95 protein-coding genes, 1 tRNA gene, 1 pseudogene and 2 riboswitches (1 of these 99 cut by a window edge) are annotated in these 96,387 nt (G+C 72.2%); of the genes and pseudogenes, 39 read left to right on the top strand and 58 right to left on the bottom strand.

What is annotated here, in order from left to right:
- Positions 1 to 579 precede the first annotated feature (579 nt).
- From ACFYZF_RS17590 to ACFYZF_RS17580, 3 genes are all read left to right on the top strand, one after another.
- On the top strand, positions 580 to 756 hold the full coding sequence (locus ACFYZF_RS17590; protein ID WP_387021515.1) for a hypothetical protein: 177 nt from the start codon (positions 580 to 582) through the stop codon (positions 754 to 756).
- Positions 753 to 1,208 (top strand): hypothetical protein, encoded by a 456-nt coding sequence (locus tag ACFYZF_RS17585; protein WP_387021512.1) that lies wholly within the window; start codon positions 753 to 755, stop codon positions 1,206 to 1,208. Before ACFYZF_RS17590 ends, ACFYZF_RS17585 begins: the two co-directional genes overlap by 4 nt.
- Positions 1,209 to 1,535: 327 nt before the next feature.
- On the top strand, positions 1,536 to 1,688 hold the full coding sequence (locus tag ACFYZF_RS17580) for a hypothetical protein (RefSeq protein ID WP_387021509.1): 153 nt from the start codon (positions 1,536 to 1,538) through the stop codon (positions 1,686 to 1,688).
- Positions 1,689 to 1,783: 95 nt separating this feature from the next.
- On the opposite strand, the gene ACFYZF_RS17575 is transcribed toward ACFYZF_RS17580, so the two are convergent.
- Together ACFYZF_RS17575 and ACFYZF_RS17570 are read right to left on the bottom strand one after the other, a co-directional pair.
- Positions 1,784 to 2,011 (bottom strand): hypothetical protein, encoded by a 228-nt coding sequence (locus tag ACFYZF_RS17575; protein ID WP_387021600.1) that lies wholly within the window; start codon positions 2,009 to 2,011, stop codon positions 1,784 to 1,786.
- 256 nt (positions 2,012 to 2,267) lie between these two features.
- A tRNA-Arg gene (locus ACFYZF_RS17570) sits at positions 2,268 to 2,340 on the bottom strand.
- A 751-nt stretch (positions 2,341 to 3,091) separates the two neighbouring features.
- On the opposite strand from ACFYZF_RS17570, the gene ACFYZF_RS17565 reads away from it, so the two are divergent.
- Positions 3,092 to 4,153, top strand: a complete 1,062-nt coding sequence (locus tag ACFYZF_RS17565; RefSeq protein WP_387021506.1) for an amidohydrolase family protein — start codon at positions 3,092 to 3,094, stop codon at positions 4,151 to 4,153.
- Positions 4,154 to 4,297: 144 nt separating this feature from the next.
- On the top strand, positions 4,298 to 4,681 hold the full coding sequence (locus tag ACFYZF_RS17560) for an MmcQ/YjbR family DNA-binding protein (RefSeq protein ID WP_387021503.1): 384 nt from the start codon (positions 4,298 to 4,300) through the stop codon (positions 4,679 to 4,681).
- A 197-nt stretch (positions 4,682 to 4,878) separates the two neighbouring features.
- Here ACFYZF_RS17560 and ACFYZF_RS17555 read toward each other — a convergent pair whose 3' ends face one another.
- Positions 4,879 to 5,223, bottom strand: a complete 345-nt coding sequence (locus ACFYZF_RS17555; RefSeq protein ID WP_387021500.1) for a hypothetical protein — start codon at positions 5,221 to 5,223, stop codon at positions 4,879 to 4,881.
- A 145-nt stretch (positions 5,224 to 5,368) separates the two neighbouring features.
- On the opposite strand from ACFYZF_RS17555, the gene ACFYZF_RS17550 reads away from it, so the two are divergent.
- Positions 5,369 to 6,103 carry a phosphotransferase enzyme family protein gene (locus tag ACFYZF_RS17550; protein WP_387021497.1) on the top strand — a complete coding sequence of 245 codons (735 nt, stop codon included), beginning with the start codon at positions 5,369 to 5,371 and terminating at the stop codon, positions 6,101 to 6,103.
- Between the two features lie 115 nt (positions 6,104 to 6,218).
- Here ACFYZF_RS17550 and ACFYZF_RS17545 read toward each other — a convergent pair whose 3' ends face one another.
- Positions 6,219 to 6,485: a GNAT family N-acetyltransferase gene (locus ACFYZF_RS17545; protein WP_387021494.1), complete on the bottom strand. Its 267-nt coding sequence runs from the start codon at positions 6,483 to 6,485 to the stop codon at positions 6,219 to 6,221.
- Positions 6,486 to 6,598: 113 nt separating this feature from the next.
- Between ACFYZF_RS17545 and ACFYZF_RS17540 the strand changes: the two genes are divergently transcribed.
- Entirely contained in the window at positions 6,599 to 7,291 is a 693-nt protein-coding gene (locus ACFYZF_RS17540; RefSeq protein ID WP_387021492.1) for a hypothetical protein, read from the top strand.
- Positions 7,292 to 7,669: 378 nt separating this feature from the next.
- Here ACFYZF_RS17540 and ACFYZF_RS17535 read toward each other — a convergent pair whose 3' ends face one another.
- Positions 7,670 to 8,110 carry a hypothetical protein gene (locus ACFYZF_RS17535; protein ID WP_387021489.1) on the bottom strand — a complete coding sequence of 147 codons (441 nt, stop codon included), beginning with the start codon at positions 8,108 to 8,110 and terminating at the stop codon, positions 7,670 to 7,672.
- 334 nt (positions 8,111 to 8,444) lie between these two features.
- On the opposite strand from ACFYZF_RS17535, the gene ACFYZF_RS17530 reads away from it, so the two are divergent.
- Together ACFYZF_RS17530 and ACFYZF_RS17525 are read left to right on the top strand one after the other, a co-directional pair.
- Positions 8,445 to 11,882 carry a BTAD domain-containing putative transcriptional regulator gene (locus ACFYZF_RS17530; RefSeq protein WP_387021487.1) on the top strand — a complete coding sequence of 1,146 codons (3,438 nt, stop codon included), beginning with the start codon at positions 8,445 to 8,447 and terminating at the stop codon, positions 11,880 to 11,882.
- 314 nt (positions 11,883 to 12,196) lie between these two features.
- Positions 12,197 to 13,084: a BTAD domain-containing putative transcriptional regulator gene (locus ACFYZF_RS17525; protein ID WP_387021484.1), complete on the top strand. Its 888-nt coding sequence runs from the start codon at positions 12,197 to 12,199 to the stop codon at positions 13,082 to 13,084.
- Here the strand turns inward: ACFYZF_RS17525 and ACFYZF_RS17520 are convergent.
- From ACFYZF_RS17520 to ACFYZF_RS17480, 9 genes are all read right to left on the bottom strand, one after another.
- Positions 13,003 to 14,046, bottom strand: a complete 1,044-nt coding sequence (locus ACFYZF_RS17520; protein WP_387021481.1) for a glycosyltransferase — start codon at positions 14,044 to 14,046, stop codon at positions 13,003 to 13,005. The two genes, ACFYZF_RS17525 and ACFYZF_RS17520, sit on opposite strands and share 82 nt — an antisense overlap.
- Positions 14,043 to 15,206 (bottom strand): FAD-binding protein, encoded by a 1,164-nt coding sequence (locus ACFYZF_RS17515; protein WP_387021478.1) that lies wholly within the window; start codon positions 15,204 to 15,206, stop codon positions 14,043 to 14,045. The genes ACFYZF_RS17520 and ACFYZF_RS17515 overlap by 4 nt, the downstream gene beginning before the upstream one ends.
- Positions 15,207 to 15,307: 101 nt before the next feature.
- Entirely contained in the window at positions 15,308 to 16,147 is an 840-nt protein-coding gene (locus ACFYZF_RS17510; RefSeq protein ID WP_387021476.1) for a hypothetical protein, read from the bottom strand.
- On the bottom strand, positions 16,140 to 18,236 hold the full coding sequence (locus tag ACFYZF_RS17505) for an ATP-binding cassette domain-containing protein (RefSeq protein WP_387021473.1): 2,097 nt from the start codon (positions 18,234 to 18,236) through the stop codon (positions 16,140 to 16,142). Before ACFYZF_RS17505 ends, ACFYZF_RS17510 begins: the two co-directional genes overlap by 8 nt.
- Positions 18,233 to 19,312, bottom strand: a complete 1,080-nt coding sequence (locus ACFYZF_RS17500; protein ID WP_387021471.1) for a hypothetical protein — start codon at positions 19,310 to 19,312, stop codon at positions 18,233 to 18,235. The genes ACFYZF_RS17505 and ACFYZF_RS17500 overlap by 4 nt, the downstream gene beginning before the upstream one ends.
- A complete protein-coding gene (locus ACFYZF_RS17495; RefSeq protein WP_387021468.1) occupies positions 19,305 to 22,058 on the bottom strand; it encodes a thiopeptide-type bacteriocin biosynthesis protein in 2,754 nt (917 codons plus the stop codon). The genes ACFYZF_RS17500 and ACFYZF_RS17495 overlap by 8 nt, the downstream gene beginning before the upstream one ends.
- A 14-nt stretch (positions 22,059 to 22,072) precedes the next feature.
- Entirely contained in the window at positions 22,073 to 22,996 is a 924-nt protein-coding gene (locus ACFYZF_RS17490) for a hypothetical protein (RefSeq protein WP_387021465.1), read from the bottom strand.
- A 25-nt stretch (positions 22,997 to 23,021) separates the two neighbouring features.
- Entirely contained in the window at positions 23,022 to 23,216 is a 195-nt protein-coding gene (locus ACFYZF_RS17485) for a hypothetical protein (protein ID WP_350883965.1), read from the bottom strand.
- 293 nt (positions 23,217 to 23,509) lie between these two features.
- Positions 23,510 to 24,193: a TetR/AcrR family transcriptional regulator gene (locus ACFYZF_RS17480; RefSeq protein ID WP_387021462.1), complete on the bottom strand. Its 684-nt coding sequence runs from the start codon at positions 24,191 to 24,193 to the stop codon at positions 23,510 to 23,512.
- A 98-nt stretch (positions 24,194 to 24,291) separates the two neighbouring features.
- Here ACFYZF_RS17480 and ACFYZF_RS17475 point away from each other — a divergent pair, with 98 nt between their 5' ends.
- The 3 genes from ACFYZF_RS17475 to ACFYZF_RS17465 all read left to right on the top strand — a co-directional run bounded on the left by ACFYZF_RS17475 (position 24,292) and on the right by ACFYZF_RS17465 (position 27,604).
- On the top strand, positions 24,292 to 25,497 hold the full coding sequence (locus ACFYZF_RS17475; protein ID WP_387021459.1) for an FAD-dependent monooxygenase: 1,206 nt from the start codon (positions 24,292 to 24,294) through the stop codon (positions 25,495 to 25,497).
- A gap of 407 nt (positions 25,498 to 25,904) precedes the next feature.
- Complete coding sequence (locus ACFYZF_RS17470) at positions 25,905 to 26,624, top strand: TetR/AcrR family transcriptional regulator (RefSeq protein WP_387021457.1); 720 nt, start codon at positions 25,905 to 25,907, stop codon at positions 26,622 to 26,624.
- Positions 26,625 to 26,629: 5 nt separating this feature from the next.
- Positions 26,630 to 27,604 carry a VOC family protein gene (locus tag ACFYZF_RS17465; RefSeq protein WP_387021454.1) on the top strand — a complete coding sequence of 325 codons (975 nt, stop codon included), beginning with the start codon at positions 26,630 to 26,632 and terminating at the stop codon, positions 27,602 to 27,604.
- Between the two features lie 82 nt (positions 27,605 to 27,686).
- On the opposite strand, the gene ACFYZF_RS17460 is transcribed toward ACFYZF_RS17465, so the two are convergent.
- Entirely contained in the window at positions 27,687 to 28,682 is a 996-nt protein-coding gene (locus ACFYZF_RS17460; protein ID WP_387021597.1) for a ribonucleotide-diphosphate reductase subunit beta, read from the bottom strand.
- Positions 28,683 to 28,720: 38 nt separating this feature from the next.
- On the bottom strand, positions 28,721 to 31,156 hold the full coding sequence (locus tag ACFYZF_RS17455) for a ribonucleoside-diphosphate reductase subunit alpha (RefSeq protein ID WP_387021595.1): 2,436 nt from the start codon (positions 31,154 to 31,156) through the stop codon (positions 28,721 to 28,723).
- 170 nt (positions 31,157 to 31,326) lie between these two features.
- Positions 31,327 to 31,543, bottom strand: a riboswitch (cobalamin riboswitch).
- Between the two features lie 304 nt (positions 31,544 to 31,847).
- Between ACFYZF_RS17455 and ACFYZF_RS17450 the strand changes: the two genes are divergently transcribed.
- Together ACFYZF_RS17450 and ACFYZF_RS17445 are read left to right on the top strand one after the other, a co-directional pair.
- A complete protein-coding gene (locus tag ACFYZF_RS17450; RefSeq protein ID WP_387021451.1) occupies positions 31,848 to 35,069 on the top strand; it encodes a hypothetical protein in 3,222 nt (1,073 codons plus the stop codon).
- Between the two features lie 309 nt (positions 35,070 to 35,378).
- Positions 35,379 to 36,632, top strand: a complete 1,254-nt coding sequence (locus ACFYZF_RS17445) for a S8 family peptidase (protein WP_387021449.1) — start codon at positions 35,379 to 35,381, stop codon at positions 36,630 to 36,632.
- 151 nt (positions 36,633 to 36,783) lie between these two features.
- On the opposite strand, the gene ACFYZF_RS17440 is transcribed toward ACFYZF_RS17445, so the two are convergent.
- From ACFYZF_RS17440 to ACFYZF_RS17375, 14 genes are all read right to left on the bottom strand, one after another.
- A complete protein-coding gene (locus tag ACFYZF_RS17440) occupies positions 36,784 to 37,620 on the bottom strand; it encodes an ABC transporter ATP-binding protein (protein WP_387021446.1) in 837 nt (278 codons plus the stop codon).
- 130 nt (positions 37,621 to 37,750) lie between these two features.
- Positions 37,751 to 38,707: an amidohydrolase family protein gene (locus tag ACFYZF_RS17435; RefSeq protein ID WP_387021443.1), complete on the bottom strand. Its 957-nt coding sequence runs from the start codon at positions 38,705 to 38,707 to the stop codon at positions 37,751 to 37,753.
- 187 nt (positions 38,708 to 38,894) lie between these two features.
- Positions 38,895 to 39,665 carry a GntR family transcriptional regulator gene (locus tag ACFYZF_RS17430; RefSeq protein ID WP_387021441.1) on the bottom strand — a complete coding sequence of 257 codons (771 nt, stop codon included), beginning with the start codon at positions 39,663 to 39,665 and terminating at the stop codon, positions 38,895 to 38,897.
- 199 nt (positions 39,666 to 39,864) lie between these two features.
- Entirely contained in the window at positions 39,865 to 40,746 is an 882-nt protein-coding gene (locus ACFYZF_RS17425; protein WP_387021439.1) for a fumarylacetoacetate hydrolase family protein, read from the bottom strand.
- The gene (locus tag ACFYZF_RS17420) at positions 40,743 to 41,156 is read right to left on the bottom strand and encodes a RidA family protein (RefSeq protein WP_350883983.1); all 414 of its coding nucleotides are present in this window, start codon (positions 41,154 to 41,156) and stop codon (positions 40,743 to 40,745) included. The genes ACFYZF_RS17425 and ACFYZF_RS17420 overlap by 4 nt, the downstream gene beginning before the upstream one ends.
- A 27-nt stretch (positions 41,157 to 41,183) precedes the next feature.
- The gene (locus ACFYZF_RS17415; protein ID WP_387021437.1) at positions 41,184 to 41,720 is read right to left on the bottom strand and encodes a cupin domain-containing protein; all 537 of its coding nucleotides are present in this window, start codon (positions 41,718 to 41,720) and stop codon (positions 41,184 to 41,186) included.
- Positions 41,717 to 42,088, bottom strand: a complete 372-nt coding sequence (locus tag ACFYZF_RS17410) for a cupin (RefSeq protein ID WP_350883987.1) — start codon at positions 42,086 to 42,088, stop codon at positions 41,717 to 41,719. Before ACFYZF_RS17410 ends, ACFYZF_RS17415 begins: the two co-directional genes overlap by 4 nt.
- Positions 42,089 to 42,117: 29 nt before the next feature.
- Positions 42,118 to 43,722, bottom strand: a complete 1,605-nt coding sequence (locus tag ACFYZF_RS17405; protein ID WP_387021433.1) for an FAD-dependent monooxygenase — start codon at positions 43,720 to 43,722, stop codon at positions 42,118 to 42,120.
- On the bottom strand, positions 43,719 to 44,453 hold the full coding sequence (locus ACFYZF_RS17400; protein ID WP_387021430.1) for an SDR family NAD(P)-dependent oxidoreductase: 735 nt from the start codon (positions 44,451 to 44,453) through the stop codon (positions 43,719 to 43,721). Before ACFYZF_RS17400 ends, ACFYZF_RS17405 begins: the two co-directional genes overlap by 4 nt.
- 32 nt (positions 44,454 to 44,485) lie before the next feature.
- On the bottom strand, positions 44,486 to 45,565 hold the full coding sequence (locus tag ACFYZF_RS17395) for an Ldh family oxidoreductase (protein ID WP_387021427.1): 1,080 nt from the start codon (positions 45,563 to 45,565) through the stop codon (positions 44,486 to 44,488).
- Positions 45,562 to 46,362, bottom strand: a complete 801-nt coding sequence (locus ACFYZF_RS17390; protein ID WP_387021424.1) for an ABC transporter permease — start codon at positions 46,360 to 46,362, stop codon at positions 45,562 to 45,564. The genes ACFYZF_RS17395 and ACFYZF_RS17390 overlap by 4 nt, the downstream gene beginning before the upstream one ends.
- Complete coding sequence (locus ACFYZF_RS17385) at positions 46,359 to 47,126, bottom strand: ABC transporter ATP-binding protein (protein ID WP_387021421.1); 768 nt, start codon at positions 47,124 to 47,126, stop codon at positions 46,359 to 46,361. Before ACFYZF_RS17385 ends, ACFYZF_RS17390 begins: the two co-directional genes overlap by 4 nt.
- Before the next feature lie 61 nt (positions 47,127 to 47,187).
- Positions 47,188 to 48,186, bottom strand: a complete 999-nt coding sequence (locus ACFYZF_RS17380; RefSeq protein ID WP_387021419.1) for an ABC transporter substrate-binding protein — start codon at positions 48,184 to 48,186, stop codon at positions 47,188 to 47,190.
- Between the two features lie 182 nt (positions 48,187 to 48,368).
- Entirely contained in the window at positions 48,369 to 48,845 is a 477-nt protein-coding gene (locus tag ACFYZF_RS17375) for a hypothetical protein (RefSeq protein WP_387021417.1), read from the bottom strand.
- Between the two features lie 108 nt (positions 48,846 to 48,953).
- Between ACFYZF_RS17375 and ACFYZF_RS17370 the strand changes: the two genes are divergently transcribed.
- The gene (locus ACFYZF_RS17370; RefSeq protein WP_387021414.1) at positions 48,954 to 50,123 is read left to right on the top strand and encodes a serine hydrolase domain-containing protein; all 1,170 of its coding nucleotides are present in this window, start codon (positions 48,954 to 48,956) and stop codon (positions 50,121 to 50,123) included.
- Between the two features lie 78 nt (positions 50,124 to 50,201).
- Here the strand turns inward: ACFYZF_RS17370 and ACFYZF_RS17365 are convergent, their stop codons facing one another.
- The 3 genes from ACFYZF_RS17365 to ACFYZF_RS17355 form a co-directional block, all read right to left on the bottom strand.
- Entirely contained in the window at positions 50,202 to 50,897 is a 696-nt protein-coding gene (locus tag ACFYZF_RS17365) for a pentapeptide repeat-containing protein (RefSeq protein WP_387021411.1), read from the bottom strand.
- A gap of 9 nt (positions 50,898 to 50,906) precedes the next feature.
- Entirely contained in the window at positions 50,907 to 51,779 is an 873-nt protein-coding gene (locus ACFYZF_RS17360; RefSeq protein WP_387021409.1) for a riboflavin kinase, read from the bottom strand.
- A 160-nt stretch (positions 51,780 to 51,939) separates the two neighbouring features.
- The gene (locus ACFYZF_RS17355; protein ID WP_387021406.1) at positions 51,940 to 52,275 is read right to left on the bottom strand and encodes a YnfA family protein; all 336 of its coding nucleotides are present in this window, start codon (positions 52,273 to 52,275) and stop codon (positions 51,940 to 51,942) included.
- Positions 52,276 to 52,448: 173 nt separating this feature from the next.
- On the opposite strand from ACFYZF_RS17355, the gene ACFYZF_RS17350 reads away from it, so the two are divergent.
- Together ACFYZF_RS17350 and ACFYZF_RS17345 are read left to right on the top strand one after the other, a co-directional pair.
- Positions 52,449 to 53,348, top strand: coding sequence for an SDR family oxidoreductase (locus tag ACFYZF_RS17350; protein WP_387021405.1), 900 nt, complete (start codon positions 52,449 to 52,451; stop codon positions 53,346 to 53,348).
- A 58-nt stretch (positions 53,349 to 53,406) separates the two neighbouring features.
- Positions 53,407 to 53,856 carry an ATP-binding protein gene (locus tag ACFYZF_RS17345; RefSeq protein WP_387021402.1) on the top strand — a complete coding sequence of 150 codons (450 nt, stop codon included), beginning with the start codon at positions 53,407 to 53,409 and terminating at the stop codon, positions 53,854 to 53,856.
- A 20-nt stretch (positions 53,857 to 53,876) separates the two neighbouring features.
- Here ACFYZF_RS17345 and ACFYZF_RS17340 read toward each other — a convergent pair whose 3' ends face one another.
- The gene (locus ACFYZF_RS17340) at positions 53,877 to 54,251 is read right to left on the bottom strand and encodes an STAS domain-containing protein (protein WP_387021400.1); all 375 of its coding nucleotides are present in this window, start codon (positions 54,249 to 54,251) and stop codon (positions 53,877 to 53,879) included.
- 374 nt (positions 54,252 to 54,625) lie between these two features.
- On the opposite strand from ACFYZF_RS17340, the gene ACFYZF_RS17335 reads away from it, so the two are divergent.
- Positions 54,626 to 55,882, top strand: a complete 1,257-nt coding sequence (locus ACFYZF_RS17335; protein WP_387021397.1) for a DUF2786 domain-containing protein — start codon at positions 54,626 to 54,628, stop codon at positions 55,880 to 55,882.
- A gap of 88 nt (positions 55,883 to 55,970) precedes the next feature.
- Here the strand turns inward: ACFYZF_RS17335 and ACFYZF_RS17330 are convergent, their stop codons facing one another.
- The 4 genes from ACFYZF_RS17330 to ACFYZF_RS17315 form a co-directional block, all read right to left on the bottom strand.
- Positions 55,971 to 56,144, bottom strand: coding sequence for a CsbD family protein (locus ACFYZF_RS17330; RefSeq protein WP_387021395.1), 174 nt, complete (start codon positions 56,142 to 56,144; stop codon positions 55,971 to 55,973).
- A 126-nt stretch (positions 56,145 to 56,270) separates the two neighbouring features.
- Positions 56,271 to 58,526, bottom strand: a complete 2,256-nt coding sequence (locus tag ACFYZF_RS17325; protein ID WP_387021392.1) for a heavy metal translocating P-type ATPase — start codon at positions 58,524 to 58,526, stop codon at positions 56,271 to 56,273.
- 1 nt (position 58,527) lies between these two features.
- The gene (locus ACFYZF_RS17320) at positions 58,528 to 59,565 is read right to left on the bottom strand and encodes a hypothetical protein (RefSeq protein ID WP_387021389.1); all 1,038 of its coding nucleotides are present in this window, start codon (positions 59,563 to 59,565) and stop codon (positions 58,528 to 58,530) included.
- Positions 59,566 to 59,593: 28 nt separating this feature from the next.
- Positions 59,594 to 59,803, bottom strand: coding sequence for a heavy-metal-associated domain-containing protein (locus tag ACFYZF_RS17315; protein ID WP_387021386.1), 210 nt, complete (start codon positions 59,801 to 59,803; stop codon positions 59,594 to 59,596).
- 149 nt (positions 59,804 to 59,952) lie between these two features.
- Here ACFYZF_RS17315 and ACFYZF_RS17310 point away from each other — a divergent pair, with 149 nt between their 5' ends.
- On the top strand, positions 59,953 to 60,255 hold the full coding sequence (locus ACFYZF_RS17310) for a metal-sensitive transcriptional regulator (RefSeq protein ID WP_387021383.1): 303 nt from the start codon (positions 59,953 to 59,955) through the stop codon (positions 60,253 to 60,255).
- Between the two features lie 145 nt (positions 60,256 to 60,400).
- Here the strand turns inward: ACFYZF_RS17310 and ACFYZF_RS17305 are convergent, their stop codons facing one another.
- Entirely contained in the window at positions 60,401 to 61,030 is a 630-nt protein-coding gene (locus ACFYZF_RS17305) for a DUF305 domain-containing protein (protein WP_387021382.1), read from the bottom strand.
- A gap of 91 nt (positions 61,031 to 61,121) precedes the next feature.
- Complete coding sequence (locus tag ACFYZF_RS17300; RefSeq protein ID WP_387021379.1) at positions 61,122 to 61,766, bottom strand: hypothetical protein; 645 nt, start codon at positions 61,764 to 61,766, stop codon at positions 61,122 to 61,124.
- Between the two features lie 451 nt (positions 61,767 to 62,217).
- On the opposite strand from ACFYZF_RS17300, the gene ACFYZF_RS17295 reads away from it, so the two are divergent.
- Together ACFYZF_RS17295 and ACFYZF_RS17290 are read left to right on the top strand one after the other, a co-directional pair.
- Positions 62,218 to 63,621, top strand: coding sequence for a YibE/F family protein (locus ACFYZF_RS17295; protein WP_387021377.1), 1,404 nt, complete (start codon positions 62,218 to 62,220; stop codon positions 63,619 to 63,621).
- 166 nt (positions 63,622 to 63,787) lie between these two features.
- A riboswitch (cyclic di-AMP (ydaO/yuaA leader) is annotated at positions 63,788 to 63,919 on the top strand.
- A gap of 3 nt (positions 63,920 to 63,922) precedes the next feature.
- On the top strand, positions 63,923 to 64,945 hold the full coding sequence (locus tag ACFYZF_RS17290; RefSeq protein ID WP_387021374.1) for a coiled-coil domain-containing protein: 1,023 nt from the start codon (positions 63,923 to 63,925) through the stop codon (positions 64,943 to 64,945).
- Positions 64,946 to 65,023: 78 nt separating this feature from the next.
- Here ACFYZF_RS17290 and ACFYZF_RS17285 read toward each other — a convergent pair whose 3' ends face one another.
- The gene (locus ACFYZF_RS17285) at positions 65,024 to 65,812 is read right to left on the bottom strand and encodes a carbonic anhydrase (RefSeq protein WP_387021592.1); all 789 of its coding nucleotides are present in this window, start codon (positions 65,810 to 65,812) and stop codon (positions 65,024 to 65,026) included.
- Positions 65,813 to 66,048: 236 nt separating this feature from the next.
- On the opposite strand from ACFYZF_RS17285, the gene ACFYZF_RS17280 reads away from it, so the two are divergent.
- Positions 66,049 to 66,387 (top strand): helix-turn-helix transcriptional regulator, encoded by a 339-nt coding sequence (locus tag ACFYZF_RS17280; RefSeq protein ID WP_387021371.1) that lies wholly within the window; start codon positions 66,049 to 66,051, stop codon positions 66,385 to 66,387.
- Between the two features lie 53 nt (positions 66,388 to 66,440).
- Positions 66,441 to 67,679: a type VII secretion-associated serine protease mycosin gene (mycP, locus tag ACFYZF_RS17275; RefSeq protein WP_387021369.1), complete on the top strand. Its 1,239-nt coding sequence runs from the start codon at positions 66,441 to 66,443 to the stop codon at positions 67,677 to 67,679.
- A gap of 67 nt (positions 67,680 to 67,746) precedes the next feature.
- Here the strand turns inward: mycP and ACFYZF_RS17270 are convergent, their stop codons facing one another.
- From ACFYZF_RS17270 to eccCa, 10 genes are all read right to left on the bottom strand, one after another.
- Entirely contained in the window at positions 67,747 to 69,069 is a 1,323-nt protein-coding gene (locus tag ACFYZF_RS17270) for a WXG100 family type VII secretion target (RefSeq protein WP_387021366.1), read from the bottom strand.
- 17 nt (positions 69,070 to 69,086) lie between these two features.
- A complete protein-coding gene (locus ACFYZF_RS17265; protein ID WP_387021363.1) occupies positions 69,087 to 69,629 on the bottom strand; it encodes a hypothetical protein in 543 nt (180 codons plus the stop codon).
- A gap of 37 nt (positions 69,630 to 69,666) precedes the next feature.
- The gene (locus tag ACFYZF_RS17260) at positions 69,667 to 71,058 is read right to left on the bottom strand and encodes a S8 family serine peptidase (RefSeq protein ID WP_387021360.1); all 1,392 of its coding nucleotides are present in this window, start codon (positions 71,056 to 71,058) and stop codon (positions 69,667 to 69,669) included.
- Between the two features lie 84 nt (positions 71,059 to 71,142).
- Positions 71,143 to 71,421: a WXG100 family type VII secretion target gene (locus ACFYZF_RS17255; protein WP_387021357.1), complete on the bottom strand. Its 279-nt coding sequence runs from the start codon at positions 71,419 to 71,421 to the stop codon at positions 71,143 to 71,145.
- A 28-nt stretch (positions 71,422 to 71,449) separates the two neighbouring features.
- Positions 71,450 to 71,758: a WXG100 family type VII secretion target gene (locus ACFYZF_RS17250; RefSeq protein ID WP_387021354.1), complete on the bottom strand. Its 309-nt coding sequence runs from the start codon at positions 71,756 to 71,758 to the stop codon at positions 71,450 to 71,452.
- A 218-nt stretch (positions 71,759 to 71,976) separates the two neighbouring features.
- Positions 71,977 to 72,246 (bottom strand): hypothetical protein, encoded by a 270-nt coding sequence (locus ACFYZF_RS17245; RefSeq protein WP_387021351.1) that lies wholly within the window; start codon positions 72,244 to 72,246, stop codon positions 71,977 to 71,979.
- Between the two features lie 15 nt (positions 72,247 to 72,261).
- The gene (locus ACFYZF_RS17240; protein WP_387021348.1) at positions 72,262 to 72,987 is read right to left on the bottom strand and encodes a hypothetical protein; all 726 of its coding nucleotides are present in this window, start codon (positions 72,985 to 72,987) and stop codon (positions 72,262 to 72,264) included.
- 31 nt (positions 72,988 to 73,018) lie between these two features.
- Entirely contained in the window at positions 73,019 to 73,312 is a 294-nt protein-coding gene (locus ACFYZF_RS17235) for a hypothetical protein (protein ID WP_387021345.1), read from the bottom strand.
- 16 nt (positions 73,313 to 73,328) lie between these two features.
- Complete coding sequence (locus tag ACFYZF_RS17230; protein ID WP_387021342.1) at positions 73,329 to 73,709, bottom strand: YbaB/EbfC family nucleoid-associated protein; 381 nt, start codon at positions 73,707 to 73,709, stop codon at positions 73,329 to 73,331.
- A 105-nt stretch (positions 73,710 to 73,814) separates the two neighbouring features.
- Positions 73,815 to 77,774 carry a type VII secretion protein EccCa gene (gene eccCa, locus ACFYZF_RS17225; protein WP_387021339.1) on the bottom strand — a complete coding sequence of 1,320 codons (3,960 nt, stop codon included), beginning with the start codon at positions 77,772 to 77,774 and terminating at the stop codon, positions 73,815 to 73,817.
- A gap of 203 nt (positions 77,775 to 77,977) precedes the next feature.
- On the opposite strand from eccCa, the gene eccD reads away from it, so the two are divergent.
- The gene (gene eccD / locus ACFYZF_RS17220; RefSeq protein ID WP_387021336.1) at positions 77,978 to 79,375 is read left to right on the top strand and encodes a type VII secretion integral membrane protein EccD; all 1,398 of its coding nucleotides are present in this window, start codon (positions 77,978 to 77,980) and stop codon (positions 79,373 to 79,375) included.
- A 5-nt stretch (positions 79,376 to 79,380) separates the two neighbouring features.
- Here the strand turns inward: eccD and ACFYZF_RS17215 are convergent, their stop codons facing one another.
- A complete protein-coding gene (locus ACFYZF_RS17215; RefSeq protein ID WP_387021333.1) occupies positions 79,381 to 80,577 on the bottom strand; it encodes a type VII secretion protein EccE in 1,197 nt (398 codons plus the stop codon).
- 149 nt (positions 80,578 to 80,726) lie between these two features.
- Here ACFYZF_RS17215 and eccB point away from each other — a divergent pair, with 149 nt between their 5' ends.
- From eccB to ACFYZF_RS17160, 11 genes are all read left to right on the top strand, one after another.
- The gene (eccB, locus tag ACFYZF_RS17210; RefSeq protein WP_387021331.1) at positions 80,727 to 82,298 is read left to right on the top strand and encodes a type VII secretion protein EccB; all 1,572 of its coding nucleotides are present in this window, start codon (positions 80,727 to 80,729) and stop codon (positions 82,296 to 82,298) included.
- A 118-nt stretch (positions 82,299 to 82,416) separates the two neighbouring features.
- Complete coding sequence (locus tag ACFYZF_RS17205; RefSeq protein ID WP_387021328.1) at positions 82,417 to 82,785, top strand: hypothetical protein; 369 nt, start codon at positions 82,417 to 82,419, stop codon at positions 82,783 to 82,785.
- Positions 82,778 to 84,007: a WXG100 family type VII secretion target gene (locus ACFYZF_RS17200; protein ID WP_387021325.1), complete on the top strand. Its 1,230-nt coding sequence runs from the start codon at positions 82,778 to 82,780 to the stop codon at positions 84,005 to 84,007. Before ACFYZF_RS17205 ends, ACFYZF_RS17200 begins: the two co-directional genes overlap by 8 nt.
- A 105-nt stretch (positions 84,008 to 84,112) precedes the next feature.
- Positions 84,113 to 84,637 (top strand): PadR family transcriptional regulator, encoded by a 525-nt coding sequence (locus ACFYZF_RS17195; RefSeq protein WP_387021322.1) that lies wholly within the window; start codon positions 84,113 to 84,115, stop codon positions 84,635 to 84,637.
- Positions 84,634 to 85,362 (top strand): ABC transporter ATP-binding protein, encoded by a 729-nt coding sequence (locus ACFYZF_RS17190; RefSeq protein WP_387021319.1) that lies wholly within the window; start codon positions 84,634 to 84,636, stop codon positions 85,360 to 85,362. Before ACFYZF_RS17195 ends, ACFYZF_RS17190 begins: the two co-directional genes overlap by 4 nt.
- Complete coding sequence (locus ACFYZF_RS17185) at positions 85,359 to 87,719, top strand: FtsX-like permease family protein (RefSeq protein ID WP_387021317.1); 2,361 nt, start codon at positions 85,359 to 85,361, stop codon at positions 87,717 to 87,719. Before ACFYZF_RS17190 ends, ACFYZF_RS17185 begins: the two co-directional genes overlap by 4 nt.
- A 225-nt stretch (positions 87,720 to 87,944) precedes the next feature.
- Complete coding sequence (locus ACFYZF_RS17180) at positions 87,945 to 88,364, top strand: hypothetical protein (protein WP_387021314.1); 420 nt, start codon at positions 87,945 to 87,947, stop codon at positions 88,362 to 88,364.
- A 253-nt stretch (positions 88,365 to 88,617) separates the two neighbouring features.
- Positions 88,618 to 89,490 (top strand): hypothetical protein, encoded by an 873-nt coding sequence (locus tag ACFYZF_RS17175; RefSeq protein ID WP_387021312.1) that lies wholly within the window; start codon positions 88,618 to 88,620, stop codon positions 89,488 to 89,490.
- Between the two features lie 112 nt (positions 89,491 to 89,602).
- On the top strand, positions 89,603 to 89,935 hold the full coding sequence (locus tag ACFYZF_RS17170) for a YkvA family protein (RefSeq protein ID WP_387021309.1): 333 nt from the start codon (positions 89,603 to 89,605) through the stop codon (positions 89,933 to 89,935).
- 81 nt (positions 89,936 to 90,016) lie between these two features.
- Positions 90,017 to 90,424 carry a pyridoxamine 5'-phosphate oxidase family protein gene (locus tag ACFYZF_RS17165; protein WP_387021306.1) on the top strand — a complete coding sequence of 136 codons (408 nt, stop codon included), beginning with the start codon at positions 90,017 to 90,019 and terminating at the stop codon, positions 90,422 to 90,424.
- A 160-nt stretch (positions 90,425 to 90,584) separates the two neighbouring features.
- Positions 90,585 to 91,259 carry a C39 family peptidase gene (locus ACFYZF_RS17160; RefSeq protein WP_387021305.1) on the top strand — a complete coding sequence of 225 codons (675 nt, stop codon included), beginning with the start codon at positions 90,585 to 90,587 and terminating at the stop codon, positions 91,257 to 91,259.
- 123 nt (positions 91,260 to 91,382) lie between these two features.
- Here ACFYZF_RS17160 and ACFYZF_RS17155 read toward each other — a convergent pair whose 3' ends face one another.
- The 3 genes from ACFYZF_RS17155 to ACFYZF_RS17145 all read right to left on the bottom strand — a co-directional run bounded on the left by ACFYZF_RS17155 (position 91,383) and on the right by ACFYZF_RS17145 (position 92,300).
- Positions 91,383 to 91,628 carry a ferredoxin gene (locus ACFYZF_RS17155; RefSeq protein ID WP_387021302.1) on the bottom strand — a complete coding sequence of 82 codons (246 nt, stop codon included), beginning with the start codon at positions 91,626 to 91,628 and terminating at the stop codon, positions 91,383 to 91,385.
- Between the two features lie 16 nt (positions 91,629 to 91,644).
- On the bottom strand, positions 91,645 to 91,800 hold the full coding sequence (locus ACFYZF_RS17150) for a hypothetical protein (protein ID WP_387021299.1): 156 nt from the start codon (positions 91,798 to 91,800) through the stop codon (positions 91,645 to 91,647).
- Between the two features lie 314 nt (positions 91,801 to 92,114).
- Positions 92,115 to 92,300, bottom strand: coding sequence for an antitoxin (locus tag ACFYZF_RS17145; RefSeq protein WP_387021296.1), 186 nt, complete (start codon positions 92,298 to 92,300; stop codon positions 92,115 to 92,117).
- A gap of 170 nt (positions 92,301 to 92,470) precedes the next feature.
- On the opposite strand from ACFYZF_RS17145, the gene ACFYZF_RS17140 reads away from it, so the two are divergent.
- The gene (locus tag ACFYZF_RS17140) at positions 92,471 to 93,682 is read left to right on the top strand and encodes an AI-2E family transporter (protein WP_387021293.1); all 1,212 of its coding nucleotides are present in this window, start codon (positions 92,471 to 92,473) and stop codon (positions 93,680 to 93,682) included.
- A 1-nt stretch (position 93,683) separates the two neighbouring features.
- On the opposite strand, the gene ACFYZF_RS17135 is transcribed toward ACFYZF_RS17140, so the two are convergent.
- Positions 93,684 to 94,367 carry a dienelactone hydrolase family protein gene (locus tag ACFYZF_RS17135; RefSeq protein WP_387021291.1) on the bottom strand — a complete coding sequence of 228 codons (684 nt, stop codon included), beginning with the start codon at positions 94,365 to 94,367 and terminating at the stop codon, positions 93,684 to 93,686.
- Between the two features lie 124 nt (positions 94,368 to 94,491).
- Between ACFYZF_RS17135 and ACFYZF_RS17130 the strand changes: the two genes are divergently transcribed.
- The 3 genes from ACFYZF_RS17130 (at position 94,492) to ACFYZF_RS17120 (ending at position 95,482) form a co-directional block, all read left to right on the top strand.
- Positions 94,492 to 94,884, top strand: coding sequence for a MerR family transcriptional regulator (locus ACFYZF_RS17130; protein ID WP_387021288.1), 393 nt, complete (start codon positions 94,492 to 94,494; stop codon positions 94,882 to 94,884).
- Positions 94,854 to 95,201: a thioredoxin gene (gene trxA / locus ACFYZF_RS17125; protein ID WP_387021286.1), complete on the top strand. Its 348-nt coding sequence runs from the start codon at positions 94,854 to 94,856 to the stop codon at positions 95,199 to 95,201. The genes ACFYZF_RS17130 and trxA overlap by 31 nt, the downstream gene beginning before the upstream one ends.
- Before the next feature lie 98 nt (positions 95,202 to 95,299).
- Positions 95,300 to 95,482 (top strand): hypothetical protein, encoded by a 183-nt coding sequence (locus ACFYZF_RS17120; RefSeq protein ID WP_387021283.1) that lies wholly within the window; start codon positions 95,300 to 95,302, stop codon positions 95,480 to 95,482.
- A 128-nt stretch (positions 95,483 to 95,610) separates the two neighbouring features.
- On the opposite strand, the pseudogene ACFYZF_RS17115 reads toward ACFYZF_RS17120, so the two are convergent.
- A pseudogene (locus tag ACFYZF_RS17115) lies at positions 95,611 to 95,733 on the bottom strand (LacI family transcriptional regulator); the annotation flags it as partial.
- Between the two features lie 76 nt (positions 95,734 to 95,809).
- Positions 95,810 to 96,387: the 3' end of a glycoside hydrolase family 65 protein gene (locus ACFYZF_RS17110; protein WP_387021280.1), read on the bottom strand. The gene runs 1,795 nt beyond the window's last position; only the last 578 of its 2,373 coding nucleotides appear in the window; its start codon lies beyond the right edge, outside the window; the stop codon is at positions 95,810 to 95,812.

Below are 96,387 nucleotides of genomic sequence, written 5' to 3'. Positions count from 1 at the left end.
CTTGGTCGACTGCTGTCTTACCGGGAGCCTCGTCCTATGTCGACACGGGCTCCCCGCACCCACCGTGACCAGCACCATCACGATGGAAAAGCCTCAGGGTTACGCAGCGCCGCGTGAAACTGATCCCCGACGAATCGAAACGACCGAGACAACGGGGGCCAGAGTGCACCTCGTCAGGAGCGGTGCCATTGTGGCCGATCACGACCGCTGCTGACCGTCTGAACACCGGATACTGGCACGGCGGTCCGGTGCCGCCTGGCTGTCCGCCGGCATACGCCGCCCCCGGTCCCCGGCCCGGGCCGGGGGCGGCTATGTCGTAGGAGCCGAGGACTCCGTTGATGTTGCCGTAGGCGGCGTTTGGGAAGCCGACTGAGCCGGGATGGGTCACTCGGCCTTGACCTGGTCGATCGGATCGCTCACCTGCCCGGCCAATCAAGATCATTGCACGTACTCCGCACGGCGGGCGTGGACGCCTGACGACTGGCGATGACGTGCGGCATCTCGACGTCAGAGGTACGAGAATGCACGACGATCGCGAGACGTGGAAGGTGAGCCGTGACGTCGAGTAACGCCGATCAGATGCCCCAATGGCCGACCGCTGAGCACGTACCGGCCGAGGAACTGGCGCGTCGTCAGGGCATCCGGCCGATCGCCTCCGTCGACGCCCTGGCCCGGCCCGACCTCTCCGAGTCGGACAACGAGCTGGACGGCTTCCTCGCCGACCTCTACGCCTCCCGGCGGGCGGGCGCCGCGTGAGCCTGGTCGTCCCGGACACCGTCGAGCCGCCCCGGACGCCAACTCTGAAAATCGCGAGGCAGTTGGCAAGGGAGCTGGTAGGGGTGGCGACTGTGGACATCGATGGCATCCAGGCCGGAATATCGGTCAACGTCATACCACGCAACCCCGATGCTCGTGCCTTCGGATGGACGGACTTCTCCGATCAACTCATCCTGCAGGTCGGCGACTACGGCGGCCGATGGGAACTGGAAACCGGCCCCGAAGACCTCGCCCTACTCGAGGACATCGCTCGCTCAGTGATCGCCGGCAGGGTTCGGGAGGTGCTCGCCCCGGGTCGATCGGCCATCTCGGTCATGCTCGCCGATGGAGCCGTGGAGACCGAGGTCGGAGGCGAAGCGCCGGTTGGTTGCCTGCCACTACCCTTCTGGCGGCGTTGGTCCCACAGCATCCAGTACGCCCCGTACAGGTAATCCGGTCGCGCATCAGTGCGGGAGATTGCCTTCGGCTGTCGGGATGTGCCCGGAGTCCCTGGTCAGCGGCGGTGCCGTTACTGCCAATCCCCTGCCATCTTCCGGTAACCGGTTGGGGTCTGCTGACGGTGGAGAAGTACGGCCGGCGGCCGGGAAGCGCTACACCGACAGCGGCGAGGTGCACGACGACCGGGGACTCAAGCCCCGGGGCGACACCGAAGCGCGGGAGGTGCCGATCCCGCCGGAGTTGGGGCGATCCTGCGGGCACACGTCGACCGGTTCGGCGCCGACGCCGACGGGCGACTGTTCCGCAGCGACTGGGGCAACGTGGTTCCGTCCTCGACGTACTCCCGGGTCTGGGGGGAGGTGCGGACGCTGAGCCTGACCCCGGACCGGGCCACCTCTCCCCTGGCCGGCCGGCCGCACGCCGGGGTGTCGCTCTGGCTCAACGCCGGGCTGCCGGCACCCGAGGTCGCGTAGCGGGCCGGGCACTCGGTCGACGTGCTGCTCAAGGTGTACGCGATGTGCCTCGACGGGGACCGCAGCCGGATGAACGAGCGGATTAGAGGCGGCGCTCAGCCGATGATGCCGCACCCTCCTGAAAACTCGGTGAGCCACCCGCGTACCTGCGCATCGTCATGCAGGTACGGCTCATCCGGTCCGTGGCGCAGGTCGATGCCGGCGAGGATTCCGAGGGCCGCCTCGTCGACCTCGATGCCTTCCAGGTCGAGCATGGTCCGGGTAGCCCAGCGGTCCACCTCGTCACGCGGCTGGCGGCCGGAGAGGATGGCGGCGAACCGCATCTCCAGGTCGGCGCGGCTGGGAGGGATCGACTGTGGGGTCGTCACGGGCGCGATCCTGTCAGACCGACCTCCGCTACTGCTCGTCGAGACGGGCTCTGACCTGCCCGAACAGGCCCCGCAAGCGCCCAAGATCATTGCACGTCTTTTGCACGGAGGGCTGCAAACGGCGGCTACGGGTGGCATTCGGCTGCACAGGTCGACCGCTCGACGCGAGAGCGTATCCGCAGCTCAGATGGTGTTTTGCTGATCTTTGAGGTGCCCCCGGCAGGATTCGAACCTGCGACACACGGTTTAGGAAACCGATGCTCTATCCCCTGAGCTACGGGGGCGCGAGGGCCTAGTCTAGCGACCTGGGGGTTCACCTGGGGTGGCAGGGAGTGGCCGGCGTTCACCCACGTCACCCGGGCCCCTGTTCTCCCAGGCCAGGACCACACCAACCCCGGTTTGCGACCGGCGGTCGGCCAGGGTGACCCGCGTTGGCACCGGTTGATCCGGGTTGGCATCCGCTGGAGAGTGCACCGCGCACATCACCGAAGATCATGGCGTGCGCTTCCCCGGCCCGGGACCCGCCGGCCGGCAGGAGCGCGGCTCGGCGGCGACCCTCCGCGAGCTTCGCTCGCTGGCTCAGGTCAAGACGCCGACGCAGGGTCAGCGTTCGGGATGAGTCCCGCACGATACTCAACGGTCGGATCAGCCACGGGCTGCGCTGGACCCGCTTCCGCAGCTTGCCCTCCCGCGAGTCCCCCTGAGGCGGGATCTTCTCGCTCAGGAGGTGCGCCACACTGTCACAGGCCTCGGCGCGCGTTACGGATTCGGCAGGGTGGTGCGCCAGGCCGGCGGATGTGTCGTCCGCGCCGACTGGGGACCACTCTCGTCAAGGCCGCGAGACCGATGCTGATCTCAGCGGCGAGGTCCGCCGAGCAAGCCAGTGAAACGCTTGGTCCACGGGGTTGCTGCGTCCGGCCTGTGGAGATGGTGACCCACCCTGATGCCTACGGCGACGGTCCCCACCAGGTGTCCGCTCGGTGGCATGCTGACCATCTTGCCCGTCTGGGTGGGATTCGGTGCGGAGGTGGTGTGGTGGCAGTGCTGCGCGTCCACGGTTTCGCTCTTCCCGAGGGCGAGCCGGTCGACCTTTACGCCGACGGTGATCGATGGACCTCGGATCCGGTGGCCGGTGCCGAGCTCGTCGCCGAGGGTTGGATACTGCCCGGACTGGTCGATGCGCATACCCACCCCGGAGCCGAGACGCCAGGCCAGCCACTGGATGCCGCCGTCCTACGGGAGGACCTTCGGGCGCATTTGGATTCGGGAGTCACGCTCATCCGTGCCCCCGGCCTCGCGGGCGACCCGCCTGACTGGTTCGGCCATGCGGACGAAAGTCCGCGAGCCGTCCACGCCGGCCCGTGGATCGCGCAGCACGGACAGTTCATGGAAGGCTGGGGCCGCCGCCCAGAGCTGACCGACCTGCCCGCCGTCGCGGCCGAGCAGGCAGCCCGCACCGGGTGGGCCAAGCTGGTAATCGACTGGCGGCCTGACGACGACGTCATGCCGGTCGAAGTGCTACGCGAGGCTGTCACGCGCGTGCATGCGGTCGGTGGGCGCCTCGCGGTGCACTCACAGCACGCGGCAGGCGGATTGGCCGCAGTCGAGGCGGGTGTGGACTCCGTGGAGCACGGCATGGGCTTGGACCCAGAGCTGTTACCGCGTATGGCCGAGCAGGGCACCGCGCTGACTCCGACACTATCGGTAATCACCGCTTCCCTGGCGCAGATTACCGCTGACCCGGAACGCGCACGCAACAGCTGGTACGTGCCCGGAGCAAGCGCGCACGCCCGGCTCACAGCTGCCGCCGTCGAGGCCGGGGTCACCGTACTGGCTGGTACGGACTCGCGGCCACATGGTGGCATCGCCCATGAGATTCGCGCTCTGATAGCCGCCGGCATATCACCACATGAGGCGCTCGCCGCCGCATCCTGGACCGCCAGGTCCTACCTCGGGCTGCCCGGCTTGGTGGACGGAGCCCCAGCGGACGCGGTCGTGTTCGACGCCGACCCACGGACCGACCCAAGCCAACTCGACAGGCCGCGAGCCGTCATCGTCCGCGGAAAGCGCGTTCACAAGCGACCGGATCTCCGATAACCCCGGACGAGCTGAACATCCGCATCTGCCGCGATCCGGGCGTTGACCTTCGTCGACGAACAACCGGATCTGCCGCGAGGCGCGTGGTGCAGGGCGCCGTGGCCGCCCAGGATGTGCTTACCTTCTGATATGCCGCATCCCATCATGTTTGACGAGGCAGACCCGCTCCTGGGCCGGCTGCGGACGCTCGCCCTGGCCTTCCCCGACGCGGCCGAGAAGGTCTCCCATGGCCGTCCCGCCTTCTACACCACCAAAGTCTTCGCCTACTACGGGGGATCGGTGAAGGTCGGCGGCGTCTATCAACAGCACGAACAGTCGATGATCGTGCTGGTTGACCCCGAAGAGCGCGCGGCGCTGCTGGCGGAAGACCGTTGCTTCGTACCGGCCTATCTGGGTGCCTCTGGATGGGTCGGTGTGGACCTGACCGATGACATCGGCTGGGATGAGGTCGGCGAGCTACTCGACGCCAGCTACCGACGTACAGCCGGGGCACGCAGGATCGCGCTGCTCGACTCCCGGCGGCCCTGAGCACCCCGCAGCTGCTCGGCAGCTCAGTCGAAGGCACCGACGACAGCGTCAACCCGCATGGAACCCGGTTCTGTCACCGTGATCGCCCTTGATCCGGTGCCCGCACATGCCGCCGAGCGGGCATCAGGGGACATACCCGCGAGACCGACAAGTCAGCCGACCGTTCGTGCCGATGAGCGGGCGGTCGGTGGGCTGAATCAGGCAGCCTGGATGTCGAATGCATCAGGCGATGGGAGCTCGTCTGGATCCGTCTCCTCGGCGCCGACCCATTCGACGCCGCCGAGAACCTCTCCCTGTTGAGGGTCCTCGATCGTGTAGAGAAACAGGCCGTCATGGGAGCCTCGAACGCCAGCATTGACCCTTACGGCCATTCCGAGACCGCGTCCGCGCTGGAATTCGATGGACGGACACCCACAGCCGCAGGTGCCGACGACGACAATTTCCGCGGCCTGGCGACGCAGGGTCTCCACGTTCTGGAAATCAGCCTCCAGCAGCGCCTCAAGCACGGCTTGCTCTCGCTGAGTCAGCGGCCTCACGTCCATGCCCGTGATCATTCCATCAGCGACTGCGGGTTGGCATCCGCTATTGCCGCTGACCACGTATTACGCGGCGTCACAGCCGGTCGATCAAGACGACGCTCGGTCTTGCCGAGAACAGTGTTGTTCCGAACCCCGTAAGATTTGGCCAGTGGGGTGGGAGGCGCTCGGGCAATGGGGTGAAGACGTCGCTCGCATCGAAGCGCTCGCTGGCGGAGTCGCCAACGACGTGTGGAGCGTGCGCGTCAACGGGCACCTCGCGGTCGGTCGTCTCGGCACCAGGAGCGACGCTGATCTTGCGTGGGAGGCAGAGCTCCTCCAACACCTCGACCGTGAAGGTCTGACCGTGCCGGTCCCGATCCCGACGACGGACGGCCGGCTGTTCGCCGGCGGTCTGGTGGTGATGACCTACCTGGATGGCGGACCGCCCGAGACGCAGGCCGACTGGCGTCGGGTGGCCGGCACGCTCCGCGAGCTGCATCGGCTGACGCAGGGCTGGCCGCAGCGCCCAGGCTGGCAATCGTCGACCGACCTCCTGCACGCCGAGACCGGGACGAAGATCGACCTCGGCGCGATGCCCCCTGAGAGCGTTGCTCGATGCCGAGCAGCGTGGGCGCGGCTCACCGGACGTCAGACGTGCGTCGTCCACGGCAACCCCAACAACCCTGGCAACGTCCGCATGACCGCGAGTCAGGTCGCGCTGATCGACTGGGACGAGTCGCACGTCGACGTCCCCGACCTCGACCTCGTGCTGCCCGACAACGCCGCCGGCCTCGACGACGGCGCGCTCGACATCGCCGGGCAAGCGTCGGCCGCGTGGGAAGCCGCCGTCTGCTGGGACGACGAGTACGCAGTCAGGCGGCTCGCCGAAGTTCGAGCGGTCTGAGAACGCGTTCGAGGAGTGGGGTTATTGGCGGTCGAGTGCGCACATCTGCCACCGATCGGAACGCTACAGGCCGTAACCGGGGTGCCCGATGTTCCAAGGTGCTGTCGTGCCGAGATCAGTGCGTCTGCTTCTTACCGCTCGGCGCATCGAACGGCGCGGTTGCGGGCTCACCGAGGCGCAGGATCGTTTCCTCGATCTCAGTGTTTCGCCCGTTGGCGAAGGACGCCTCCGTGCCTGTGACCGCGAATCCTGTTCTCTGCAGCACCCTCAGCGATCCCACGTTGTCACTCGCGACGCGGGCGAACAAGGGCCGGACGTGAACCGATTCCAGGAGGAGGGCCAGCGCTAACCAGTCGCCTGACTTGACGTCGTCCGGTTTCAACCCCTTGATGAACTCCCGCAGCTCGGCCGCTCCCGATCGACAGCCTCTCGGGCGGTAGGTCGTAGACGCGCGCCGCGCCCTACCGTTGCCCGCACCCGATAACATCCACTTTTGTGGATGAGCTTTCGATTCAGCAGCGCGCAACGAAGCTTCTTGAGGGCGATGACGGTGACAAAGACGATCTACGCTTCTTCTTGTCGCGCCTCTTGCAGATTCAGGAAGACCAGGGACGAGACGCCAGCCGAGCAGTATTACGTGGAGCCGGCCTCGGAGCTGTATTCATCATCCTGACGCACAGCAAGCTCCTGGAAGCCGAGCTGCTGGGAATGAAGATTCATGACATCTCACCCTTGAGACTTATCATCCCAGTCGCCATGATGCTGATGGTTCTTCGCGCCGTCACCGTCCTGCGGCTCTCCATCTTCTATCGCCGCATCTTCGACCAGGTGGCCGGTAAGCACCTACCGAACTGGCAGGCATCCGGGCTGATACCGCTGCTCAGCCCATGGAGAGGCCCGATGTCGACTCACGCCAGCCCAATACGTCTCGACGCGAACGAGCATCCTGGAGTCGACCGCTTACATCAGGCGATGAGAATCGTTGACGCTTGGGCAGGCACCGCCGCCATCGCAGGTTTTCAAATATACGCATTCGTCATCCTATTCAGAGATCCGAGAATTCCGACCATCGCGGCCGCCGTCTCTCTTGGCACATCGTTGATTCTGATCTCATTTGTCGCCGCCTACCTGTGGTTCGTCAGACTAAGCAGGCACCCTTCTGTGCCAGGTGGTGGCCGGGGGGTGTAGTGCTTCGGCCTGGTTGGCTGCAGGCCCGGGAACTGACTTGCCGAAGTCTCCTCATCAGTTTCAGCCGGCCGCGCTGGGGCCGGAGTCGCCCCACATGCCCTCCCGGGCTCGTCGCGAACCGCATCCAGCCCGGAATCGCCCCACATCCACCGCAGGGCACGCGAACTGACGACGCGGTGGTCGGAGACATCAGCCAGCCTGACGAGGTGCTGGTTGAAACCCTCCGAGCATCCCCGACCGCCGCTGGGAACGCTTGAGCCGCTCGCTGCCGTCGACGCACTGTGAGCGGCGGGGGTGTCTGGGCGGTGCAGCAGCGCTGGTGGTGGCACGGGTCCGGGCTGCCCTCGTCGGCGGCGGCCCGCCGACCAGGGCCACCGGTCAGCGGCGGCCGGTGGCCAGGGCGACGAGGTACTGTCCGCCGCCCGCGTCGACGCTTGCGGTCACCGGCAGCCCGGGCACCAGCCGGGAGAACCGGTCGACCAGCCAGTCGGCCGCCTCCTGGGCGTCCTTCCTGCTCGGACAACGGGCGACCAACTCGCGGCCACCCTTGCGTTCGAGCCGCTCGGCGACGGCGATCAGCGGCGCGGGCTCCACCACGTGCAGACGGTCCGGCCAGGCGATGACCACCTTGACAGCGCCCTTGCGGGTGTTGCAGGCACGGTGCGCGAGTCGCTCGGCGACCTTGGCCTTCTTGTCGGCGGTGCGGCTGTCGACGCTGGGACCACGCGGGTCGTTCACCGACATGTCGGCGTCGACCGGCTCGTCACACACCCAGCATCGCCAACTGTCACGCCTCGCGACGTCATCGAGGAGACTCATCCGAGCAAACTAGCCTGTCAGCCCCCGGCCAACGACAGCCCCGGCCGAGGCGAGCGCCGCCAGTCCGAAAAGGGTGCAAGGAATCGGGCTCCTGCTCACCGTCGTGGTCTTCCTGGCTCGCCCACCGGTCAGGTGCGGGCCCGCCGCCTCCCTCCGGCTGACCCGGCCCGGCGGTCACGCCACCGGTCGTACGCTCAACGGCGTCCGCGGCTGCGTCCCGTCGGCCCGCCGAGACACAGCCGCGCCGGGCGGAGTGCATTGAATCCCTTGTCCGCCCGACTGACGGAGGTGACCCCAGTCACCACCCTGCCCGGGTCTTGTAGCATCGGCCCCCGTGCCGGCATGGGAGTTCTCGCTTCCTGCAGTTTCGTTTCGTTCGACGCCCGGGGCGGCCCCGGACGTGCCGTTCAGCGTCATCCTGCGAGCAGCCCGCGATCGCGCTGGTGTTACGCAGCGCGAGCTGGCCGACCGGGCCGGCGTGAGCGTTGCGACCATCCGCGATCTGGAGCAGGGCCGCAGCCGCCTTCCACGCCGGGCATCGCTGCACGCCATGATCGAGGCACTGGGGCTGTCCGGCGACGGAGCTGAGCTGGTGCGGGCAGCCGCCACGACCCGCACGGAACCGGCACCGCAGCCCGACCCCGTGCCCGGTGATCCTGTTGACGAGATTTCGGTGGCGGTGCTCGGGCCACTTCAGGTGCGGTGCGGTCCGCACGAGGTGGAACTCGCCTCCCCCAAGCAGCGTCGCATCCTCGTGCGGCTGGCGCTGAACGCCGGCGAGGTGGTGGGACGCGAGGAACTCATTGAGCTGTTGTGGGGCTACCAGCGGCCACAACGGGTCCGGCAACTACTGCATAGCTACGTCGGCCGGCTCCGCCGGAAGCTGCGACTCCACGACGCGACGAGGGTGCTCCGCGCGACAGGCGATGGCTACCGCCTCACGCTCGCGCCGGGGCAACTGGATCTACTTCGGTTTCGCCGGCTCATCGCGCTGGGTACTGGTGAGGCCGATCCCGAGCTGGCCAGCAACCATTTCGCCGCAGCGGCGCTCCTGTGGCGCGGCGAGACGGACGTGGAGGCGCTGCGCGACATTCCGGTGACCACCGCTCTGCGGCATCAGTACGCACAACTCCTCCGCAGTTGGGCGGCGCTCGCCCGGGAATTCGGCGGCTGCGAGCAGGTGCTGCCGCCGTTGCGGGAGCTGGCCTGGCAGTTCGAGCTGGACGAGCCGGTGCACGCCGATCTGATCATGGTCCTGTCAGCCAGCGGCCGGCAGGCCGAGGCGCTCGCCACCTACCAGCGGATTCGTGCCGCTCTGGTGGAGCACCTGGGCATCGAGCCCAGCCCGAAGCTCCGGCAGGCGCACGACTACGCGTTGCAGCGCCGCGAGTCGCCGGGCCCGGCGCCGGCACGCCGCCCGGTGCTCCAGCAGGCGCCCGCCCCGCCGCCGGGGTTCGTCGGACGGGCCACCGAACTCATCACGATCAGGGGCGCGTTCGAACGACGTACGTCCGAAGAGGGGCAGGTCTCCCCCAACATCGTCACGCTCAGCGGAGCTGCGGGAGTGGGCAAGACCGCCCTCGCCCTGAGGGCGGCACACCAGTTGCGCACCGGATACCCGGATGGGCAGCTCTACGCCGACCTGCGGGGCGGCACCGGGGCAGCCGTTGCACCCATGGAGGTGCTTGGACGGTTCCTGCGCGCCCTGGGCGTACCGGCTCGCCAGGTTGGCGTAGACGAGGCCGAGGCGTCGGCGTCCCTGCGCAGCGAGCTGGCCGACCGCCGAATGTTGATCATTCTCGACAACGCGCGTGAGGCGGCGCAGGTACGGCCGCTGCTTCCCGGTCCCGGCCATTGTGACGTACTGGTCACGAGCCGGTGGCGGCTGCCGGACCTCGCCGGCGCGACCGTCGTCGACGTCCCGACGCTACCCATCTCGGACGCCGTGAAGTTGATCGCGGATGCTTGCGGCAGCCGGCCACCGGCAGACCCCCGCTCGACCCAGGAGGTCGCGCTGGCGTGCGGGAAGCTGCCGCTGGCACTTCGCATCGTGGCCGCCCGGCTCGCGAACCGGCCTGCCTGGAGCACCGCCGAGCTGGCCCGGCGGCTGCGGGACGTGCACGGTCGGCTGGCCGAACTGAGCGTCGGCGACTCCAGCGTCCTGGCCAGCTTCCAGCTCAGCTACCAGGACCTCAGCGAAGCCGCACGGCGGGCGTTTCGGCTCTGTGCCCTGCATCCCGGTGACGACTTCGGACTCGATGCCACCGCGGAGGCGCTCGGTCTGGACCCGGTGGCGACGGACGCTGTCGTCTGCGAGCTCCTGGATGGCAACATGCTGCTCCAATTGACCGCAGATCGATTCAGGTTCCACGACCTGCTCGGGCTGTATGCCGGCAAGCTGCTCGCCGATGGTGATCCCGGCGAGCGCGACGCCGGCCGGAGGCGTCTGCACGCCTGGTATCTGGAACACCTGATCGCCGCGATGGGGTGGGTCTCCCCCCACACGGTCCAACTACCGACCGCCGTCCCCGGGCGGGCGGATGCCTTCGCGGGACAGGACCGGGCGCTGGAGTGGCTGGACCGGGAGGTCGCCGCGCTGGTGGCCCTGGTCGAGCAGACCGCCGCGCGGGGCCCGGACCCGGTGAGCTGGCAGATCGCCGACCAGTTACGGGGATACTTCCTCGTCCGGCGGCATGTGGATCGGTGGCTGCGAACGGCGGAAGCCGGCCTGCGGGTCGCTGCGGAGGCAGCGGACGGGTCCGCACAGGCCGCGCTGCTGATCAGCCGCGGGCAGGCCATGTGGGCCCTGGGTCGCCACCGGGAGGCGCTGGACGACTACCTGGCGGGCGCGCTGCTGGCCGAGGCGGGCGCGTGGCATGAGGCTGCGGCGTACCTGTGGCACAGCATCGGCGTCGTACAGGCGGAGCAGGGCCTGCTCGACGACGCCCATACCTCGTATCGACGCGCGCTTACCCTGTGCGGTGACGAGAGCGCCGGGTACGTCCGGTCCCTCGCGCTCAGCGGTCTGGGCGCCATGTACGCGGATCAGGGGCGGCTCCGGCCCGCCGCCGAGTGCTTCACCGCCGCGCTACGGATCAACGAACGGGCCGGCCGGGAGGCGTCTGCGCTGTCGGCGCGGGGAAACCTCGGCATGGTGCTGCGTCAACTCGGCGAGTTCGACGAGGCCGCATCTCATCTGACAGCGGCACTGACCGGCTACCGACTACGCTCGAACATGCACGGAGAGTTGTCCACCCTGGACGAGATCAGCCAACTCCACCGGCAGCAGGCCGCCCCGGCCGCCGCCGTCAGCGCGGCCCGGGAGGGTTACGACGTCGCCCTGATCGTCCGCGACCAGCGTGCCCAGGTGGCGTTGCTGACCACGCTGGGCGAGGCGCACCTGGCCGGCCTGGACGTGTCGGAGGCGACGCGGTGCCTGCTCCAGTCGCAGGCCATGGCGAGGCAGCACCACTACCCGTACTTCGACGCCCGCGCCGGTGTGGGCCTGGCCGGCGTGCTCCTTCACACCGGCGACCGCGACGCCGCGCAGCGGGCCTGCGAGCTGGCCCGCGACACGGCACGGACGCACGGCTTCCGCCTTCTTGAAGCGGATGCCCTGGCGGTGCACGCCCACTGCCTGACCGGGCAGGATGCCCAGGCGGCGGGTCGGTTGGTCGACGAGGCAGTGACCATCTATCGCGCCGCAGGGGCGGACCGGATGGCGCACGCCCTCACCCGACGGTGGCTTCGGCCGCCGGCCACCCGATTCTGACCAGACGGAACGGTTAGGAACCGGTACGGGGCAACTACGGGAAGCCGGACGTCGGTCCCGCGTACCAGCCCGTCATTAGCTTCCAGGCGATGGGAGTAGTTGTCGATCTCGGGTACCGGCGGACGCCTACCCACAAAAATGCTCCCGAACGGCTTGCCCAGCCTCGCGAGGAGGACATCCACAATGGATTTCCCGTTGGCCTGTCATCGGCTCCGGACGAGGGTCGATCCGATCATCGGTTGCCAGGGCGGCAGCCCGGCGCCGCTGTCCCCGGGCGGATCATCATGACCCTGCGCTTCACACTCCTGGGCCCGGTGGGTGTCACGGCTCACGGCTCCCCGGTCAACGTGGATCGGCCCCGCCGGCGGGCGGTGCTGGCCTACCTGCTGCTGCACGCCAACCAGGTGGTGTCGGTCGACCAGCTGGCCGCGGCGATCTGGGGAGTCAGCCCGCCGTCGACGGCGAGAGCCCAGATCCAGTCCGAGATCTGGGCGCTGCGCCGGAGCATCCAGCAGGCCGACATCGCCACCGAGCCGATCGTCACCCAGCCCGGCGGATATGTGCTGGCACTGGCGCCCGACCAGCTCGACCTGGCGAGGTACACGACCCTGACCACGACGGCCCGGGTCGAGGGTGAGCGGGGCCTCCTGGAGAACGCCTGCAAGCTCATGCGCGAGGCATTGGCGCTCTGGCGGGGAACTCCCCTCTCCGGTGCGGCCGCCGACTTCGTCGAACCCGGCCGGTTGCATCTGGAGGAGAGACGCCTCGCCGACCTGGAATGGCTCCTCGGCCTGGAGCTGACCCTCGGAAGGCACCATGAGCTCATCGCCGAACTGACCCGGTACGTTGCCGAGTATCCGCTGCGCGAACGCCTGCGTACCCAGCTCATGATTGCGCTGTATCGCTGTGGCCGGCAGCTTGAGGCGCTCCGGGTGGCCCGGCAGGGCTGCGAGATGCTCGCCGATCAGCACGGGCTCGACCCCGGCCCGCTGCTCCGCGACCTGGAGCTGGCCATCCTGCGGCAGGATCCCAAGCTCGATCTTGACGAGAGGGCCGCGCCGGACGGTGCCGCCACTGTCGCGGGCACGGCGTTGCCGGGGTGGCGTGCCGAGCGGCGCCCTCACGCCGCCGCGCAGCCCGACAGCACTTCGCGGTACGCCTGGACGCTCTCGGCGGTGGCCCGGGACAGCAGCTCCGGCTGAGGCCGGCGCCCACGGCGCAGCCCGTCCACGACAGCGGACAGCCACGCACGGACCTCGTCCCCGGTCATCCGTACGAGGTAGTCGTCGCCGCACTCCGGCGGATCGAGGCAGATCCCCCCGTCGCCGACGGCCTCGGGCAACCCACCGGTCCGGGTGGCGACGACGGGAACACCGTGCACCACGGCCTCGCGGGCGATCATCCCGAAGCTCTCCCGCCACAGGCTCGGCGCCAGCAGCAGGTCCGTCTCGGCGTACAGCGAACAGACGTCGGCGCGGTAGCCGACGACCTCGACGCACGGCAGTTCCGCCGCGACGATGCCCTGAGCGGCCAGGTCGGCGGCGGTCCAACGCCCCTCCACGAAGCGGAAGCGGAACGGCAGGTTCGCCCGGATGGCGGCCACGACCAGGTGCATCACCACACCGAGGCCCTTGGCCGGCTCCGGGTTGACGAAGGTGAGCCGGTACGGGCCGGACCGGGCCGCGCCAGCGGGGTCCGCGCCGGGCGCACAGGAGCACGGGCGCAACAGCGGCTCGATCGGCCGGGCGTCCCGACCGGTCTGCCCGGTGAAGAGGTCTCGGGCGAATCGGGACGGGACCACGACCTCGTCGACGAGTCGGAGCGTCTGCGCGACGGGCCGAAGGTCGGCCGCGGGATGCTCCAACACGGTCGGCACGCCCGCCGCCCGCAGCCGCTGTGCCAACACGGTCTCCTCACCGAGATGCCCCCAGAGCAGGGCCGCATCCGGACGGTCCTGGTGGAGCAGCCGGTCGAGTGATCCCGCCAGGGAGCGCAGCGCCGCGCCATGACCGCTGCCCGCCGCGCCCGGGTCCATCGGTCCGTCCAGCACCGTCACCCGCTCACCGGCGGTCCGCAGCGCCCCGGCAAGCTGCCGGAGGTGGATCGCCTCGCCCGACTGCCCGGTGGAGATTCGGTGCACGCTGACGACGAGAAGGTGTCTCATCGCCCGCCACGCACCCCGCCGGACCGGTACGAGGGCAGGCCGAATTCGCCACGGATGCGGTCGAAGGCGGCAGCCCGGCGGCGAAGCAGCTCGACGCCGGCCGGATCGTCCTTGCGGTAGACGAACGGGGACAGCCAGACCACGGCCCGGTCGTCGAGCGGGCGCAGGGACCACGGCGTGTCCGCCAGTACCGCCTCTGCCTGCACGGCGTGCGCGAAGGCGACGACCATCGACGGTGCGAACGGCAGCGCCGCCGTGTGCCACTCCAACCCCTCGGCGAGTTGGGCGACCTCCTCCGGGTGCTCGCTGTCACCGCCGACGATGCGCAGGTCGTCGGGGTGCTCCGAGACCCGCAGCGCCAGTCGCTGCCCGTGCTCGCGGACCAGCCGCTGGACATCTGCGGCCTTGGCCCGGAGGGTCGCCACGGAGCCGGCGGTGACGGACAGGTCGAGGACGAGCCCGTCGTGGGCGGTGGCGATCCCCTGCGCCCGCCGACGCGCCTGCGGTGCCAGGATGGAACTACTCGCCAGCCCTTCGACGAGCAGCTCACGCCAGCAACGCACCAGTTCCTCGGTCAGGGCCGGCTCGGAGAGCACCACCAGCCGCATCGCCTGCGCCGGTGCCGCCTGGAGGACATGGGTCAGCTCCACCACGATCGGGCCGTACCCGGCGGTCTGGAACAGCGCGCCCTGGCCGTGTGGACCGGGCGGGTAGGGCAGGGCGCCCCGGACCCGCGCGTCCTCCGCACCGGTCCAGCCCAGCCGGTGCGTCGAACCGTCGCGCTCCATCACCAGGAAGTCCCGGCAGTGACGCTCCCGTTCGCCGAGCCCGGAGAGCAGCCCCCGGTCGAGGGCGTTGCCGAGGACGGAGGTGTGTGGTCCGGAGCCCGGCGGCGGAAGGTAGAACGGCGCTCCGGCGTCGGTCAGTGCCGCCTTCAACCTGGCGAAGGTCACCCCGGGCTGCACCGTGGCGAGACCGATCTCGACATCCAGGCTGAGCCGGTCCAGTCGGGCCAGCCGGACGATCACGCCGGGCGTGCGTACGCGGGAGTCGTCGTACCCCCAGTTGCGTCCGCGACTGTCGACCCGCCACGGGACCGTGCCGTCGTTGAGGATCCGGACTACCGCGCCGAGCTGGGTCAGTGACGTGGGCTCCACCACCCATTTCGGCGGATGTCCACCGGGCACGGTCGACGCCGCCGATGCCGCCGGCGTGACAATGGCGCCCGCGTTCGCCAGCCTGTCGAACACGCCCGCCTGGCTCACACCTGCTCCAGCGCCGTCCGTACCCGATCCGGTGCGACCCCGTACTCGTCGCGCAGGATTCGGGTGACCGCCGCGTACGCGGCGACCAGCGTCGCCACCTGCGGCCCGCGCTTGATGCTCCACAGGTGGCCGAAGTTCGGGGGGTCGGTCATCCAGGTGAGCGTCTGCGGCGACCAGACCGCGCCGAAGACGTTCACCACCGGATGCCCGGCGGCGATCGTGAGGTGCGTGGCGAGCACCTGCTCGGCGACGGTCATGTGCAGGTGGATGTCGCGTCCCGGGGTGGACGGGTTGTCGGCCAGGAAGGACAGCCCGGTGCGGCTGATCCGACGGGCCAGGTCGGGGTCGGCGGCCCGGAACAGCGAGGTGTTGCCGACCAGCGCCAGCGAGTCGGGCAGGTCCACCCCGGCGGGGTTGGCGAGTTCGCGCAGCCGGGTGTAGAAGTCGACGTCGCCGCGTTCCAGGTGGGCGAAGAGCGAGCCGGGCCCTTGCGGGCGCAGGCCGACGCGCAGGTAGGCATCGGTGTCGACGAGCACCGACTCGGGAAAGCGGTCGAGGGCGAGCAGCTTCGGCAACGCGAAGCAGGCGACCCGTTCGTAGTGTCGGTCCAGTCCGGCGTCGTCGAGGACCTCCGTCCGGTCGTAGTAGCCGAGCCAGCCGAGTTGATCGAGCCAGTCGATCGTCGGCGGGTCGGCGTACAGGTCGATCGGACCGGCGTGCCGCTGCCAGGACAGGATGCTCAGCAGCCAGGTGGCGCAGGACAACTGCCGGTAGGGGCGCGGATGCCGGCTGGGAATCCGCCAGTAGGCGTGCACCCCGCGCAACGGCTCAGCCACCGGCCACCACCCGGGAGACACCGTCCTGATCGCGTACGACGGTTAGGTGCCGGCTGCCCAGGTGCTCGCCGACCGGCCGGTGGCTGACCACCATCAGCGTTTCCACCCGCTGCCGGACGGCGTTCAGCAGCCGCAGTTCCATCTCGCGGTCCAGGGAGTTGGTCGCCTCGTCGAGGATCAACAGCGATGGTCGGCGCAGCAGCGCCCGGGCCAACGCGAACCGCTGCACCTCGCCCGCGCTGAAGGTGGCGCCGTTGATCCGCAGCGTCGTGCGCAGTCCCAGCCGCAGCGGGCGCATCACCTCGTCCAGCTCCATCAACGTGAGCATGTTTCGGATTTCCTGGTCGTCCAACTCGGCCGTGCCGGCACAGAGGCTGTCGCGAATCGTGGTGTGCATGAAGTCGGAGCGGGGAGGTACGTAACAGACCAACGGCCGCAACGCGTCCGGGTCCCAGTCGCCGGCCGGCACACCGTAGATGACGGCCCGGCCGGCCGGCGCCGGGTCCAGCCCGCTGACGATGTGCGCCATCGTGGACTTGCCGACGCCGCTCACCCCGCCGACGGTGACCGTCTCACCCCGCTCGACACGCAGGTCGAGCCGCAGGTCGAAGCCGTCCCTGGGGCGGCAGACACGCACACCGTCCAGTTCCACCGCCGGCGCGTCCGGCACCGGCCGGGTGTGCTTGCCGGCCGGCATCGCCGGCAGCGTCAGCAGCGTCGCCACGTAGCGCAGTTGCCGCTCCAACTGGGCGACGGCCGGCAGGGTCTGCGCGATGGAGATGACCGAGAACAGCACCGTCCCGCCGAGGGTGAGGAATCCGAACAGCTCGCCCGTGCTGACCAGCCCCGTCGCGGCCAGCACCGACCCCACGATGAGAATCACGTACAGGCCGGAGAAGCGCAGGGCCTCACTCGGCCCGTACACCCAGGAGAGCCGGTACTGCAACGCTCGTACCGAGTCGTGCAGCAGATCAAGCCGCCGGGCGTGTTCGGCCCTCAGGTGCGAGACGGCCCCGAGACCACGGAAGGTGGTCAGTCCCCGGGTCGTGGTGATCAGGACATCCTGGACCTCACCGTCGAGGCGCAGTTGCTCGTCGTAGTGGCGGCTGATCGGCCGTCGGGCGAGCAGCGTCACCCCGATGTGCAGGGCGCCGAGGGCCGCCACCACGCCGGTGAGCGGCAGCGACATCGACGCCATGAATGCCAGCAGGATCACCACCGCGACGGCGTCGGTGAACATCGACAGGGCCAGGGTGGTGCCGGCCTCCCGCACCTCCCGGGCGCTCTGCACCCGGTGCAGAACCCCACCCGAGGTCATCTCGGTCGTCGCCGACGTGCGGGTCAGCCGATCGACGAGGTTACCGAGCATCGCCCGGTCGAACGCCAGCCCGACCGCGGTGAGCTGCCGGTGCCGCAGCCAGAACAGCACGCTCAGCGCGACGAAGAAGGTGATCAGGGCGGCGGCCAGGGGGCCGGCGGCCACCCGGCCACCGGCCGCGACCTGGTTCAGGTACGGCAGCAGGACCAGGTTGAGCATGGTCAGGCCGGTGTAGAGCACGAGGCTCATCACGAGCAGCGGCACGACCTGGCGGAAGCTGAGCTCGCCGGAACGCACCAGCGGCCACAGCCACGAGGCCCGAGCCGACCGGCGGGCGCGACCGGCCGACGCGACCCGGGCCGCAGGCTGGTCGCCGGCACCTGGCGTGGCCGGTGGGGAACCCGGCAGCAGAACCCAGCCGGAGGACCGCTCGCGGTAGCCGCGCTCGTCGAGCCACGCGTGGCCGAACGACGGATCGAAGATCCGCACCTGGCGTCGCCGCCGACGTTCGACGGTGATGAAGTGGTCAGCCCGCAGGTGAACGATGGCGCCGGGGGTCAGCGCGTCGAAAGGGCAGTCCCGCCGGGCGCGATAGCGAACGCCGCACACCTCGGCCGAGGTGTCCCGCAGGTCCCGCATGGAGAGCGCTCCACGTACGGCCAACGCGTCCCGCAACGCCGGCTCGGGGAAGTCGTGGCCCAGCAGCCTCAGGCTGGTGACCAGGGCCTGCACCCCGCAGTCGTTGTCCTGCGTCTGCAGGCTGACTGTCATCCGGGGACTCCGATCACTCGCGTTCCGGCCACGGCGGACGTGCCGTCGCCCAGGCTCACCCCGCTCCCCCACCACGGCGGGGTGCTGGTCACGGTCTCCGCCAGCGCCAGCGCCACCCCGACCGGTCCGCTGAGCACGGAAAGAACGTACGGCGTGTCGAAGGCGTCGGCCACTTCCTGCCCGTCGACCCGGTCGAGGTGGGCCGAGAGCCGGGCCGCCAGCGCGCCCGCCCGATCGGTGCCGACGAGCCCTGCCCAGCATGGCGAGAGCCGGATGGCGAGGCTCAGCCCGGCGAGGCCGTGGCAGAAGGTGACGTCGGCGGTCTCGTCGACGAGCAACTCGTCGAGCCGACGCAGGGACGCCTGGGTGATCGGTGCTCGGACCATCCGCTCCAGCACGACCGGTTCGGCGTCCGGGCCCAGCGCGGCCAGCATCCCGGGCAGGCCGGAGCACAGGGTGACCCCGCCGGCGCCCAGGCCACCGGTGTCGAGCACCGCCGGCTCCAGCCGCTCGATGTCGCGGACCAGGGCGTCGACCGGGGCGGTCAGCACCCCGTCCCGGCCATACCGGCGACCGAGCATTCGTAGCAGCAGGATGCCACCGCTGCGGCCGTGGTAGAGCCCGTTCGACGGCGCCCGGAGGATGCCGAGGGCGGTCCGGGCAAGCGCGGGAGCGAGTTCGTCACGCGCCGCCGGGCCGGCCACGTCCCACAGCGCGATCCCGATGCCCCCGGCGCCGTTGATCGGATCCAGCTCGCCGGCCTCGACGAAGCGCCGGTACCGGGCGGTCAGCACCTCGGCAGCCGCCGGGCCGGTCGACGCCGGCACATCCAGGTGGCCGGCAGCCGAAGCGAGGCAGTCGTCCACCAGACGATGCAGCAGCCAGGTGACCCGGTGGTCGGAAACGGGCTCGCCGCGCAACGCGAGCTGGGTCAGCGACACGGCCAGCGGACGGTGGTCGAGCCGCGCCGCGAGCAGAGCCAGGGCAGCCAGCGCGTCCACGGTCGCGTTGCCACGTTGGCGGAGATGCCCCATCAGCCGGCGAAGCAGCCGACGCGCGGCGTCGACCTCAGGCATGCCCGGTCCCGCCCCGGGGAACCCGGGCCATCCGGCCCTTCAGCAGCCGCGCCGCTGCCGTCACGATCTCCGGCTCGCGGCTCACCGCCTGTCCGAGCGGAAGCCCTCGGTTGATGGTCATGTGGATCATGCTGCTCAGGGCCAGCCGACGGGCGTCCTCGTTCATGTCCACGAGATGGCCGAGCGTCGGGTCGGGCTCGGTGAGGGCGAAGTCCAAGGCCCGCTCCAGATCGGGCCGGGCCGAACGGAAGGCCGCCATCCAGTCCCGCTGGGCCAGGGAACCGGGCAACCGCGGGTCCAGCCCACGCAGATCGCACAGCAGGTCGAGGGCCCCGTTGTCGCCGCCGAGTTGCCAGCACCAGGCCGCGATCCGGGACACCGCCAGCGCGTACCGGCCCGCCTGGTCCGGGCCGGCGGTGAGCCGCCCCACCCACCAGGCCGAGTCGCCGCAGAAATGACGCAGGGTTTCCGCCCGCAATGCCGGGCCGCCGTACCGGTAGTCCTCCGGCACCCAGGCGCGGACCTCCACCTCCCACGGTTGCTGCGGCACCAGTCTGGCCAGATGGGTGCGCAGGTCGGCGAGCAACGTCTCGGTCGCGGCCGACGAACGCACGCGTACCCGCAGGTGAGGCCGTTCGTCCCGGTACCGGATGTAGAACAGCTCGGCTCGGCGCATGAGCGCCATGACGTCAGTTCTGGCCAGCCACGTCTCCACCGCCCGGTCCGGGGCGTACACGTACCAGCTGGTCCAGTCCGGGTCCGCCACCGGCAGTCGGTCCACGAGCCGGGTCCGCGACAGCGGCCGGCTCACCGCCGACTCCCGGTACGACCAGGGCACCCAGAGGTCGTGGACGTGGCCGCCGAGATCGGACCACACCGGTGTTCTCACCGGCAGCGCCTCGTGCAGCTGGAGCCTGCCCTCGCGGCGCAGCCGCTGGGTGAACCACCGCAGTTGCACGGCGTCGGTGAGGTCGATCCGCATGGTGAGGTCCGCGCCCTCGGTCAGCTCCACCGTGGATCCCAGCCCGACTTCGGTCAGCACGTCGCAGAGCCTGACGGGATCGGCGGCCAACTCGAGCAGGTCGGCCCGGTGCTGGGCGTTCAGCACCAGGCCACGGCGGGCAAGTAGGCAACGCCCGGCGGTGATGCGCGGATTCATGCCGCCCGGCGACCGCCACTGGCTCGGGTCGGCGGCCGGTATCGTGTCGGCGGCCTCGTCCATGAGTAGCCCGAGCAACCTGACCGCCCAGGGGTTGAGATCGTGGCTCAACGACAGTGGGCTGTCCCAGCGTAGTTCCACGAAGCGCCCGTCGGCGCGGTTGACCAGCTGGAGCCGCCCGTCCACGACGACGACCGCCAGGTCGGTGAGGAGGAGGTCACCGGAACGGTGCGGCAGGTTGAGGTTGAGTCGGGGCAGATCGCCGACCCGACGTCGGGCCAGCGGCGCCCGCCGGTCCAGCGGAATCCAGCCGATCTCGACGGCGAGCCGGCCGGCGTCCTCCACCGTGGCGCAGAGATCCGGAACGTGCAGATGCTCGCCGAACCTGGCCCCCGGCCCGCCCCAGAACCCCGGCATGATCATCTTCAGCCAGGCATCGGCACCGGAGCACGGCTCGGCCAGGAGCGCGCCGCAGGCCATGCCGAACCGGGGTCGGGTCGAGCCCGCGGGATCGGAGATCCCGGCGTTTGCCCGCTCGGGTTGCCCCGCCCGCCACTGGTCCAGCGTGACCGCGTCGTTCCACCACTCCACCGCGCTGTTGTCGCGGCGGCCAGGGGGCACGAACAGCCGCCGCGGCGCATCCGGGAGGTCGGGGGTCTCCGAGGGCGTCGGCGGTCGCCGCCAACTACCCAGCGAGTGGTCCACCGGTGCGGTCAGCAGCCAGGTCAGCGGCACCGCGCCGCCGGAGAACATGCCGCCCACGTACTCCCGGACCCGTTCGAGCCGGTCGGACGGCCACGGCACCCGCATCATCTGGGCGACGCCGTCGACCAGCGCCTCCACCGGGCCGCGGTCGAGGCGGGGCCGAACCTCGCTGAACGCGTCCACGAACTGGTCGGGGCGGAAGGGCCGTTCCTCGGCGAGCACCGCCTTCACCGGATCCGCGGGCGAGGCGGCCACGGCGGTCCCCACCAGCATCTCCGGCGCGTGCTCCGGCAACAGCAGGTGCCTGCGTACGCAGAGGTCGAACTGTGCCGTGCCGTCATCGCCGAGGTCGGCAGCCCAGTCGGCAGCGGAGCGCGGTGCGGCGGCACGCTGTTCACCGAGCAGCTCGGCGAGCCGGCAGATCGCCGGATCGTCCGACAACGACGTCGTACCGCCCCGATCCGGACGCACGTACGACCAGCGGCCGGCATCGGCGACGAGGGTGGGATTGACGAACCAGTTCCCGGTCGGCCGGGGCAGGTCGAGGCGCGCCAGCCGGATCTCGGTGGCGAGGTCGATGTGTGTCGTGGAATCACCGTCGACAAGGTCGGCGAGCATGCTGAAGCCGAACATTCCGAACGGGGTAGGCCGAAATCGGGCCCGGTTGCCGTAGATCGCCATCCGGGTCGGCTGGTCCTGCCAGTCGCGGTCGTCATCCCCGGAGCGCTGGAAGGTGGTGGCGTACTCCACGGCCAGTTCCAGCAGCCGCCGCGACATCTCGCCGACCCGGGGCGACGGGTCGTCGCAAGGGACGGCCGGCAGCACCGGTACCCGGATCAGGCACCAGCCCGGCGTGGACAGCGTCCGTGGGGATGGCGTCATTCCAGCAGCTCCGGTCATCTGTGCGGCCGCATGGCCGCGTGCGGCTTCATGGTGGCGGCGTCCAGACGCGCCTCGGCCAGCCGCTGCTCCACGCCGGGGTCCGCCGAGTCGCAGGCCTCGATCAGTGCGAGAACCGCGTCGAGGCAGACGTGGTAGGCGGCGGAGAGGACCGCGCGGTATTCCGCCCGCAGGGCCGGCGCGAACGGCCGCAGCCGCCCGTCCCGGGCCAGCGCGTCGAAGCCGTGCAGCATCCCGGTCAGACCGCGGCGGGCCAGGATGGTACGACTTTCGGCCTCGGCGTAGGCGGCCTGCCAGGGCGATCCCGGCGACAGGCCGGGGCCCAGCAGTTCCAGCAGCCGCTCGGCGAGCCCGATCGCCACTCCGGGCATGTTCGCCAGGAACAGCTCCGCATCGGCGTAGATCCCCAGCGGACGATTCGTCGGGATGGCCGACATCTCGATGACGTCCTCAGGTCGCACCCCCAGGCACCGGGCGCTCAGGGTGTGACTCGTCGTGCCGAGCAGACCCGGGCCCTCCCACGGGTGCTCGATGTGCAGTCGGGCGCGATCGATCAGCACGGTGGTGCGGTTGCCCTGAACCGGCTCGCACCCCATGGCCATGAAGGTGGCCCGGTCCGCGCCGGAGCCGAACCGCCAGCACCCGTCGACCACCAGCTCACCGTCCGGGCCCCTGTCCAGCCGACCGACCTGGGCGACCACGCCGTAAACCGCGTTGGTTCCGGAGTATGCCCGGGACAGCAGGTCACCGGACGCATACGTCGAAAGGTAGTGCGCGGTGCCGTTGGCAATCATGCAGAGCCACGCCTCACTGGCGTCCTCGGCTGCGGCGCGACGAACGAGATCCAGGCCTGCTACCAGGCTCTGGACCTCGTTCGGACCGTCGCGCAGCCACAGCAGCGTAGCGGCGAGCTGTCGCATCGATCGTTACCTAACTATTGGACGATCAGTACGATCCGCCGCCGCCACACCGGTTGGTGGTGCTGGTGCAGCCGGTGGTCGGGATGATCGAGGTCCAGTTGATACCACCGGCGATCTCACCGGCCTCGACGTCGATCCCGGCGAGATCGAGGTCGTCGAGGTCGACGAAGTTCTCCGCGTGGTCCACCATCTGGGCACCCGCCTTGATGTTGTTGGTCATATCCACCTCTCAGTTTCGTGACAGTGAAGTGTGCGGTCGGGGGTCCCACCCGAATCGCACAACATCGATGGCGGCCAAGCATTGCTGACGGCAGTCTGCGCCTTCTATGCGTCCGCTATGCGCCCGGTGACTGCCAGCCCCTGGACGTCGATCCCCTACTGGTCACCTGATCGACCTCGCTGACGCAGAGTGACCAGGGCTGGAGGGTCTGCGCGGTCCCGCACCCGGGGGTACATGGGCGTTCCAGCCATCGGCGATCGCCGAGAGAATCGGGACATCCGCCCGCTGATCACTCAGCCGCCACGCCGGCTGACCAGAAGGTCGAGACCGTCGAGGATCCGGTCCAGACCGAACTCGAACGCCTGGTCGTGCCCGCCGTCGGCGGCTGCCGCGGCCATCGTCGCGACCAGTGCGGGAAAGCGGTCGCCGTGGCGGCGCAACTGCTCGGCGATCCCGGCGGTGAGGTCCGCTTCGGGTTGCCGGCCCACCATGGCCTGCTGGGCGATCGCGCGGACATGGCCGGCGAGCACCCCGATCGCGTCGAGGCGCTCGCTCCCGGTCAGCCCGGTGGACGGCAGGATGCTCGCCGCACACTCCATCCAGCCCAGTTCATTGGGGCCGACAGCCCGGGGACCGAGGATCGCCTCCACCGTCCAGGGGTGCCGCACGTACGCGTCGAGCAGATGGTGGGCCCACTGTTTCAGGGCGGCCCGCCAGTCGGCCGGATCGATGGCCGGGGGCACACCGATCGCGCGCTCGACCATGAGCGCCACCAGTTCCCCCTTGCCCGCCACGTACCGGTAGAGGGCCATCTTGGTGAACCCGCAGTCGGCGGCCACCCGCTGCATGGTCACCGCCGCGAGCCCTTCCGAGTCGGCGATCGCGATCCCCGCGTCAGCGATGTGCTCGAGGCTGAGGGCGGGTCTGGGTCCTCGGGTCGGTTGCGCCCGGCCTTCCCACAGGAAGTCGCTCGGCACCTGGCCTCCACGCGTCTGGTCGTTGTCCAAAATCTGTTTCCATGGTACACAGTATCGATAGTGTCCATCGGACACTGTTTCTTGTTGGAGGGCTCGTCATGAAGAATTCGACCGTGCTGATCTCCGGTGCCAGCATTGCGGGGCCGGCGCTGGCGTACTGGCTGGGCCGGTACGGCTTCCGGCCGACCGTCGTCGAGATCGCGCCTGGCCTGCGGGCCGGTGGCAACCGCGTCGACTTCCGCGGTCGGACCCACCTGAGCGTGCTGGAGCGGATGGGCGTACTCGATGACCTGCGCGAGGTGCAGACCGGCGGCACCGCGATGCGCTTCGTCGACGCCGCCGGCCGCAAGCTGATGGAAGTGCCGGCCGACTTCGCCGGCGGTGACATCGAAGTGCCACGCTTCGACCTGTCCCGGGTGTTCCATGAGCGGAGCCGAGACAGCACCGAATACCTGTTCGGTGACAGCATCGCGACCATGACCGACACGTCGCAGGGCGTGAACGTCACCTTCACCAGCGGCACGCGCCGCACCTTCGATCTGGTGATCGGCGCCGACGGGGTGCACTCGGCCGTACGCCGGCTGGCCTTCGGGCCGGAGGAGCGCTTCGTCCGGCACCTCGGCTACTACGTGGCGACCTGGGGGCTGCCGAACGAGTTCGGCCTCGACCGGCACTCATTGTTGTACAACGCCCCCGGCCGGATGGCCAGCATCGGTGGCGATCACCGCGATCCGTCCAGGGCGGGTGCCTTCGTGGCGTTCGCCGCGCCCCGGATCGACTACGACCGGCACGACTCCGACCAGCAGCGTGGCATCGTCCGCGAGCGGTTCGCCGGGCTGGGCTGGGAGGTGCCACGGCTCCTCGCCGCGCTGGAGGAGGCGACCGACTTCTACTTCGACTCGATCTGCCGGGTGGACATCTCGCCGTGGTCCAGCGGCCGGATCGCCGTGATCGGTGACGCCGCCTGTGGAGCCACGATCGGCGGGATGGGCACCGGCACCGCGGTGGTCGCGGCGTACGTCCTTGCCGGTGAACTGGCCGCCGCAGGCGGCGACCACACCGTCGCGTTCCCGCGCTACGAACGGCTGCTCGCCGACTTCGCCCGGCGCTGCCAGAAGGGCGGCGACACCACAGGCAAGTTCTTCGCGCCGCGCACCGCTACGGCGGCGCGGGTACGCAACGGACTCCTCAACCGGCCGTTCCTCATGACCATGATGCTCAGGACGGCCGAGGACCGCAGCAACAACATCGAGTTGCCGGACTACCCCGAGCCGGCGATCGGCCTGCCGCCATCGTGGAACTGAGCCGACCGATCCGGCCACCCAGCCACTCACCATGTGACGCGTCGAAGAAGTCGAAGATGTAGGGCACGGATGCCGCCTGGTAGGTCGGACCGGTTGAAGGGTTGGCGTGCCACCGGGTCCAGGACCAGGAGATCGCGACGACGCCGTGCGTCTTGTCCATGACCGTGGCGTCGGCGGGGATGAGAGCGTGGTCGCTGCCGGTGGGCCAGTAGCCGAAGGTCGGCTCGGTGTGGCGCCCGTCGCGATCCCACGCCTGGACCTGTTCGACCATGGCGGCGGCTCGCTGCCCGTCGTACGGCCCCGGCCCTGACGTGCACAGGCACGTACGGCTGAACCCGCACCCCGACCCCCCTCCTTGTGACTGATGACCAAAGCGCTAATCTGGTCATCAGTCACAAGGAGGGGTCATGGTTGACCAGCAGCCCACCGATCAGATCGAGCGTGCCGACCGGATCCTCGACGCGGCGAAGGAACTGCTGCTGCGCTGGGGATACCGTCGGGCGACCATCGACGAGATCGCCCGACGCGCCGGTGTCGGCAAGGGCACCGTCTATCTGCACTGGCGCAGTCGCGAGCAGCTGTTTTTCGCTGTCGGCGCCCGGGAGGCAGTCGCGATGCTCGGCGAGGTGGTGACCGCGATGCGCCACGACCCGCAGGAGATCGCGCTGCACCGGTACATGCGCCGGTTCTTCCTGGAAGCGATGTCACGGCCGGTGCTGCGCGCGATCTTCACCCGGGACTCCGAGGTGCTGGACCGCTTTCTGTCCAGCCCGGCCCGCCGACCGCTGCAGAGCGCCAAGTTGCTGGCCTCCCGTGAGTACCTCGGCGTGCTCGCCGACGACGGCCTGCTGCGGGCCGGGCTGCGCCCGGAGGATCTGGACTACACCCTGCCCGCAGTCATGTTCGGCTTCTTCGGCATCGACCCGCTCCTTTCTCCCGAGGTTGCACTGGCCCTCGTGGACAAGGCCGACCAACTTGCCGACACCCTGCGCCACGCGTTCGAACCGGCGAAGCCGCCACCGCCGGCGCGGTTCGCCACCGCCGCGCCACGGGTCATCGCCGTCTTCGACCGGCACGTCGACGACTACCGCCGCGCCACCTACGGCACAGCAACCGAAAAGAGGTGACCAGCATGGGCAAGGACATCAGCGACCTGCACCACGTGGGCCTCGTCGTGCGAGACATGACAGCGGCGATCGAGACCTACCGGCGGCTTGGCTTCACCCTGCCACCGCCGGCCTATCCAACCTTGCCCACCGCCCCCGGAGTACTCCCCCGTCCGGTCGGCGCGGCGAACACCCACATCTACCTGCGTCGCAACTTCGTCGAGATCGTGACCGTCGTCGACGATGGGCAGCCGATCCCCGGCGACGCCCACCTGATCCCGCTCGACGTTCCCGACGACAGACTGCCCGGGCTCCTGGCCGCCGTCCGTGGCACCGCCGCCAACCTCGCCGCCTTCCTGGACCGATTCCAAGGCGTGCACATCCTCGTCGTCGACTCCGCGGACCTCGACTCCGCCGCCGCGCGGCTGGACGCCGCAGGCGCCGGGCACGGCGGCGTACACGCGGTGCAGCGCCCGATCGAAACCGCTGACGGCACCCGGATGGTCCCGACCCGCTACCTGGAGATCAACAGCGACGAGACGGACGTGCCACGCGGCCGGCTGCCCGAGGGCAGGGTCGGCATCGCCGAGAACACCGCCGTCGAGGGGCAGCAGCACCCGAAACACGCCAACGGCGCCGTCGACCTGATCGGATGCCTGCTGTGCGTACCCGACGACGCCCTGCCCGATGTCGAGCGCCGCTACGAGACATACCTCGGCCGCGCCGCCCACCGCAACGGCTCCACCCGGACCTTCGACCTCGGCGACGCCTCAGTGATCGTCGTCGCCGAGTCCGCGCTGCCCGACGTCCTGCCCGGCGAGCGCCCGCCGGCCCTGCCCGCTTTCGTGGGGTACACGGTCGCGGTACACGACATCGCCCAGACCGAGCATCATCTACGGACCGCAGGGGTGTCGTACCGCACGCCCCGACCGGACGAGATCGTCGTACCGGCCAGCGAAGCCCTCGGCGTCGCGATCATCTTCCGTCCCGCCATCGACTGACATCCGAACCCCCGCAGACACAGCCAGGGCGCGGAAGCGAGATCGCCGACATCTGCTGGGGGATTCGCCTGTCGCGGTCGGCTCAGAAGTCGTCGTCGAAGGCGACGGCGCCGGTCACCCCGACCTGGTACGCCGACACCCGCCGTTCGAAGAAGTTCGACAGTTCCTGCACGTCCTGCAACTCCATGAACGCGAACGGATTGGTCGACCCGTAGTGGACGGGCATGCCGAGCTGCGCGAGCCGCCGATCGGCGACGTGCTGGAGGTACTGGCGCATGTCGGCCAGGGACATCCCGGACACGCCGTGGCCGAGCAGGTCCTCGGCGAACTGGACCTCGCACTCGACGGCTTCGGTGAGCATCAGACGTACCTGGTCTGCGAGGTCGTCGTCGAACAGGTCCGGTTCCTCTTGGCGAACGGTGTCGACCACGTCGAAGGCGAAGGCCATGTGCATGGACTCGTCGCGGAACACCCAGTTGGTGCCGGATGCCAGGCCGTGCAGCAGTCCCCGGGAGCGTAGGAAGTAGACGTAGGCGAAGGCCCCGTAGAAGAACAGCCCCTCGATGCAGGCGGCGAAACAGATCAGGTTGAGCAGGAACACCCGCCGGTCCTGCTTCGAGCGCAGCTCCCGCAGGTCCTGGAGGGAGTCGATCCAGCGGAAGCAGAATTCGGCCTTACGCCGGATCGAGGGAATGTTCTCGATGGCGTCGAACGCGGCGAACCGCTCGGCCTCGTCGGGCACGTACGTGTCGAGGAGGTTCAGGTAGAACTGGACGTGCACGGCCTCCTCGAACAGTTGCCGCGACAGGTAGAGCCGGCCCTCCGGCGAGTTCACGTGCTGGTAGAGGTTCAGCACCAGGTTGTTGGCGACGATGGTGTCGCCGGTGGCGAAGAACGCGACGAGGCGGCTCACCAGGTGCCGTTCCGCCGGGGAGAGCCGGTCGAGGTCGGCGAGGTCGGCGTGCAGGTCGACCTCCTCCACCGTCCAGGTGTTGCGGATGGCGTCGCGGAACCGGTCGAAGAAGTGCGGGTAGCGCATCGGGCGGAGGGTGAGGTCCATCCCCGGGTCGAGCAGCATGTGTGTGGTCCTCGGGTCGGTGGCGTCGGTCGGGGCGGTCACTGGCAGGCTTCGCACGACTCGGGGTTCTCCAGGGAGCAGGCCACCGCCTCGTCGACGGTCACCACGGGCGCGACGACACCGACGGTGCTGACGACACCGCCGGTGCTGACGGCGTTGACCGGGCCGACGGGGCTGACCGGTCCGACGGGTGCGACCGTGGCCTGCTGGATCCGGGTGGCGGGGCGGGACCGCAGGTAATAGGTGCTCTTCAACCCGGCCTTCCAGGCGTACAGGTACATCGAGGAGAGCTTGCCGATCGTCGGGGCGGCGAGGAACAGGTTCAGCGACTGTGACTGGTCGATGAACGGGGCGCGGGCGGCGGCCAGGTCGATCAGCGCCCGCTGCGGCAACTCCCAGGCCGTACGGAACAGCTGCCGGACCTCCGCCGGCAGTTCCGTGATGCCCTGCACCGATCCCTCGGCGCGCTTGATCGCCGAGCGGACCTGGTCGGTCCACAGGCCGCGGGCCTTCAGTTCGCGTACGAGAGCGGTGTTGACCTGGAGGAACTCCCCGGACAGGGTCTCGCGCTTGAACAGGTTGGACACCTGCGGTTCGATGCACTCGTAGCAGCCGGCGATGGAGGCGATGGTGGCGGTCGGGGCGATCGCCACCAGCAGTGAGTTGCGCAGGCCGTGTGCGGCGACCCGCTCCCGCAGCGCCCTCCAGCGCTGCCCCTGGCTGCCCGTGACGCCCCACAGGTCCGGCTGGAGCTGGCCGCGTGCCGCCCGGGTCTCGGCGAAGGCCGGGTGGGCTCCGAAGCGTTCCGCCAGGTCGGCGGAGGTCTCCAGGGCGGTCAGGTACAGCTCCTCGCTGATCCGGGTGGACAGCTCCCGGGCCTCCGGGGAGTCGAACGGCAGCCGCAGGGCGAAGAACACGTCCTGCAGGCCCATCAGGCCGAGGCCGACCGGCCGCCAGCGGGGGTTGCTCGCCGCGGCCTGCGGGGTCGGGTAGTAGTTGATGTCGATGACCCGGTCGAGGAACGTCACGGCGGTGCGGACGGTGGCGCGCAGCCGTGCCCAGTCGATGCCGCCGTCGGCGAGGTGGGCGGCGAGGTTGACCGAGCCGAGGTTGCACACGGCGGTCTCGGCGTCGCTGGACACCTCGATGATCTCGGTACACAGGTTGGACAGGTGTACCACGTTGCCCGGCTCGGCGGTCTGGTTGCACAACCGGTTCGCGGCGTCCTTGAACGTCATCCACCCGTTGCCGGTCTGCGCGAGGGTCCGCATCATCCGCCCGTACAGCTCCCGGGCCGGCACCTGACGCACGTACCGGCCCTGCGCCTCGGCCGCCCGGTACGCCGCGTCGAACTCGTCCCCCCACAGGTCCGGCAGTTCCGGCACCACGTCCGGGTCGAACAGCGACCACACCCCGTCGGCCTCCACCCGGCGCATGAACTCGTCCGGGACCCAGTTGGCCAGGTTCAGGTTGTGGGTGCGCCGGGCGTCCTCACCGGTGTTGTCCCGCAGTTGCAGGAACTCCTCGATGTCCGGATGCCACGGCTCCAGGTAGACGCAGGCCGCGCCCTTGCGCCGGCCGCCCTGGTTGACCGCCGCCACCGAGGCGTCCAGCGTCCGCAGCCACGGCACGATCCCGTTGGACTGCCCGTTGGTGCCCCGGATCAGCGCGCCCCGCGACCGGACCCGGGAGAACGCGATGCCGATGCCTCCGGCGAACTTCGACAGGTTCGCCACCTGCGCGTACCGCTGGTAGATCGAGTCCAGTTCGTCGCGCGGGGAGTCGACCAGGTAGCAGGAGGACATCTGGGTGTGCCGGGTGCCGGAGTTGAACAACGTCGGCGAACTCGGCAGGTACGCCAGGCTCGACATCAACCGGTAGAACTCGATCACCTCGTCCGGGGCGTGGGACAGGCCGCAGGCCACCCGCAGCAACCAGTACTGCGGGGTCTCCACCACCAGCCGGCTCGTCGGGTGGCGCAGCAGGTACCGGTCGCGGACCGTGCGCAACCCGAAGTACTCGAACCGCAGGTCACCGTGGGGGTCGACGGCGTCATCGAGCTGCCTGGCGTTGGCGGCGACGAACGCGGCGGTGCCGTCGCCGATGAGGCCCTCGACGTGCCCCCGCCGGATCGCCTCGCTGAACGACCCGATGCCCTGCCTGCGGACCTCCTTGTCGATGTAGCCGGCCAGCAGGCGGGCGGCCAGCCGCGAGTACTGCGGCTCCTCACCGATCATCTCGGCCGCGGTCTGGATGGACAGCCGGTCCAGCTCGGCGGTCGTCGCGCCGTCGTACAGGCCGCTGATCGTCCGCGTCGCCACCCGCAACGGGTCGACGTCGGCGAGGCCGACCGTCCACCGCTCGACCGCTCGGACGATCCTGTTGACATCGACCGGTTCGGTGCCGCCGTTACGCTTACGGACGCGCATCTGCGTCCGCCGCGGGCCCGGTAGGGCTGCCTCGTCGGCCACCATGCCATCGGCCGGGACAACCTCGGTGACTGCCACCACTCACTCCTCGCGGGCTCGAGACCTGATGGCCTTCGGACGCGTGGAGACAGACACCGGCGGACGTCACGCCGGCGGGGCGCGGGTCAGGTGGCGTCGGCCGTCCCACGCGGCCTCGGACCGCCGCCCACCCCGGTATGGGTGTGCGGCGCGCTGGCAGGTCTTCGGACTCGCGGGCGTGACCGGGCTCGCCGGTCTTCTACTGGCCGTCGCTTCCCAGGCCGCTGACGGCCCAGTGCTGATGACGGCGGTCGTTCCCACTCACCGCTGCGGGGCAGTCCCAGATTTCCACCGGGTTCCCTGTTGCCTCGACCGCCCCGGATGAGCGGCCGAACCAGCTACGGCCGACACCATATATAGGGACTACGGCGTTGTCACACCCCACATGTCGAGTCCGGGCGTGTCGGAGGCCGCGGCGGTGAAGGCCCGTCGATTCCTTCAGCGCGGCGACCGAGCCGATCGGTGGAGCGGGTCTGGATCCAAGGGCGGCGGACCCGGCCGGTAGGACCGGAAGGGATGTCGACCAGTCGGGTTTCCGACGGGCGTCCGTACACAAGAGATGGTGACCTCCTACGGTGACTTCCGGCACGCCAGGGATGGACGTCGCCGGGAATCGACCCGGCGACGCGATTCAGGCGTTTTACAGGGGGTTGTCTCGATGCACGTTCGGAGCCGCGCCATCGCGGGTCTGGTCGCCGGGGCTGTGCTGTTGACAGGCCAACCGGCGGCTGCGGGCACTGTGCAGGGCAGTGCCGCCGACGAGGTCGCGAGCACCAGCGCTCGCGCCGCTACAAGAACGATCGGCGGCGATGCGACGCGCACGGCCGCGACGCTGTCGGTGCCGGGACACACCGGGCTGGTTCCCAGCACGCCGCGCAATGACGTACCGAGGATCACCGACGGCGAGATCACCGACATCGAGGTGATCGGCAACCGGGTCTTCATCGCCGGCTCCTTCACCGCGATCGCCAACGTCGGCGGGACGCCGGTGGCGCAGCCGTCGCTGGCTTCCTACAACATCGACACGGGCCTGATCGACACCGGCTTCCAGCCGACGTTCGACGGATCCGTCGAGGCCGTCGAGGCCTCGCCGGACGGCTCGTCGCTCTATGTCGCCGGCTCGTTCAACACGGTCGGTGGCCTGACGAAGCGCAAGATCGTACGGCTCGACCCGGTCACCGGCGCTCCGATCGCGGCGTTCACCGCGCAGGGGAACGGGCGCGCGACCGCTCTGGCCGTGAGCAGCACCGCAGTGTACGTGGGCGGCCAGTTCACGAAGGTGAACAGCGTGAACCGCGGCGGGCTGGTCGCGCTCAACCCGACGACGGGGGCGGTGGACAGCGGGTTCAACCTGCCCTTGTCCGGCGGCATCGGCGTCGGCGGCATGCTCACCGTGCAGCAGCTCAAGCTGACGCACAACGGCAGCAGGCTGCTGGTCATCCACACCGGTCGCCAGATCGCCGGCCAGGACCGCTACGGCGTCGGTCTCGTCGACACCGCCACCAAGGCCCTCCTGCCGTGGCGCACCCGCCTGTGGGAGGACAACCTCTCCTTCGTCGGCGGCATCCAGCGGGTCTTCGCCGGTGACGTCGCGCCGGACGACTCCTACTTCGTCGTCACCAGCGGTTCGGGAGGCGACCGCCCGCCGATCAACGACACGGCGATCGCGTTCCCGGTGACCGGCGCCGACCACGTCGCGCCGATCTGGGTGTCGCGTCACTTCGACAGCATCTACTCGGTCGCCATCACCGAGACGGCCGTGTACGTCGGCGGCCACTTCAGCTGGCAGGAATCGCCGACCTCCAACGTCCCGTGGCCCGGCCTGGACAACGTCGGGTACGGCACGGGCCAGGGCCTGAGCGGCTACGGTCTCGGCGACCAGGTGGTCCGCCGTGACCACCTCGGCGCGCTCGACCCGGCCACGGGCACGGCGATCGAGTGGAACCCGGGTTCCAGCTCGTACGAGGGGGAGAAGGCCCTCCTCGCCACCCCGCGGGGTCTCTTCGCCGGTGGCGACGGCAACACCAAGGGCGGCCTGCCGGTGGGGCGGGTCGGTTTCTTCGACCTCGCCCAGGCACCGGCGCCCTCGCCGGTCGACACGACGATCGTCACGCCCATCGAGGGGGCGGTCAAGCAGGCCAACGCGCCGTTCGTGCTCGGCGGGCAGGCGACCGCTCCGGCCGGCGTCACCAAGGTCGGGATCGAAATCCAGAACCGGGGTTCCAAGAAGTACCTGCAGGACGACCTCACGACGTGGGGCGCCGCCAACAGCATCAACGCGACAGTCGCAGCGGTGAACACCGCCTCGACCTCGTGGTCCCTCACCGTGTCGCTGCCCGTCGGCGAATACCAGGTCCAGGCGAAGACGTTCGGTAACAGCGGCCAGAGCGATGCCTCGAAGGCCGTCAAGAAGATCGAGACCTTCAGCTTCGACGACCTGCCGCCGACGACGAAAATCACCTCGCCGCCCGCCGGCCTGGTCGCCGCTCAGAGCTTCGTCGCAACCGGCACCGCCAGCGACGACAAGGGCGTCAGCGCGATGACGTACTCGTTCCGCAGGTCGGACAACCATTACCTCCAGGACGACGGGACGGCCGCACCGGTCTACAACACGTTCCGGGGCGAGCCGGACGTCATCGGCGCGCTGACCACCACCTGGCAGGTCGAGGTGGCCCTCCCCACCGAGGGCGACTGGAAGATGACGGCCACCGCCATCGACAACGCCGGTCAGAGCGACCTGCGCGGCGACACCCGGGACTGGATCATCTCGGCGACCGGTGTCGCGCCGTCGGTGGCCATCAGCACCCCCACGCCGATGACGCCGCCCACCGCCGCCGCACCGTTCACCGTCGCGCCGGGCGGCGCGATCACGTTCTCGGGGACCGCCAGCGACGACGGCACCCTGAAGTCGGTCGAGATCTACCTGCGCAACAACACCACGCGCGAGGCGCTGGCCGCCGACGGCACGTGGGGCGCCGACTCGATCGCGGCGTACCACCGGGTCTCACCGACGAACCTGAACGCCCCGTCGTACAACTGGTCCTACACCACCGTGCCGCTCACGCCCGGCGTGTACGACTTCCGGGTACGGGCCACCGACAACCTGGGCCTGAGCACGGCGACCGCCAACCTGGGCCGGCTCACCGTCACCGCCCAGGTGCCCGGTGACGCCTTCCCGAACGGCCTGTTGAACTTCACCGGTGTCGACCAGAACGTCGACCAGTTGCACCTCAACCTGGCCGGCACCGCGACCGACAACAACGGCGTGCAGAGCGTGCGGGTGGCGCTGCGTGACCTCGACACCGGCCGGTACGTGCAGCCGAACGGCACCATGGCGGCGAGTTTCGCCACGGTGAACGCCACCCTCGCCTCACCGGGCGCGACGAGCACCACGTTCGCCCTGTCGATCGACCTGCCGACCAAGGGTGAGTACAGCGTCGAGGCGTGGGCCGTCGACACGGCGGGCCAGCAGGACGGTTCGACCTCCGGCGCCACCGCTCGATACCTCGTGTATCCGGGCGATCTCGACCCACGGCTGGAGCCGAGCCTCACCCCGCAGGACGGCGAGGTCTACGCGGACTCGAGGATCGTGGTCACCGGACGTGCCGTGGACGACGTCGGGATGCTCCGGGTTGACGTCCAGATCGTCAACGGCGCCGGCCAGGGGATGAACGCCTCCGGTGTGTTCAGCACGCCGTCCGTCCCGGGCAACTTCCCCTGGATCTCGGTCTTCCTCACCAGCCCGGGATCCCCGGGGTCGAACTTCGCGTACACGTCACCGGTGATCCCGGCGGGCGCCTACACCGTCTCGGTCAGGGGGACCGACAACTACGGTCAGCTGCAACAGCCGCCGAAGACCGTCTCCGTGACGGTCAGCTGAGTCGACGGGCCGCAGGCCGGTCTGCTTCGGGAGGGGCTCCTGCCCCCACAGCAGATCGGTCTGCGGCCCCGTACCGTCGACGCGCTCCCGTCGGGCCGCCACGGCTGGGCCGGCTGTCGTCGGCAGATCTTGATACACGCGGAAACAATAATTATCAACCCACGTCAAAAAGACTGCCATCAATCGATGGACGCATTTCCGCCAATCGCCATCAAGCCAACTCCGCAGTACGATCCCGAAAACCGATCAGACCATTCCATCGGCGTCACGAGCACGATGGAATGGCCGGAGCAGAGGGATGGCGCAGAGATGAGACTCCGCCACAGGACGATCTTCACCCACACCCGTCGACCCGGGCTGGCCGCCATGGCCGTCCTCGCCACCACCGCCCTGGCCGCCACCGTGCTCGCCGGTCCGGCGTCTTCGGCACCCGCTGCGGAGCCGACGTCAGGTGCGATCGGCGAGATCCTGGGCGCCGGCAGTGCGACGGCGGTTCCCGGCAGCTACATCGTGACGCTCAAGGAGAGCGCGGTCGGCAGCCGGTCCACGACGTCCAGCGCGGTCAGCGGCCTCGCCGGCCGCTACGGCGTGTACCCGGACCAGGTCTGGGCCGACGCCCTGAACGGCTTCTCCATGCGGGCGTCGGAGGCGGTCGCCCGCCGGCTGGCCGCCGACCCGGCGGTCGCCCACGTGGAGCAGGACCGGTTGACCACGTTGGCCACCACGCAACTGAACGCGCCCTGGAACCTGGACCGGATCGACGCACCGCTGGGGCTCAGCGGCACCTACAGCTACGTCAGCCAGGGCACCGGAGTCAAGGCGTACATCGTCGACTCCGGGATCTACATCGGGCACCAGGACTTCGGCGGTCAGGCGATCTACGGCGTTGACACGGTCGACGGCATGTTGCCGGCGGACGACTGCAGCGGGCATGGCACCCATGCCGCCGGCACCGTCGGCGGGACGACGCACGGGGTGGCCAAGGACGTCGTGCTGGTCGCGGTCAAGGTGTTCGACTGCGTCCTGCCCAGCACCCTGTCGATCCTGATCAGCGGCATCAACTGGATGATCGGCGACCACCTGGCAGGGCAGCCCGCCGTCGCGAACGTCGGGGTCCAGTCCACCCCCAGCGCCGCGCTCAACAACGCGGTGGCCGCCGCCGTCGCCGACGGCATCACCGTGACGGTCCCCGCCGGCAACTCGAACGCCAACGCCTGCAACTTCTCACCCGCGTCGGTGCCGACCGTGCTGACCGTGGCCGCGACGCAGTCGAACGACAGCCGGGCCAGCTTCTCCAACTACGGCTCCTGCGTGGACATCTTCGCCCCCGGCGTGGGCATCAGGTCCGCCTGGATCGGCTCGCCCTCGGCGGTACAGACGTTGGCCGGCACCTCACACGCCGCACCGCACGTGGCCGGGGCGGCGGCCCGGGTACTCACCAACTACCCGACGTGGACGCCGGCCCAGGTGGCGAGCTACCTGTTCGGCGTCGCCAACGTAGCGGTGGGCAACCCGGGCGCCGGTTCGCCCAACCGGCTCCTCTACCTGTCTCCAACGTTCTGATCCGTCGCCGGAGGATGCCGAGGCCGGCCCAGCGCGGTCAACTGTCCGCCACCACGGGGGTGGCGGGCAGGCCGCGCAGGGCCGGCCGTCGCCGGGCAGCAGCCCGGTTGGCGCAGCGCCGTGGCGTCGGCTCCGGCCGGCGCGTCATCGGTCACGGCACCGGCCGCCCCTGGTCCTCGGCGTCGGCATGGTCGCCCTCTTCGGCGTGATCACCGTCGGCGTCGGTCGGGCCGAAGTAGACCTGCCGCATCTGCGGGCTCGCCAGGCACTCCCGGGGATCGCCGTCGAAGACGACCCGACCCCGGTCGAGCAGCAGCACCCGGTCGACCAGTCGGGTGACCATGTCCATGTTGTGGTCGACCAGGATCACCGCGTGGCCCCGCCGCTGGACTTTCCGGATCACCTTGGCGATGCTGGCCACGCCCTGCGCGTCGGAGCCGGCGAAAGGCTCGTCGAGCAGCAGCACCACCGGGTTCTGACCCAGGGCCCGACCGACCTCGACGAGTCGTTGCTCGCCCAGGGTCAGGTCTCCCGCCGCGCGGTCGAGGCCCTCGATGCCCAGTTCGTGCGCCAACTGGCGGACGCCCTCGCGGTCGGCCGCCCGGTGCGGCCGTACCGCGCCGGTGAACGCGCCGGCAATCGTCCGCCACGGCGTGCTGTGCCGTTGCGCCTGTCGACCGAGCAGCAGGTTGTCCCGGACGCTCAGGCGCAGCGCCAGCTGCGGGTGCTGGAAGGTGCGGCCGAGCCCGACCCGGCCCCGGCGGGAGGCCGGTCCGGTGAGCCGCCGCCCACGCAGCAGCAGCTCACCGCCGGTGGCCTCCTGCGCACCGGAGATCAGGTCCACCAGCGTCGTCTTGCCGGCTGCGTTCGGCCCGACCAGCCCGAGGACCTCCCCAGCCCCCAGCTCGAACGACACGTCCGCCAACGCGGTCACCCCGCCGTACCGCTTGGTCAGGCCGCGACCGACCAGCAGCTTCGTCTCGTCCACCCGTACGCCCCCTCCGTGGCGGCGCCAGCGCGCGCCGCCTCCACCTGTCGGCGTATCCGATCACACCCTTCGGCGCGACCAGCATGATCACCAGGGGTGAAGGCGACGAGCAGGACCAGGGGTGCTGCGGTCACCGACCAGCGGGCGCCCGTCCCAGGGCCCGCGCCGCGTTGTCGGTGGCCACCTGCCGGGCGTAGTCCCCGCCCCGGTGGGTCACCGTGGCGGCCGGGTCGGCGGTGCCCATCGGGAACGGCCAGTCGCTGCCGAGCACCAGCCGGTCCGCGCCGAAGACCGACACCGCCAGGTCGACCACCGCCGGGTCGTGGGCCAGGTTGTCGACGTAGAGGGTGCGCACCGCCTCGGCCGGGGTGGGTGACAGCACCGGTACGCCCGGCCGGGTGGTGGTGTGCCCGCGCTCCCAGCGCCCCACCACCGTCGGCACGCAACCGCCGCAGTGCACCAGCACGAACCGGATCCCCGGGTGCCCGCCGAGCACCCCACCGAAGACGAGCTGGGCCACCGCCACCGTCGTCTCGACCGGGTTTCCCAGCAGGTTGGCCAGGTAGTAGGGCTCCAGGCGGGGATCCGCCGAGTGCGCGGGGTGCAGTTGCAGGGTGCGCCGGTCCGCGTCGAGACGCTGCCACAGCGGGCGCAGCGCCGGGCCGTCCAGCGGTCCGGCGTCGCCACCGGCGGCGCCGACCACCCCGGCCCAGCGGTCGTCGGCGGCGATCCGGTCGTACTCGGCGAGCGCCACCTCGGGGTGTTCGAACGGCAGGTACGCCAGCGGGGTGAGGCGGAGCCGGTCGGCGACCACGGCGAGCAGGCCGTCGTTGACCGCGCGGACCCACGCCGCCGCCTCCGGCCCCGACAACCGCTGGCGGTAGAAGGGCGGAGGCACGCTGACGATCGCCTCGTCCAGCCCGGCCCGGTCCAGGTGGTCTTCGAGCCGGTCCGGGTGGTACAGGTCGGTCGGGCCGACCCGCTTGCCGTCGAGAAGGGCCGCGCCGTCACCGTCGACCGCGACCCCGGGAAGGTCGGCGGGGCGCAGGTCGGGGGCGAGGTGGGCGTGCATGTCGATGCCGGACACTGGGCTTCCTTAACGGTTGGGCCCGACCGGCGGTCACGACGGGACGCGCCGACGGTACGGGTCGGTGACTGGTGGAGCCGCCCATCCGGGCGCGGGGCCGCCAGTCGGGCGAGCGCCGCCCCGCCGGGTGGCGGGCCGCGTCAGGCCGGCCGGCGCGGGTGCGGCGGCGCGGTGGTAAGGCCGGTCGTCATCTGCCGGTACGCGCGCGCACCGGCTCCCGGGCCGCGGGCACCTCCGCGGCGTCAATGTTCATCTTGCCGATCACCCGGTCGGCCGCGTGCTGGATGTGGACCTGCACGGCGGCCACCGCCGCCGTCACGTCCCCCGCCACACACGCGTCGAGGATGGCCCGGTGCTCCCGGACCCGCTCCTCGTTCTGCCCGGTCGGGGTGACCGTGGCGAACCGGTACCGCTCGCTGTTCTCCCAGACCGGCTCCAGGCCGCGCAGCAGCCAGCGCGAACCGGCAGCCCGGTAGATGGTGAAGTGGAACTCGGTGTGCGCCCGGCGGGCAGCCGTGGCGTCGCCGCGTTCGGACGCGGCGACGTGCTCGTCGAGTGCCGCCTCGGCGCGCCGGGCGTCCGCGGCGGTGAACCGGGTCGCCGCCCGCTCGATCAGCGCCGTCTCCATGGCGATCCGGGCCTCGTGGGTGTCGACCGCGTCCTCGACGGTCAGCGGCATGACCCAGGCGCCCTTGTGCTGGACCACCTCGACCAGGCCGATCGCGGCCAACCGCCGGATCGACTCCCGGACCGGGCTCATGCTCATGCCGAGCAGGTCGGCCATCTCGTTGAGCCGCAGCGGGGTGCCGGCCGGCAGCCGACCGGTGAGGATCGCCTCGTGCAGGACCGCGGTCGCCGAGTCGGCGAGGGTGCGGTGCTGTTCGTTGGCTCCACCGGCACCGACCCGACCGTCATCGCCGGCGTCACCCAGGACGGTTCTACGATGCGTTGCTGCCACGGTGTGCCTCCGGGTAAAGCCGCTGGTGGATGCCGTCCGCGTCCCGTCGTCTTCGAGAACAAGCGGGACATGATCCTGGTTCATGGGTGTTTCGGGTGCTCCCACAAACGCACCGGCGCGCTTTGGAAATGGTACCAATTTCGCCGCCGTGGAATGGTGCGGGGCGGAGCCACGTTGCCCCGCCCCGCACCGCCAGGGATCAGTGCAGCTTCGTGAGCCGCACTCGGTTTCGCAGCTCACCGAGCCCTTCCACCCGGGTCACCACCAGGTCGCCGTCGTTCAGGAACACCTGCGGATCGCGGGCGTTCCCGATGCCGCTCGGCGTTCCGGTGAGCACCACGTCGCCGGCCCGCAGGGTCATCCCCCAGCTCAGTTCGGCGATGATCCGGGCGAATGGGAAAGCCATCTGCGCGGTCGACGCGTCCTGGAGCACCACGCCGTTCACCTCGCACCGGATGCGCAGGTCAGCCGGATCCGGCACCTCGTCGGCGGTGGTCAGCCACGGCCCGAGCGGCATGGTGGCGTCGATGCTCTTGCCCTTGAGCCACTGACCGCCGTGCGCGCGTTGCAGGTCGCGCTGCGACACGTCGTTGGCGACGCAGAACGCCGCCACGTACGACATCGCGTCGGCCTCGCTCACCGAACGGCAGTCCGCGCCGATGACCAGCGCCACCTCCGCCTCGTAGTCCCACTTGGCGGAGATCCGCGGGTCGTAGGCGATGTCGTCGTACGGGCCGACGACCGTGTCCGGGCCCTTGGTGAAGAAGGTCGGGTGCTTGGGGGGTTCCTCGGGGTCCTGCCCCTCCCGCTTGCCGCGCGACTCCTCGAAGTGGTCCCAGTAGTTCCAGCCCGTGCAGAGGATGTCCCGGTTGAACCGGCGCAGTGGCGCGTCGAGCCGGACCTCGGCCAGCGGCACCGCCGCGACCTGCCGCGCGGCGGCGCGAACCGCGTCCAACGCGTCCGCGCCGCCCCGGATCGCCTCGTCGAGCCCGCCCAGCTCGGCGGGGAGCACGGCGACCGTGTCGCCGTGCACCACCCCGATCCGCCGGCCGCCCTCGACGAGCACGCTGGCGAGCCTCATCCGGCGTCCTGCTCGTCGTCGATCACGCCGATCGCGTTGATCTCGATGAGGTAGTCCTTGTTCACGAACTTCGATACCTCCACCATCGTCGAGGCCGGCGGCTCACCGGTGAAGTACTGCCGGCGCACCTCGTGGATGGCGTTGAAGTCCTCCATGTTGCGGACGTAGACGTCCACCCGCACGATGTCCTCCAGCGACCCGCCGGCCGCCGTCATCGCGGCGCGCAGGTTCTGGCAGACCTGGTGCGTCTGGGCGGAGACGTCACCGACACCGGTGACCCCGCCGGAGCGGTTGCGGGCGGTCATGCCGGACACGAACACCATCCGGCCCCGCGCCCTGATCTGGGTGGCCTGGGCGAAGTGACCGTTCGGGACGGCCAGCTCGGGGGAAACGATCTGCTGCTTGGGCATGGTCATCCTCTCTTTCCGAGGGTGGGGCTAGTGGGCGTCCGCCGGATCGGTGTACCACTGCGGCTGGGTCGGGTAGTGCGGCCCGTCGTAGATCTCCAGCAGGACGCTCTCCTCTTCGGCGAGCGTGGGCCCGTGCAGGCTGCCCTTCGGGTTCCAGTAGAAGGAGCCCGGGGTGAGGGTCAGCCCGGTGGGCACGTACGTGTACCGGCCGCTCAGGCAGAACATGAACTGGTTGGACGCGTGCGAGTGGCGCAGCGGGATGCCGGATCCCTTGCGGAACCGGACCAGCGAGATGGACGCCTCGGTCTCGTCGTTGCGCCACAGCGCCTTGTGCGAGAGGCCGGCGAGCGTCTTGTCCGCCCAGTCCAGCTCATCGGTCTGGAGCAGGATCTCGCGGAACCGGGCAAGCACGACGCCGCCGGGGGCGGGCACCAACTCCTCCCGCGACCGGTCGGCCGCCTCCCCGCCGTAGTTCGACGGCTCGGAGAGGTTGTTGGCCCACTCCTGCGGGTCGACGCCGGCCGGCACCGGCGGGGCCGGCGCGAGCGGAGGCAGGTCGCTCACCGGTCGCCCTGACCGGCCACGAGGTTCTCCCCGAGACACTTCAGCTCGACGAGCCGGCTGTGGTAGCGGGTCGTGCCGTGGTTGGTGAGCATGTGGACCTCCCCGGGCGCGCGGTAGACCACCCCGCCGACGGCCTCGTGCACCAGCCGCGGGTCGCCGCCGGCCAGCGCGTCGATCCGGTTGTCGGCAGCCGCCAGCGCGATCACCAGGTACGGGTTGAGGTGGTGGTGCCAGGGCTGCTGCTCGCCGGGCTCCAGGCTGATCTCCCAGACCCGCACCTGGTCGTTCTCGAAGACCACCCGCTGGCCGACGGCGCCCAGCTCGACCTGGCTTCCGTCCGGGGCGGTCGCGTGACCGTAGTTACTCATTGTCATCCCTTTCGCAGACGAGGGTGTGGTCAGGCCGGGTCACGGGGCGGTGGGCATCCCGTGATCCGGGAGTAGAGCTGGGCGGCCGTATCGACGCCGGTGGCCGGGTCGAACGGGACGATCGCCGCGACGTGCCCGTCCGGGCGAACCAGCACCAGGGTGTCGTCGGCGGACCCGAACCGGCGTCGCACCCGGTCGCCCGGGTCGAACAGCGCCCGGTCCCGCAGCCCGGAGTCGTGCGGCGCGTCCCACCGGCTGACCACGTAGTGCCGCAGCGCGGGCGAGTCCTGCGGCGGCAACGCCGGCCCCCGGCGGGGGTCGGTGAAGTACAGCGCCACGAAGGCATCGGCCGCGAGGTCGTGCAGGTGCACCATGCCGGACTGGCCGAACAGCGGCAGGTCGGGGCTGCGCGCACCGGCCAGCACCGGCAACGGCTCGTCCCCGGCGGCGACCATCGACCAGTCGCCTGTGCCGTCCACGTCGAGGCGTACCCCGAGCATCGCCCGGGTGAACGCGTTGCCCCAGTTGCCGGCGGTCATCACCCCCGGGTCGTCCGCCCGCCGGGCCATGTAGGCCCGCGCCGCCGCGGCCATCGACGCGGAGCCCTTGGTGGCGACCGGTTCCTGCTCGACCTGGTAACCGTCGAGCAGGCTCTCCTCGGCCCAGCCACGCAGCACCCAGGCCATTCGCCAGGGCAGGTTGGAGGCGTCCAGGACGCCGGTGTTCAGGCCCAGCGCCCACATCGGCGTGATCAGGTGCGCGGCGTCGCCGAGCAGGAAGACCCGCCCGTCCTGCCATCGGTCGGCCACCCGCTGGTGGACGTTGTAGATGTTGGTGCCGACGATCTCCAGGGTCTCGGTGTCCCCGATGAACCGGCGCGCCTTGTCGACCAGTTCCTCCCGGCTCGGCTCGGCCTGCCCGGCCGGCAGCGGGTAGAGGAAGCGCCAGCAGTGCGGCTGGCGGACCAGGATCATCCACTCCTTCGGGTCACCGAAGTAGGCCAGGTACGGGTAGTCGCGGGGGTTCTCCACGTCCAGGTCAACCTTCAGGTCGACCAGCATGTACCGCTCCTGGTACGTCTCGCCCTCGACCGACGCGCCGATCTGCTCCCGGACGACGGACCGGCCGCCGTCGCAGGCCAGCAGGTACCGCACGGGCACGGTCCGCTCCCCCTCGGCGGTACGCAGCCGCAGGTCCACCCGGTCCGGATGCTGGACGAAGTCGAGCATCCGGTGCCCCATGTGCAGCGCGCCGGGGGCGGTGGCGTCCAGCCGCTGCCGCAGGATCGGCTCCAGCTCGTGCTGCGGGATGTTGATGATGAACGGGAACCGGGTGTCCTCGGTCAGGTCGCCGGTCCGGACGCTGAGCGTCTGGGTGTTGGTGGCCCGGTCCAGCTCGCCGATCTCGTCGATGCGCAGCGACCCGGCCAGCACGTCGTCCAGGGCGCCGTACCGGTGCAGCACCTCCAGGGTGCGGGTGAGGACGGTGCCGGCCTTGGTGTCCAGCGACAGCCGCTCGTCCTCCTCGAAGACGACCACCGGTACGCCGTAGTGGGCCAGGCCCAACGCGGTGACCAGGCCGACCGGCCCGGCACCGACGATTCCCACCGGCAGCTGCTCGGTCGTGTCGCTCATGTCGCCTCGCTCATCGGGTAGGCCCGGTCACGGGTAAGGGTGGATCCGGTCATCGTCGCGGCAGGCGAGAGCAGGAACATCAGCGGGCCGACCACATCGGCCGGGGCGCCGATGCCGGTGGCCCGCTGCCAGTGCTCCCGTTCCCCGCCGGTCGGGTTGGCCTGCTGGAACTGCGGGGTGTCCACCACGCCGGGGAAGACGGTGTTCACCCGGATCCGGTGCTCGGCGACCTCGGCGGCGAGCGACTTGGCGAAGGCGATCAACGCGCCCTTGCTCGCCGCGTACGCCGACGCCTGTGCCCGGCCGGCGGTGGCCAGGCCCGAGGCGAAGACCAGGATCGTGCCCGAGCGGCGGGCGATCATGTCCGGCAGGACCGCCTGCGCGCACCAGACGACCCCGTCGAGGTTCACCGCCATAGTGCGACGCCACTGCTCGGGGTCCATGTCGACCACGTCGCACCGGGGTTGCACCGCCGCGCCGGCCACCAGGGCGTCGATCCGGCCGTGCTCGGCGAGCACCCGGGCCACGGCAGCGTGCACCGCGTCCCGGTCGGACACGTCCACCCGGTACTCGTGCACCCGCCCGCCGGGGTGCGGCTGGCCGGGTGCCACGTCGAACACCACGGCCGTGCCGCCCGCGTCGGCGTACGCGTGGGCGAGGGCGGCGCCGATCCCGTTGGCGCCGCCGGTGACCACGAGCACCTCGCCGGTGGCATCGAAACTGGCCTGCATGGCTTCCTTCTCCTTCCTCGGACCGGACCGGCTCAGCCGGCGCTGCCCGGCGCGGTGAGCGGCACGCCCAGCCCGGCGGCGACCTCCACCAGCCCGGCGAAGACCGACGGCTGGAGCGCCACGCCCTCGCGCAGCGCCCGGTCGTACCGGCCGGCTTCGATGTCGCCGGGCAGGTGGACCTGTTCCACGCCGGGTGCCAGCGCGGAGCCGAGCACCTGGCCGGCCAGGTCGTCCACCCGGCGGGCGATCTCCTCCGCGTCCTCGGCGAACGCCTCGGCGTCCAGGGCGAGGAAGAAGTGCGCGCAGTCGTTGGGCACCGACACGTCGGCGTAGAGGCCCTGGACCGCCCGGCCGTACGCCCCGCCGGACAGCACCCCGGTGAGCACGTCGACCATGAGGGCGAGTCCGTATCCCTTGTGGGCGCCGGACGGCAGCAGGAGCCCCTTCAGTGCGGCGGCGGGATCGGTGGTGGGCCGCCCCTGCGCGTCGGTCGCCCAGCTCGCGGGGATCTCGCGGCCCTCACCGGCGGCCAGCCGGACCTTGCCGAGCGCGGCCTCGGACAGCGCCACGTCGAGGATCACCGGCTTGCCGCCGGCGCGGGGTACGCCCACCGCGAGCGGGTTGTTGCCGACCACCGCCGAGGCGCCGCCCGGGGCGGGCATCAGCGGGCGGGTGTTGGCCGCCGCGATGCCGACACAGCCGTTGCGCGCGGCGAAGTCCACGTAGCGGAACGCCCCACCGAAGTGGAACGCCCGGCGGACGGTGACCACGCCGACGCCGTACGCCTGGGCCTTCGCCACCGCCAGCCGCATCGCCTGGTCACCGGTGAGCTGCCCCAACGCGTGGCCGGCGTCGAGCACCGCGATGGCACCCTTGTCCCGGACCACCTCGGCCCGCTCGGCCCGGCTGACCGAGCCGGCTCTGATCCGGTCGACGTACATCGGCAGCAGCATCACCCCGTGCGAGCCGATCCCGCGCATGTCGGCGTCCACCAGGGACCCGGCGACCAGACCGGCCGCCTGAGCGGAGAAGCCCAGCGCGCCGAAGACCGAGGCGACCGCGTCGGTGAGCCACCGGACCGGGACCGCCGGCTGGGTGTCCGGCGCGCTCATGGCCGGTCCGCCCACGGCACGAAGAACCGCTCGACTGCGGCGAGCAGGTAGAACAGCACGACACTCATCACCCCGAGCAGAATCATCGCGGCGAAGGCCAACGCGGTGTCGGCGCTCGCGCCGGAGGCGACGATCGCGTAACCCAGCCCCTCGGTGGCGCCGACGAACTCGGCGATCACCGCGCCGATGACGGCGAGGGTGATGGCGAGCTTGAGACCGACGAAGAGCTGCGGGATGGCGGCCGGCATCCGGATCATGCGGAACGTCTGCCACCAGTTGGCCTTCAGCGACCGGCCCAGCTCGACCAGGTCGGCCGGGGTGGAGCTGAGCCCGGCGGCGGTGGAGATGACGATCGGGAAGAAGCAGACCAGGAAGACCAGGAAGACCTTGGGGAACTGGCCGAAGCCCATCCACACCACCAGCAGCGGCGCGACGGCCACCTTCGGTACGGCGTTGAGCATCAGCAGCAGCGGGTAGACGGTCCGCTCCAGCATCCGCGAGGCGGTGACGATCAGCGCCAGCGGCACCCCGACCGCGATGGCCAGCAGGAAGCCCAGCAGCGTCTCGGCGAGGGTGACCAGGGTGTTGTCCCACAGGTAGCCGGCCTGCTCGACCATGGCCTGTCCCACCTGCACCGGGGACGGCAGGATGAAGCTCTCCACCTCGAAGACGACCGTGATCGCCCACCACAGGGCGACGGCGGCCACGACGCCGAGCACGGGCGGAAGGTGCTGGAGCCAGCGGGCGTCCGAGCGCGGCTTGTCGGGACGGGTACGGCGGGACTCGGTGACCGTCACCGTGCCACCTCCTCGGGGGTCATGAGCAGGTCGTGCAGGCGGGCGCGCAGTTCGCCGAGTTCGGCCGAGTGGCCGTCGTGTCCCAGCGAACGGGGACGGGCGATGTCGATGTCCACGATCTGCCGCAGCCGGCCCGGTCGCGGGCTGAGCACGACGACCCGGTCGGCGAGCAGCACGGCCTCGTCGACCGAGTGCGTCACGAACAGCACGGTCGAGGCGTGTTTCATCTGGAGGCGCTGGAGTTCCACCGTGAGGTCGGCGCGGGTGAGCGCGTCGAGCGCGGAGAACGGCTCGTCCATCAGCAGCACCCGGGGCTGCTGGATGAGGGCCCGGCACAGCGAGACCCGCTGCTGCATGCCGCCGGACAGCTCGTGCGGCAGGCGCTTCTCGAAGCCGTTCAGGCCGACCAGGTCGAGCAGTTCGTGCGCGCGGGTCCGGGCGTCCCGCCGGTCCAGTTTGAACACCTGGGTCGGCAGCAGCACGTTGTCGACGACCGACCGCCACGGCAGCAGCGCCGGGCGCTGGAACATGAAGCCGACGTCCCGCCGGGGCCCGTTGATCGGGGTGCCGGCGACGGTTATCTCGCCCGAGGTGGCCGATTGGAGGCCCGCCACCAGCCGCAGCAGGGTGGACTTGCCGCAGCCGGACCGCCCGACGATCGCCACGAACTCGCCGTCGGCGACCTCCAGCGACACATCGCGCAGGGCCTCCACGTCACCGGCCCGCGTGCGGAAGATCTGCGAAACGTTACGAATTCCGATCATGGTCTCGCCCCTCGCGGTGCGCGCGGCAAACGGACCGCGCGCACCGCCGTCGAAGAGGAAGTTACGGCTTTGCGATGTCGTAGACGCCGAGGTCGTCGGCGCTCGGCGTCGACTTGAGGGTGCCGGTGCCGGCGAACAACTTGATCATCGCCTCCACCCGCGCCCGGTCGAGCTTCCCGGCCTGTCCGCCGTCGACCAGGACGTACGGCCGCATCTCGGTGAGTTCGGCGGCGGCGACCTTCTCGTCGGCCGTCCGGTCGTGCTTCTTGAGCAGCTGGGCGGCTTCCTCGGGGTGTTCCACCGCGTAGACCAGGCCCTTGACCAGCGCCGCCGTGAACTTCTCGACCTGTGCGCGGTCGCTGTCCAGCTTCGTGGCGGAGGCCAGCAGGCCGTTGCCGTACAGGTCGGGCAGCTTGTCCGCGTACGGCAGCATGGTGACGGTCTTGCCGCCGGCCGCCTTCTCCAGCAGCGGCTTACCGGCGGCGAACTGGCCGATCGCGTCCACCGAGCCGGCGGCGAGCAGCTGCGGCAGCGACTGCGGCGAGGACGGGACGAACTTCACCGACTTCGGGTCGATGCCGGCCGCCTTGGCGTACGCCGGGAAGATGATCATGTTGGTGGAGCCGGAGCTGTCCGCGATGCTGGAACCGGGCAGCTTCTCCGGCGAGTCGATCGCCTTGTCCAGCGAGGCGATGCCGGCCATCGACTTCTGGTGGATGGCGGCTACCGCGCGCACCGGCATCTTCTCTTTGGCCATCGTGGTGATGACCCCGGAGAGGTCGCCGGTGCCGTAGTCGGCCTGTCCCGACCCGATCAGCTTCATGACGTCGACGGTGCCGGTGCCGGGCTTGATCGTGACGTTGAGCCCGGCCTCCTTGAAGTAGCCCTTCTCCAGGGCGACGTAGGCGTACGAGTCCCGACCGAACGTCCCGAAGGAGGTCAGGTAGGTGACGGAGGCGGCATCGGGGGAATCGGTCTTCTCCGAACCACCACAGCCGGAGACGGTGAGTGCGAGAGTCGCCGCGGCGACTGCCGCGACGAGACGGTTACGACCTGACATGTGACCTCCTGCGTGGACGGGATTTATCAAATGTCAAACTTCCCGGCCCGTCAAGCCCCTGTTTCGATAACGCTGCCCTGCCCGCCACCCTGCCCGACCTGCGGAAGGGCGAGCTACCGGCCGAGCGGCGGCCCCCGGATCACCCCGCGGCGACCAGACCGCGGCGTCCCAGGGGTGGCCCGTCAGGCAGGCGGCTTGGGGGTTACGACGTTGCGGAACCGCTCGTGCGCCGACTGCCGGCTGATGCCGAGCGCGTTGCCGATCTCGGCCCAGGAGAGCCCGGCCTCCCGGGCCGCCAGCACGGCACGTTCGATCAGCGGCCGTTGCCAGCGTTCCACCTCGGCGAGGATGCCGAGCGCCTGCAACGGCCAGGCAGTGGCCAGTTCGGCCACGTTGTCCCGGAGGGTGTCGGAGCGGCCCAGCAGCCAGCCGGGCGGAGTGGCGGCCAGGATCGGCCTGACGTGTCCGCCCCACTCGGAGGTGGCCATCCAGCGCCCCTCTTCGGCGGCCGGATAGTCGCTGGCGCCGACCCAACCGCAACCGCACCGGGCCCGGTAGCCGATGGTGCCGACCGGCGCTGCGGCGTCGGTGCTCAGCGTCCCGTCCGGCAACCGGAACCCGATCAGGTTCGCGTGCCCTGGAACCGTTGCCTCCGCCATCCAGCAAGCATATGTGCGTCAGGGTTTCCTGACGAATCATGTCAGGGTATCTTGACGCAGTTGCCCCGGCTGGTCGACGCCCGGGCCCGACGCTCCGAGGGGAGAACCATGTCCGTGGTCAGCGGCACGGTGGTGCAGGGTTACGAGCCGGTCCGGGAGGCGTTCCTGTCGAACTTCGAGACGCGGTCCGAGATCGGCGCGGCTCTCAGCGTCTACCGGCACGGCCGGGAGGTGGTCCGACTGTGGGGCGGGGTCGCCGATCCCAGCACCGGCCGCGCCTGGCGGGAGGACACCCTCCAGGTGGTCTACTCGACCACCAAGAGCGTGCCCGCCGCCTGCGCCCACCTGCTGGCCCAGCGGGGGCAGCTCGACCTGGCAGCCCCGGTCGCCGAATACTGGCCGGAGTTCGCGGCGGCCGGCAAGGGCGGCATCCCGGTCCGCTGGCTGCTGTCCCACCAGGCGGGGCTGCCCGTACTCGACCGTCCGATTCCCCGGGCGCAGGCGCTGGCCTGGGAGCCGATGGTCGCGGCGCTGGCCGCCCAGGCACCCGTCTGGGAGCCGGGCACGGCGCACGGCTACCACTCGCTGACCTACGGCTGGCTGGTCGGCGAGGTGGTACGCCGGGTCTCCGGCCGCAGCCTGGGCACGTACTTCGCGGACGAGATCGGCAAGCCGCTCGGCCTGGACCTCTGGATCGGCCTGCCCGCCTCGGAGGCGTACCGGGTCAGCCGGCTCGTCGAGCAGCCGGTGGAGCAGCCCAGCACTGCGACACCCGAGGCGCTGCGAGAGATGCTCGCCCGGTACACCGATCCGACCTCGCTGGTGGTCCGGTCGGCCGCGGTGACCGACCCGCCGCTCGACCTCTCCGATCCGGAGACCTGGACGGCCGAGATCCCCTCGGTCAACGGCATCTGCACGGCGTCGTCACTGGCCCGTTTCTACGCCGGCCTGATCGGCGAGGTCGACGGGTTCCGGATCCTCGACGCGGCCACCCTCGCCACCGCCACCGCCGAACAGGCCAGCGGTGTCGACCGGGTGCTGATGGTTCCGACCCGGCCCGCGCTCGGCTTCGGTCTACCCCTGCCCGACCAGCCCTGGTGGTCGCCGACCGCCTTCGGCTTCCCCGGCCACGGCGGCTCGCTCGGCTACGCCGATCCGGCCAGCGGCATCGCCTTCGGGTACGTGATGAACGGCCTGCGCGTCACGATGACCCCGGACCCCCGAACGACCAGCCTGATCGAGGCGGTCCGGGCGGTCGTGTCCCGGCAACCGGCCTGACCACCGCCGCCCACGCCGGCCCCTGACCACCGGCCGCCCCGATCCGCGTGGACGCCGAAAGCCCGGGTCCGGCCGGGCTCACTCGCCGTCGGCGTCCTCGATGCGGATCCCCAACGCCCCCGCCAGGGTGTACGACAGGGCGGCGAGGTCCTGCTGGGCCACGATCGCCCCGGCCATGCTCGTCACGCCGCCGACCCCGGCCAGGACGCAGTTGGCGAACCGGGTGCCCTCCAACGTCGCCTGGGAGAACTGCGCACCGCTCAGGTCGCAGTCGGTGAACCGGGCCCCGCGCAGGTCCGCGTTCTGGAAGTCCGCCCGGGTCAGGTTGCACCCCTCGAACGCCACACTGGTGAAAGTCGTGAACCGCCACGACGACAGGTCCAGCCGGCAGTCCGAGACCGTCACGTCCCGCACCGCGCCGTTGATCCACTGCACGCCGGTCATCCGCGCCGTCGACAGCCGCACCCGCAGCAGCGACGACTTCTCCGCCCGCAGGTTCGCCAGGTTCGTGCTCTCGAACAGGCAGTCGGTGAACCTCGCTCCCTCCAGCCCGGCCCCGCTCAGATCCGTGCCCCTGAACCGGCACTGCGCGAACTCGACCCCGTCCGCCGACCGTCCCGACAGGTCGAGATCGAAGAATCCCAGCCGGCGGAACGTGGCCTCGTCCTCGACGACGGCGCCCTCGACGGTGGCCAGTTCCAGCGACGCCGGTGGCTTCGGCTTCACCGGCGCCCGCCACCGACCAGCACCACCACGCGACGATCGCACCACCATGCCCGCAGGCTAGCCGAGACGCCGGGATCCCTGCGCAGCACGCAACACCGATCGAACATTCTCGACGTCCCGGTGCATGGTGGCGATCAGCTCCTCGATCGAGTCGAAGCGTTCGGGGACGCGTACCCGCTCGACGAAGTCGGTTGTCACCGGCTGGCCGTAGAGGTTGGCGGAAGCGTCGAGCACGTAAGGCTCCACGGTGCGCCTGCGGCCCGCAAAAGTGGGGTTCCGGCCGATCGAGATCGCGGCGGGATAGCGGACACCCCCGACCATGTCCCCGTCGGACCAACTCCTGTCCACCACCGTGAACCAACCCGCGTAAATGCCGTCGCCGGGCACCACCGAATGCTCGGCGAGGGCGAGGTTCGCGGTGGGAAAGCCGAGGCCACTCCCCCTGCCCTCGCCGTGCACCACCACCCCCGCCACCCGGTGCGGGCAGCCCACCGTCTCCGCCGCCGCGGCCACGTCACCCGCCAGCAGGCGTTCCCTGACGTACGCCGCGGACAGCCGGTCCGGCTGCCGTTGCCCGGGCGAATCGACGGCGTGCACGGCCACGCCGGTACGCCGGCCCAGCGCCGCCAGGTCGCCCCCACCGCCGGCCACGGCCGCCGGGTCGAGCACCAGCGCCACCGCCGGCAACTTCGCCACGAGGGTGGCGACCGCCGACTCGTCCCAGCCACCGCCTGCCGGCGCGACGGCGAGCGGCTGCACACAGATCGCGTCGACGCCGAGGCCCGCGAGCAGTCGCCCGTCGTCCTCGACGGCAGCCTCGGCCGGCGAAGGCACCAGGAGCAGCAGCACGCAGGCCACCCCGAGTCGACGGGCCTCCGCAACGCCGCTCCACACCAGCCGGTCGCCTCCGGGCTGCGCTCCGTCGCTCACGGCAAGGACGCATGGGCCCACATCGGAAGGTACGTCTGAGACGCCTCGCCAGATACGCACCGCGCAACCCTACCGGCCTGGCGGGGCGACCCCACCGAGCTCGGCGAACCCGCGATCACCCATCGTCACCTGCCCGGCCGGCCCGGGGCGGTGGAGCCGGTCAGGCACCGCGCGGGGCGTACATGATGACGGCGACGCCGAGCAGGCAGATGGCCGCGCCGGCCAGGTCCCACCGGTCGGGGCGGAACCCGTCGACGAGCATGCCCCAGGCGAGCGAGCCGGCCACGAACACCCCACCGTAGGCGGCCAGGATGCGGCCGAAGTTCGGGTCGGGTTGGAAGGTGGCCACGAAGCCGTAGGCGCCGAGGGCTATCACGCCGGCGGCGACCCACCACATGCCGCGGTGTTCGCGCCAGCCCTGCCACACCAGCCACGCGCCGCCGATCTCGGCGAGCGCGGCGAGGGCGAACAACAGCAACGAACGGAGCACGGTCACCTGCCGGACCGTACCCCAGCCGCCCCCGCCGGCCCCGCACCGTGACTCCCGGTGCCGCCCGGCGGGGCCGGACAGTGACCCAGCAGGCGCTTCACGGCCCGGATCTGGTTGGGCGGGCCTGGTAGGGGAATCACTAACCAGTACCGCGCACCAACGGCGAGAAGGATGGGATCGTGAGCCACGACCAGCACGACCGGCAGGACCCCCAGGCGCAGTTCCGCACCCCGGACGAGCAGACCGGCGGACGGCAGTCCGCCCCCGGGAAGACCTGGAAGATGCCCGACCCCCCCGACCACGGCGAGAAGAGTTACCGGGGCACCGGCCGGCTGACCGGGAGGCGGGCCGTCGTCACCGGCGGCGACTCCGGCATCGGCCGGGCCGTCGCCCTCGCCTTCGCCCGCGAGGGCGCGGACGTGCTGATCACCTACCTGCCCGAGGAGGAGGCCGACGCCGAGGAGACGGCCCGGCTGGTACGCGACGCCGGTCGCACGGTGGTGACCGTGGCGGGCGACATCCGCGAGGAGGCGCACTGCCGGGAGATCGTCCGGCGGGCCGTCGACGAGCTCGGCGGCCTGGACATCCTGGTGAACAACGCCGCCCACCAGATGTCGCAGGCCGGCGGCATCACCGACATCAGCACCGAGCAGTTCGACCGGGTGCTCAAGACGAACCTGTACGCGATGTTCTGGCTCTGCAAGGCGGCGGTGCCGCACCTGGCACCCGGAGCGACGATCATCAACACGGCGTCGATCCAGGCGTACCAGCCCTCTCCCGACCTGCTGGACTACGCCACCACGAAGGCCGGCATCGTCAACTTCACCAAGGGGCTGGCGCAGAACCTGGCGGACAAGGGCATCCGGGTCAACTGTGTGGCGCCCGGCCCGGTCTGGACCCCGCTGATCCCGGCGACCATGCCCCCGGAGAAGGTCGAGTCGTTCGGCGCGGACGTGCCGCTGGGTCGGGCGGGCCAGCCGGCCGAGCTGGCCCCGGCGTACGTCTTCTTCGCCTCCCAGGAGTCCAGCTATGTCACGGGCGAGGTGCTCGGGGTGACCGGTGGCAAGCCACTGGCGTGACCGGCGGTGGACCGCCGGACGCCGTGTGAGCGGCAGGCCCTGCGGGTAAACCGGGATGATGGGATTGCTGCATACGTCGCCGCCACCACCCCGCGCCACGGAACTGCACTGCTGGACCCTGTCCACCGGAGCGGAGCTGCGCGGCCTCCGTGCGTCCCTGCACGAGGCGTTCACCGGGCACGCCATCGCCGAGGGCGAGGAGCTCGACGGCATCCCCGAGCGGGTCGTACTGGTCGCCACGGAGCTGGCCACCAACGCCCTGCTGCACGGGCTGCCGCCGACCACGGTCCGGTTGCTGCGGGACGAGGACGTGTTCATCCTCGACGTCACCGACCACGACCTGACCACCGTGCCCGAGCTGGCCGACACCTGCCCGCTGGGCGCCGGCGGACGGGGCCTCCAGCTCGCTCGGGCCTTCTCCCTGGATGTCGGCTGGTACGCCACGGAGGACGCGAAGCACATCTGGGCGTCCTTCCCGCGCGGGGAGGCTCAGGACGACGGACGGTGAACGAGCTCGCGGCCCGGCCGTCAGCGGGCCGGGGACGTGGTGTCCAAGCCAAGCGTGGCCAGCACGCCGGTGATCTCCAGAACCCGGCGCACCGTGGGCTGGACGTCGGCGACCGTGAGCCGGCAGCCCTGCCCGGCGGCGCGGGCATGGGTGCGCAGCAGGACCAGGATGCCGGACGAATCCAGGAACCGGACCCCGCCGAAATCGACCTCCAGCGCGCTCAGCGGCGGGCCGTCCAGGACGCCGGTCAGGGCCGCCGCCAGCTCACCGGAGGTGGCCAGGTCGACCTCGCCGGTCACGGCGAGCAGCCCCCGGTTATCGATGACCGCGAGCGGGGTGATCGACAGGTGGCTGGACGTCGACCATGGCACGGGCATCGGCCTGGCGGGGCTCAACGAACCACTCCCCCTGATCGGTGACCGGCAGCGGTCCCTCGGAGCAGAAGGCGGGTACCGGCTCGTTCGCCCCAGGGTAGCCGTAACCCGGATCAATCGCACCCTCCGGGGCTGCGCCCAGCCGGGGCGGCACGGGCCGCCACACCGGCCGGAAGGGCGACGAACAGGCCTTCGGCTCTGCCCCGCAGCCTTCGCCGGCACGGGCGGCGACGGGCGGCGCGGCGAACGACCCCGCAGGATCTCCGGGCCGGACGTGGCGGCGCTCACGCCCGGCCCGGCACGGCCCGGCGGTACGGTTTCCCGGCGGACCGGCACCCGGCCCGCCCCGCGAGCCGCCGGCCGAACACCGGGGACCAGTACCGACGGAGGACACCGTGCCGGACGCCGACGAGCTGGTCGCCGACGCCCTCGCGGCGGCGCGCGGCACTGACGTACGCGCGGCGGAACGGCAGCTCGACCGGCTGGTGGTCGGCGCAGGCGTCGCGGACGGCCCGGCGGCGGTGGACGCCGCTTTGGTGGCCCGCCTGGTGCGCGGCGTGGGCCGGCTCTGGTCCCGGGGCTGGCAGCCGGCGGACCTGGCCCGCATCGCGGCCCGCCGACTCGGCCCGCCTGCCGGGCGGCTGGTGGTCGACCTGACCGCCGCCCAGCGCCGGGACCTGGCCGGCACGGTCCCCGGCTGGTGGGACGACCAGCTCGCCGGCCTCGACGCGGCCGTGTGGTGGGACGAGGACCGCCGCTACCTGACGTCCTGGGCGGCCCGGGAGGGCACCGACCGGATCGCCGCCCTGCGCGACGCGGTGGACGTGCTGGCGTTGGTCGAGGGGCTACCCCCGATCGCGGTGCTCCGCCCGCCGCCCGGCACCACCGCCCTGGCGGCGGCCGTCCCTGCCGGTGGCAGCGGGTCGCGGATGCTCGACCGGGTGCGGGCCCTGCTGGCCAAGGCCGAGTCGACCACCTTCCCGGCGGAGGCGGAGGCGCTGACCGGCAAGGCGCAGGAGCTGATGACCCGGCACAGCCTCGACGTCGCCCTGGTCGCCGCGACCGCCGAGCGAACCGACGTGCCCGGCGGCGTACGGCTCGGCACGGAGCCGCCGTACCCGGGGGCGAAGGCGCTGCTGGTGCAGGAGGTGGCGGCGGCGAACCGGTGCGAGTCGGTCTGGTCCGACGACCTGGAATTCGCCACCGTGCTCGGCTTCCCGGCCGACCTGGCCGCCGTCGAGCTGATCTACACGTCGCTGCTGGTGCAGGCCACCGCCGCGATGCTGCGCGGCCGGACCGAGCGCCGGTCGGCGGGCGGCAGCCGGCGGACGAAGGCGTACGACGAGTCGTTCCTCAACGCGTTCGCGCTGCGGATCGGCGAACGGCTGCGCTCCGCCACCGACGAGGCGAGCCGGGAGGCGGCCCTGGAGCAGGGGGCCGACCGGTTGCTGCCGGTGCTCGCGGCCCGCACGGAGGCGGTGCGGGAACGGCTGGACGACCTCTTCCCGGGGGTCACCAGCAAACGGCTCACGGTCGCCGACGAGGAGGGCTGGTCCTCCGGCACCTCGGCCGCCGACCGGGCGTCGCTGGACCCGGCCGGCCGGTCGGCCCGGCCGCCCCGGCCGCTGCGCGGCGGTCGACCGGCCCGCTGACCAAGGGCGGCGGCCCGGCGCTGACGGGCCACCGACACGCAGAGCGCCGGGCCGGCGAGAGCCGGCCCGGCGCGGTAAGAGCTGGTTCTCAGCTCTTGAAGGCATCCTTGATCTTCTCGCCGGCCTGCTTGAGCTTGGCCTTGGACTGGTCGTTGCGGCCCTCGGCCTCAAGGCGCTCGTCGTCGGTGGCCCGCCCGGCGCCTTCCTTCAGCTTGCCGGCGGCGTCCTCGGACTTGTTGGCGATCTTGTCATCCATGCCCATGATCTACCTCCAGTTGGTGCCGTTTTGTCGGTACTGCGACGTCATGGAGGTACCCCGCCACCCGGCTGCCCAATCCTCGCCCGCGGAGACGGCGGTCACCCGCCATGATCGCTGGGACGGGCGAGGTCAGGCCGCCGGCCGGAAGCGGCGCAGGCGGAGGCTGTTGGCCACCACGAAGACCGAGGAGAAGGCCATCGCGGCCCCGGCGATCATGGGGTTGAGCAGGCCGGCGGCGGCCAGCGGCAGGGCGGCCACGTTGTAGGCGAAGGCCCAGAACAGGTTGCCCTTGATGATCGCCAGCGTGCGGCGGGACAGCCGGATGGCGTCCACGGCGGCGGTCAGGTCGCCCCGGACCAGTGTCAGGTCGCTCGCCTCGATCGCCACGTCGGTGCCGGTGCCCATGGCCAGGCCCAGGTCGGCCTGGGCCAGGGCTGCGGCGTCGTTGATCCCGTCGCCGATCATGGCCACGGTCCGGCCCTCGGCCTGGAACCGCTTCACCACCTCCACCTTGTCGGCGGGCAGCACCTCGGCGGTCACCTCGGCGATGCCGACCTCGGCGGCCACCGCCTTCGCCACCGTGGCGTTGTCGCCGGTGAGCAGCACCGGGGTCAGGCCGAGGGCACGCAGCCCGGCGACCGCCGCCGCGCTGGTCGGCTTGACCACGTCGGCGACCGCGAGCACGCCCCGGGCATGCCCGTCCCAGCCGGCCAGCACGGCCGTCCGGCCGGCGGCCTCCGCGCCGGTCACCGCCCGTTCGACCTCCTCCGGTACGTCGAGTCCGCGCTCCCGCAGCAGCCGCATCCGGCCGACGGTCACCTCGCGGCCCTCGACTGTCCCGGTGACGCCGAGCCCCTCGACGTTGGCGAAACCGGTGACCGGGGCGAGCGGCCCCGCGTCGGCGGCCCCGGCGGCGACGGCCCGGGCGATCGGGTGCTCGCTGGCCGCCTCCAGCGCCCCGGCCAGCCGCAACAGCTCGGCGGCGTCCCCGCCCTCGGTGGGGAGCACGTCGACCAGGGTCATCCGCCCGGTGGTGACGGTGCCGGTCTTGTCCAGCACCACGGTGTCCACCTGCCGGGTGGACTCCAGCACCTCCGGGCCCTTGATCAGGATGCCGAGTTGGGCGCCCCGCCCGGTGCCGACCAGCAGCGCCGTCGGCGTGGCCAGGCCGAGGGCGCACGGGCAGGCGATGATCAGCACCGCCACGGCTGCGGTGAACGCGGCGGTGGGGCCGGCCCCGGAGCCCAGCCACCAGCCCAGTGTGCCGGCGGCCAGCGCGATCACGATCGGGACGAACACCCCGGAGATCCGGTCGGCCAGCCGCTGCACGGCCGCCTTGCCGGTCTGGGCCTGCTCGACCAGCCTCGCCATCTGGGCGAGCTGGGTGTCGCCGCCGATCCGGGTCGCGGTGACCACCAGCCGGCCGCCGGCGTTCACGGTCGCCCCGATCACGGTGTCGCCGGGGCCGACCTCGACCGGGACGGACTCGCCGGTGAGCATGCTCGCGTCGACGGCCGACGTGCCGTCCTCGACCACCCCGTCGGTGGCGATCTTCTCGCCTGGGCGGACCACGAACCGGTCCCCCACCGCGAGCTGGTCCACCGGGACGCGGGTCTCCACCCCGCCGCGCAGCACGGCGACGTCCTTGACGCCCAGCTCCAGCAGGGCGCGGAGCGCCGCCCCGGCGGTCCGCTTGGACCGGGCCTCGAAGTACCGGCCGGCGAGGAGGAACGCGGTCACCCCGGCGGCGGCCTCCAGGTAGATGTTGCCGGCGCCGTCGGTGCGGGTGATGTCGAGCCGGAACGGGTGGGTCATGCCGGGCATCCCGGCGTCGCCGAGGAACAGCGCCCACAGCGACCAGCCGAACGCGGCCAGGGTGCCCAGCGAGACCAGGGTGTCCATGGTCGCCGCGCCGTGCCGCAGGTTGACGAGCGCGGCCCGGTGGAAGGGCAGGCCGCCGTAGACCACGACCGGGGCGGCCAGGGTCAGCGACAGCCACTGCCAGTAGTCGAACTGCCAGGCCGGGACCATGGCGAGCACGATCACCGGCACGGCCAGCGCGACCGACACCCACAGCCGGGTACGCAGCCCGCGCAGCTCGTCGACCGGCTCGGCGGCGGGCTCCGCGCCGGCCCGGGCGGGCGGGGGTGGCACGACGGCCGTGTAGCCGGTCTTCTGCACCGTGGCGATCAGGTCGTCCGGGCTGATGTCGTCGGCGTACGAGACGCTGGCCTTCTCTGTGGCGTAGTTGACCGTGGCGGTCACGCCGTCCATCCGGTTGAGCTTCTTCTCGATCCGGGCGGCGCAGGACGCGCAGGTCATCCCGCCGATCGCCAGTTCGATCCGGTTCGCTGCGACCTGCAACGGCCGCGTGGGCGAGGTCATCTCAGCCCTCCTGTGAGTCGTGCCCGTGCCCGGGGACCCCGTGCCCGGCACCGACGCTCGGGGTGCCGGTGGCGGTCGGGGCGGTGGCGGTCGGGCTGGTGGTGGCGGCCGGCGTGCTCGTCGCCGTGCCGCCGGGCACGCCGGGGGCACCCACAACGACCGTGAACTCGGCCGTGTGCACCGCCTCGCCGTGCCGGAAGTCGAGGTAGAGCCGGTACGCACCGGCCGAGGGGAACTCCGCGGAGAACGTCACCGCCGGCCCGGCCGGGGTCCGCCCGTCCCCGGGCGCGCCCTCGGGATGCACGTGCAGGTACGCCAGGTCCCCCTGGCGCAGCGCCACCAGGTGCCCGTACGCGCCGAGGTAGGGCTGCAGGTCGGTGACGGGCGTGCCGTCCCGGCTCACGGTCAGGGTCAGCTCGGTGGCGCGGCCCGGCTGCGGCGAGCCGGCCAGGGTGACGGTGTAGCCGTCGGCCGTGGCGCTGCTCGCCGGGGCGGGCAGCGGCCGGGTGTCGACCGGGCCGGGCACCGTGACGTCGACGCCGAGGGTCAGCGCCGGGCCACCGGTGGGGGTGAAGTCCGCGAACGCGCGCCAGACGCCCGGGCCGCCGAGCGGGGAGGCAACACGCCAGGTGCCGTCCGGAGCCAGCTCCGGGTGGACGTGCCGGAAGCCGGAGAGGTCCCGCCGCGCGACGATCAGGTGCATCCGCTTGTCGTGCGCGACGTCGTAACGGGTGACGGGTGCGCCGTCGGCGCCGGTGATCCGGAAGGCGAACTCGCCGGCCGGCGCGGCCACTGGGGCCAGGGTCCAGCCCCGGTCGGAGACGAGCAGCCCGCCGGGCAGGTGGGCTGCGGCGTCGTCGGTGGAGGAGCGCGCGTCGCCGGAGGGCTGCGCGGCGCTGCCGTGGGCGGGGTCACCGGCGTCGTGGCGGGTTTCGGCGGCCGGGGCGACGGGGCCGGCCACCCGGCCGACCCCGTACGCCGCGCCGAACACCGCCGCGAGGCCGAGGGCGAAACCGCTCAGCTTCGTCGCCGTGTTCATCGGGTACCTCGGTTCTGTGCGGGCGGCGTCACGCGCCGACGAGGTCGTAACCGGCCTCGTCGACGGCGGCGCGCACGGTGTCGGTGTCCAGCGGGCCCTCGCTGGTGACGGTGACCCGGCCGGCGACCAGTTCCACCTGGACGTCGCTGACGCCCTCGATCGCGCCGATCTCGGTGCTGACCGAGGTGGCGCAGTGCCCGCAGGTCATCCCCTGCACCTGGTATGTCGTGGTGATCATCGCGATTCCCCTCTCCTGGCCCACCATACCCCCGGGGGGTAATCGTGAGGCGGACCACAGCCATCTCCGGCCATCCCGATACCCGTGGGGGGTATCGCTGCCGCAAAGAACCGTAGCATACCCCCTGGGGGTAGGTTATCCTCGATGCCATGACCGCACCGACGCCCACCCCGACCCGGGGGTACACCGCCAGCAAGGACCAGTTGCTCGCGCGGCTCCGCCGCGTGGAGGGCCAGGTCCGCGGCATCGAGAAGATGGTCGACGAGGACCGCTACTGCATCGACGTGCTCACCCAGATCTCCGCGATCCAGGCCGCCCTCGAAAAGGTCGCCCTCGGCCTGCTCGACGGGCACGCCCGGCACTGCATGCACGAGGGCGCGGCCGAGGGCCGGGCCGACGAGATGGCCACCGAGATGATGGCCGCCGTCGGCCGCCTCATGAAGCGCGGCTGACCGCGCCCGCCGCCGCCCGCGCCGCCCGTTCCCGTTTTCCGCCGCGGGGCCCGACCCAGTCCCGTGGCCAGGACCGGCCTTTGGCTCGCCGCCCGGGACCGGGGGCGGGCCGGAGAGACCCGCCCCCATCACAAGGCCCCCGGCTTCAGAGCCTGGCGAGGATCTTGTTCATGGCGTCGATCTCGCCCTGCTGGGCGGTGACGATCCCCTGGGCCATCGCCTTGGCCTCGGCGTGCGTGCCCTTCGCCAGCTCCTCCTTCGCCATGGTGATCGCACCCTCATGGTGGGCGATCATCATGGTCAGGAACTGCCGGTCGAACTCCGGGCCGGTCGCGCCCGCCAGCCTGGTCATGTCCGCGTCGGACATCATTCCGGGCATGCCGTGGTCCATCCCCGGCATCCCGTGCCCGGGCCCGTCCGACGGGACGGGACGGCCCCACCCGGTGAGCCAGCCCGTCATGGTCGCGATCTCCGGCCCCTGGGCACCCTTGATCTGAACGGCGAGGCGCTTGACCTCGGCGTCGGCGGCCCGGGAGCCGGCCAACTCGGCCATCTCCACCGCCTGCCGATGGTGCGGGATCATCATCTGGGCGAACATCACGTCGGCGTCGCCGAACGTGGCCGACCCGCTCGCCGGTGCGCCGCTGGTCGCGGCGGGCGGCGTGTCGTGGCCGGAGGAGGTGTGGTCGGCGGAGCCGCAGGCGCTCAGGGCCAGGGCTGCGATGAGCGCCCCGCCGGCCAGGGCGGCGCGGCGCGCGATCGTACGAGTGGTCACGGTCTGGATCCTTCGATGTCGAGTGCGTACGCGGGCAGGACGGGGACACGGGTCGCCGGCAGCAGGGGCCGGGCGCCCGCGTCGAGGCGTCCTACGTACGCGACACCGAGATCTCGGCCAGCCACAGGCCGATCGGCCGGGGCGGTGGGGCGCGCGGACCGGCGGGCGGCCCGGCGTGCCGACGGGCGGACGGGCCGACCGACCGCACCCCGCTGAGCAGGAGCACGGCCACGAACAGCGCCACCGCGAGCGCGCCGAGCACCGCCAGGCAGATGCTCCAGCCGGGCGGGCCGGCACCGGGATCGCCGGCGGGCACCAGCCGCGCGGACGGGCACCCCGCCACCGGACACCCCCCGGGCAACACCCGCATCGCGCCCACCCGCGTCACGCCGGCGCGGAGCACGGCGCCCGCCCCAGCGTCGACAACGGGAAGGGCAGCGCCGGTCGCGCCGGCCGGATGGAAGGCAGCGCCGGCCGCGTGGAGGGCCGCGCCGATGGCCACCGGAAGGGCAGCGCCCGTCATGGCGGTCATGGCGGAAGCGCCGCCCGTCGTGGTGGCGCGGTAGGAGGCGGCCGGGTGTGCGTCGGGAGACCCGGCCCGGTCGTGACCGCCGTGGCCACCGCCGCCGTGCGCGCCGTGGCCGAGAGTGTGCATCGCGGCCAGCCCGACCAGGGTGCAGATCATCAGCGTGAGCCGGGCCCACCGCCCGGCAGTCAGCACCGTCGCCGTCCGCACCCGGTCCACGCTAGCCGGTCCGGCCGAACGCCCGGGCCGAACACGCCACGAGCGGTCGCACCGCCGCCCACCGGTCCCGGCCGGTGCGGCTACCGGCCCCCGCACCCGGGCGGGCCGATCGACCCGGAGGTCAGTCGGGACATGTCCGGCGGGCCGATCGGGCACGCGATCTGCGTTCCCCAGGTGGGGATGGCTACCATTTCGGGCGATGGTCGTCCGGATTCCGCACCGACCGCCCGCGCACCCCGCCGCCGGGCGGCACCGACCCGGCGGCCGGTGCCGGGCCGCCGCACCGCCCCGCCCCGCGTTGTCCGTGCGTGACGCCACGGACACCGGGGGAACCTTCTCGCCGGCGAGTCCGACCCGACGGGTCGGGCCGGACGACGGGAACGCTGAACCGCCCGGTCCACCGGGCCGCACCCCGCGCTGACACACCGTTTGGAGACCGTCGATGGGTGCCGACCACACCCGACCGGCCCCGCCCGCCCCTCCCGGGGTACGGCGGGTCCTCGTCGCGACCGTGGTGCCGCTCTTCGTGATCACCGTGATCGCGGCAGTCGCCCTCTGGCCCCGCGACGGGGGCCCGCAGGTCGACGGCAGCCCGGCGGTGCCCCGGTACCACGGCACGGTGACCCGGGTGGTCACCGAGGCGTGCCCGCCGCAGCCGGAGACGCCGGAGGGCGAGGCTGGGCCGGGCGCGCAGGACGGCCCGTGCGGCACGGTCACCGTCCGGGTGGAGCAGGGGCCGGACGCGGGACAGCAGGTCGGGACGCCGGTCCCGACCGGCCCCGGCGCGCCCACCGTCGCCGTCGACGACCGGATCGTCCTGGTCGAACTGACCGACCCGGCCGACCCGTCGACGAGCGCCTACAGCATCGCCGAGCACCAGCGTGGCACCCCGCTGGTGTGGCTGGCGGTGGTGTTCGCGCTGGCGATCGTCGCCTTCGGCCGTTGGCGAGGGCTGGCCGCCCTGGCCGGCCTGGCCGCCAGTTTCGCCATCCTGCTGACGTTCGTGCTGCCCGGGATCGGCGCCGGCGGGTCACCGCTGCTGATCGCCATCGTCGGCTCGGCGTTGATCATGTTCGTGGTGTTGTACCTCACCCACGGGGTGAGCGCGCAGACCTCCGTCGCCGTCCTCGGCACCCTGGGCAGCCTGGTGCTCACCGGCGTCCTCGGCACCCTGGCCGCCGCCGCCACCCACCTCACCGGCCACGGCAGCGAGGACGCCACCACCCTGTCGATGTTCCGGGGCGACGTGGACCTGCACGGCCTGCTGCTGGCCGGCATCATCATCGGCTCGCTCGGGGTGCTCGACGACGTCACGGTCACCCAGGCTGCCACGGTGACCGAGTTGGCGAACGCCAACCCGGGGCTGTCCCGGTTGCAGCTCTACCGGGCGGCCACCCGGGTCGGCCGGGCACACGTCGCGTCCACGGTGAACACCATCGTGCTGGCGTACGCGGGCGCGTCGCTGCCGCTGCTGCTCCTGCTCACCGCCGACTCCCGCCCGGTGACCGAGATCCTGACCACCGAGTTCATGGCGCAGGAGATCGTCCGCAGCGCCGTCGCCACACTGGGCCTGATCGCCGCCGTACCGCTGACGACCGGGCTGGCCGCAGTGGTCACCGCAGCGGGTCGGGCCGCAGCGACCGGGCCCGGCCGGCCGGGCGGCGACGGGGACGTGCCTGCCTCGCGTACCCCCGGCGCAGCCCGGCACCCGGCGGAGCCGGACCTCGCGCTGGAGGCGCTCAGCGGTGGGCGGCCCGACGACCGGTTTCCCGGCGGGCCGGCCCGCCCCACCGATTCCCCGGCCCGGTGGGCCGGCCGAGAAGGGAGCACGGACAGCACATGGTGACACTTCACAGCGCGACCGAGAGTGGTGTCACGGGTGAGAATCGCGTCACTGACTACCGAAAGCAATTGCAAAATAACGCTTTTAGTCGGCATCCGGACGTAGATCCCCACGAGGGCTGTCGGGTAACCTCGCTGCCGGTCACCGCCGAAGGCGCGCAGCGGCGCCTGCGGTGCCGCCGCCCAATCGCCGCGAGGCGAGCCGGGGATCCAGGTACCTGGGGTGAATCCGCGACAGCGGTAGGGGCCACTTCCGCCCCGAACCCGTCAGCTAACCCGGCCGGCGGTCGATGGAAGGGAAAACTGTGACGGCACCCCTGCGCCGCTGGCTGGCACCCGTGGCGGCCGTGTTCGCCGCGCTGGCGATCCTCGCCGGGCCGGCCGCCCCGGCGTTCGCCGCGCCCTCCACCCCCAAACCCTCGGGGCACGAGGAGGACGACGAGCCCAAGCTGATCACCGACGTCATCGAGGCCGCCAACCGGGACTACACCCAGGCCCAGTCGAAGCTCGACAAGTCCAAGAAGCGCCAGCTCCAGCTCGCTCTGGAGGTGAAGCGGGCCGAACAGGAGTTGGACGCGCTCGCCCCGCAGATCAGCGAGATGGCCGCCCAGTCGTACCGGACCGGGCGGATCGGCGCGATGGCGATGCTGCTGGAGAGCGGCGCCCCGGACTCGTTCGTCGAGCGCGCCACCGCCCTCGACCAGCTCAATATGATCAACGCTCGGAAGCTGGGCGAGGTCAACGACGCCAAGAAGCACGCGGAGCAGGCCAAGCTCGCGGTCGACGCCGAGATCCGCGAGCAGCAGAAGCAGACCGCGATCATGGCGAAGAAGCAGCACGACGCCGAGAAATCCCTCGCACTGGTCGGTGGCAAGGGCTTCACCGGCGGCCTGGTCGACGCCACCTCCCCGGTCGCGCGGATGGCGCCGGGCCGGACCGGGGACGGTGAGTGGCGGCCCGAGTCGCGCACCGAGAACGACCCGACCACCTCCGGCACGATCACCCCCCGGACGCTGCACGCGTACAAGGAGACCAAGAGGGCCGGTTTCCACCGGTTCGTCGGCTGCTACCGCCCGGGCGGGCCGTGGGAGCACCCCAAGGGCCGGGCCTGCGACTGGTCGCTACAGAACAGCGGTTTCTCCCCCTGGCACAACAACGACACCCGGATGTACGGCAACAACCTCGCCGCGTTCCTCATCCGCAACGCCGACCGGCTCGGCATCTACTACGTCATCTGGAACCGGCAGATATGGTTCCCGGCGACCGGTTGGAAGTCCTACAGCGGGCCCTCCGACCACACCGACCACGTGCACATGTCGCTGCTCTGACGCCGCCGCCACGCGACCGAGGGCCGTCCCGCACACCCGCGGGGGCGGCCCTCGCCGTGTCGTGGCCCTACGAGCGTCTCAGGCGGCGGCCGGGGCTGCCGGATTGGCCGGCGTGACTCCCGGGGGTGGGGTGGGCGCGTCCTGGGCGGCCGGGGCCGCGGCGGAGGGGACGGCCGGGGCCACGGCGACGGCCGGGGCGAAGCCGGCGGGCACCGCTGCCACCGTCCGCACCCCGCCCGCGCTGAGCCGGTACGACATCCCGACCACCGCGCACCTCCCGGCGGTGACCTCGGCGGCCAGCACGAACGAGTCGGCGAGCATCGCCTCGACGGTCTGCGCGATGTGGATGTCGACGATCCCGTTGATGTCCTCGACCCCGCGCTCGGCGGCCCGGCGAAGACTGGGCACCACGGCGTCCACCACGGCCCGCAGGTGGCCGACGGGCGCGGTTCCGGTGCTGGCCGCCGCCCGGGCCGCCTGCACGGCGCCGCAGGAGTCGTGGCCGAGCACCACCACCAGCGGGGTGCCCAGCACGGTCACCGCGTACTCCACGCTGCCCAGCACCTCGGGGCCGACGGTGTGCCCGGCGGTGCGGACCACGAAGAGGTCGCCCAGCCCTCGGTCGAAGATGATCTCGGCGGCCAGCCGGGAGTCGGAGCAGCCGACGATCACCGCGAACGGGTGCTGGCCGTCGGCGACGGCCGCCCGGTGGCCGGCGTCCTGGTTCGGATGGCGCGGCACCCCGGTGACGAACCGGTGGTTTCCGGCGTGCAACTCCGCGAGGGCCTGGCCCGGAGCGAGCGGGCCGAGATCGCCCGGGAGAGCGGTCGGCGACGGGTCAACCCGCCCCAACCCCACCTGAGTCATCGACATGCTCAGATGATTCATGCCCCACCACCTTGCCCTTCGGCCGCACGACCAGTTCCTCCACCGTCACACGCAGCTAAAGGTACGTCAAGCGTTACGTGATACGCATTTCATACGTTGAGAAGCTCTTGCGCGCGTGCCCGAGGCGGCAGTAGCGGCACCCGCGCCCCGATCCGGGCGGGACCGCAGGGGCAGCCGGCCGCCCAGGGGAGTACGCGGGGCGGCCTCGCCATAGCATGTCGGATATGACGACGACGGCTGGCGCGAACGGGAGCACCCGGAACTGGACGTTCCTCACCAACCACGCGCACGTGCTGCTCGCCATCGCCCGGAACCCGACCGCCCGGCTGCGCGACGTCGCGGACGAGGTGGGCGTCACGGAGCGGGCCGCACAGGCGATCGTGGCGGACCTGGAGGTCGGCGGTTACCTCCGGCGTACCCGGGTGGGCCGGCGCAACGAGTACACGGTCAACCCGAGCGGCCACTTCCGCCACCCGGCCGAGTCGGACCGTCAGGTCGGCGACCTGCTCGCCCTCTTCACCGGGGAGCAGACCGGAGAGGCCGCCGGCTCCTGAGCCGCCAGAGGCCCGTGTCCCCGCCCGGGGCGGCGCGGCGGTACTCTCTGCCGGTGCGCGGGAGCTACCCGGCCAGGGGGATGGCAGTGAACGGGCGTACCGGGCGGGCGCGGTCCGCGCTCCTGTGTGGACTCGCGGCGGCGCTGATCGGCATCGCTGTCCCACCTCCCGTGCCGGCCTCGGCCGCCCCGGCGTGCGGGCCGAGCGGAAACCCCGCACCCACCGAGACCCCCTGGGCACTGTCCCGGTTGGACCCGGCCGCGGCGTGGCGGATCACCCGCGGCGAACGCGTCACCGTGGCGGTCATCGACTCCGGCGTCTCGGCCACCCACCCGCTGCTGCGCGGGCAGGTGCGCCCCGGGCGGGACTTCAACGACCTGCCCTCGCGCGAGGGCCAGTGCGACGAGGCCGGGCACGGCACCATGGTCGCCGGCATCATCGCCGGCCGGGAGGGCACCGGCTCGCCGTTCACCGGCATCGCCCCGGCCGCCCGCATCCTGCCCGTACGCGTGCTGCCCGACACCAAGCGCACCAACGACGAGAACCTGCCGGCGCAGATCGCCCAGGCCATCCGCTGGGCCGTCGACCAGGGTGCCGACGTGATCAACCTGTCGCTGGTCACGCTGCCCCGCCCGGAGCTGGCCGCCGCCGTCGAGTACGCGCTGGACAACAAGGTCGTCGTGGTGGCCGCCGCCGGCAACCGGCAGGAGCAGCAGCAGAACCTGCCCGCGTACCCGGCCGCGTACCCGGGGGTCATCGCCGTCGCCGGGGTCGACGAGCAGGGCGGCCACGTCGGCAGCTCGGTCACCGGCGACTACGTGGACATCGCCGCGCCAGGGCTGAACATCCTCGGCCCGGCGCCCCGGGGGCAGGGGTACCTCGCCGAGCCGCAGGGCGGCACCAGCTTCGCCGCCGCGTACGTCTCCGGCGCAGCCGCGCTGGTCCGCGCCGCGTACCCCGGTCTCGCCCCGGAACAGGTCGCAGCACGGCTCACCCGCACGGCGGACAACCCGCCGGACGGGCACAACGCCCAGGTCGGGTACGGGGTGGTGAACCCGTACCGGGCGGTCACCAGCCTGCTCGGCACGCGCACCGACCCGCCGCCGGGGGCGCTGGCCGCGCCGGACCCGCCCCGGGACCCGCTGGGCTGGCAACGGTCCGTGGCGGTCTGGGCGGCCGTGGTGGGCGCGTTGCTGGCCGGCGTGCTGCTCGCCGCCAAGCCGATCCTGGTCCGGGGCCGGCGACGCGGCTGGCGCCCGGGACGCCGGCCCACCCCCGCCTCGTCCCAATGAGCACGACGGTGCCGGCCGGCACCGAAGCGTGGGCCGGCACCGTCGTGCCCGGACGTGGGCCGAGGGGTCAGCGAAGGATACCGGGGCTGCCGTCGCCGCCCGCGCCCCAGACGTCCTCCTCTTCCTCCAGCCAGGTGTTGCGCGGCTGCTCCTCCTCGGCGTAGCCGGCGCCGCCGTGGCCCGCCCCGACCATGCCGCCCCGGCCGGCCATCGCGCCGCCCGGTCGACCAGCCCCGGCCGCGGCCTTGCCGCCCGCGCCCCGGCCACCGGCGCCGCCCCCCATGCCGGGGGACATCATGCCGCCCATGCCGGCCTTGCCGCCGCCGAGCCGGCCACCCGCGCCCTTTCCGCCCGCGCCGGCCGCCCCGCCGCCCATCATCGGCGGCAGCCCAGGGCTGACCGCCTTGCCGAGCGCACCGCCGCCGGGAACGCCGCCGCCGGACAGGCCCGCGCTGCTGCCACCGCCCAGCCCCGAACCACCCAGCCCGCCGCCCGAACCAAGCCCGGTGGTGGTCGGTGCGCCGGCGCCGGCCAGGCCGGTGCCGTAGCCGTCGTCCAGCCCGCCGGAGCCCGGGTAGTCGGTGTCGGGGAGGTTCCCCGTGCCGGTGTCCGGAGTGGACAGGTCGGGGTGGGCGGTCGACCCGAGGTCCGGGCCGCCGCCGAGCTCCGGCAGCTTGCCGACGTCGGCCGTGGGACCACCGCCGATCCCGCCGGTGCCCGGCATCCCGCCGACCTTCGGCACACCGCCGCCGCCACCGCCGCCGCCCGGGCCACCCCCCAGATCGGGTACGTCCGGCTTGAGATCCGTGCGGGTGCCCCCGGTCACCGAGGTCGGGGCCTCCATCGTCCGGTCCCTGAAGTTGTCGTTCACCTCGTTGTATGCCTTGCGGGCCTCGCCCTCCTGGTCGGAGAACCAGCCGGTCACCCAGTCGCCGAGCTTGCCGAGCTGCTCGACGGGCCAGCTACCCATCAGGTCCGCCTTGACCCGGGTCTCGAAGAGCCCGACCCCAAGGGTGACCTCGCCGTTGCGGGCCGCCATGACGTCACCGACACAGGCCGCCGGAATCGGCATCTTGCTCTGCGCCTGCTCCAGCTGGCTGGCTGCCGTCTCCAGGGTGGTCACGATGCTGACCTTGCCCCGGCCGGGGCTGTCGACGTCTTCGACGATGGTTTTCGCGCTCTTCGCCAACCCCTCGATGTGCGTCTTGAACGACTCGTACGCCGGGCCCTTCCACACCACGCCGATGTCCTTGACGTTCGTCTCAAGGCTCTCCCGGACCTGGTCGAGGTTCTTGATCAGTTCCTTCCAGCCCAGTGCGGCGCTCTGCACGTCGGCCGGTCGGCCCTCGACGAGCACCTCACGGGCCATGTCCTCCCAGCTCTTCCCCACGTCCCGTTACCCCCGGTCTAGCTGCCGCCGCCGCGGGCGGCATCGTTGAAGGCCTGCTGCATCTGCTGGGCCGTCATGGCGTTCGCGCCCTCGGCGGTCTCGTAGTTCTGCTTGACCGTGCGCAGCGCCTCGGCGGCCGTGTAAAGGTTCTCCGAGAGGGTGCGCAGCCCGCTTTCCGTGCTGGTGTACACCTGCTGGTGCTGCTGCGCCAGTTGCTTGGCGTACTGGAAGCCGCCGAGCGGCCCCTTGCCCGCCATGGCCTGGTCGCCGCCGAGCTTCTCCTTGATGTCGACCATGTCGTAGGAGAGCCGGTGGAGGTAGCCGGCGTGCGCCTCCAGCCAGATGATGGCCGAGTCGATGTTGCCGGCGTCCCACTCCGTCTCGACGCCCTTCTCGCCGCTCCCGGCGACCAGCCCGGACGGCGTCTCGGCCTGGTCCACGCCGATCCGGTCGAAGCTCATCCCACGGATGTCGCCCACCCCGGGGAACATCGGGTTGACCGGAATCGGGACGGCGAAATCGACGTTCACCCGGTCCGGATCGTTGCCCTCGTCGCTCATGATGCCCTCCCCTGGCCCCGTGTCTACGGTGTCGGTGTCAACGCGGCTGCGGGTCCGCCGGGGGAGCCCCGGTCTGCCCGCCACCCGGCTGCAGGCCCGGCCGGCCCGCTGGCCCGTACGGATGCGGGCCCTGCTGCCCGAGTGGTCGCGGCTGGTGCGGGTGTTGCTGGTACGGCCGGGGGCCGTGGCCCGGCTGCGTCTGGCCGGGCGGCGGCGGTGGGCCGCCCACCGGGGCCTGCGGTACGCGGCGCCGCGCCGCCCGTCGGTTCACCACGATCAGCACCACGACCACCGCGCCCACGAGGAGCACCGCGAGCAGGCAAAGCCCGAGCTGGATCGGCGCGTTGTCGGCCAGTCCGACGGAGATCGCCGGCCGGTCGTCGCCGTCCTCCCCGTCCGAGGCTGCCGGGGGTGTCGGCGAGGCACCGGTCAGCAGCGGGTTCGCGTCGGCCTTCGGCACCGAGCGGGTCAACACGGCCAGCACGTCGACCGCGCCGAAGCCGTACTCCGGGTCGCGACCTCGGGCGCCCTGGTCCCGCGCGGTGCGGACCAGCCGGTTCACCACGTCGGCGGCATCGAGATCGGGATAGCGGGACCGCACCAGCGCGGCGATCCCGGAGACCACCGCCGTCGCGTCGCTGGTCCCGTCGGTCACGCCGTAGCCGTTCGGCGAGACCGGTGGCGGCACCGGGCCGATGATCCGCTCACCGGGCGCCGTCAGCCCCACCTCGGGGCCGGTGACCGACCCGCTCCAGAGGGACCCGGTCCTCCCGGTGGCACCGACGGCGAGGACGCCGGGAATGTTGGCGGGCAGCGGCACGGCCCGGTCGGTGCGGCGGTTGCCGGCGGCGGCCACCAGCACCGCGCCCTTGCCGAGCGCGTACCGCACCGCCTCGGTGACCTGAGGATCGCTGCCGGTGACGCCGACGGACAGGTTGATCACGTCCGCGCCGTGGTCGGCGGCCCAGCGGATGCCGCCCGCGATGTCCCAGTCGCGCGGCAGGCCGAGGGCGACCGGCAGGATCTTCGCCTCCGGGGCGATGCCCAACTGGTGCATGGACCCGCCGCCCCGCCCGGCGATGATGCCGGCCATCTTGGTGCCGTGGCCGTTCTCGCGGTCCGGGTCGGAACGGCCGTCGGCCGGCACGTCCTTCGAGAGGGAGGTGCCCCGCAGGACCTGGCCCTTCAGATCGGGATGTGCGGCGTGCACCCCGCCGTCGACCACGGCGACCGTGACGCCCTTGCCCTTGGTCAGCTTGTGCGCCTCGGGGATGCGCAGCGTGTCGAGGTACCACTGGAGGCCGCGTACCGTGTCGGCGGCGCGGGCCGGCGCGGGCCCGGCCAGCAGGCCGGCGCCGGCGGCGGTTACCAGCGCCAGCACGGCGGTGGCGGACCGCAGCAGCGGCCGGCGGCGCTTCCCCGTACGCATCGCTCCCCCAGGACCCTCGTCGACCCGTCACGCAGAACGGCTCCGGTCCGGTCGAGCCGGACCGGAGCCGCGCCGGTAACTATCTCAGCTCCAGACCTTGGAGTTGCTCATCTCGGTGGTGACGTAGTTCGCGCGGGCGATGCCGACGGCGCCGCCGATCTCGTTCAGGATCTTGTTGATGTCCCGGACGGCGGTGTCCCACTGCGCCTGGTGCTGCTGGTAGGCGGCGCGGTCCTCGCCCTCCCACTGGAGCTTGGTCAGCATGGACCGCAGCGTGTCGAGCTTCTCGTCGAGAGTCCGCGCGATGGCCGTCATCTGCTGGTTGCTGCTCTCGAGGACAGCGTAGTCAACCTTGATCGTCACGATTTCCTCCTCTGCGCCTGGCTGCCGGTCACGGGTTCAGAGCAGAGTGGAACTTGTCCAGCATCTGCTGCTGCTCTTCGTCGTTGACCTGGTGCGTCGTGCCGGACTTGTCAAGCAGGTCGGCGATGTTGTCCATCGCCGTCAGCAGCAGCCCGGTGTCCTCGTTCCAACGCAGCATGAGCTGCTGGAAGCCTCCGGACGCCTGCCCCTTCCAGGCGATCGCCAGGTCGTCGACCACGCCCAACAGCTTCTTCAGCTCGCCGTCGACCTCGCTGCGCGTGGACCGCACGTCATTCGCCGCGGTATGCAGAGTCGATGCTTCGACCTCGAACGCCATGCTTCACACCCTTCCGTCATCGTTGTGGCGGCGGAACTCTGCCGCGCCTTCCCCCGCGGCAAGGCAACCAGCCAACCCCACCGACGGACACTCTGGATGAGACGGTAACCGATTCCGTCCAGCCCGCGCAGCCCTGCCTCCTACCGTCGCTCCCGGACAGGTGAGGACCACGGCGTGTGCCGGTGCGGACCATGCGGCGGACGCGGAACCAGCCGGCCTCAGGACGGCCGGGTGTACGACTTCACGTGCATCACCACGCCGACCACCAACAGCACCACCAGCAGCACCACGCCCGCCCAGAGCACCGGCTTCTCCAACGCCCGGTCCAGCACCACCGGGATCAGCGCGGCGACGCCCGTGATGAGCACCGCCTCGCTGGCCCGTTTGGCCCAGGTCACCCGGGCAAGTTGGGCGACCAGGGCCAGCCCGAGGAAGACCGGGATGGTCACCAGGCAGTACACGAAGAGCCCCAGGACCACTCTGGCCATGTCGCCGCCTCTCGGTCACTCGTAGAACTTGGAGTCCTGCACCCAGTCGATCTTGATGTCCTTGATGTCGGGATCCGAGCCGGTGGGCGCCCAACCCGGGCGGGAGTCCGACACGAAGGCGAACCGGTTGTTGCTCTGGAACCCGGCCATGACGGCGGTGAACATCGAGCTGATGTCCCCGAAGATCAGCGCGAGGATGGCCACGCTCACCGTCATCCCGGCCACCCCGATCGCCTCGGCGATGGGCGCGGTGGGCGGGAACGCCTGGAGGGCGACCGACGCGATCACCGCGATCAGGATCGGGATGAGCGCCTCGACCAGCGCGTCCACGGCGTCGTTGAAGGCGTCCCGGGCGGAGGTGAGGGTGTCCTTGTTGGCGCTGAACGCCTCGGCCAGCGAGTTGATCTCCGCCCCGAGCTTCCGGAGGAAGAGCTCGAAAGCGTCCCGGTCGTCGAAGTCCCACTCGCTCTCGGACGGTGGCACCTGATCCAGCGCAGCGCCGAACTGGTCCCCGCCGAGCAGGCGCGCGGCGTCGCCCCACTCCTTGATGGACTTGTTGACCTCGTCGTTGTCGAACGTCTCAAGGTAGGCGATCATCACCCCCAGGACGCCGGCGCCGACCAGCCACACCCAGTTGGCCCGGGCCGCGGGGAGCAGCCCCCGCACCGGCGCCGTCGTGGTGGCGACCGTGTGCGTGCCGGTCACCGCTCCGGACGCGTTGGCGATCAGGAGCTCCGCCATCAGTTGTTCCCCCCGTCATGCGCCCGGCCGGTCACTTGACCACCCACGGCTGGTCCGACTTCTCCCAGTTCCTGGCGGTCTGCTCAAGCTGCTCGGCCGCCTTGTTCAGGTGCGCGATGCCGGTCTTCACGTTGTCGAGGTGACCGTCGACCGAGGCGTTGTGGGCCTGCACGGTCGTGTCACCGAAGAGGGTCAGCGACCCGCCCGGCAGTTTCACGCTCTCCAGCAGTGCCTGCACGTTGCGCAGATACTGGATCGGGCCGTCCGCGGCGGCGAGCTTGGTGCCCGCCTTGCGGATCGCGTCGACGTCGACCTTGTTAGCCACCGTGTCTCCTCCCGGGTCAGCGGCGCACGCCGCGGAACGGATCGGCCAGGTCCACCCCGAACTGGCGGAACCAGTCCTCCGGGGCGAGGGTGCCCTCCTGTGCCTGGCGGACCAGCTCGGAGCCGCCGAGCATATCGGTCAGCAGCTCCTGCTGGCGCTCGCCGAAGGCCGCGTACGCCGCGTCGACGGCGGCCTGAAGCGACTCTGCGAGGGAGAAGCTGTCCAGCCGCATCGCCCGGGCGTTGATCTCGATGTCACCGACCTTCATCTCGCCGTTCACCGTGACCTGGACCAGGCCGTCCGGGCTCTCCCCGGTCACCCGCAGATCGGCGCGCTGCCGCTGGAACTCGGCCAGCCGACGCTGCTGCTCCTGCGCCTGGCGCAACAAGTTCTCCATAGCGCCCCCGGCGCCGCCGTAACCCCGCGAAGTGCTCACCACGGTCCTCTCTTCACAAGCGACGATCGGCCCGACGCTACCGGAACGGCAAGCCGACGTCCCACCCTAGGCCGGCTCGGACCAGGCCGTCTGGATCAGCTGCTGACCGTCGCGGCGACGCACCAGGGTGCCCCGGCCCGGCGGCTGCGGGCTCGGCCGCAACGTGCCGAAGACCGCCCCCTCCTCCCGGTTGCCGGACATCAGCAGGCCCGGGGAGTCCAGCTCGCGGAGGCGTTGCAGCACCGGCTCGTACAGCGCCCGCGCCACGCCACCCACGCGGCGGGTGATGATCAGGTGCAGGCCGATGTCGCGGGCCTGCGGCAGCAGCTCCTGCAACGCGCTGAGGGGGTTGCTTCCGCCGGAGGCGACCAGGTCGTAGTCGTCCACCAGGATGTAGAGGTCCGGCCCTTTCCACCAGCTCCGGTCGCGCAGCTGGGCGGTGGTGACGTCCGGTCCGGGCAGCCGGTTCGACAGGGCGCTGCGGATCGACGTGAGCCCCTGGCCGAAGGCCTGGTTGGACGGCGCGTAGTCGAGCAGGTGCTCGCCCTCCACCGCGCCCAGCAGGCCGCGCCGGTAGTCGGCGATGACGAGCCGCGCCTGCGCCGGGGTGTACCGCTCGACGATCCCCTTCGCGATCACCCGCAGCAGGTTGGTCTTGCCGCACTCGGCGTCGCCGAAGACCGTCAGGTGCGGCTCGTTCGCCAGGTCCAGGTACACCGGGGCGAGCGCCGACTCGTTGACCCCGATCGGCAGGCCGGTCGCCGACCGGTCGGCGACCCGGACCAGCTCGTGCAGCGGCAGCCGACGCGGCAGCAACCGGACCTTCGGGGCCGGCGTGCCCGGCCATGCCCGCGCCACGTGTCCGGCCAACGCGACCGACGCCTCGGTCAGGTCGTCGACGTCCCGGCGGCCGTCGATCCGGGACACCGCGGCCATGAAGTGCAGCTTGTCGCGGGTCAGGCCGCGGCCCGGGGTCTTCTCCGGGACGTTCTGCGCGGCCCGACGGTCGATCTCGGACTCGGCCGCATCGCCGAGCCGCAGCTCCAGCTTGGTGCCGAGCAGATCCCGCATGTTCATCCGGATCTCCGCCCAGCGGACCGCCGTGACCACCACGTGTACGCCGAAACCGAGCCCCCGGTTGGCCAGGTTCGTGATGGTCTGCTCCAGCTCCTCATACTCCTGGCGCAGCGTGTTCCAGCCGTCCACCACGAGGAAGACGTCGCCGAACGGGTCGTCGGCGAACTCGCCGGCCGCCCGACGGCGGCGGTAGCCGGCCACCGAGTCGATGCCGTGCTGGGCGAACCGCTGCTCGCGCTCGTCGATGATCCCGACCACCTCGGCGACCGTCCGGCGGACCGCCTCGGTGTCGCGCCGGCCGGCCACGCCGGCCACGTGCGGCAGCCCCTCCAGGCTGCGCAGCGCGCCGCCGCCGAAGTCGAGGCAGAAGAACTGCGCCTCGCGCGGGGTGTGGGTGAGCGCCAGCGAGGCCAGCATCGACCGCAGCATGGTGCTCTTGCCGCTGAGTGAGGCGCCGACGATGACCACGTTGCCGCCCGCGCCGGCCAGCTCCACCATCATCGGGTCGCGCCGCTGCTCGTACGGGCGGTCGACCACGCCGACCGGGACGGTGAGCCGGCCCCGGCCCTGCCAGCCCGAGGTGGTCAGGCCGTACGTCTTGTCGACGGCGAGCGGGCTGAGCAGGTCGAGCAGGCTCGGCGGCTCGGACAGCGGCGGCAGCCAGACCTGGTGGGCCGGGCGGCCCCGGCCGGCGAGCTGAGCGATCAGCACGTCGAGCATCGCCACGGCCTTGCCGTCTGCCGGCTGCTCCGGCTCCTCCACCGGCTCCACCGTCAGCTCCGGGGCGCGCACCGGCACGAAGTCCGTGCCGTACGGCACGATCCGGCGCTGCACCAGCGCCTGCGACGACTTCTGCTCCCCCGGCGCCCGGTACGGCCCGGACACGTACGCGGCCCGGAACCGCAGCATGGTGGTGGTGTCGGTCTTCAGGTACCCGTGGCCCGGTGCGCTGGGCAGCTCGTACGCGTCCGGCACGCCGAGCACGATCCGGCTCTCCACCGCCGAGAAGGTACGCAGGCCGATCCGGTACGACAGGTGGGTGTCCAGGCCGCGCAACTTGCCTTCCTCCAGCCGCTGGCTGGCCAGGAGCAGGTGCACGCCGAGCGACCGGCCCAGCCGGCCGATCATCACGAACAGGTCGATGAAGTCCGGCTTCGCGGCGAGCAGCTCGCTGAACTCGTCGCAGATGATGAGCAGGCTGGGCATCGGGTCCAGCGGCTCACCGGCGGCCCGCGCCTTCTCGTACTCGAACCGGGAGACGTAGTTGCCGGCGGCGCGCAGCACCTCCTGGCGGCGGTTCATCTCGCCGGCCAGGGCGTCGCGCATCCGGTCGACGAGGGGCAGCTCGTCGGAGAGGTTGGTGATCACCGCGCTGGTGTGCGGCAGCGCGTCGAGCGAGGCGAACGTCGCGCCGCCCTTGAAGTCGACCAGGACGAAGTTCAGCTCCTCCGACGAGTGGGTGACCGCGAGCGCGGCGACCACCGTACGGAGCAGCTCGCTCTTGCCGGAGCCGGTCGCGCCGATGACCAGGCCGTGCGGGCCCATGCCCTCGTGCGCGGACTCCTTGAAGTCCAGCTCGACGACGTTGCCGTCCGGGCCCACGCCGAGCGGGATGCGCAGCCGGTCGCGTTGGCTGCGCGGGCGCCAGGTCCGCTGCGTGTCGACCGTGGCGGCGTCGCCGATGCCGAGCAGGTCGGGCAGCTCCGTGCTGCGGGCCAGCGGCTCTTCGGCGCTGGCCTGCTGCTGGGAGAGCCGGTAGGGGGCGATCTGCCGGGCCAGTCCCTCGGCCGCGGCCGAGGTGAGCCGGTCCGGCTGGCCCAGCCGCGTCACGGACGCCCCCCGGACCAGGTCGAGCGCTGCGCCGTCGCCGACATCCAGGCAGAGCAGCCAGCGGCCGGCGTCGCGGGGGACGGCGCCGGACAGGTCGATGACGGTGGTGCCGAGCAGGCTCGGGCCGGTCAGGTGGCAGGTTGCGGCGACCTCGCCGCCGTCGATCAGCACCACCACGTGCGGCGCGGTGGTCAGCGGCTTCGCCTCCGGGGAGAACCGGGGCCGGCCGGCCAGCTCGTCGGCGAGGGACTCCTCGGCCTCGGCGAGGGTGGCGAAGACCAGCCGGCGGGCGCCTGCCGCGTCGCTGCGGCCGGGGTGCTGGGCGTGCGGCAGCCACTTCACCCAGTCCCAGGCCGGCTGCCGCTCAGGGGCGGCCACCACCGCGACGACGATGTCGTCCGGGGCGTGGAAGGTGACGAGTTGGCCCAGCGCCGCCCGGGCCAGGTCGAGCACGGGCTCCCGCTCGCCGCGCAGCACCACCCGGGAGAACGCCCGCACGGACAGCGCGGTGGGCAGGCCCGGCACCGTCGAGTGGGCCCGGACGAACCGGCGCAGCGCGATCGCGCTCATCGGCTCCAGGTCCTCCACCGGCTTGGTCTCCGGCGGCACGATCTCCACCGCCAGCCGCTGCGGGCCGACCGCGATCCGGGCCTCGCCGAAGTCGTCCTCGGTGACCCGCCGTTCCCAGAGCCGGCGGGACGCGGCGATCGACCAGAGCGCGTCGGGCTCCGGGTGCCGCCAGGCCATCGCGGCCCGCTGCTGCTCGGCCGCGCGCCGGGTGCGCTTGCGCATCTGGGCGAGGTAGCGCATGTAGTCGCGGCGCTCGGCGTTCAGCTCGGCCTTGTCGTTGCCGCCGTTGCTCAGCGAGCCGAGCGCCATGCCGAGCATCGAGACGCCGAACAGCCCGCCCGCGACGTACGTCATCATGCCGCCGCCCCGGCCGGCGTAGAGGAACGCCATCGCGCCGACGCCGCAGACCATCGGCAGGATCATCAGTAGCTGCCCCATCCCCCGAGGGGTCTGTTCGGGGAGCTCGGGCGGGGACTCCAGCAGCACCTCACCACGCGGCAGGGCGGGCCCCGATTGGCGCGGAAGCCGGCGGAACACCACGGTGCTCACGGCTGTCTCCTCCCCCAGAAGCGGCCCGGACACCGACCGGCACGGCGCGAGGTGCGGCCGGGGGGCCACGACGACCGAGCGCGGGCCGTCGGGTGGGCATCGTACGTGGACGCCATCGTAGGTAATCTCCCGTGGGCGTCGTGGACCCACGGGGCGGCGCCGCCCCGGTGGGGTGAAGCGTAGGCGAGCGCGAGGAGGCCACAGTGGCGACGAAGACGGCGACCGGGGGCCTGAGCCGGATCACCATCGTGGCGCCCCGAACCCGGATGGACCTCGCCCTCCCCGCCGACGTGCCGCTGGCCGACCTGCTGCCGACCCTGCTCCGGCACGCCGGTGAGGACCTCGCCGACGACGGGGTCCGGCACGGCGGCTGGAGCCTCGCCCGGCTCGGCGGGCAGCCGCTCGACGGTGGCCGTACCGCCGCGCAGCTCGGCCTGCGCGACGGCGAGGTGCTCTACTTCACCCCCCGCGCCGCGGCGGCCCCGGAGATCGTCTTCGACGACGTGGTGGACGCGGTGGCCACCGCGACGAACCAGCGCCCGGGTAGCTGGCAGGTGGGCACCACCCGCTCGTTCTCGGTGCTCTTCGCCGCGGCGGCGCTGTCCGCGGGGGCACTGGCGGCGCTGTTCGCCGGCCCGCCGCAGCTTCCCGGCGCGATCGCCGCCCTGTTGGTCGCGGTCGCCCTGGTGGTCAGCGCCGCGGTGCTGTCCCGGGCTGCCGGTGACAGCCGGACCGGCTCGGTGCTCGCCCTGGCCGGCATCGGGCACGCCGCGACCGGTGGCCTGCTGGTGCTGGCCGGTGACCGGCCCCTGACCGGGCTGGGCAGCCCGCACGTGCTGCTCGCGGCGACCGCCGTGGTGGTGTTCGGTGCGGTCGCGGCGCTGGCGGTCGGCGACCGGCTCCCGCTCTTCTTCGGCGCGACCGCCGTCGGCGCGGCGGTGGGCCTCGGCGCGGTGGTGAGCCTGGCGTTCTCCGTCGGCGCTCCGGCCGCCGCCGCGGTGGTCGCCACGGTCGCGTTCGCCGTCCTGCCGGCCCTGCCGATGGCGTCCTACCGGCTGGCCCGGCTGCCCGTCCCGTCCATCCCGACCGGCCCGGACGACCTGAAGACCGACACCGAGACCGTGGACGGCCGCCGGGTGCTGCGGCTCAGCGAGCGGGCCGACGAGTTCCTCACCGGCCTGCTGTGGACGGTGGCGCTGCTGGTGCTGGGCGGGGAGGTCGTCCTCGCCCTCGACGGCCGGCTGCCGTCTACGCTGCTCTGCCTGGTGCTGGCCCTGCTGTCGCTGCTGCGCGCCAGGCCGTTCATCGGCCGCGCCCAGCGCGCCCCGGTGCTCCTCGCCGGCACCGTCGGGCTCGGCCTGGCGGCGGCGGCCACCTTCGCCGCCGGCTCCACGGCCCTCCGGCTCGGCGTGGTCCTCGGCGGCCTGGTCGTGGCGGCCGTCATCAGCCTGATCTACGGGCTGACCGTGGCGGGCAAGCGGATCTCGCCGGTCTGGGGTCGGCTCCTGGACATCGTCGAGATTCTGCTGATCATCTCGCTGGTCCCGCTCGCGGCCTGGGTCTGCGGCCTGTACGGCTGGATCGTCAACCTCCGCCCCTGACGGCCTCACTCGGCGCGGTGGTCGATGACGCGCAGGGCGACCGGGGCGGTGGCGTAGACGCCGGGGCCGTGCTCGCCGTCCAGCGGCCGGGCCCGGACCGCGCCCCGCCGGGCGACGTCCCGGACCGCCTTGACCAGCGCCTCGACGTGGTCGGCGGGGGCCGCGACGCGGAGCAGTGGCGGGCTCGGCCGGTTGCCGGGGCGGACCACGGCGGCGAGCGTGTGGGACGGGGCGGAGGTCGCGGTGACCGCGTCCACCAGGGCACCCCAGGGAACCCCGGAGCGGGCACGCAGGGCCAGGCAGCGCTGGGTCCAACCGCCGCCGCGCAGCCCGGTCCAGGTCTCCGCCTGCGGCGCGGGCGCCAGGTCCATGCCGGCCGCCGAGACGACCGCGGCGCGCAACTCGTCCCGGCCGAGGACCCGGTGGCTCAGGCCGGCGGCGTGCAGCGCCTTGCCGAGCCGGCCTACCCCGGCGGACACGGTCCGGTGCACGCCCACCATCCCGCCGCCCCGGGTCACCGCCTCGTTCCGGGCGTCCCGCACGGACAGCCGTACGGCCACCCAGACGGTGCGGTGGGCGGCCGGGGGGCCGCCCGGGGCCGGATACCAGACCAGGGTGTGCGAGACGACCTGGGCGAGGGAGACCGGGGCCGAGAAGTCGGCCAGGACGGCCAGCGCCCGGTCCACCGCCGCAGCCTCGACGGAGCCGGCGGGCGCTCCGGGGCGCGGGTCCAGCGCCACGGCGGCGAACCAGCCCTGGCCGTCCTGGCCGATACCGAGCCGGGTGCCCCGCTCGGTCAACTCGATCACCGTCAGCTCCGGGGCGAGGGCGACCAGCAGGGAGTCGCCGGGGCCACCCCCGGTCACCGCCGCCCGGGCCCGTTCCCGGCGGCGTCGTAGCCGGCGGCGCAGCAGCAGGTCCTCGTACCACCAGCGCCCGCCGCGTCGGGCGAAGGCGGCGCCGACCGCCGCCGCCGCGAGGGCGGCGACGACCCCGACCAGCCAGCCGGGGCCGCCGAGGGCGGAGTACACGGCGAGGGCGCCGAGCTCCGCCACGACGAGCTGCCCGACCACGACCGGACCGAGCCGGCCCCGGCTGCGCCGGTCGGCCGGGACGACCGCACGGTCGGGCGGCGCCGGCAGCGCGGGCGGGTCGGCCGAGCCGGTGGCCGTACGACCGGGTGGCGCCTGGACCTGGGGCATCGGTGGCGTCCCTTCTGGACGGGCGGCTTCCTGAGCCGGTACGGGGTGGGCGGTGGTCCCGTTCCCCGACCGGCGGCCCCTTATCGTAGGGAAGCCCGCGGCGGAGCTCGGACCTGATCGCCGCGGACCCATCCCGCCGGAGGTAGATCATGCGGACCCGCCGCGACCAGGTGCAGGCGTACCGCTTCGTCACCCGCCGGATCGTCTCCGCGCTGCTGTCCGGCGATCCGGAGACCACGAACCTGCCGATGCGGCGGCTCGGCCTCGCGGTGATCGGCAGCGTGGTGGCCGCAGCGGTGTTGCTCGGCGGCATCGGCGCGTACGGCCAGCTCACCGGCAACACCGCGCCGCTGGAGGCGAACACGCTGGTGATCGAGCGGGAGACCGGGGCGACGTACGTCTACGTGGACAACCTGCTGCATCCGACCCTGAACTACGCCTCGGCCCGGCTGATCCTCAACGAGGCGGACCCGGCGGTGCGGACCATGTCGCAGGCGTCGATCGCCGACCGGCCGCGCGGGCGTACCGTCGGGATCGTCGGCGCCCCCGACGCGCTGCCCGACCGCAAGTCGCTGATCGGGCTGCCCTGGTCGGTCTGCGACGTGCCCGACCCGGCCGACCCGCGTCGCTCCACCACCCACGTGGTGATCGACCGGCCACTCTCCGGCGGTGTGCCGCTCGGCGACCGGGCGGTGCTGGTCACCGTCGACGGCGGGCGGTACCTGCTCACCGGCGACGCCCGGATGCAGATCGCGGGCGGGGACCAGGCGACGGCGGCGCTGCGGATGGCCGGCGCACCCACGGTCACCGTCGGCGCACAGTTGCTCAACGCCGTGCCGGCGGGTCCGGTGCTCCGTGAGCCCGACATCGAGGGCGAGGGGGAGGCCAGCCGGCTGACCGTGGGCGACGGTCCGGCCCGGGTCGGCGACGTCTTCCGGGCGGCCGAGCAGCACTACGTGCTGACCCGGGAGGGGCTGGCCGCGATCGGCGAGGTCACCGCCCTGCTGCTGCTGCGCGACGGCGGGCGGGTCACCGACATCACGCCGGACCAGGCCGGCCGGCGGCTGACCCGGGAGCGAGTGGAGCAGGAGGGGACGCCACGGGCGCTGCCGGTGCTGCACCCGGTCCAGGTGGGCCGGACGGTGCTCTGCGCCACCTACCGGAAGGGGGCCGTGGACACGCCGCCCACCACCACGCTGGAGGTCTTCGACCGGGTGCCGGCCGAGCTGAGCAGCCCGGCCACGCCGGTCCGGCAGGGCGCCCGGGACGCGGTCCGCACCGCCGAGCAGGTCCTGCTGCCGGGCGGGAAGGGCGTGCTGGTCCAGGCCGCCCCTGGTGCCGGGGAGGGCGGCGCGGGCACGCCGGGCTCGACGGTCTACCTGATCGGCGCCCAGGGGGTGCGCTACCCGCTGGGCACCCGGTCGGGCGATGCGCTGACCGCCCTCGGGTACGGCGGCGTGACCCCGCTGGCGGTGCCAGCGTCGCTGCTGTCACTGGTGCCGACGGGTCCCGCCCTCGAGCGGGAGGACGCGCTCGCGTACTTCGCCCCAAGCCCCGCGAGCGGCAGCGCGCCGGGTACCGCGAGCCGCAGCGCGCCGACCGAGCCAACACGTCGCCCGCCCGCCGGGGGTGCGAGCCGCACGCCGGACCGGGAGGCGAGCGGCGAGCCGAGCCGGCCCGCGCAGGACAGGTCTGCCGGGGCGCCGGCCACCGGCGGGTGACCAGGTTGGTCGGGTCGAAAACAGGTCGACCGCACTTCCGCGGGTCGCCCAGGTCGGCCCTCGTCCACTAACCTGGTTCTCGCTAACGGTTATCGACGAGGACTACGGGGATGCTGCCATGACCGGGCGCACTACAGTCGACGTACTGTCCCTAGAGGACTTCCATCTGCGGTTGGCCGGCCGGCTCACCGAGGCCGAGGCCGTGCTCAGGAAGCTCAAGACGGAGATGCAGTGCCGGCCTCCGGAGCTGGGCACCTTCACGGACGCGACCAGCAACGCCCGACGCTACTCCGACCTGCACACGAGCTACGTTCAGCAGGTCGAGCGGCTCCGCGACGCGGTGCGGGCCGCGCGGAGCGCGACCGGCACGATCCTGACCAACTACAAGACCACCGAGGATCGCAACGCGGCCAACTCCGCTGACATCGCCGCCGCCCTCAGCGGGGTCGACGACGCGCTGGACAGGCAGGGGGACCGTCGTGTCTGAGTACACCGCGCGCTACGAGCACGTCAGCCACGAGAAGCTGTACGAGGCCGTGAAGGCCGGCGACCCCGCCCAGATCGATGGGTTGGCCGCCAAGTGGGACTCGATGAAGGGCACCCTCGACGACCTCGCCCGCGACCTGAAGGGCGACCTCGACAAGCTCGCCAACGGCTGGACGGGGGACGCCGGGCGGGAGTTCCAGCGCCGGCTGTCGCTGGTCGTCGACCACTCGACCACCCTCTCCGAGGGGATGACCGACGTCCGCCAGGGCCTCACGTTGATGGCCACCCACCTGCGCACCGCCAAGAAGGACGCGGAGAGCCCGGACGAGACCGACGACCACGACAAGGCTGTCTCCGGGGCGATCAAGGGCGGCGCGGTCCTCGGCCCGGCCGGCGCGATCGTCGGCGGCATCATGGGCCACAATCAGGACAAGGCCGAGAAGGAGAAGGCCCACCGGCGGATGGTGCAGGTGGTGGCCGAGCTGGCCGCCGGTTACGACCTGTCCGCGTACGGCCGGCTGGTCACCCCGCCGGAGCCGGACCGGGACCTGCCGTTCGACCCGACCACCTCCACGACGACGCCGTCCGCCGGCCCCGGGGCCAGCACCCCGGGGGCCGCACCGGGCTCCGGCAGCGGCGCACCGACCACCGGCCACAAGACGGTGTCCGCCCCGGGCAGCCCGGGGCACGTGTCGGCCATCGGGTCGACGCCGTCGGGCGTGGACCAGGGCGGATTGACGCCCGGCGGCATCGGCACGGTCGTCGGCGGTCCGGGCAGCGGGACGTCGCTCGCGGGTGCCGATCCGTCGCTCGGCGGGGTGCAGTTGGCCGGCGGCACGGTGGGCACGGTGGGCACGGTCGGCGGCGGGACTGCGGTTGCGTCGGCCGGCGCCGGGGCGGGGCTGCTCTTCGGGGCATCCACCGGCGCACCGGCCGGCGGCGTGCTCGGCGGCGGCACCGGTTCGCTGGCCGGGTCGGCTCGCGGCGGGGCGGCGGTGACGGCGCGGCCGGCCGGTGGCCTGGGCGCGGTCGAGCACCGCGCCGCCACGGGCGTGGGCCGGGTCGGCGCGAACGGGAGTTCCGGCGGCCGGGCGGGCGTGCTCGGCGGGCACGGACGGTCCGGCGAGGACGAGTCCGACGAGCGGCTGACCTGGCTGACCGAGGACGAGATGGTCTGGGGGAACGGCGACACCGGTGCCCCGCCGGTGCTCGGGGCGAGCTGACCCGTCCTCTTCACCGTACGGCGCGGGGCTCTCCATCTGGAGGGCCCCGCGCCTTTTGCGACCTGGCTATACATCATGCGTATACCTGATGTGTATAGTCACGCCATGTCGATCGGTCAGACCATCCTCGGGCTCCTCGAAGCCAGCCCCCGCCACGGCTACGACCTGAAACGCGCCTACGACGAACGGTTCGGCCACGCCCGGCCGCTGCACTTCGGCCAGGTCTACGCCACCCTGTCCCGGCTGCTGCGCAACGGCCTCGTCGAGGTCGACTCGGTCGAGGCCGGCGAGGGCCCGGAACGCAAGCGGTACGCGATCACCGAGGCCGGGGTGACCGATGTGCGGCGCTGGCTGTCCCAGCCGGAGAAGCCGGAGCCGTACCTGCACAGCACCCTCTACGCCAAGGTGGTGCTGGCGCTGCTGACCGGCCGTTCCGCCGCCGATCTGCTGGACACCCAGCGCACCGAGCACCTGCGGCTGATGCGCGAGCTGACCCGACGCAAGACCGACGGGGACCTCACCGACCAGCTCATCTGCGACCACGCCCTGTTCCACCTGGAAGCCGACCTACGCTGGCTGGAGCTGACCGCCGCCCGGTTGGACGAGCTGACCGCGACGGTGCGGCGGTGAGCGCGGTGAGCGCCCCCGGCGGGGCGGTGACCGGGCAGGGCTCGACCGGAGCGGAGCTACTGGCCGCCGAGGACCTGCACCACGCCTTCGGCCAGACGCCGGCGCTGGTCGGGGCGTCGCTGGTCGTACGGGCCGGTGAGGTGGTGGCGGTGATGGGCCCGTCCGGCTCCGGCAAGTCGACCCTGCTGCACTGCCTCGCCGGCATCGTCCGGCCCGACTCCGGCCGGGTGGCCTTCCAGGGCGCGGACCTGACCGCCATGTCCGACCGGGAGCGCAGCGCCCTGCGCCGGGGGCAGTTCGGCTTCGTGTTCCAGTTCGGCCAGCTCGTGCCCGAGCTGACCTGCCTGGAGAACGTTGCCCTGCCGCTGCGGCTGGCACGGGTCGCCCGGCGTGAGGCCGAGCGGCGGGCCACCGACTGGCTCGGTCGGCTGGAGGTCGCCGAAGTGGCCGGCAAGCGGCCCGGCGAGGTCTCGGGCGGGCAGGGCCAGCGGGTCGCGGTGGCCCGGGCGCTGGTGACCGTCCCCCGGGTGGTCTTCGCCGACGAGCCGACCGGCGCGCTCGACTCGCTCAACGGGGAGCGGGTGATGCGCCTGCTCACCGGGGCGGCCCGGGAGACCGGCGCGGCCGTGGTGCTGGTGACCCACGAGGCGCGGGTGGCCGCGTACTCGGATCGGGAGGTGGTGGTCCGGGACGGCCGGACCCGGAACCTGGAGCGGGCGGCATGACCGGGCCACGGACGCCGGACGACGTGACCGGCGCGGAGACGCCGGGACGTGCGGTCGGCCGGTTGCGCGGGGCGCTGGCTGACCTGTTGATGGGTGCTCGGATGGCCGTCACGGGCGGCCGGGACGGGTGGACCCGGGCCGCGCTGACCGCGCTCGGGGTCGGCATCGGGGTGGCCATGCTGCTGCTCGCCGCAGCGGTGCCGGGCACCCTCGACGCACGGGCGGCGCGCGGCGACGCCCGGGAGGACGGGGGAGGCCGCCCGGAGTTGGCCGCAGCGACGAACACACTGCTGGTGGTACCCGTCTACACCGAGTTCCGGGAGCGGCCGGTGCGCGGCCGGATCCTCCGACCCGAGGGGCCTGCCGCACCGCTGCCGCCGGGGGTGCCCCGACTGCCGGCTGCCGGCGAGGTGGTCGTCTCCCCGGCCCTGCGGGAGCTGCTCGACTCGCCCGACGGCCCGTTGTTCGCGCCCCGGCTCGGCGGCGCCCGGGTCACCGGCACCATCGCGGCGCAGGGCCTCACCGGCCCGCACGAGCTGGCCTTCTACCTCGGCAGCGGCACCCTGACCGGGGACCGGGCGCAGCGGATCGACCACTTCGGCGGCGGGCCGCCCAGCGAGGAGTTCTCGCCCGTCCTGATGGTCCTCGTCGTGGTCGTCTTCGTGGTGCTGCTGCTGCCGGTCGTGGTCTTCGTCGGCGCGGCGGTCCGCTTCGGCGGCGACCGCCGGGACCGCCGGCTGGCCGCCCTGCGCCTGCTCGGCGCAGACGCCGGGATGATCCGGCGGATCGCCGCCGGGGAGGCGGCGGCCGGCGCGGTGCTCGGCCTCGCCGTCGGCGGCGCGCTCTTCGCCGCCGGCCGCCAGCTCGCCCCGCTGCTCACCCTCCAGAACATCAGCGTGTACGCGTCGGACCTGCGCCCGTCCCTGCCGCCGGTGGCGGCGGTGACGGTCCTGATCCCGGCGCTCGCAGTGCTGGTGGCACTCATCGCCCAGCGCCGGGTGGTGGTCGAACCCCTCGGGGTGAGCCGCCAGGGGACGACCGCCCGCCGCCGCCTGTGGTGGCGACTGCTCTTGCCGGCCGCCGGCCTGGCGCTGCTGTACCCGCTGACCGGGGTCGGCGAACGCACCGCCGGCAGCGACGACTACCAGGTGGCGGCCGGCGCGGTGCTGATGCTGATCGGCACGGTCACCCTGCTGCCCTGGCTGATCGACCTGGTGGTGGGACGGCTGCGCGGCGGCCCGGTCCCGTGGCAGCTCGCGGTGCGCCGGTTGCAACTGGACAGCGCCACCTCCGCCCGCCTGGTCAACGGCGTCGCCGTGGCGGTGGCCGGCAGCATCGGCCTACAGATGCTGGTCGCCGGCGTGGAGGACCGGTTCACGACGCGTACCGGCCAGGACACCTCGCGGGCCCAGGCGTACGTCTGGTTCGCCGACCTGCCCGACCCCGGGGCCGCGCTGACCCGGCTGGCCGCCGCCCCCGGCGTCACCCGCAGCGTGGGAACGCTGGCCACGGCGACGATCGGGAAGCAACAGCCCGGCACGGACGCACCCACGTTCACCGAGGTGTGGATCGGCGACTGCGCCGCGCTGGCCGAGTTCGCCCGGCTCGGCTCCTGCGCGGACGGGGACGTCTTCCTCGCCGAGGGACCGGCCGGCGAGCAGTCCGGCCCCATGCCCGTCCCCGGAACCCGGATGGCCGTGGGCCGGAACGAGGTCCCCTGGACGGTACCGGCCCGGACCCGCACGGTTCCCACGATGCCGGACCCGATCGGCCGGGAACGGGGCGGCCTGCTGGTCACCCCCGGCGCGGCCGACGTCTCCCGGTGGGCAGGGCTGCGCGCGGAGGTGATGATCAGCATCGATCCGGGCGACCCGGACGCGCTGGAGCGGGTACGCAACGCCGCCGCCGAGGTGGACCTGAGCGCCCCGGTCAGCGCGCTGGCCGACGTCACCCGGTCGACGCAGTACGTCAACGTCAAGCGCGGCCTGGCCGCCGGCCTCGTGGTGACCCTGCTGCTGCTCGGGACGAGCATGCTGGTCGGCGTGCTGGAGCAACTGCGGGAGCGCCGCCGCCTGCTGGCCATGCTGGTCGCCGTCGGCACCCCGCGCCGCACGCTGAGCTGGTCGGTGCTCTGGCAGGCGGCTGTGCCGGTGCTGGTCGGTCTCGTCCTCGCGGTCGGGTTCGGGCTGGGTCTCGGGGCGGTCCTGCTGCACATGGTCGGCGCGCCGGTCACGGTGAGCTGGCCGGTGGTCGCGCTGGGGGCCGGCCTCGGCGGTGGGGTGGTGCTGCTGGTCACCGGAGCGAGCCTGCCGGTGCTCTGGCGGCTGACCCGCCCCGACGGCCTGCGGGCCGAGTGAGCTGGGCCGACGACACGAGGGGCCGGCGGGCCACTGTCGACAGGACCGTCTCTGTCGATGGGTCCGCCGGCCGCTCAGCCGTCTCCGTCGATGGGCCCGCCGGCCGCTCGTGTCGTCGGATTCCAGCGGTACCCGTCTGTCCACAGCGCCGATTCGTGGCCCGGCTCACCCCTACGGCGTTCCGCCGAGGCTGCGGATGGACCGGAACGGGGATAGGTTGGTGCGGTGCAGTCCCTAGCGTTCGCCCGCCCCCCTCGGCCGGTGACGCTGCGCGGGGCACACCCGTCGTGGCGGGCGACGCTGCGCCGCGTCCGGGAACTGGGTCGCCTCGCGCTGACCGCCCTGGTCCTCGCGTTCGGCCTCGGCGGGGTGTCCGCCCTGACTGCCGCCGCCCCCGCCTCCGCCGCCGAGCTGGCCCGCCCCGCCGTGGTGACCAGCCGGGTGGCCGAGCTGCGCCCCGGGTCCGGCCCGGCCGCAGAGCTGCGCACCGAGCCGGCCGCCCCGCATGCCCGGCCGGCCCCCGACAGCACCCGGCGACCGGCGACCGCCCCGGCGGCGACCGCGACGCGGGTCGTCCCGGTCGACCGTCCGGCCGTGGACCCGACCGGCGGCACCGTCGTCCGGCGCGGCCCGCCCCGCCGCTGACCCGGGCCGATCAGGCGCCGATCCGGGCCGTCCCGGCGCTGCACCGCGCCGCACCGGCACTGCCCCGGCACCGCATCGCTCTCCGCGAGCCCGCCGACGGCCGCGCCCTCCCGCGCCGCTGACGACCACGCCCCCCGTCACCCGCAGCGCTGACGACCCCGGCGAGGTCCCGTCCGGCACCGGTTCACGCGGCCCACCGCCCGCACAGCGGGCCCGACCGTCAGTCCACGTCGTCCCACCCGAGGTGCTCCCCATGCAGATCGCACTCTCCTCCGTCCTACTCGACGTGCCCCGGGCCGCCGCGATCTGGCTGGCCCTCCTCGGCGTCGTCGCCGTCGCAGTGACCACCCTGGTCGCCCGGCCGGGCCTGTTCCGCTCCGTGATCGGCGGGCGCTTCCGCGAGGCCGCCATGCCGAGCCTGCTGGAACAGGCGGAGGAGGACCGGGAACGGCGCCGCTACGCCGGGGAGATGGCGACCGCAGCGGAGCGGGCGGCGGCCACCGCCCAACGGCTGCGGGCCGAATGGTTGTCCGCCCAGGAAGAGGTGGAGACCATCTGGCAGGCGGGCGAGGTCGCGGAGGCCGACGTCCGCCGGCTCGCCGCCGCCGCCGGCCTCCCCCAGCCGCACACCGAGCGCACCCCCGCCGAGTACGCCGACCGCGAGCGCTACCTGCACCGGGCCGCGCTGGACGCGTACTGGCGTCGGGATCTGTCGGAGGAGCAGCTCAGCGACGTCTTCGCGCACCGCGGCGGTTGGGATCCCCGGCTGCACCCGGTCGAGCAGGAACTGGTGCTGCGCCGCGCGGTGCGGGACCATCTGCGCACCCGGCAGCAGGCGGCCCGGGAACGGGAGCAGGCCGCCTGGCGGGCCGCCGAGCAGGCCGTGCTCGCCGCGCGCAGCCTCCGGGAGGAGGCGTTCGCCGCCACCGGGCCCGCCGAGCAGGAGCAGTCGCTGCTGCCCGGGGTGACCGACGGGCGGTCGCCGGTTGCCGAGCAGACCCGCGAGATGCCGGTGCTCGTCCGCGAGACGCCGACCGTCACCCGAACCCTGCCGACTGTTGCACGGGGACGCGCGGTCGTGACCCGGGGCCGCGCCGCCCGGGGCCGCGCCACCGTCCCCGCCTGACGTACCAGGCCGCGAGATCACGCTCCATCCGGGAAACAGTGGCCTCCCGACCGCTGATGCCACGGTTTCCCCGATCGAGCGTGATCTTGGTGATCTCGGCTAGCGTGGCGGCATGAACGAGCACTACTGGCTGCTTGCGCTCGCCGCCCTGGTCGTCGCGGCGACGCTGGTCGGCGCCATCCTGCTCGCCGTGCGGGTGGTACGCACCCGCAAGATGCTCGGCACGCTGGGCGTGGGAGGCAAGGTCGCCTTCTGGGGCGCATTGGCCTACACGGTCTTCCCGATCGACGTGCTGCCCGACCCGATCTACCTGGACGACATCGGGGTGCTCGCCGGTGCCCTGATCTACCTGGGCCGGCTCGTCCAGCAGCGTCGCGCCGCCGAGCGGCAGCTGCCCGGCCAGCCGGAGCCCCGGGACGAGGAGACCCGTCGCCCGGTCCCCTGACCCGGCCGCCGCCCCACATCAGGGCGTGCCGTGATCCGGGGAGTGCCATGATCGGGGTCGGATCTTCGGACAGGGGGTGTCATGCCGGGCGGGCATCGGTTGGGCGTCCGTGACGAGCGGGTCGCGGCGTTCTGCCGGGAACGGCACCTGGCCACCCTGACCACCCTGCGGCCCGACGGGACGCCGCACGTCGTACCGGTCGGGGTGACCCTCGACCCGGAGGCCGGCCTGGCCCGGGTGATCACATCAGGTACGTCCGCGAAGGCGCGGCACGTCGCGGCGGCCGGTGCGGCCGGCACTCCGGTGGCGGTCTGTCACGTCGACGGGCGACGGTGGCTGACCGTCGAGGGCCGGGCGGTGGTCCGCTCCGCCCCGGCGGCGGTCATCGAGGCCGAACGCCGGTACGCCGAGCGCTACCGCACCCCGCGTCCCAATCCGCACCGGGTCGTCATCGAGATCACCGTGACCCGGATCCTGGGCAGTCTGTAACCGGATGACCGGTTCGCCCGCCCCGCCCGGGGCCGGAATCGGAGCGAACGGCAACGCGTTGAACCCCTCGTACGACGAACAGGTCGAGTCAGCCCAGCGCCCTTCCCGGTGCTTGCGTCTCCGGAATCCGGAGGCGGCAACCCCCGAACGGAGCTTCGACATGAACAAGATTCTGCGCAAGAGCATGCTGTCCGTCGCCGGCCTGGTGATGAGCGGTGGTGCCGTCGCCGGCCCCGCGCTGGCGGCGCACGCGGCCCCGGCCGAGACCGGGCCCACCGGCGCGCTCCGCGTCGCCAAGACCACCAAGACCACCAAGAGCGACAAGAGCGACAAGAGCGAGCGCCGGGCCGGCTACGAGTACCAGGCCCAGCCGAACTTCTACTACTGCGGCCCGGCATCGGCCCGGATCGCCCTGTCGGCCGAGGGCAGGACCGTCAGCCAGGACGAGCTGGCCGCCAAGCTCGGCACGACCGAGAACGGCACCGACTCGGCCATCGACATCACCCGGGTGCTGAACGAGTACACCAACGGCAGGTACCGGACCACCGAGATCAGTTCCGACGTCGCGTCCAAGGAGCAGATCGAGCGGCTGCGGGTGGACGTGAAGGCCGCGGTGGACGCGGATGAGCCGGTGGTCGCCAACATCCTCGGCGGCGCGGTGGACACCGAGGGCCGGGAGCACAGCTACCCGGGCCACTACCTGACCGTGGTGGAGTACAAGGACGACGGCAACACGATCAAAATCGCCGATCCGGCGGACCCGGCCGTCCAGGAGTACTGGATGGACGTCGCCGAGCTGGCCAACTGGATCGCGGGCCGCGGCTACAGCTCCTGATCCGGCACGACCCACGAGGGCCGGTCCCCACCCGGGGGCCGGCCCTTCCGGGTACGCGCGGCCGCCGGGCCGCCAGCCATCCGGCCGACTGGAGTGGACGATCCGCCACCACCCGCAGCCGGGTCAGGGGCCGGGAGCGATCTGCCGGCGACTCTCCAGGTCGGAGACCACGATCGCCTCCATCGGGCAGGAGTCGGCCGCGTCGATCACCTCCTGGGCGGGCGTCACATGCTCGGCCAACGGACGGGACATGCTCTCGACCAGCGTGAAGTGCCCGGGAGCCGTCCCGACGCAGATCCCCGAACCGATGCACCGGGTCGGGTCCACCTGCACCCGCCACCCGGAGCTGGTCGTCTCCTCCTCGTTCACCTGGTCCTCCTGCCCGTCACCAGGCCACCGGCATCGCGGTGCGGCCGCGCACCAGCAGGCCGCTCTTCCAGGGCAGCTCCGACTCGGGCACCGCCAGCCGCAGCCCCGGGGTGCGGTCGAGCAGGGTGTCCAGCCCCACCTGTAGCTCCATCCGGTCGAGCTGGGCGCCCACGCAGTGATGCACCCCGTGCCCGAAGCCGATGTGCGGATTCACCTCCCGCGTAACGCGGGTCGAGATTGAGCCGGTCGGGATCGCTGAACGCGTAGCGCTCGATCGCCGCCTCGGATGTGTCGGCCACCGGATGACTTCCTCTCCTCCACGGCCCGGCCGTCGGGCCGTCCGCCCGCCGGGCGCGACTCCACGGCTAGTCATGCCCCGAATGCGGATGGTAGCGAGAGAGGTCGATCCTCGGCCAGTGGCCGGGGTGGATTCGTACCCCCGGCAGGCCGGGCCCGTCGCTCGGGCGCGGGCCCGGCCTGCGTGGGTCAGCGTGGCGAGGTGTCGCCCTCGCCGGTGCGCTGCTGGGCCATGTCGACGCCCTTGTCGATCTGCTTGTCGTACTTTCCCCCGGTGCGCTTGTCGCCCATGTCGCCGGCCTTTTCGAGGCCCTGGTCGACCTGCTTGTCGTGCTTGTCGGCGAAGTCCTTGGCCTTGTCCATGAAGTCGCTCATATGCAGGGCCTTCCCTGGGCCACCGGTCGCAAACCGGCACCGTCCCGGCGGACACCCGGTCGGAGGCCGCCTTCGGCGGAGGCGGCGCCGTAGGGATCCGAGCGCGGACGGTGGGGTGTCGGAGAGCCGCCGGACGGGTAGGGACGTCGCCGAGACCGAGGAGGACCGACGTGGTCGAGGACGGTGCCGGGCGGACGCCCGAGGGGACGACGGACGACGGGAACCCCACGGCGCGTCCGGGGCCGGCGTTGGCCGCGCCGGTCGCGCCGATGGCCGGGACGGTCAGGACGGTCGCGGCGGGGGCCGGGACGGGACCGCGGCAGGCATGGGCCGGGCTGCCCTGGCTGGTCCGCTCGGCGGTGCTCTGGAGCGCCTGCCTGGTGGTGTTCGTCGCCGGGCTGTACCTGGTCGGGAAGATCGCCGTGCTGCTGGCGCCGCTGGCCATCGCGCTGGCCGTGACCTTCTTCCTGACCGCGCTGCTCGATCCGGTGCTGCTCCTGCTGCGCCGGCTCCGGCTGCCGGCGGCGCTGGCCGCCCTGCTCTCCGTGCTGCTCCTGCTGGGCGTCCTGGTCGGCGTCGGGGTGCTGGTGTGGAACCTGACGGCGAGCCAGTTCGGCGAGCTGAGCCAGGAACTCGACCAGGGCCTCCAGCGGAGCCGGGACTTCGTCACCTCCACGCTCCCCGTCACCGATTCCCAGCTCGACAAGCTGATCCAGCAGGCCCGGGACGGGCTGGGCGGCGGCGCCCCCGACCCGGTCGGCGGGGCCCGGACGGCCACCGAGTTCCTCGGCTCGGCCCTGCTCTCCCTGGTGCTGCTGTTCTTCCTGCTCAAGGACGGCCGGTCGATGTGGCACTGGGTGCTGCGCCGGATGACCGGGCCGAACCGGGAGGTCACCGCCGAGGCCGGCCGGGTGGGCTGGCGGACGCTCGGGGCGTACAGCCGGGGGACGATGCTGATCGCGGCGATCGACGCGATCGGGATCGGCCTGGCCCTGGTGCTGCTTCGGGTGCCGCTCGCCCTGCCGCTGGCCCTGATCACCTTCCTCGGCGGGTTCGTGCCGATCATCGGGGCCACCGTGGCCGGGGCGGTCGCGGTGCTGGTGGCGCTCGCCGCCAAGGGGCCCACCGTCGCCCTGCTCGTCCTGGCCGCCGTGATCACCGTCCAGCAGGTCGAGGGGAACCTGCTGGAGCCGCTGGTGATGAAGCGCCAGGTCCAACTGCACCCGGCGGTGATCCTGGTGGCGGTGACGGCCGGCACGCTGATCGCCGGGATCGCCGGGGCGTTCGTCTCGGTGCCGATCACCGCGGTCGCGTACCGGGTGATCGACACCGTGCAGCGGCACCGGCAGGACGCCGCCGGGCGACCGCCGACCACCGCCTGAGTCAGGCCCCGGCGCGCAGGTGGGCGGCGAACCAGTCCGCCGCCGCGTCGGCGACCTGTTCCAGCGTTCCCGGTTCCTCGAACAGGTGGGTCGCGCCGGGCACCACCCGCAGCTCGGCCACCTCGCCGAGGTCGGCCGCCGCCTCCTCGTTCAACGTGATCACCTGCTCGTCGAGGCCACCGACCAGCAGCAGCGTCGGGGCGTGCACCCGGGACAGGGCGGGACCGGCCAGGTCGGGCCGGCCGCCCCGGGACACCACCGCCCGGACCCGCTCGGGCCGGGCCGCCGCGGCCACCAGTGCGGCGGCGGCGCCGGTGCTCGCCCCGAACAGGCCCACCGGCAGTCGGCTCAGGGCCGGATCGCCGGCCATCCAGTCCACGATCGCGGCCAGGCGGTCGGCGAGCAGCCCGATGTCGAAGCGCAGTTCGGCCGTCCGGGCGTCGACCCGGTCCTCCTCCGGGGTGAGCAGGTCGACCAGCACCGTGCCGAGCGTCTGCTCGCGCAGCACCCCGGCGACGGCCGTGTTCCGGGGGCTGTGCCGTGAGCTGCCGCTGCCGTGCGCGAAGAGCACCACCCCGGCCGCCCCGTCCGGAACCAGCACATCGGCCGGCAGCCCGGCGTCCCCCACCGGGATCGTGACCTCGCCGCCCCGGGTCGTCGTTCCAGCCTTTCCTCGCGTCGCCATCCGCCCACCCCTTCCCGTTTCTCGTCCCGCCCGGTTACCCACCCCGGCGGCCGGAATTCGTCGTTGCCTTGACACCGGCGACAAGGTCTAGCGTGGCGGACAGGGGCGGGCGAAGGAGGGTCGGATGCGGATCGGCGAACTGGCGGAACGCGCCGGTACGAGCACCCGGACGCTGCGGTACTACGAGACGCAGGGGCTGGTCCGGCCCGAACGCTCGGCCAACGGCTACCGCGTCTACGACGAGGCGGAGCTGCGGGTGGTGCACGAGATCCGCGCCCTGCTGGCCGTGGGGTTCGGCCTGGACGACATCCGGCCGTTCGTGGCCTGCCTGCGGGCCGGCCACTCCTCCGGCGACGTCTGCCCGGACTCCGTGGCCGTGCTGCGTCGCAAGCTCACCGAGGTGGATGCCTACCTCGACCGGCTGGGCACGGTACGGCGGCAGTTGCACGACCAGCTCACCCAGGCCATCGCGTACCGGGAGGAAACATGCTTCAGGAAACGGGGACTTCCCCGCTGACCGCGGTCACCGACGCCACGTTCGCCGAGACGGTGCTGGCCGCCGACCGGCCCGTGGTCGTCGACTTCTGGGCCGAGTGGTGCCCGCCCTGCCTGGCGGTCTCGCGGAGCCTCGCCGAGCTGGCCGGGGAGTTCGGGGACCGGCTGCGCGTGGTCACCGTCAACACGGATGAGAACCCGGCGACCACCAGGGCGTACGGGGTGATGTCGATGCCGACCCTGCTGGTGTTCCGGGGCGGCGAGGTGGTCGGCTCGATCGTCGGGGCCCGGCCGAAGAACCACCTGCGGCTGAGCTTCGCCCGCCACCTGGAGCAGTGACTGCCGCGCTGCCGCCGTTTGCGCTTCGGCCGACCGGGAAGGCCCGGGACGACCGCAGCACCGGCGCAGCCGCGCCCCGACGGATCGCGAGGATCGTCATGGGTCGACAGCAGGACAGGTCCAGGCAGCAGACCGCCGAGCGGGACGAACGACGGGAACGGGACGCCGAACGCGGCCGGGACTGGGCGGACGAGGCGGCGCAGGCCCGCACCTCCGACGACCCGCGAACGGTCTCCCCGCGCGATGCGGCCGGCCGCCCCTCCAACGGGCGACAGTTCTGAGCCCTCCGGTCGGGTGGGCACGCGCCGCCCGCCCGACCGGGAGCTCACCGCCGGCGGCGACGTCGCACCGGGCGTACGTCCGGTGGGGGTGCCTGCCGGTTGGGCCCGGCCCGATCAGCGGGGCGGTGCCCCTCCGCTGCGGCGGTCTGCTCCAACGCGGCCAGCAACGACGCCGGACCGTACAGGGTCGTGTTCTGCGCTACCACGCCGATGACCTGCGATCGGCCGGTCACCAACGCGCGTGCCGCGTCTTCCACATCATGCGGCAGCTGCGCGACGCCGGTAGCCGAGGTCGACGGCGCGGGCGGACGCGGCCCGGCGCAGGCCCTAACTGACGTTCTCGGGCAGGTGCAGCAGGGGTGCCCGGCCGGGCGGCTGCTCCGGCTCGGGGCCGGGCTGGTCGAACGGCGGCACCGGCACGGTGACCGGCTCGGCGCAGGTGACCCGCACCTTCTCGCCGTGGTGCCGCAGCTCCACCACGTCGTCGGTGCAGCCGTGCCGCAGCGCGTACGTGGTCTGGTGCGGCCGGACGTCGACCCGCAGCCGCATGCCCCGCCACTGCAACGAGAACTCCAGCCGGGTGAGCCCGCTCGGCAGCCGGGGCGCGAACGTCAGCAGCCCGTCGTGGTCGCGCAGCCCGCCGAACCCGGCGACCAGGGCGATCCACGCCCCGGCGAGCGACGCCATGTGCACGCCGTCGCGGGTGTTCTCGTTCAGGTCGTGCAGGTCCATCAGCGCGGCCTCGCGCAGGTACCGGTGGGCGAGTTCCAGGTAGCCGATCTCGGCCGACATCACCGCCTGGGTGCACGCCGACAGGGACGAGTCGCGTACCGTCCGCCGCTCGTAGTAGAGGAAGTTGCGCAGCTTCTCGTCGTCGCTGAACGCGTCCCCCCGCCAGTGCATGG

It is taken from the genome of Micromonospora sp. NPDC001898, from assembly GCF_042891255.1.
Lineage (GTDB): Bacteria > Actinomycetota > Actinomycetes > Mycobacteriales > Micromonosporaceae > Micromonospora.
This window is presented reverse-complemented; position numbering and strand designations above follow the sequence as displayed.

Excerpts from the sequence above, each read along its gene's own strand:
- ACFYZF_RS17590 (WP_387021515.1), top strand. The coding sequence starts at position 580 with ATGCCCCAATGGCCGACCGCTGAGCACGTACCGGCCGAGGAACTGGCG.
- ACFYZF_RS17575 (WP_387021600.1), bottom strand. The coding sequence starts at position 2,011 with ATGCGGTTCGCCGCCATCCTCTCCGGCCGCCAGCCGCGTGACGAGGTG.
- ACFYZF_RS17560 (WP_387021503.1), top strand. The coding sequence starts at position 4,298 with ATGTTTGACGAGGCAGACCCGCTCCTGGGCCGGCTGCGGACGCTCGCC.
- ACFYZF_RS17555 (WP_387021500.1), bottom strand. The coding sequence starts at position 5,223 with ATGGACGTGAGGCCGCTGACTCAGCGAGAGCAAGCCGTGCTTGAGGCG.
- ACFYZF_RS17535 (WP_387021489.1), bottom strand. The coding sequence starts at position 8,110 with ATGAGTCTCCTCGATGACGTCGCGAGGCGTGACAGTTGGCGATGCTGG.
- ACFYZF_RS17520 (WP_387021481.1), bottom strand. The coding sequence starts at position 14,046 with ATGAGACACCTTCTCGTCGTCAGCGTGCACCGAATCTCCACCGGGCAG.
- ACFYZF_RS17505 (WP_387021473.1), bottom strand. The coding sequence starts at position 18,236 with ATGACAGTCAGCCTGCAGACGCAGGACAACGACTGCGGGGTGCAGGCC.
- ACFYZF_RS17500 (WP_387021471.1), bottom strand. The coding sequence starts at position 19,312 with ATGCCTGAGGTCGACGCCGCGCGTCGGCTGCTTCGCCGGCTGATGGGG.
- ACFYZF_RS17495 (WP_387021468.1), bottom strand. The coding sequence starts at position 22,058 with ATGACGCCATCCCCACGGACGCTGTCCACGCCGGGCTGGTGCCTGATC.
- ACFYZF_RS17490 (WP_387021465.1), bottom strand. The coding sequence starts at position 22,996 with ATGCGACAGCTCGCCGCTACGCTGCTGTGGCTGCGCGACGGTCCGAAC.
- ACFYZF_RS17485 (WP_350883965.1), bottom strand. The coding sequence starts at position 23,216 with ATGACCAACAACATCAAGGCGGGTGCCCAGATGGTGGACCACGCGGAG.
- ACFYZF_RS17475 (WP_387021459.1), top strand. The coding sequence starts at position 24,292 with ATGAAGAATTCGACCGTGCTGATCTCCGGTGCCAGCATTGCGGGGCCG.
- ACFYZF_RS17470 (WP_387021457.1), top strand. The coding sequence starts at position 25,905 with ATGGTTGACCAGCAGCCCACCGATCAGATCGAGCGTGCCGACCGGATC.
- ACFYZF_RS17465 (WP_387021454.1), top strand. The coding sequence starts at position 26,630 with ATGGGCAAGGACATCAGCGACCTGCACCACGTGGGCCTCGTCGTGCGA.
- ACFYZF_RS17460 (WP_387021597.1), bottom strand. The coding sequence starts at position 28,682 with ATGCTGCTCGACCCGGGGATGGACCTCACCCTCCGCCCGATGCGCTAC.
- ACFYZF_RS17455 (WP_387021595.1), bottom strand. The coding sequence starts at position 31,156 with ATGGTGGCCGACGAGGCAGCCCTACCGGGCCCGCGGCGGACGCAGATG.
- ACFYZF_RS17450 (WP_387021451.1), top strand. The coding sequence starts at position 31,848 with ATGCACGTTCGGAGCCGCGCCATCGCGGGTCTGGTCGCCGGGGCTGTG.
- ACFYZF_RS17445 (WP_387021449.1), top strand. The coding sequence starts at position 35,379 with ATGAGACTCCGCCACAGGACGATCTTCACCCACACCCGTCGACCCGGG.
- ACFYZF_RS17425 (WP_387021439.1), bottom strand. The coding sequence starts at position 40,746 with ATGAGGCTCGCCAGCGTGCTCGTCGAGGGCGGCCGGCGGATCGGGGTG.
- ACFYZF_RS17420 (WP_350883983.1), bottom strand. The coding sequence starts at position 41,156 with ATGCCCAAGCAGCAGATCGTTTCCCCCGAGCTGGCCGTCCCGAACGGT.
- ACFYZF_RS17410 (WP_350883987.1), bottom strand. The coding sequence starts at position 42,088 with ATGAGTAACTACGGTCACGCGACCGCCCCGGACGGAAGCCAGGTCGAG.
- ACFYZF_RS17405 (WP_387021433.1), bottom strand. The coding sequence starts at position 43,722 with ATGAGCGACACGACCGAGCAGCTGCCGGTGGGAATCGTCGGTGCCGGG.
- ACFYZF_RS17400 (WP_387021430.1), bottom strand. The coding sequence starts at position 44,453 with ATGCAGGCCAGTTTCGATGCCACCGGCGAGGTGCTCGTGGTCACCGGC.
- ACFYZF_RS17395 (WP_387021427.1), bottom strand. The coding sequence starts at position 45,565 with ATGAGCGCGCCGGACACCCAGCCGGCGGTCCCGGTCCGGTGGCTCACC.
- ACFYZF_RS17385 (WP_387021421.1), bottom strand. The coding sequence starts at position 47,126 with ATGATCGGAATTCGTAACGTTTCGCAGATCTTCCGCACGCGGGCCGGT.
- ACFYZF_RS17380 (WP_387021419.1), bottom strand. The coding sequence starts at position 48,186 with ATGTCAGGTCGTAACCGTCTCGTCGCGGCAGTCGCCGCGGCGACTCTC.
- ACFYZF_RS17375 (WP_387021417.1), bottom strand. The coding sequence starts at position 48,845 with ATGGCGGAGGCAACGGTTCCAGGGCACGCGAACCTGATCGGGTTCCGG.
- ACFYZF_RS17370 (WP_387021414.1), top strand. The coding sequence starts at position 48,954 with ATGTCCGTGGTCAGCGGCACGGTGGTGCAGGGTTACGAGCCGGTCCGG.
- ACFYZF_RS17365 (WP_387021411.1), bottom strand. The coding sequence starts at position 50,897 with ATGGTGGTGCGATCGTCGCGTGGTGGTGCTGGTCGGTGGCGGGCGCCG.
- ACFYZF_RS17345 (WP_387021402.1), top strand. The coding sequence starts at position 53,407 with ATGGGATTGCTGCATACGTCGCCGCCACCACCCCGCGCCACGGAACTG.
- ACFYZF_RS17330 (WP_387021395.1), bottom strand. The coding sequence starts at position 56,144 with ATGGGCATGGATGACAAGATCGCCAACAAGTCCGAGGACGCCGCCGGC.
- ACFYZF_RS17325 (WP_387021392.1), bottom strand. The coding sequence starts at position 58,526 with ATGACCTCGCCCACGCGGCCGTTGCAGGTCGCAGCGAACCGGATCGAA.
- ACFYZF_RS17320 (WP_387021389.1), bottom strand. The coding sequence starts at position 59,565 with ATGAACACGGCGACGAAGCTGAGCGGTTTCGCCCTCGGCCTCGCGGCG.
- ACFYZF_RS17315 (WP_387021386.1), bottom strand. The coding sequence starts at position 59,803 with ATGATCACCACGACATACCAGGTGCAGGGGATGACCTGCGGGCACTGC.
- ACFYZF_RS17310 (WP_387021383.1), top strand. The coding sequence starts at position 59,953 with ATGACCGCACCGACGCCCACCCCGACCCGGGGGTACACCGCCAGCAAG.
- ACFYZF_RS17295 (WP_387021377.1), top strand. The coding sequence starts at position 62,218 with ATGGGTGCCGACCACACCCGACCGGCCCCGCCCGCCCCTCCCGGGGTA.
- ACFYZF_RS17285 (WP_387021592.1), bottom strand. The coding sequence starts at position 65,812 with ATGACTCAGGTGGGGTTGGGGCGGGTTGACCCGTCGCCGACCGCTCTC.
- ACFYZF_RS17280 (WP_387021371.1), top strand. The coding sequence starts at position 66,049 with ATGTCGGATATGACGACGACGGCTGGCGCGAACGGGAGCACCCGGAAC.
- ACFYZF_RS17265 (WP_387021363.1), bottom strand. The coding sequence starts at position 69,629 with ATGAGCGACGAGGGCAACGATCCGGACCGGGTGAACGTCGATTTCGCC.
- ACFYZF_RS17260 (WP_387021360.1), bottom strand. The coding sequence starts at position 71,058 with ATGCGTACGGGGAAGCGCCGCCGGCCGCTGCTGCGGTCCGCCACCGCC.
- ACFYZF_RS17250 (WP_387021354.1), bottom strand. The coding sequence starts at position 71,758 with ATGGCGTTCGAGGTCGAAGCATCGACTCTGCATACCGCGGCGAATGAC.
- ACFYZF_RS17245 (WP_387021351.1), bottom strand. The coding sequence starts at position 72,246 with ATGGCCAGAGTGGTCCTGGGGCTCTTCGTGTACTGCCTGGTGACCATC.
- ACFYZF_RS17240 (WP_387021348.1), bottom strand. The coding sequence starts at position 72,987 with ATGGCGGAGCTCCTGATCGCCAACGCGTCCGGAGCGGTGACCGGCACG.
- ACFYZF_RS17230 (WP_387021342.1), bottom strand. The coding sequence starts at position 73,709 with ATGGAGAACTTGTTGCGCCAGGCGCAGGAGCAGCAGCGTCGGCTGGCC.
- ACFYZF_RS17215 (WP_387021333.1), bottom strand. The coding sequence starts at position 80,577 with ATGCCCCAGGTCCAGGCGCCACCCGGTCGTACGGCCACCGGCTCGGCC.
- eccB (WP_387021331.1), top strand. The coding sequence starts at position 80,727 with ATGCGGACCCGCCGCGACCAGGTGCAGGCGTACCGCTTCGTCACCCGC.
- ACFYZF_RS17205 (WP_387021328.1), top strand. The coding sequence starts at position 82,417 with ATGACCGGGCGCACTACAGTCGACGTACTGTCCCTAGAGGACTTCCAT.
- ACFYZF_RS17195 (WP_387021322.1), top strand. The coding sequence starts at position 84,113 with ATGTCGATCGGTCAGACCATCCTCGGGCTCCTCGAAGCCAGCCCCCGC.
- ACFYZF_RS17185 (WP_387021317.1), top strand. The coding sequence starts at position 85,359 with ATGACCGGGCCACGGACGCCGGACGACGTGACCGGCGCGGAGACGCCG.
- ACFYZF_RS17175 (WP_387021312.1), top strand. The coding sequence starts at position 88,618 with ATGCAGATCGCACTCTCCTCCGTCCTACTCGACGTGCCCCGGGCCGCC.
- ACFYZF_RS17170 (WP_387021309.1), top strand. The coding sequence starts at position 89,603 with ATGAACGAGCACTACTGGCTGCTTGCGCTCGCCGCCCTGGTCGTCGCG.
- ACFYZF_RS17165 (WP_387021306.1), top strand. The coding sequence starts at position 90,017 with ATGCCGGGCGGGCATCGGTTGGGCGTCCGTGACGAGCGGGTCGCGGCG.
- ACFYZF_RS17160 (WP_387021305.1), top strand. The coding sequence starts at position 90,585 with ATGAACAAGATTCTGCGCAAGAGCATGCTGTCCGTCGCCGGCCTGGTG.
- ACFYZF_RS17145 (WP_387021296.1), bottom strand. The coding sequence starts at position 92,300 with ATGAGCGACTTCATGGACAAGGCCAAGGACTTCGCCGACAAGCACGAC.
- ACFYZF_RS17135 (WP_387021291.1), bottom strand. The coding sequence starts at position 94,367 with ATGGCGACGCGAGGAAAGGCTGGAACGACGACCCGGGGCGGCGAGGTC.
- ACFYZF_RS17130 (WP_387021288.1), top strand. The coding sequence starts at position 94,492 with ATGCGGATCGGCGAACTGGCGGAACGCGCCGGTACGAGCACCCGGACG.
- trxA (WP_387021286.1), top strand. The coding sequence starts at position 94,854 with ATGCTTCAGGAAACGGGGACTTCCCCGCTGACCGCGGTCACCGACGCC.
- ACFYZF_RS17120 (WP_387021283.1), top strand. The coding sequence starts at position 95,300 with ATGGGTCGACAGCAGGACAGGTCCAGGCAGCAGACCGCCGAGCGGGAC.